At 62.9% G+C, this 110,374-nt stretch carries 107 protein-coding genes and 1 pseudogene (2 of these 108 only partly in view); 59 read left to right on the top strand and 49 right to left on the bottom strand.

Annotated features, from left to right (window positions below; translation table 11 throughout):
• The 12 genes from M2S36_RS04715 to glmS form a co-directional block, all read left to right on the top strand.
• Positions 1-140, top strand: partial view of a F0F1 ATP synthase subunit I gene (locus M2S36_RS04715; protein WP_008092225.1) — the 3' end only. 268 nt of this gene lie to the left of the window's left edge; only the last 140 of its 408 coding nucleotides appear in the window; its start codon lies off the left edge, out of view; its stop codon occupies positions 138-140.
• A 16-nt stretch (positions 141-156) separates the two neighbouring features.
• Positions 157-1,026 carry a F0F1 ATP synthase subunit A gene (gene atpB / locus M2S36_RS04710; RefSeq protein ID WP_023383137.1) on the top strand — a complete coding sequence of 290 codons (870 nt, stop codon included), beginning with the start codon at positions 157-159 and terminating at the stop codon, positions 1,024-1,026.
• Positions 1,027-1,170: 144 nt separating this feature from the next.
• Positions 1,171-1,428 carry a F0F1 ATP synthase subunit C gene (gene atpE / locus M2S36_RS04705; protein WP_003097235.1) on the top strand — a complete coding sequence of 86 codons (258 nt, stop codon included), beginning with the start codon at positions 1,171-1,173 and terminating at the stop codon, positions 1,426-1,428.
• Between the two features lie 57 nt (positions 1,429-1,485).
• Positions 1,486-1,956 carry a F0F1 ATP synthase subunit B gene (locus tag M2S36_RS04700; RefSeq protein ID WP_023383136.1) on the top strand — a complete coding sequence of 157 codons (471 nt, stop codon included), beginning with the start codon at positions 1,486-1,488 and terminating at the stop codon, positions 1,954-1,956.
• A 12-nt stretch (positions 1,957-1,968) separates the two neighbouring features.
• Positions 1,969-2,505, top strand: coding sequence for a F0F1 ATP synthase subunit delta (locus M2S36_RS04695; protein ID WP_043214190.1), 537 nt, complete (start codon positions 1,969-1,971; stop codon positions 2,503-2,505).
• A gap of 21 nt (positions 2,506-2,526) precedes the next feature.
• Positions 2,527-4,071: a F0F1 ATP synthase subunit alpha gene (atpA, locus tag M2S36_RS04690; protein WP_046615332.1), complete on the top strand. Its 1,545-nt coding sequence runs from the start codon at positions 2,527-2,529 to the stop codon at positions 4,069-4,071.
• Positions 4,072-4,119: 48 nt separating this feature from the next.
• Entirely contained in the window at positions 4,120-4,980 is an 861-nt protein-coding gene (gene atpG, locus M2S36_RS04685; protein ID WP_023383133.1) for a F0F1 ATP synthase subunit gamma, read from the top strand.
• A gap of 27 nt (positions 4,981-5,007) precedes the next feature.
• Entirely contained in the window at positions 5,008-6,384 is a 1,377-nt protein-coding gene (atpD, locus tag M2S36_RS04680; protein ID WP_023383132.1) for a F0F1 ATP synthase subunit beta, read from the top strand.
• Between the two features lie 44 nt (positions 6,385-6,428).
• Positions 6,429-6,854, top strand: coding sequence for a F0F1 ATP synthase subunit epsilon (locus M2S36_RS04675; RefSeq protein ID WP_023383131.1), 426 nt, complete (start codon positions 6,429-6,431; stop codon positions 6,852-6,854).
• A gap of 114 nt (positions 6,855-6,968) precedes the next feature.
• Entirely contained in the window at positions 6,969-8,336 is a 1,368-nt protein-coding gene (glmU, locus tag M2S36_RS04670) for a bifunctional UDP-N-acetylglucosamine diphosphorylase/glucosamine-1-phosphate N-acetyltransferase GlmU (RefSeq protein WP_233687618.1), read from the top strand.
• A 257-nt stretch (positions 8,337-8,593) separates the two neighbouring features.
• Positions 8,594-9,370 (top strand): DeoR/GlpR family DNA-binding transcription regulator, encoded by a 777-nt coding sequence (locus M2S36_RS04665; RefSeq protein ID WP_207831397.1) that lies wholly within the window; start codon positions 8,594-8,596, stop codon positions 9,368-9,370.
• A gap of 3 nt (positions 9,371-9,373) precedes the next feature.
• On the top strand, positions 9,374-11,209 hold the full coding sequence (gene glmS / locus M2S36_RS04660) for a glutamine--fructose-6-phosphate transaminase (isomerizing) (RefSeq protein ID WP_233687617.1): 1,836 nt from the start codon (positions 9,374-9,376) through the stop codon (positions 11,207-11,209).
• Between the two features lie 124 nt (positions 11,210-11,333).
• Here the strand turns inward: glmS and lpdA are convergent, their stop codons facing one another.
• Positions 11,334-12,734, bottom strand: coding sequence for a dihydrolipoyl dehydrogenase (gene lpdA / locus M2S36_RS04655; RefSeq protein WP_233687616.1), 1,401 nt, complete (start codon positions 12,732-12,734; stop codon positions 11,334-11,336).
• 207 nt (positions 12,735-12,941) lie between these two features.
• Here lpdA and cfaB point away from each other — a divergent pair, with 207 nt between their 5' ends.
• On the top strand, positions 12,942-14,126 hold the full coding sequence (gene cfaB, locus M2S36_RS04650; RefSeq protein WP_207831391.1) for a C17 cyclopropane fatty acid synthase CfaB: 1,185 nt from the start codon (positions 12,942-12,944) through the stop codon (positions 14,124-14,126).
• 141 nt (positions 14,127-14,267) lie between these two features.
• On the opposite strand, the gene cls is transcribed toward cfaB, so the two are convergent.
• Positions 14,268-15,707, bottom strand: a complete 1,440-nt coding sequence (gene cls / locus M2S36_RS04645; protein ID WP_333956781.1) for a cardiolipin synthase — start codon at positions 15,705-15,707, stop codon at positions 14,268-14,270.
• A 132-nt stretch (positions 15,708-15,839) separates the two neighbouring features.
• Here cls and M2S36_RS04640 point away from each other — a divergent pair, with 132 nt between their 5' ends.
• Positions 15,840-16,367 (top strand): DUF3617 domain-containing protein, encoded by a 528-nt coding sequence (locus tag M2S36_RS04640; protein WP_015272374.1) that lies wholly within the window; start codon positions 15,840-15,842, stop codon positions 16,365-16,367.
• On the opposite strand, the gene folE2 is transcribed toward M2S36_RS04640, so the two are convergent.
• A complete protein-coding gene (gene folE2 / locus M2S36_RS04635; RefSeq protein WP_333956780.1) occupies positions 16,351-17,256 on the bottom strand; it encodes a GTP cyclohydrolase FolE2 in 906 nt (301 codons plus the stop codon). The genes M2S36_RS04640 and folE2 overlap by 17 nt on opposite strands.
• A gap of 123 nt (positions 17,257-17,379) precedes the next feature.
• On the opposite strand from folE2, the gene zigA reads away from it, so the two are divergent.
• From zigA to M2S36_RS04620, 3 genes are read left to right on the top strand one after another with little or no spacing between them, the layout of a single operon-like run.
• Positions 17,380-18,588 (top strand): zinc metallochaperone GTPase ZigA, encoded by a 1,209-nt coding sequence (gene zigA, locus M2S36_RS04630; RefSeq protein ID WP_333956779.1) that lies wholly within the window; start codon positions 17,380-17,382, stop codon positions 18,586-18,588.
• Positions 18,585-19,211 (top strand): DUF1826 domain-containing protein, encoded by a 627-nt coding sequence (locus M2S36_RS04625; RefSeq protein WP_333956777.1) that lies wholly within the window; start codon positions 18,585-18,587, stop codon positions 19,209-19,211. Before zigA ends, M2S36_RS04625 begins: the two co-directional genes overlap by 4 nt.
• 39 nt (positions 19,212-19,250) lie before the next feature.
• Positions 19,251-20,222 carry a CobW family GTP-binding protein gene (locus M2S36_RS04620; protein WP_207831381.1) on the top strand — a complete coding sequence of 324 codons (972 nt, stop codon included), beginning with the start codon at positions 19,251-19,253 and terminating at the stop codon, positions 20,220-20,222.
• Here M2S36_RS04620 and M2S36_RS04615 read toward each other — a convergent pair whose 3' ends face one another.
• The gene (locus M2S36_RS04615) at positions 20,223-20,615 is read right to left on the bottom strand and encodes a DUF3301 domain-containing protein (protein ID WP_013974846.1); all 393 of its coding nucleotides are present in this window, start codon (positions 20,613-20,615) and stop codon (positions 20,223-20,225) included.
• 120 nt (positions 20,616-20,735) lie between these two features.
• Between M2S36_RS04615 and pdxY the strand changes: the two genes are divergently transcribed.
• Positions 20,736-21,608 carry a pyridoxal kinase PdxY gene (gene pdxY / locus M2S36_RS04610; protein WP_233694013.1) on the top strand — a complete coding sequence of 291 codons (873 nt, stop codon included), beginning with the start codon at positions 20,736-20,738 and terminating at the stop codon, positions 21,606-21,608.
• Here the strand turns inward: pdxY and M2S36_RS04605 are convergent.
• Entirely contained in the window at positions 21,605-22,090 is a 486-nt protein-coding gene (locus M2S36_RS04605; protein ID WP_009683536.1) for an acyl-CoA thioesterase, read from the bottom strand. The genes pdxY and M2S36_RS04605 overlap by 4 nt on opposite strands.
• 344 nt (positions 22,091-22,434) lie before the next feature.
• Here M2S36_RS04605 and M2S36_RS04600 point away from each other — a divergent pair, with 344 nt between their 5' ends.
• On the top strand, positions 22,435-24,195 hold the full coding sequence (locus tag M2S36_RS04600; protein ID WP_333956776.1) for a cation:proton antiporter: 1,761 nt from the start codon (positions 22,435-22,437) through the stop codon (positions 24,193-24,195).
• A 261-nt stretch (positions 24,196-24,456) separates the two neighbouring features.
• On the opposite strand, the gene M2S36_RS04595 is transcribed toward M2S36_RS04600, so the two are convergent.
• The 5 genes from M2S36_RS04595 to zwf all read right to left on the bottom strand — a co-directional run bounded on the left by M2S36_RS04595 (position 24,457) and on the right by zwf (position 30,220).
• Entirely contained in the window at positions 24,457-24,864 is a 408-nt protein-coding gene (locus tag M2S36_RS04595; protein ID WP_013974843.1) for an SMI1/KNR4 family protein, read from the bottom strand.
• A 113-nt stretch (positions 24,865-24,977) separates the two neighbouring features.
• The gene (locus tag M2S36_RS04590) at positions 24,978-25,832 is read right to left on the bottom strand and encodes a Tim44 domain-containing protein (RefSeq protein WP_207831376.1); all 855 of its coding nucleotides are present in this window, start codon (positions 25,830-25,832) and stop codon (positions 24,978-24,980) included.
• Positions 25,833-26,057: 225 nt separating this feature from the next.
• Complete coding sequence (gene uvrD / locus M2S36_RS04585; RefSeq protein WP_233687611.1) at positions 26,058-28,244, bottom strand: DNA helicase II; 2,187 nt, start codon at positions 28,242-28,244, stop codon at positions 26,058-26,060.
• 130 nt (positions 28,245-28,374) lie between these two features.
• The gene (locus tag M2S36_RS04580; protein WP_063912274.1) at positions 28,375-28,689 is read right to left on the bottom strand and encodes a hypothetical protein; all 315 of its coding nucleotides are present in this window, start codon (positions 28,687-28,689) and stop codon (positions 28,375-28,377) included.
• 88 nt (positions 28,690-28,777) lie between these two features.
• Positions 28,778-30,220, bottom strand: coding sequence for a glucose-6-phosphate dehydrogenase (gene zwf / locus M2S36_RS04575; RefSeq protein ID WP_207831372.1), 1,443 nt, complete (start codon positions 30,218-30,220; stop codon positions 28,778-28,780).
• A gap of 103 nt (positions 30,221-30,323) precedes the next feature.
• Here zwf and hexR point away from each other — a divergent pair, with 103 nt between their 5' ends.
• Positions 30,324-31,190 carry a transcriptional regulator HexR gene (gene hexR, locus M2S36_RS04570; RefSeq protein WP_011536461.1) on the top strand — a complete coding sequence of 289 codons (867 nt, stop codon included), beginning with the start codon at positions 30,324-30,326 and terminating at the stop codon, positions 31,188-31,190.
• Positions 31,191-31,403: 213 nt separating this feature from the next.
• Complete coding sequence (locus M2S36_RS04565) at positions 31,404-31,622, top strand: PA3496 family putative envelope integrity protein (protein WP_082888281.1); 219 nt, start codon at positions 31,404-31,406, stop codon at positions 31,620-31,622.
• Here the strand turns inward: M2S36_RS04565 and M2S36_RS04560 are convergent.
• On the bottom strand, positions 31,564-32,526 hold the full coding sequence (locus M2S36_RS04560) for a LysR family transcriptional regulator (RefSeq protein WP_272493160.1): 963 nt from the start codon (positions 32,524-32,526) through the stop codon (positions 31,564-31,566). The two genes, M2S36_RS04565 and M2S36_RS04560, sit on opposite strands and share 59 nt — an antisense overlap.
• A gap of 189 nt (positions 32,527-32,715) precedes the next feature.
• Here M2S36_RS04560 and M2S36_RS04555 point away from each other — a divergent pair, with 189 nt between their 5' ends.
• The 4 genes from M2S36_RS04555 (at position 32,716) to M2S36_RS04540 (ending at position 37,768) form a co-directional block, all read left to right on the top strand.
• Entirely contained in the window at positions 32,716-34,131 is a 1,416-nt protein-coding gene (locus M2S36_RS04555; RefSeq protein ID WP_016712746.1) for an acetyl-CoA carboxylase biotin carboxylase subunit, read from the top strand.
• Positions 34,132-34,142: 11 nt separating this feature from the next.
• Positions 34,143-35,951 carry a sodium-extruding oxaloacetate decarboxylase subunit alpha gene (oadA, locus tag M2S36_RS04550; RefSeq protein ID WP_207831370.1) on the top strand — a complete coding sequence of 603 codons (1,809 nt, stop codon included), beginning with the start codon at positions 34,143-34,145 and terminating at the stop codon, positions 35,949-35,951.
• A 216-nt stretch (positions 35,952-36,167) separates the two neighbouring features.
• Positions 36,168-37,493, top strand: coding sequence for a type II toxin-antitoxin system HipA family toxin (locus tag M2S36_RS04545; RefSeq protein ID WP_333956774.1), 1,326 nt, complete (start codon positions 36,168-36,170; stop codon positions 37,491-37,493).
• Positions 37,490-37,768: a helix-turn-helix transcriptional regulator gene (locus tag M2S36_RS04540; RefSeq protein WP_063912269.1), complete on the top strand. Its 279-nt coding sequence runs from the start codon at positions 37,490-37,492 to the stop codon at positions 37,766-37,768. Before M2S36_RS04545 ends, M2S36_RS04540 begins: the two co-directional genes overlap by 4 nt.
• Positions 37,769-37,809: 41 nt before the next feature.
• On the opposite strand, the gene M2S36_RS04535 is transcribed toward M2S36_RS04540, so the two are convergent.
• From M2S36_RS04535 to M2S36_RS04525, 3 genes are read right to left on the bottom strand one after another with little or no spacing between them, the layout of a single operon-like run.
• The gene (locus M2S36_RS04535; RefSeq protein WP_233687608.1) at positions 37,810-38,490 is read right to left on the bottom strand and encodes a GNAT family N-acetyltransferase; all 681 of its coding nucleotides are present in this window, start codon (positions 38,488-38,490) and stop codon (positions 37,810-37,812) included.
• Positions 38,491-38,497: 7 nt separating this feature from the next.
• Positions 38,498-38,944, bottom strand: a complete 447-nt coding sequence (locus M2S36_RS04530; protein ID WP_063912267.1) for a GNAT family N-acetyltransferase — start codon at positions 38,942-38,944, stop codon at positions 38,498-38,500.
• An 11-nt stretch (positions 38,945-38,955) separates the two neighbouring features.
• Positions 38,956-39,585: an FMN-binding negative transcriptional regulator gene (locus M2S36_RS04525; protein ID WP_207831363.1), complete on the bottom strand. Its 630-nt coding sequence runs from the start codon at positions 39,583-39,585 to the stop codon at positions 38,956-38,958.
• 90 nt (positions 39,586-39,675) lie between these two features.
• On the opposite strand from M2S36_RS04525, the gene pdxR reads away from it, so the two are divergent.
• On the top strand, positions 39,676-41,229 hold the full coding sequence (gene pdxR, locus M2S36_RS04520) for a MocR-like pyridoxine biosynthesis transcription factor PdxR (protein ID WP_333956773.1): 1,554 nt from the start codon (positions 39,676-39,678) through the stop codon (positions 41,227-41,229).
• Positions 41,230-41,309: 80 nt separating this feature from the next.
• On the opposite strand, the gene M2S36_RS04515 is transcribed toward pdxR, so the two are convergent.
• From M2S36_RS04515 to aspA, 4 genes are all read right to left on the bottom strand, one after another.
• Positions 41,310-42,413: a polyamine ABC transporter substrate-binding protein gene (locus M2S36_RS04515; protein WP_063912264.1), complete on the bottom strand. Its 1,104-nt coding sequence runs from the start codon at positions 42,411-42,413 to the stop codon at positions 41,310-41,312.
• Entirely contained in the window at positions 42,413-43,456 is a 1,044-nt protein-coding gene (locus tag M2S36_RS04510) for a histone deacetylase family protein (RefSeq protein WP_063912263.1), read from the bottom strand. The genes M2S36_RS04515 and M2S36_RS04510 overlap by 1 nt, the downstream gene beginning before the upstream one ends.
• 206 nt (positions 43,457-43,662) lie before the next feature.
• The gene (locus tag M2S36_RS04505; RefSeq protein WP_333956772.1) at positions 43,663-44,655 is read right to left on the bottom strand and encodes an AraC family transcriptional regulator; all 993 of its coding nucleotides are present in this window, start codon (positions 44,653-44,655) and stop codon (positions 43,663-43,665) included.
• A gap of 178 nt (positions 44,656-44,833) precedes the next feature.
• Complete coding sequence (aspA, locus tag M2S36_RS04500; RefSeq protein ID WP_003260072.1) at positions 44,834-46,258, bottom strand: aspartate ammonia-lyase; 1,425 nt, start codon at positions 46,256-46,258, stop codon at positions 44,834-44,836.
• A gap of 182 nt (positions 46,259-46,440) precedes the next feature.
• Here aspA and M2S36_RS04495 point away from each other — a divergent pair, with 182 nt between their 5' ends.
• The 5 genes from M2S36_RS04495 (at position 46,441) to M2S36_RS04475 (ending at position 50,052) form a co-directional block, all read left to right on the top strand.
• On the top strand, positions 46,441-47,373 hold the full coding sequence (locus M2S36_RS04495) for a LysR substrate-binding domain-containing protein (RefSeq protein WP_161797629.1): 933 nt from the start codon (positions 46,441-46,443) through the stop codon (positions 47,371-47,373).
• Positions 47,374-47,544: 171 nt separating this feature from the next.
• A complete protein-coding gene (gene purE, locus M2S36_RS04490) occupies positions 47,545-48,036 on the top strand; it encodes a 5-(carboxyamino)imidazole ribonucleotide mutase (protein ID WP_003253304.1) in 492 nt (163 codons plus the stop codon).
• Positions 48,037-48,046: 10 nt separating this feature from the next.
• Positions 48,047-49,129 carry a 5-(carboxyamino)imidazole ribonucleotide synthase gene (locus tag M2S36_RS04485; protein ID WP_025341133.1) on the top strand — a complete coding sequence of 361 codons (1,083 nt, stop codon included), beginning with the start codon at positions 48,047-48,049 and terminating at the stop codon, positions 49,127-49,129.
• Positions 49,130-49,224: 95 nt separating this feature from the next.
• Positions 49,225-49,470, top strand: a complete 246-nt coding sequence (locus tag M2S36_RS04480) for a GlsB/YeaQ/YmgE family stress response membrane protein (protein ID WP_207831352.1) — start codon at positions 49,225-49,227, stop codon at positions 49,468-49,470.
• A 48-nt stretch (positions 49,471-49,518) separates the two neighbouring features.
• Entirely contained in the window at positions 49,519-50,052 is a 534-nt protein-coding gene (locus tag M2S36_RS04475; protein WP_442793812.1) for a DUF3299 domain-containing protein, read from the top strand.
• Positions 50,053-50,176: 124 nt separating this feature from the next.
• Here the strand turns inward: M2S36_RS04475 and M2S36_RS04470 are convergent, their stop codons facing one another.
• The gene (locus M2S36_RS04470; RefSeq protein WP_233687606.1) at positions 50,177-51,073 is read right to left on the bottom strand and encodes a D-hexose-6-phosphate mutarotase; all 897 of its coding nucleotides are present in this window, start codon (positions 51,071-51,073) and stop codon (positions 50,177-50,179) included.
• A gap of 71 nt (positions 51,074-51,144) precedes the next feature.
• The gene (locus tag M2S36_RS04465) at positions 51,145-51,543 is read right to left on the bottom strand and encodes an acyl-CoA thioesterase (RefSeq protein WP_003253317.1); all 399 of its coding nucleotides are present in this window, start codon (positions 51,541-51,543) and stop codon (positions 51,145-51,147) included.
• A 361-nt stretch (positions 51,544-51,904) separates the two neighbouring features.
• Between M2S36_RS04465 and M2S36_RS04460 the strand changes: the two genes are divergently transcribed.
• From M2S36_RS04460 to M2S36_RS04425, 8 genes are all read left to right on the top strand, one after another.
• Entirely contained in the window at positions 51,905-53,194 is a 1,290-nt protein-coding gene (locus M2S36_RS04460) for an MFS transporter (protein WP_207831346.1), read from the top strand.
• A gap of 174 nt (positions 53,195-53,368) precedes the next feature.
• Positions 53,369-54,367 carry a phosphate ABC transporter substrate-binding protein PstS gene (locus tag M2S36_RS04455; RefSeq protein WP_056793940.1) on the top strand — a complete coding sequence of 333 codons (999 nt, stop codon included), beginning with the start codon at positions 53,369-53,371 and terminating at the stop codon, positions 54,365-54,367.
• A gap of 139 nt (positions 54,368-54,506) precedes the next feature.
• Complete coding sequence (locus tag M2S36_RS04450; RefSeq protein ID WP_241106099.1) at positions 54,507-56,795, top strand: ABC transporter permease subunit; 2,289 nt, start codon at positions 54,507-54,509, stop codon at positions 56,793-56,795.
• A 71-nt stretch (positions 56,796-56,866) separates the two neighbouring features.
• Positions 56,867-58,483, top strand: a complete 1,617-nt coding sequence (gene pstA / locus M2S36_RS04445; protein WP_233687630.1) for a phosphate ABC transporter permease PstA — start codon at positions 56,867-56,869, stop codon at positions 58,481-58,483.
• Between the two features lie 72 nt (positions 58,484-58,555).
• A complete protein-coding gene (gene pstB, locus M2S36_RS04440; RefSeq protein ID WP_046613712.1) occupies positions 58,556-59,389 on the top strand; it encodes a phosphate ABC transporter ATP-binding protein PstB in 834 nt (277 codons plus the stop codon).
• 175 nt (positions 59,390-59,564) lie between these two features.
• Complete coding sequence (phoU, locus tag M2S36_RS04435; protein WP_063912252.1) at positions 59,565-60,335, top strand: phosphate signaling complex protein PhoU; 771 nt, start codon at positions 59,565-59,567, stop codon at positions 60,333-60,335.
• A 164-nt stretch (positions 60,336-60,499) separates the two neighbouring features.
• Entirely contained in the window at positions 60,500-61,396 is an 897-nt protein-coding gene (locus M2S36_RS04430) for a response regulator (RefSeq protein WP_333956769.1), read from the top strand.
• 198 nt (positions 61,397-61,594) lie between these two features.
• Positions 61,595-62,491 carry a M23 family metallopeptidase gene (locus tag M2S36_RS04425; RefSeq protein ID WP_207831342.1) on the top strand — a complete coding sequence of 299 codons (897 nt, stop codon included), beginning with the start codon at positions 61,595-61,597 and terminating at the stop codon, positions 62,489-62,491.
• Between the two features lie 100 nt (positions 62,492-62,591).
• Here M2S36_RS04425 and M2S36_RS04420 read toward each other — a convergent pair whose 3' ends face one another.
• The 3 genes from M2S36_RS04420 to phoB all read right to left on the bottom strand — a co-directional run bounded on the left by M2S36_RS04420 (position 62,592) and on the right by phoB (position 66,151).
• A complete protein-coding gene (locus M2S36_RS04420; RefSeq protein ID WP_087500932.1) occupies positions 62,592-63,932 on the bottom strand; it encodes a hemolysin family protein in 1,341 nt (446 codons plus the stop codon).
• Between the two features lie 173 nt (positions 63,933-64,105).
• Positions 64,106-65,413, bottom strand: coding sequence for a phosphate regulon sensor histidine kinase PhoR (gene phoR / locus M2S36_RS04415; RefSeq protein ID WP_207831340.1), 1,308 nt, complete (start codon positions 65,411-65,413; stop codon positions 64,106-64,108).
• A 48-nt stretch (positions 65,414-65,461) separates the two neighbouring features.
• Positions 65,462-66,151 carry a phosphate regulon transcriptional regulator PhoB gene (gene phoB, locus M2S36_RS04410; RefSeq protein ID WP_207831338.1) on the bottom strand — a complete coding sequence of 230 codons (690 nt, stop codon included), beginning with the start codon at positions 66,149-66,151 and terminating at the stop codon, positions 65,462-65,464.
• Between the two features lie 172 nt (positions 66,152-66,323).
• Here phoB and M2S36_RS04405 point away from each other — a divergent pair, with 172 nt between their 5' ends.
• Positions 66,324-66,692, top strand: a complete 369-nt coding sequence (locus M2S36_RS04405; RefSeq protein WP_207831336.1) for a COG4315 family predicted lipoprotein — start codon at positions 66,324-66,326, stop codon at positions 66,690-66,692.
• 119 nt (positions 66,693-66,811) lie between these two features.
• Here M2S36_RS04405 and ubiA read toward each other — a convergent pair whose 3' ends face one another.
• Together ubiA and M2S36_RS04395 are read right to left on the bottom strand one after the other, a co-directional pair.
• Positions 66,812-67,702 (bottom strand): 4-hydroxybenzoate octaprenyltransferase, encoded by an 891-nt coding sequence (gene ubiA, locus M2S36_RS04400; RefSeq protein WP_333956768.1) that lies wholly within the window; start codon positions 67,700-67,702, stop codon positions 66,812-66,814.
• Positions 67,702-68,259: a chorismate--pyruvate lyase family protein gene (locus M2S36_RS04395; RefSeq protein ID WP_063912245.1), complete on the bottom strand. Its 558-nt coding sequence runs from the start codon at positions 68,257-68,259 to the stop codon at positions 67,702-67,704. The genes ubiA and M2S36_RS04395 overlap by 1 nt, the downstream gene beginning before the upstream one ends.
• Before the next feature lie 230 nt (positions 68,260-68,489).
• Here M2S36_RS04395 and M2S36_RS04390 point away from each other — a divergent pair, with 230 nt between their 5' ends.
• From M2S36_RS04390 to M2S36_RS04375, 4 genes are all read left to right on the top strand, one after another.
• Complete coding sequence (locus M2S36_RS04390; RefSeq protein ID WP_003253349.1) at positions 68,490-68,657, top strand: rubredoxin; 168 nt, start codon at positions 68,490-68,492, stop codon at positions 68,655-68,657.
• Between the two features lie 16 nt (positions 68,658-68,673).
• Positions 68,674-69,822, top strand: a complete 1,149-nt coding sequence (locus M2S36_RS04385; protein WP_333956767.1) for an NAD(P)/FAD-dependent oxidoreductase — start codon at positions 68,674-68,676, stop codon at positions 69,820-69,822.
• Between the two features lie 186 nt (positions 69,823-70,008).
• Positions 70,009-70,308 carry an HU family DNA-binding protein gene (locus M2S36_RS04380; protein WP_013974808.1) on the top strand — a complete coding sequence of 100 codons (300 nt, stop codon included), beginning with the start codon at positions 70,009-70,011 and terminating at the stop codon, positions 70,306-70,308.
• Positions 70,309-70,455: 147 nt separating this feature from the next.
• A complete protein-coding gene (locus M2S36_RS04375) occupies positions 70,456-70,830 on the top strand; it encodes a helicase (protein ID WP_333956766.1) in 375 nt (124 codons plus the stop codon).
• Positions 70,831-70,902: 72 nt separating this feature from the next.
• Here M2S36_RS04375 and M2S36_RS04370 read toward each other — a convergent pair whose 3' ends face one another.
• From M2S36_RS04370 to exbB, 6 genes are all read right to left on the bottom strand, one after another.
• Entirely contained in the window at positions 70,903-72,306 is a 1,404-nt protein-coding gene (locus M2S36_RS04370; protein ID WP_207831330.1) for an aminoacyl-tRNA deacylase and HDOD domain-containing protein, read from the bottom strand.
• A gap of 78 nt (positions 72,307-72,384) precedes the next feature.
• Positions 72,385-74,463 carry an ATP-dependent DNA helicase RecG gene (gene recG, locus M2S36_RS04365; RefSeq protein ID WP_039612341.1) on the bottom strand — a complete coding sequence of 693 codons (2,079 nt, stop codon included), beginning with the start codon at positions 74,461-74,463 and terminating at the stop codon, positions 72,385-72,387.
• Between the two features lie 3 nt (positions 74,464-74,466).
• Positions 74,467-75,393, bottom strand: coding sequence for a hydrogen peroxide-inducible genes activator (locus M2S36_RS04360; RefSeq protein WP_087500924.1), 927 nt, complete (start codon positions 75,391-75,393; stop codon positions 74,467-74,469).
• Positions 75,394-75,487: 94 nt separating this feature from the next.
• Positions 75,488-76,219 (bottom strand): energy transducer TonB, encoded by a 732-nt coding sequence (locus tag M2S36_RS04355; RefSeq protein WP_085588821.1) that lies wholly within the window; start codon positions 76,217-76,219, stop codon positions 75,488-75,490.
• The gene (gene exbD, locus M2S36_RS04350) at positions 76,216-76,644 is read right to left on the bottom strand and encodes a TonB system transport protein ExbD (protein WP_013974803.1); all 429 of its coding nucleotides are present in this window, start codon (positions 76,642-76,644) and stop codon (positions 76,216-76,218) included. The genes M2S36_RS04355 and exbD overlap by 4 nt, the downstream gene beginning before the upstream one ends.
• A gap of 3 nt (positions 76,645-76,647) precedes the next feature.
• On the bottom strand, positions 76,648-77,610 hold the full coding sequence (gene exbB / locus M2S36_RS04345; protein WP_207831328.1) for a tonB-system energizer ExbB: 963 nt from the start codon (positions 77,608-77,610) through the stop codon (positions 76,648-76,650).
• Positions 77,611-77,800: 190 nt separating this feature from the next.
• Between exbB and M2S36_RS04340 the strand changes: the two genes are divergently transcribed.
• Positions 77,801-78,658, top strand: coding sequence for an SDR family oxidoreductase (locus M2S36_RS04340; protein WP_241106098.1), 858 nt, complete (start codon positions 77,801-77,803; stop codon positions 78,656-78,658).
• Positions 78,659-78,787: 129 nt separating this feature from the next.
• On the opposite strand, the gene M2S36_RS04335 is transcribed toward M2S36_RS04340, so the two are convergent.
• From M2S36_RS04335 to M2S36_RS04315, 5 genes are all read right to left on the bottom strand, one after another.
• A complete protein-coding gene (locus M2S36_RS04335; protein WP_063912237.1) occupies positions 78,788-79,519 on the bottom strand; it encodes a hypothetical protein in 732 nt (243 codons plus the stop codon).
• 59 nt (positions 79,520-79,578) lie between these two features.
• Positions 79,579-79,959, bottom strand: a complete 381-nt coding sequence (locus M2S36_RS04330) for a RidA family protein (RefSeq protein WP_009684531.1) — start codon at positions 79,957-79,959, stop codon at positions 79,579-79,581.
• A 23-nt stretch (positions 79,960-79,982) separates the two neighbouring features.
• The gene (gene spoT, locus M2S36_RS04325; RefSeq protein WP_207831324.1) at positions 79,983-82,091 is read right to left on the bottom strand and encodes a bifunctional GTP diphosphokinase/guanosine-3',5'-bis pyrophosphate 3'-pyrophosphohydrolase; all 2,109 of its coding nucleotides are present in this window, start codon (positions 82,089-82,091) and stop codon (positions 79,983-79,985) included.
• 59 nt (positions 82,092-82,150) lie between these two features.
• Entirely contained in the window at positions 82,151-82,414 is a 264-nt protein-coding gene (gene rpoZ / locus M2S36_RS04320; protein WP_003253383.1) for a DNA-directed RNA polymerase subunit omega, read from the bottom strand.
• 261 nt (positions 82,415-82,675) lie between these two features.
• Positions 82,676-83,548 (bottom strand): LysR family transcriptional regulator, encoded by an 873-nt coding sequence (locus M2S36_RS04315; RefSeq protein WP_013974798.1) that lies wholly within the window; start codon positions 83,546-83,548, stop codon positions 82,676-82,678.
• A 206-nt stretch (positions 83,549-83,754) separates the two neighbouring features.
• On the opposite strand from M2S36_RS04315, the gene M2S36_RS04310 reads away from it, so the two are divergent.
• The 3 genes from M2S36_RS04310 to M2S36_RS04300 all read left to right on the top strand — a co-directional run bounded on the left by M2S36_RS04310 (position 83,755) and on the right by M2S36_RS04300 (position 87,570).
• Positions 83,755-85,137 carry a glutamine synthetase family protein gene (locus tag M2S36_RS04310; RefSeq protein WP_015272334.1) on the top strand — a complete coding sequence of 461 codons (1,383 nt, stop codon included), beginning with the start codon at positions 83,755-83,757 and terminating at the stop codon, positions 85,135-85,137.
• Positions 85,138-85,141: 4 nt separating this feature from the next.
• The gene (locus M2S36_RS04305; RefSeq protein ID WP_207831322.1) at positions 85,142-85,915 is read left to right on the top strand and encodes a gamma-glutamyl-gamma-aminobutyrate hydrolase family protein; all 774 of its coding nucleotides are present in this window, start codon (positions 85,142-85,144) and stop codon (positions 85,913-85,915) included.
• 113 nt (positions 85,916-86,028) lie between these two features.
• Entirely contained in the window at positions 86,029-87,570 is a 1,542-nt protein-coding gene (locus tag M2S36_RS04300; RefSeq protein WP_207831321.1) for an APC family permease, read from the top strand.
• Between the two features lie 123 nt (positions 87,571-87,693).
• Here M2S36_RS04300 and gmk read toward each other — a convergent pair whose 3' ends face one another.
• Together gmk and M2S36_RS04290 are read right to left on the bottom strand one after the other, a co-directional pair.
• A complete protein-coding gene (gene gmk, locus M2S36_RS04295; RefSeq protein ID WP_207831319.1) occupies positions 87,694-88,314 on the bottom strand; it encodes a guanylate kinase in 621 nt (206 codons plus the stop codon).
• Positions 88,315-88,327: 13 nt separating this feature from the next.
• A complete protein-coding gene (locus M2S36_RS04290) occupies positions 88,328-89,191 on the bottom strand; it encodes a YicC/YloC family endoribonuclease (RefSeq protein WP_063912232.1) in 864 nt (287 codons plus the stop codon).
• Between the two features lie 228 nt (positions 89,192-89,419).
• Between M2S36_RS04290 and rph the strand changes: the two genes are divergently transcribed.
• Together rph and M2S36_RS04280 are read left to right on the top strand one after the other, a co-directional pair.
• On the top strand, positions 89,420-90,142 hold the full coding sequence (rph, locus tag M2S36_RS04285) for a ribonuclease PH (protein WP_013974792.1): 723 nt from the start codon (positions 89,420-89,422) through the stop codon (positions 90,140-90,142).
• 23 nt (positions 90,143-90,165) lie between these two features.
• Positions 90,166-90,534, top strand: a complete 369-nt coding sequence (locus tag M2S36_RS04280) for a DUF4870 domain-containing protein (protein ID WP_003258195.1) — start codon at positions 90,166-90,168, stop codon at positions 90,532-90,534.
• Between the two features lie 32 nt (positions 90,535-90,566).
• On the opposite strand, the gene M2S36_RS04275 is transcribed toward M2S36_RS04280, so the two are convergent.
• The gene (locus M2S36_RS04275; protein WP_003253401.1) at positions 90,567-91,346 is read right to left on the bottom strand and encodes an exodeoxyribonuclease III; all 780 of its coding nucleotides are present in this window, start codon (positions 91,344-91,346) and stop codon (positions 90,567-90,569) included.
• Between the two features lie 80 nt (positions 91,347-91,426).
• Between M2S36_RS04275 and pyrE the strand changes: the two genes are divergently transcribed.
• Entirely contained in the window at positions 91,427-92,068 is a 642-nt protein-coding gene (pyrE, locus tag M2S36_RS04270) for an orotate phosphoribosyltransferase (protein ID WP_003253405.1), read from the top strand.
• 175 nt (positions 92,069-92,243) lie between these two features.
• Here pyrE and argB read toward each other — a convergent pair whose 3' ends face one another.
• The 4 genes and pseudogenes from argB to coaBC form a co-directional block, all read right to left on the bottom strand.
• Entirely contained in the window at positions 92,244-93,149 is a 906-nt protein-coding gene (argB, locus tag M2S36_RS04265) for an acetylglutamate kinase (RefSeq protein WP_003258198.1), read from the bottom strand.
• Between the two features lie 30 nt (positions 93,150-93,179).
• Positions 93,180-94,547, bottom strand: a pseudogene (locus tag M2S36_RS04260) (phosphomannomutase/phosphoglucomutase); the annotation flags it as partial.
• 144 nt (positions 94,548-94,691) lie between these two features.
• Positions 94,692-95,147, bottom strand: coding sequence for a dUTP diphosphatase (dut, locus tag M2S36_RS04255; protein ID WP_015272329.1), 456 nt, complete (start codon positions 95,145-95,147; stop codon positions 94,692-94,694).
• Positions 95,148-95,152: 5 nt separating this feature from the next.
• A complete protein-coding gene (gene coaBC, locus M2S36_RS04250; RefSeq protein WP_012274821.1) occupies positions 95,153-96,364 on the bottom strand; it encodes a bifunctional phosphopantothenoylcysteine decarboxylase/phosphopantothenate--cysteine ligase CoaBC in 1,212 nt (403 codons plus the stop codon).
• 128 nt (positions 96,365-96,492) lie between these two features.
• On the opposite strand from coaBC, the gene radC reads away from it, so the two are divergent.
• Positions 96,493-97,173, top strand: a complete 681-nt coding sequence (gene radC, locus M2S36_RS04245) for a RadC family protein (RefSeq protein WP_207831315.1) — start codon at positions 96,493-96,495, stop codon at positions 97,171-97,173.
• 135 nt (positions 97,174-97,308) lie between these two features.
• On the opposite strand, the gene M2S36_RS04240 is transcribed toward radC, so the two are convergent.
• Positions 97,309-98,916 (bottom strand): ABC transporter substrate-binding protein, encoded by a 1,608-nt coding sequence (locus tag M2S36_RS04240; protein WP_207831313.1) that lies wholly within the window; start codon positions 98,914-98,916, stop codon positions 97,309-97,311.
• 361 nt (positions 98,917-99,277) lie between these two features.
• On the opposite strand from M2S36_RS04240, the gene rpmB reads away from it, so the two are divergent.
• Together rpmB and rpmG are read left to right on the top strand one after the other, a co-directional pair.
• Positions 99,278-99,514 carry a 50S ribosomal protein L28 gene (rpmB, locus tag M2S36_RS04235; protein WP_003258972.1) on the top strand — a complete coding sequence of 79 codons (237 nt, stop codon included), beginning with the start codon at positions 99,278-99,280 and terminating at the stop codon, positions 99,512-99,514.
• Positions 99,515-99,524: 10 nt separating this feature from the next.
• The gene (gene rpmG, locus M2S36_RS04230; protein WP_003253507.1) at positions 99,525-99,680 is read left to right on the top strand and encodes a 50S ribosomal protein L33; all 156 of its coding nucleotides are present in this window, start codon (positions 99,525-99,527) and stop codon (positions 99,678-99,680) included.
• A gap of 155 nt (positions 99,681-99,835) precedes the next feature.
• On the opposite strand, the gene M2S36_RS04225 is transcribed toward rpmG, so the two are convergent.
• Entirely contained in the window at positions 99,836-100,195 is a 360-nt protein-coding gene (locus tag M2S36_RS04225; RefSeq protein WP_003258971.1) for a cupin domain-containing protein, read from the bottom strand.
• Between the two features lie 195 nt (positions 100,196-100,390).
• Here M2S36_RS04225 and M2S36_RS04220 point away from each other — a divergent pair, with 195 nt between their 5' ends.
• The gene (locus M2S36_RS04220) at positions 100,391-101,884 is read left to right on the top strand and encodes an aldehyde dehydrogenase (protein WP_063912225.1); all 1,494 of its coding nucleotides are present in this window, start codon (positions 100,391-100,393) and stop codon (positions 101,882-101,884) included.
• Positions 101,885-101,982: 98 nt separating this feature from the next.
• On the top strand, positions 101,983-103,122 hold the full coding sequence (locus M2S36_RS04215; RefSeq protein ID WP_233687600.1) for an MFS transporter: 1,140 nt from the start codon (positions 101,983-101,985) through the stop codon (positions 103,120-103,122).
• Positions 103,123-103,253: 131 nt separating this feature from the next.
• Here the strand turns inward: M2S36_RS04215 and M2S36_RS04210 are convergent, their stop codons facing one another.
• Complete coding sequence (locus M2S36_RS04210) at positions 103,254-104,810, bottom strand: phospholipase D family protein (RefSeq protein WP_207837562.1); 1,557 nt, start codon at positions 104,808-104,810, stop codon at positions 103,254-103,256.
• A gap of 60 nt (positions 104,811-104,870) precedes the next feature.
• Positions 104,871-106,301 carry an aminotransferase-like domain-containing protein gene (locus M2S36_RS04205; RefSeq protein ID WP_207837560.1) on the bottom strand — a complete coding sequence of 477 codons (1,431 nt, stop codon included), beginning with the start codon at positions 106,299-106,301 and terminating at the stop codon, positions 104,871-104,873.
• Positions 106,302-106,479: 178 nt separating this feature from the next.
• On the opposite strand from M2S36_RS04205, the gene M2S36_RS04200 reads away from it, so the two are divergent.
• Positions 106,480-106,710 (top strand): DUF1127 domain-containing protein, encoded by a 231-nt coding sequence (locus M2S36_RS04200; protein ID WP_063912221.1) that lies wholly within the window; start codon positions 106,480-106,482, stop codon positions 106,708-106,710.
• Between the two features lie 144 nt (positions 106,711-106,854).
• Here the strand turns inward: M2S36_RS04200 and M2S36_RS04195 are convergent, their stop codons facing one another.
• Positions 106,855-108,147 (bottom strand): NAD(P)/FAD-dependent oxidoreductase, encoded by a 1,293-nt coding sequence (locus tag M2S36_RS04195; RefSeq protein WP_241106096.1) that lies wholly within the window; start codon positions 108,145-108,147, stop codon positions 106,855-106,857.
• 210 nt (positions 108,148-108,357) lie between these two features.
• Between M2S36_RS04195 and M2S36_RS04190 the strand changes: the two genes are divergently transcribed.
• Positions 108,358-108,711, top strand: a complete 354-nt coding sequence (locus M2S36_RS04190; protein WP_241106095.1) for a YkgJ family cysteine cluster protein — start codon at positions 108,358-108,360, stop codon at positions 108,709-108,711.
• 2 nt (positions 108,712-108,713) lie between these two features.
• On the opposite strand, the gene dadR is transcribed toward M2S36_RS04190, so the two are convergent.
• Complete coding sequence (dadR, locus tag M2S36_RS04185) at positions 108,714-109,202, bottom strand: transcriptional regulator DadR (RefSeq protein WP_003258963.1); 489 nt, start codon at positions 109,200-109,202, stop codon at positions 108,714-108,716.
• Between the two features lie 156 nt (positions 109,203-109,358).
• On the opposite strand from dadR, the gene dadA reads away from it, so the two are divergent.
• A protein-coding gene (dadA, locus tag M2S36_RS04180) for a D-amino acid dehydrogenase (protein WP_063912219.1) crosses the window boundary here: on the top strand, positions 109,359-110,374 show its 5' portion. It continues 289 nt past the right edge of the window; 1,016 of the gene's 1,305 nt are visible here — the first part of the coding sequence; the start codon lies at positions 109,359-109,361; its stop codon lies beyond the right edge, outside the window.

Below are 110,374 nucleotides of genomic sequence, written 5' to 3'. Positions count from 1 at the left end.
TGACGGCAGTGCTTTTTGCACTGACCTTCGCAGGAGTGAAGCCACTGGCGCCGTTAGCAGTATTCGGCGTCTTCGTGTTGACCCTTTTGGTCAGCTGGTTCGCGCCCCTGCTGATGAATAAAAGACTTTCGAGACCTTAGGGCGTTTGAGGCAACCATGGCAGCAGAAACCGCTTCGGGCTATATCCAGCACCACTTGCAGAACCTGACCTACGGTCAACTACCAGACGGCAGCTGGGGCTTCGCCCATTCGGCTGCAGAAGCCAAGGCAATGGGCTTCTGGGCGTTCCACCTGGACACCCTGGGTTGGTCCGTCGCGCTGGGTCTGATCTTCCTGTTCATCTTCCGCATGGCGGCCAAGAAGGCGACTTCCGGCCAACCTGGCGGCCTGCAGAACTTCGTTGAAGTGCTGGTGGACTTCGTCAACGGCAGCGTGAAGGACTCCTTCCACGGCCGTAGCCCGGTAATCGCCCCGCTGGCGCTGACCATTTTCGTCTGGGTGTTCCTGATGAACGCCATCGACCTGGTACCGGTCGACTGGATTCCTCAGCTGGCCATCCTGATCTCCGGTGACCCGCACATTCCGTTCCGCGCCGTGTCGACCACCGACCCGAACGCGACCCTGGCCATGGCCTTCTGTGTGTTCGCCCTGATCATCTTCTACAGCATCAAGGTCAAGGGCCTGGGCGGCTTCATCGGTGAGCTGACCCTGCACCCGTTCGGCAGCAAGAACATCTTCGTGCAGATCCTGCTGATTCCGGTCAACTTCCTGCTGGAATTCGTCACCCTGATCGCCAAGCCGATCTCGCTGGCACTGCGTCTGTTCGGCAACATGTACGCCGGCGAGCTGGTGTTCATCCTGATCGCCGTGATGTTCGGCGCCGGCATCCTCTGGCTCAGCGGCCTGGGTGTGGTGCTGCAGTGGGCGTGGGCTGTGTTCCACATCCTGATCATCACCCTGCAAGCCTTCATCTTCATGATGCTTACCATCGTCTACCTGTCGATGGCTCACGAAGATAACCATTAAGACCGCCTGGCGTGTCTGATAGCCTTCCCCGCTCGTTTGGGGGGAGGGCTTAAAAAGTCCGCAAGGGCATGCTGTACCAAACGATTTGTTTTACCGCTTCAAACTAAAAACCTAACCAATACGACGTAAAAGTCGGGAGGAAAGATGGAAACTGTAGTTGGTCTGACCGCTATCGCTGTTGCTCTGCTGATCGGCCTGGGTGCTCTGGGTACCGCCATTGGTTTCGGCCTGCTGGGCGGCAAGTTCCTGGAAGGCGCTGCTCGTCAACCAGAAATGGTTCCGATGCTGCAGGTGAAAATGTTCATCGTTGCCGGTCTGCTCGACGCCGTAACCATGATCGGTGTTGGTATCGCTCTGTTCTTCACCTTCGCGAACCCCTTCGTTGGTCAGATCGCCGGCTAATCACTCGTTTCTACGAGTTGATTGATGTGATGGACAAAGACCGAGCGAGGTGTTGGCGTGAACATTAATGCAACCCTGATTGGCCAATCCGTTGCTTTTCTGATTTTTGTACTCTTCTGCATGAAGTATGTATGGCCTCCGGTCATCACTGCCCTGCAAGAGCGCCAAAAGAAGATTGCCGACGGCTTGGACGCTGCCAACCGCGCAGCTCGCGACCTGGAGCTGGCCCAAGAGAAAGCGGGTCAGCAACTGCGTGAAGCGAAGGCACAGGCAGCCGAAATCATTGAGCAAAGCAAGAAACGCGCTGCTCAGCTTGTCGAGGAAGCCCGTGAACAGGCTCGCGTCGAAGCTGACCGTGTGAAGGCTCAGGCTCAAGCCGAGATCGAACAGGAACTGAACAGCGTCAAAGACGCCCTGCGTGCCCAAGTGGGTGCCCTGGCTGTTGGCGGTGCTGAAAAGATCCTTGGCGCCACAATCGATCAAAACGCGCATGCGGAGCTGGTTAACAAACTGGCCGCTGAAATTTAAGCGAGGGCGATCATGGCAGAACTGACCACGTTGGCCCGACCTTACGCTAAGGCTGCCTTTGAGCATGCCCAGGCCCATCAGCAACTGGCCAATTGGTCAGCCATGCTCGGCCTGGCTGCTGCGGTGTCGGAAGACGACACCATGCAGCGCCTGCTCAAGGCCCCGCGACTGACAAGCGCAGAAAAGGCCGCCGCATTCATTGAAGTGTGCGGTGACAAGTTCGATGCACAGGCACAGAATTTCATTCATGTTGCCGCGGAAAACGACCGTCTCCTGCTCCTGCCGGAGATTGCCGCCCTGTTCGACCTGTACAAGGCCGAGCAAGAAAAATCCGTGGACGTGGAAGTCACCAGTGCTTTTGCGTTGAACCAAGAACAGCAAGACAAACTCGCCAAGGTTCTCAGTGCACGGCTCAGCCGGGAAGTGCGCCTGCACGCGTCGGAGGATGCCAGCCTGATCGGCGGCGTCGTCATCCGCGCCGGCGACCTGGTAATCGATGGCTCGGTTCGCGGCAAGATCGCGAAACTGGCCGAAGCATTGAAATCTTGAGTTTGAAGGGGCAGCAGAGCAATGCAGCAACTCAATCCTTCCGAAATTAGTGAAATCATCAAGGGTCGCATCGAGAAGCTCGATGTCGGCTCCCAAGCCCGTAACGAAGGTACCGTCGTAAGCGTTTCCGACGGTATCGTACGGATCCACGGTCTGGCCGACGCTATGTACGGCGAAATGATCGAGTTCCCGGGCGGCGTATACGGTATGGCACTGAACCTGGAGCAAGACTCCGTAGGTGCGGTGGTACTGGGTGCGTACACCTCCCTCGCCGAGGGCATGAGCGCCAAGTGCACCGGTCGCATCCTGGAAGTTCCGGTTGGCAAAGGCCTGCTGGGCCGCGTCGTCGACGCTCTGGGTAACCCGATCGATGGCAAAGGTCCTCTGGCCACCACCGAAACCGACGCGGTCGAAAAGGTCGCTCCGGGTGTTATCTGGCGTAAGTCGGTAGACCAGCCTGTACAGACTGGCTACAAGTCGGTTGACGCCATGATCCCGGTTGGCCGTGGCCAGCGCGAGCTGATCATCGGTGACCGTCAGATCGGTAAGACCGCCATGGCGGTCGACGCGATCATCAACCAGAAAAACAGCGGTATCTTCTGCGTATACGTGGCCGTAGGCCAGAAGCAGTCGACCATCGCCAACGTTGTGCGCAAGCTGGAAGAAGCCGGCGCCCTGGCCAACACCATCGTTGTTGCCGCCAGCGCCTCGGAATCGGCCGCGCTGCAGTTCCTGGCTCCTTACGCCGGCTGCACCATGGGCGAATACTTCCGTGACCGCGGTGAAGACGCCCTGATCGTTTACGATGACCTGTCCAAGCAGGCCGTTGCCTACCGTCAGATTTCCCTGCTGCTGCGCCGTCCGCCAGGACGTGAAGCGTACCCAGGTGACGTGTTCTATCTCCACTCCCGTCTGCTGGAGCGTGCATCGCGCGTTTCGGAAGAGTACGTCGAGAAGTTCACCAACGGCGCAGTCACTGGCAAGACCGGTTCCCTGACCGCCCTGCCGATCATCGAAACCCAGGCTGGCGACGTTTCCGCGTTCGTTCCGACCAACGTGATTTCCATCACCGACGGTCAGATCTTCCTGGAATCGGCCATGTTCAACTCGGGCATCCGCCCTGCAGTGAACGCCGGTGTTTCGGTATCCCGCGTAGGTGGTGCCGCTCAGACCAAGATCATCAAGAAGCTGTCCGGTGGTATCCGTACCGCTCTGGCTCAGTACCGTGAACTGGCTGCATTCGCCCAGTTCGCTTCCGATCTGGACGAAGCGACCCGCAAGCAGCTGGAGCATGGTCAGCGCGTTACCGAGCTGATGAAGCAGAAGCAGTACGCGCCGATGTCCATCGCGGACATGGCTCTGTCGCTGTACGCCGCTGAGCGTGGTTTCCTGACTGACGTGGAAGTCAACAAGGTCGGTAGCTTCGAGCAAGCACTGATCGCCTACTTCAACCGTGATCACGCCGAACTGATGGCGAAGATCAACGTGAAGGGTGACTTCAACGACGAAATCGACGCTGGCATGAAAGCCGGTATCGAGAAGTTCAAGGCCACCCAGACCTGGTAAGCCGCAGCGGGGGCTGCGGCCCCCGCTTGCTAACCTGATAGGTGATACATGGCAGGCGCAAAAGAGATTCGCAGTAAGATTGCGAGCATCAAAAGCACGCAAAAGATTACCAGCGCCATGGAGAAAGTGGCGGTCAGCAAGATGCGCAAGGCACAACTGCGCATGGCTGCTAGCCGTCCTTACGCGGAGCGTATCCGCCAGGTGATCGGTCATCTGGCCAACGCCAACCCGGAATACCGCCACCCGTTCATGATCGAGCGCCCTGTAAAGCGCGCCGGTTATATCGTGGTGAGCAGTGACCGTGGTCTGTGCGGTGGCTTGAACACCAACCTGTTCAAGGCCCTGGTCAAGGACATGAACGAAAACCGCGAACAGGGCGTGGAAATCGACCTGTGCGTGATCGGCAGCAAGGGTGCGACTTTCTTCCGCATCTTTGGCGGCAACGTCGTAGCCGCGATCAGCCACCTGGGCGAAGAGCCATCGATCAACGATCTGATCGGCTCCGTCAAAGTGATGCTGGACGCCTACCTGGACGGCCGTATCGATCGCCTCTCGGTGGTTTCGAACAAGTTCATCAACACCATGACCCAAAAACCGACGGTCGAGCAATTGGTACCGTTGGTGGCAACCCCGGATCAGGATCTCAAGCACCACTGGGACTACCTGTACGAACCCGACGCAAAAGAGCTGCTGGACGGCTTGATGGTGCGTTACGTGGAGTCGCAGGTGTACCAGGCGGTGGTCGAGAACAACGCTGCTGAACAAGCGGCCCGGATGATCGCCATGAAGAACGCCACAGACAACGCCGGTGATTTGATCAGCGAACTCCAGCTGATCTACAACAAGGCGCGTCAGGCTGCGATCACCCAGGAGATCTCGGAAATCGTCGGCGGCGCTGCCGCGGTTTAACGGTTCAAATATTCAGAGGATCCAGCTATGAGTAGCGGACGTATCGTTCAAATCATCGGCGCCGTCATCGACGTGGAATTCCCACGTGACGTCGTGCCGAGTGTTTACAACGCGCTGAAAGTACAAGGCGCGGAAACCACCCTGGAAGTTCAGCAGCAGCTGGGCGACGGCGTGGTTCGTACCATTGCGATGGGCTCGACCGAAGGCCTGAAGCGCGGTCTGGATGTCGTCGACACCGGCGCTGCCATTTCCGTTCCTGTTGGTAAGGCCACTCTGGGCCGTATCATGGACGTACTGGGCAACCCGATCGACGAAGCCGGCCCGATCGGCGAAGAAGAGCGTCGTGGTATCCACCAGAAGGCTCCTTCCTTCGCTGACCAGGCAGGCGGCAACGACCTGCTGGAAACCGGCATCAAGGTTATCGACCTGGTTTGCCCGTTCGCCAAGGGTGGTAAGGTTGGTCTGTTCGGTGGTGCCGGCGTCGGCAAGACCGTTAACATGATGGAACTGATCCGTAACATCGCCATCGAGCACAGCGGTTACTCCGTGTTCGCCGGTGTGGGTGAGCGTACTCGTGAGGGTAACGACTTCTACCACGAGATGAAGGATTCCAACGTTCTCGACAAGGTAGCACTGGTCTACGGTCAGATGAACGAGCCACCAGGAAACCGTCTGCGCGTAGCGCTGACCGGCCTGACCATGGCCGAGAAGTTCCGTGACGAAGGTAACGACGTTCTGCTGTTCGTCGACAACATCTATCGTTACACCCTGGCCGGTACCGAAGTATCCGCACTGCTGGGCCGTATGCCTTCCGCAGTAGGTTATCAGCCGACCCTGGCCGAAGAGATGGGCGTTCTGCAAGAACGTATTACTTCGACCAAAGAAGGTTCGATCACCTCGATCCAGGCCGTATACGTACCTGCGGACGACCTGACCGACCCGTCGCCAGCCACCACCTTCGCCCACCTGGACGCCACCGTCGTTCTGTCCCGTGACATCGCCTCCCTGGGTATCTACCCGGCGGTCGACCCACTGGACTCGACTTCGCGCCAGCTGGACCCGAACGTGATCGGCAACGAGCACTACGAAACTGCTCGCCAGGTTCAGTATGTTCTGCAGCGCTACAAAGAGCTGAAAGACATCATCGCGATCCTGGGTATGGACGAACTGTCCGAAGCCGACAAGCAACTGGTAGCCCGCGCTCGTAAGATCCAGCGCTTCCTGTCGCAGCCGTTCTTCGTGGCCGAAGTCTTCACCGGTTCGCCAGGCAAGTACGTTTCCCTGAAAGACACCATCGCTGGCTTCAGCGGCATCCTCAAAGGTGACTACGACCACCTGCCAGAACAAGCGTTCTACATGGTCGGCAGCATCGACGAAGCGATCGAGAAAGCCAAGAAACTGTAATCCCGGCGCCCCGAAAGGGGCGCTAATCAGGTTGAGGCAAGCAGATGGCTATGACAGTCCATTGCGATATCGTCAGCGCGGAAGGAGAGATCTTCTCCGGCCTGGTCGAGATGGTAGTTGCGCACGGTAACCTGGGTGATCTTGGTATCGCTCCGGGCCACGCGCCGCTGATCACCAATCTCAAGCCTGGTCCGATCACGCTGACCAAGCAGGGTGGCGAGCGCGAGGTGTTCTACATCTCCGGTGGCTTCCTGGAAGTGCAGCCGAACATGGTCAAGGTACTCGCCGACACCGTGCAGCGTGCAGCCGACCTGGACGAAGCCTCCGCTCAGGATGCCGTCAAGGCAGCTGAGAAGGCCCTGCATGAGAAAGGCGCGGATTTCGACTACAGTGCCGCATCCGCACGTCTGGCCGAGGCCGCAGCCCAGCTGCGTACCGTCCAGCAGATCCGCAAGAAGTTCGGCGGTTAATTCCGCAAGCTTCATGTAGATTGAGAACAAGGGTAGCCATCGGCTACCCTTTTTCTTTTTTTGTAACCTATGAAACCGGTCATTTCACTGACCGCCCAGGATTGGTAGCCAGTAATGTCACTCGATATCGTTATTCTCGCCGCCGGCCAAGGCACCCGCATGCGCTCGGCGCTGCCCAAGGTGCTGCATCCGGTAGCCGGCAATTCCATGCTCGGCCATGTTATCCACAGCGCGCGCCAGTTGCAGCCGCAAGGTATTCACGTGGTCATTGGCCATGGTGCCGAGCTGGTTCGCGAGCGCCTTGCCGCTGACGACTTGAACTTCGTCATGCAGGACAAGCAGCTGGGTACCGGCCATGCGGTTGCCCAGGCATTGCCGGCGCTGACCGCCGACACCGTGCTGGTGCTGTACGGTGACGTGCCGTTGATCGAAGTAGAGACCCTGCAGCGTCTGCTGGCCAAGGCCAACGAGCAGCAGCTGGGCCTGCTCACGGTGACCCTCGACGACCCGACCGGCTATGGCCGCATCGTGCGCGACGAGCAGGGCAAGGTGACTGCCATCGTTGAGCACAAGGACGCCAACGATGCGCAGAAAGCGATCAAGGAAGGCAACACCGGTATTCTGGCCCTGCCAGCCGCGCGCCTGGCCGACTGGATGGGCCGCCTGTCGAACAACAACGCCCAGGGCGAGTATTACCTGACCGACGTCATCGCCATGGCTGTGGCCGATGGCCTGGTGGTGGCTACCGAACAGCCCCACGACCCGATGGAAGTGCAAGGCGCCAACGACCGTCGCCAGCTGTCCGAGCTGGAGCGCCACTACCAGTTGCGCGAAGGCCGTCGCCTGATGGCCCAGGGCGTGACCCTGCGCGACCCGGCGCGCTTCGATGTGCGCGGTGAAGTGACCGTTGGCCGTGACGTGCTGATCGACATCAACGTGATTCTCGAAGGCAAGGTGGTCATCGAGGACGATGTGCAGATCGGCCCTAACTGCGTGATCAAGAATACCACCCTGCGCAAAGGCGCAGTGGTCAAGGCCAACAGCCACCTCGAAGGCGCCGTGATGGGCGAGGGCAGCGATGCCGGCCCGTTCGCCCGCCTGCGCCCGGGCAGCGTGCTGGACGCCAAGGCCCATGTGGGTAACTTCGTCGAACTGAAAAACGCCCACCTGGGTGAGGGCGCCAAGGCCGGTCACCTGACTTACCTGGGCGATGCCGAAATCGGTGCGCGCACCAACATCGGCGCCGGCACCATCACCTGCAACTACGATGGCGCCAACAAGTTCAAGACCGTGATGGGCGAGGACGTGTTCATCGGCTCCAACAACTCGTTGGTAGCGCCTGTGGAAATCAAGGCTGGTGCGACCACTGCTGCCGGCTCGACCATCACCCAGACCGTGGAGGCAGGCGACCTGGCGGTGGCTCGTGCGCGTCAACGCAACATCTCGGGTTGGAAGCGGCCGGAAAAGATCAAGAAGAGCTGAGTTATACACAGCTGTTTCGATCGAAAGCCGACTTATGTGAATAAGTCGGCTTTTTTATTGGCAGGTCGCACTCAATTGCAGTCCGGCGCAATCCTTGTGGGAGCGGGTTCACCCGCGAACACCGTGCTCTTTCTTCGCGGGTAAACCCGCTCCCACAGGGCGCCAATTTGCCGTGACGATTTATCCACAGCTTGACGAATCGTTCATCTTAGGTTTTGATTGCCACCATTATCTTTCGAAACGAAACTTAAGCGCTCATGTCGAAACGAAACACCCCGCAGCGGCGGCACAACATCCTGGCTTTGCTCAGCGAGCAGGGCGAGGTGAGTGTGGACGCTTTGGCCAAGCGTTTCGCAACCTCGGAAGTCACCATCCGCAAGGACCTTGCTGCCCTCGAAACCAATGGCCTGTTGCTACGGCGCTACGGTGGCGCGGTCCCGGTGCCGCAAGAGCTGCTGGGTGAGCCCGCCCAGCCCGTGTCTTCCTATAAAAAGGCCATCGCCCGCGCCGCCGTCGCGCGTATCCGCGAGCATGCGCGCATCATCATCGACAGCGGCAGCACCACGGCAGCCATGATCCCCGAGCTGGGGCGCCAGCCTGGCCTGGTGGTGATGACCAATTCAATGAACGTGGCCCGCGCCATCTGCGAGCTCGAACACGAGCCGGTGCTGCTGATGACTGGTGGCACCTGGGACCCGCATTCCGAGTCCTTCCAGGGCCAGGTGGCCGAGCAGGTGTTGCGCTCCTACGATTTCGACCAGCTGTTCATCGGCGCTGACGGTATCGACCTCGGCCGCGGCACCACCACCTTCAACGAACTTCTCGGGCTGAGCCGGGTCATGGCCGAAGTCGCCCGTGAAGTGATCGTGATGGTCGAATCGGACAAGGTCGGGCGCAAGATCCCCAACCTCGAGCTGCCCTGGGGCAGCGTGCACACCCTTATTACTGACGAACGCCTGCCCGCAGCGGCACGCGAACAAATTCAAGCCCGCGGCATCAACCTGATCTGCGCCGCGATCAGCCAGGAGCAATAAACCATGTGTGGAATCGTTGGTGCCGTCGCCGAGCGCAACATCACAGCCATCTTGATCGAAGGCCTCAAGCGTCTTGAGTACCGTGGGTACGACAGCGCCGGCCTGGCCGTCCTCACCCAGAACGGTGAGCTGCAGCGCCGCCGCCGTATCGGCAAGGTCAGCGAGCTGCAAGCCGCTGTTACCGCCGAGCCACTGGCCGGCCAGCTGGGCATCGCCCACACCCGCTGGGCCACCCACGGTGCGCCGACCGAAGGTAACGCCCACCCGCACTTCTCGGGCAGTGATGTGGCCGTGGTGCACAACGGCATCATCGAGAACCACGAAGAACTGCGCGAAGAGCTGAAAGACCTTGGCTATGTCTTCACTTCGCAGACCGATACCGAAGTCATCGTTCACCTGATCCACCACACGCTGAAGAGCATCCCGGACCTGACCGATGCCCTGAAGGCTGCGGTGAAGCGCCTGCATGGCGCTTATGGCCTGGCGCTGATCAGCGCCAAGCAGCCCGACCGCCTGGTAGCCGCACGCAGCGGTAGCCCGCTGGTCATCGGCCTGGGCCTGGGCGAGAACTTCCTGGCTTCCGACCAGCTGGCCCTGCGCCAGGTCACCGACCGCTTCATGTACCTGGAAGAAGGCGACATCGCCGAGATCCGCCGTGACCAGGTCTCCATCTGGGATCAGGACGGGCACAAGGTCCAGCGTGAAACCGTGCAGTACCACGAAGGTGCTGAAGCCGCCGACAAGGGCGCCTACCGCCACTTCATGCTCAAGGAAATCCACGAGCAGCCAAGCGTGGTGCAGCGCACCCTGGAAGGCCGTCTGGGCAAGGACAACGTGATGGTCCAGGCTTTCGGCCCGAAGGCTGCCGAACTGTTCGCCAAGGTGCGCAACGTGCAGATCGTTGCCTGCGGCACCAGCTACCACGCCGGCATGGTCGCCCGTTACTGGCTGGAAAGCCTGGCCGGCATCCCGTGCCAGGTGGAAGTGGCCAGTGAGTTCCGTTACCGCAAAGTAGTGGTGCAGCCGGACACTCTGTTCGTCTCCATCTCGCAGTCTGGCGAAACTGCCGATACCCTGGCCGCGCTGCGCAACGCCAAGGAACTGGGCTTCCTCGGCAGCCTGGCGATTTGCAACGTCGGTATCAGCTCGCTGGTACGTGAGTCGGACCTGACCCTGCTGACCCTGGCCGGCCCGGAAATCGGCGTGGCCTCGACCAAGGCCTTTACCACCCAGCTGGTATCGCTGATGCTGCTGACCCTGGCCCTGGGCCAGGTGCGCGGTACCCTGGAAGCTGGCGTCGAAGCCGAGCTGGTTGAAGAACTGCGCCGCCTGCCGGCCCGCCTGGGCGAAGCCCTGGCCATGGACGCCACCGTCGAGAAAATCGCCGAGCTGTTCGCCGACAAGCACCACACCCTGTTCCTCGGCCGTGGTGCGCAGTACCCGGTGGCGATGGAAGGTGCACTCAAGCTCAAGGAAATCTCCTACATCCACGCCGAAGCCTACCCGGCAGGCGAGCTGAAGCACGGCCCGCTGGCGCTGGTGGACAACGACATGCCGGTGGTTACCGTTGCGCCGAACAACGAGCTGCTGGAGAAGCTGAAGTCCAACCTGCAGGAAGTGCGTGCCCGTGGTGGCGAGCTGGTGGTGTTCGCCGACGAGCAGGCCGGGATGACCAATGGCGAAGGTACCCATGTGATCAAGGTGCCACACATTGCCGACGCCCTGGCGCCGATCCTGTACACCATCCCGCTGCAGTTGCTGTCGTACTACGTGGCCGTGCTCAAGGGCACCGACGTGGACCAGCCGCGTAACCTGGCCAAGTCGGTTACGGTCGAGTAAGCCAGAAGCCGGGGCGCTTCGCGCCCCATAGCGACACAAGGCCGCTCCTACAGGAAATCGCGTTCTCCTGTAGGAGCGGCCTTGTGTCGCGATGGGCTGCAAAGCAGCCCACGGCTATCTCGCATCAGATCTGCATCGCCATCCCTTCCACATTCATCGCTGCCTGGCGCAAGGCCTCGGAGCGGGTGGGGTGGGGGTGGCAGGTGAGGGCGATGTCTTCCGCCGAGGCCGAGAACTCCATGGCCACGCAGAACTCACCAATCATCTCGCTGACACTTGGGCCCACCAGGTGCACACCCAGCACTTCATCGGTCTCGGCATCGGCGATGACCTTGGCGAAGCCTTCGGTCTCGTGGTTGATCTTGGCGCGGCTGTTGGCCGTGAACGGGAACTTGCCGACTTTATAGGCACGCCCTTCGGCCTTGAGCTGCTCTTCGGTCTTGCCCACGGTGGCCAGCTCCGGGCGGGTGTAGATCACACCAGGGATAAGGTTGTAGTTGACCTCATGGGGCTTGCCGGCGATGCGTTCGATGCAGGCCACCGCTTCGTCTTCGGCTTTGTGCGCCAGCATCGGGCCGGAGGTGACGTCGCCAATCACCCAGATACCCGGCACGGCAGTGCGGTGGTGGTCGTTGCCGAGCATGCCGCGCTTGTCGGTCTCCAGGCCCACGCTTTCCAGGTTCAGCCCTTTGGTATAGGGGCGGCGACCGATGGCGACCAGTACGTAGTCAGCCTGCAGCGTTTCTGCGGTACCGCCAGCGGCTGGCTCCAGGGTCAGGCTCACGCCATCGGCGCTGGCGCTGGCCTGGGTCACCTTGCTGCCCAGCTTGAATACCATGCCTTGCTTGGCCAAGGCCTTCTGCAGGGTCCTGGCGGTTTCTTCATCGGTGCCCGGGCAGATGCGGTCGAGGTATTCGATGACCGTGACCTGGCTGCCCAGGCGACGCCATACCGAACCCAGTTCGAGGCCGATCACGCCGGCGCCGATGACGACCAGGTGCTTGGGTACCTGTGGAAGCGACAGCGCGCCGGTCGAGTCGATGATGCGCTGGTTGTCGATGGTCACGCCCGGCAGCGGGGTAGGCTCGGAGCCGGTGGCAATGACGATGTCCTTGGCCTGCAATGCGGTTTCGCTGCCGTCCTCAGCCTTGACCACGACCTTGCCGACACCATCCAGGCGGCCCCAGCCCTTGATCCAGTCGACCTTGTTCTTGCGGAACAGGTACTCGATGCCCTTGGTCAGGCCGGTCACGCTCTCGTCCTTCTGTTTCATCATCTGGGCGAGGTTTAGGGTAGGTTTGACTTCGATACCGAGGTGGGAGAACTCGTCACCGCTGGCGGCTTCGTACAGCTCGGAAGCATGCAGCAACGCCTTGGAGGGCATGCAGCCCACGTTCAGGCAGGTGCCACCCAAGGTCGAGCGGCCCTCCACGCAGGCTACGCTCAGGCCCAGCTGGCCGGCACGGATGGCTGCGTTGTAGCCGCCAGGGCCACCGCCGATGATCACCACGTCATAGGATTTCATGGGTTCAACTCCAGGATGAAGAAGCGCAAGAGGGGCACAAGGTTAAGCTGAGATGCAAAAATTGTATACAATCTGCTGTATGGATAAGATCAGTCGGTTCTAGACCATGGTCTGGTTTAGAGGAAACATCCCACGAATGAACTACTCTGATCCGGCGACGTTCGAAATATTAGGCGTCGTGGCCAAATACGGACAGGAGGGTCGTTCATGCTTGCGCAACTTCCACCGGCACTGCAGAGCCTGCATCTGCCGCTGCGGCTGAAACTGTGGGACGGTAACCAGTTCGATCTGGGGCCTAGCCCGCAGGTCACCATCCTGGTCAAGGAGCCGCAGCTGATCAGCCAGTTGAGCCACCCGAGCATGGACCAGCTGGGCACGGCATTTGTCGAAGGCAAGCTGGAGCTGGAAGGCGACATTGGTGAAGCCATCCGCGTATGTGATGAGCTGAGCGAAGCGCTACTGACCGACGAGGACAACGTCCCACCGCAACGGCGGGCCCATGACAAGAGCACCGACGCTGAAGCCATTTCCTACCATTACGATGTTTCCAACGCGTTCTACCAGCTCTGGCTGGATCAGGACATGGCCTACTCCTGCGCCTACTTCCGCGAGCCGGACAACACGCTGGATCAGGCACAGCAGGACAAATTCGATCACCTGTGCCGCAAGCTGCGGCTGGACGCCGGTGACTACCTGCTCGACGTTGGTTGTGGCTGGGGTGGGCTGGCGCGTTTCGCTGCTCGCGAATATGGCGCCAAGGTGTTTGGTATCACCTTGAGCAAGGAGCAGCTCAAGCTCGGCCGCGAGCGGGTCAAGGCCGAGGGGCTGGCCGACAGGGTCGACCTGCAGATTCTCGACTACCGCGATCTGCCTCAGGATGGCCGCTTCGACAAGGTTGTCAGCGTTGGCATGTTCGAGCATGTCGGGCATGCCAACCTGGCGCTGTATAGCCAGAAACTGTTCGGAGCCGTGAGGGAAGGGGGCCTGGTGATGAACCACGGTATCACCGCCAAGCATGTGGATGGCCGCCCGGTCGGGCGTGGCGCTGGCGAGTTCATCGACCGCTACGTGTTCCCCCACGGCGAGCTGCCGCACCTGTCAATGATCAGCGCCAGCATCTGTGAAGCGGGGCTGGAGGTGGTGGACGTGGAAAGCCTGCGTTTGCACTACGCCAAGACTTTGCACCACTGGAGCGAGAACCTGGAGAACCAGTTGCACAAGGCAGCGGCGCTGGTGCCCGAGAAGACCTTGCGCATCTGGCGCCTGTACCTGGCCGGGTGTGCCTATGCCTTCCAGAAGGGCTGGATCAACCTGCACCAGATACTGGCCGTGAAGCCCTACGCCGATGGGCACCATGATCTACCCTGGACGCGTGAAGACTTGTATCGCTGAATTGCAACCAAGCACGCAAGCGCGACACCATACCCTGTGGGAGCGGGTTTACCCGCGAATGCGTCGGTACAGCCACTGACGTCTTCGCGGGTAAACCCGCTCCCACAAGGGCCGCGATACCTTGCGAGGTGCGCAGACGCATCACAGAATCGGCGAAATCAGCCGCGCAATCCGCATCCCCAGTTGCTGCAGCCGATGGGTATCGCGGCTGTCCTCTGCAGTAATTTCCCGTGCCTGTTCAAAGTCATTGATCAGCATGTTCTCGACCTGGTCGGCGAAGCCGCGGTCGACCGTCAGCAGGGTGATCTCGAAGTTCAGGCGGAACGAGCGGTTGTCCAGGTTGGCACTGCCGATCGCACTGACATCGTCATCCACCAGCACCACCTTCTGGTGCAGGAAGCCCGGTTGATAGCGGAACATGCGTACACCCGCACGTACCGCTTCGAAGGCGAACAGACTGGAGGCGGCATAGACGATGCGATGGTCTGGACGTGACGGGATCAGCACGCGCACATCGACCCCACGCAGTACCGCCAGGCGCAGGGCGGCAAACACCGCCTCGTCGGGGATGAAGTACGGGCTGGTGATCCACACGCGCCGGGTGGCTGAATGAATAGCCTCAAGAAAGAACAGCGAGCAGGTTTCCTGTGGGTCGGCCGGGCCGCTGGCCAAGGCTTGGCACAGCACGCCGTTGTCCGGGTAGGCGTCCGGCAGGATCAGCGGCGGTAGCTGGCGCGCGGCCCAATACCAGTCCTCGGCGAACGACTCCTGCAGGCAGGCCAGCACCGGCCCGCTGATCTGCACATGGGTGTCGCGCCAGGGTGAGAGCTGCAGGTCGCCACCAAGGTACTCATCGCCCACGTTATGCCCGCCGATGAAACCGAGCAGGCCATCCACCACCACGATCTTGCGGTGGTTGCGGAAGTTCACCTGGAAGCGGTTGAACCAGCCACGACGGGTAGCGAAGGCATGGATCTGTACACCACCGTCACGCAGTAGCTGGCTGTAGCTGGCCGGCAAGGCATGGCTGCCGACGCGGTCGTACAGCACGAACACCTGCACCCCCTCGGCGGCTTTGCGCAGCAGCAGTTGCTGCAACGCCTTGCCCAGGCTGTCGTCATGGATGATGAAGAACTGCACCAGCACCACGGCGCGGGCTTTTTCGATGGCGGCGAAGATGGCATCGAATGTCGCCTTGCCATCGATCAGCAGCTTCACCTGGTTGTTGGCAAGGCAGGGCATGCGCCCGAGCTTGGGCATGGCGCGCAGGGCCGCATAGCTTTCCGACTCGCGGGCGGTGAGGGCTTCTTCTACCCAAGGCCGCCAGTTGAGGTTGGCCATGGCCACGTGCATTTCCTGGTTGGCCTGTCGCCGGGCCTTGATATAGGCGTAGAACGAGCGGGCACCGAAGATCAGGTAAGGGATCAGGGTGAGGTAGGGGATGAAGAACAACGGCATCGCCCAGGCGATTGCGCCCTGGGCAGTGCGCACGGTGAACAGTGCGTGCAGTGCGGCGACGATACCCAGCAGATGAACCAGGCCGAGTAGATAACCGAAGAAGTAGGGGCTGTGGTAGTCCATATGCATCCTGCTGGCCGAGTACACTTGAGTAACAGAACACGTTCCCGGTCCGTCTTGCAACCTGCGGGTGGATTTGGCGTCTAAGGCTCAGCCCGGCCCGCTTGGCCGGCTTTTTTCCAGGAGCGTTCGTCCATGAAGATTCGTCTGCCACTGTTGGCGTTGGCCCTAGGTGTGAGCAGCCCGCTGGTGCATGCCCAGATGCTGCAGCCAGGTTTGTGGGAGCTGACCACCAGCAACATGCAGGTCGATGGCAAGCCGTTACCCGACATGGAGTTCATGCTCGGCCAGTTGAAGAACCTGCCGCCGGAGCAGCGTGCGATGATGGAAGGGGTGCTGGCCAAACAGGGGGTGACTGTTGGGGGCAAGGGGGTGCGCTCGTGCCTGACGCCAGAACAGGTGGCAACCAACGATATCCCGCTGCAGGACCCGAAGTCAGGTTGTACCCAGAAGATCACCGACCGCACCGGCAATGTGTGGAAATTCCAGTTCAGTTGCCCCAAGGCACAGGGCAGTGGCCAGGCGACTTTCCTCAGTGACCGGGAGTTCACCACACAGGTCAATGGCACCTTCAACGCCTCGGGTGTTCAGCAGCAAGGCAGCATGAACACCCGTGCCGTGTGGCTGGGTAATGATTGCGGTTCGGTCAAGCCGCGCAGCTGACATCCCATTGCCACTGGCTGGTCGCGACAGCGTCGTGGGCATGCAGGCTTTCTGCATGTTCCACGCGCAGCTTGAAGGCCGTGCTCCACTCTATTTCCCGTAGCGCCTTGTGCAGGCGTCGTGCGGCGTCTTCGCAGAACATCAGGTTCTGGCCGTTGGCCAAGGCAAAGGCTTGCTCGTCTGCGCGCTTTACCGCGGTCTGTACCGCTGTCCCCAGGCTGGCTTCTATGCGGTCGATCAGCTCGGTGATTGGCAGTACCTGCTGATTGCTGCGCAGCCTTACCCGGATTTGTGCGCTACTGCGTTGGCTATGGGGCGTCGCTACGATGCCTTCGGCGCTGCCAAGCCACTGCAGCACTGCAGATTTTTCGACCTGCTCAGCGCCGAAATGCGCCTGGAACTGCTGCTGAATCAGCTGCCGTGCAAGTGCAGCCGAGCATGGGCAGGTCGACGAGTAAGGCACGGAAACGGATAGTTCCACGTGGAACATTTCGTTTTCCATCCTTGCGTCGACTGTTACCGCATAGCTTTTCCAACCATCCAATGGGCTGACCAGGGCTGGCCTTTTCAGCAGATGGTCGAAGTGCAGGCGCAGATAAGCCGCAGAAGAAAGGCCTTCGTGGCTGCTCAGAAAGTCAGCCAGCAGTTGGCGGATGGCGAGCGGCGTCAGGGGCTGATGCTCCAGGGAAGCCAGGGCAAGGTAAAGCCGAGACATATGGATACCCCGTGAGCTGCCGTCTACCAGGCTTACACCGGCATCGACGGTTGCAGCCGCCGTGCGCCCTTCGAACTGCACAGGCAGGGCGATCCCGCACATACCCACCCAGTTCAACGGCAAGGCATATTCCTGGGATTGGGCGGCAATGTCGGGGAGCTTGAGCTGGTTCATTTGGCATTCCAAACAGAAGGGGAGCACGCGTCCGTCGAGAACGGGCTTGGCGAAATTGTATTGTTACTTTATAACATTGTGCAATGCATCGTTTCGAATGCGCTCGCCTGAAGAGGTTTCGCCATGTCCAACCGTCTCCCTGTCACCGTGCTGTCCGGCTTCCTTGGTGCCGGCAAGAGCACTTTGCTCAACCATGTGCTGCGTAACCGCGACAACCTGCGGGTCGCGGTCATCGTCAACGACATGAGCGAAATCAACATCGACGCCAGCGAGGTGCAGCGCAACGTCAGCCTCAACCGTGCCGAGGAGAAGCTGGTGGAGATGAGCAATGGCTGCATCTGCTGCACGCTGCGAGAAGACCTGCTCGAGGAAGTGGCACGGTTGGCCGAAGAAGGGCGTTTCGATTATTTGCTTATCGAGTCCACCGGGATCTCGGAGCCGCTGCCGGTGGCCGAGACCTTCACCTTCCGTGACGAACAGGGCCGCAGCCTGTCCGACATGGCGCGGCTGGACACCATGGTCACCGTGGTCGATGGCCTGAACTTCCTGCGTGATTACCAGGCAGCAGACAGTCTGGCCAGCCGTGGCGAAACCCTGGGTGAGGAGGACGAGCGCTCGATCAGTGACTTGTTGATCGAGCAGGTCGAGTTCGCCGATGTGCTGTTGCTGAGCAAGATCGACCTGATCAGCCAGCACGAGCGCGAAGAGCTCATGGCCATTCTGCGCAGCCTCAATGCCCGGGCGCAGATCGTGCCCATGGTCATGGGCCAGGTGCCGCTGGCGCGCATTCTCGATACCGGCCTGTTCGACTTCGACCAGGCTGCCCAGGCAGCGGGCTGGCTGCAGGAGCTACGTGGCGAGCATGTGCCGGAGACCGAAGAGTACGGCATTGCCGCCACCACCTGGCAGGCCCGGCGTCCGCTTCATCCACAGCGCTTCTTCGATTTTATCCACACGCCCTGGAGCAATGGCCGACTGCTGCGTTCGAAAGGTTTTTTCTGGTTGGCCAGCAAGTACCAGGAGGCCGGAAGCTGGTCGCAGGCGGGCGGCATGATGCGCCATGGCCTGGCGGGCCGCTGGTGGCGTTTTGTGCCGCGCGAGCAGTGGCCACAGGATGTGGATAACACCGCGGCGATCATGAAAAACTGGGCTGCCGAGAGTGGTGACTGCCGCCAGGAACTGGTGTTCATCGGGCAGAACATCGACTTCGAAAAATTATCCACAGCACTTGATGCATGCCTGTTGACCGATCAGGAAATGGACTTGGGGCACATGGGCTGGTTGCGTCTGCCCGATCCGTTCGGCCCATGGCATGAGGAGGCGGCAGCATGAACCCCGCACGCAAGCCTGTGGATATCTTCCAGGTGTTCGGCGAGACACCGCAGGTGCTGACCGAAGTGCTGCAGGACGGCGTGAACCTGGCGGTATGGCGCCGGCGTTTGCCGCCGCAGCTGGAGGACTTTGCCATGCTGGTAGTCGGCCTTGGCCAGCCCTTGGCAGACCAGCGCGTCATCGATGTGGACGAGCAGCACATGCCGGTACTGACCGAGTTGTTGCGCGAAGCGGCGGACTTGCACGGCTACGAGGCATTCGTGGCCGATGTGACCTGGCTGGTGGCAGCTTATACCTGCCTGGTGGGTGCGCGGCGGGTCGGTTTGCGCCTGCGGGTACTGGCTGGCCCCATGTGCCCGCGCTTTCATGTGGATAACGTGCCGCTGCGTCTGCTCACCACCTATACCGGTCCGGGCAGCGAGTGGTTGCAAGAGCACGGGAGTCAACGCGGTGAGTTACACGCAGCCCTACCTTCTGTGGATAACATCCAGCACCTGCAAGCTGGTGATGTGGCGGTGCTCAAAGGTGAGAAGTGGCAGGGCAACGAAGGTGCCGGCCTGGTGCACCGTTCGCCCTCGGGCCAGCAGGGGCGCCTGTTGCTCAGCCTTGACTGGCTGGCATGACGGCGCATAGTGAGGCATCACTATTGCCCGAAGCCACCCATGCTGCAGAACATTCCCACCCATGTGATTGCCGGCCCGTTGGGGGCCGGCAAGACCACCCTGATCCGTCATCTGCTGGCCCAGCGCCCGGCCAATGAGCGCTGGGCTGTATTGATCAACGAATTCGGCCTGGTAGGCCTGGATGCCGCCTTGCTCAGCCGTGACGAAGACGGCATCGCCATCGGCGAGGTCGCAGGTGGCTGCCTGTGCTGCGTCAATGGCATGCCGTTCCAGGTGGGCCTGGGCCGGCTGCTGCGCAAATCCCGGCCTGACCGGTTGTTTATCGAGCCGTCCGGGCTGGGTCATCCCTTGCAGTTACTTGCCCAGTTACAACAGGCTCCTTGGGCTGGAGTGCTGACAATACAGCCATTGCTGATGGTCGTGGATGCGCAGTCGATGGTCCGCAACGAGCAGCTTCCGGAGGCTCAACAGCAGGCGTTCGATGCTTCTGAAAGCATTGTCTTCAACAAATCAGAGGCTGTGAATGAAGATTATAAGTTGTTGATAAATAACAGATTATATGGAAAGAAAATATTCTGGACCGTCCAAGGGAAGCTGCCCTTTTCGGACCTTCCAACTATACCCAAGGGCATTGTCGACAGCTCGTTTGTGGATAACAGGATTGTCGACAATCCTGTAGATCCACCGGCAGCGCTATGGGCGGACCCCGGCCAGCCGATCTGTCTTGCCCAGCAGGGAGAGGGGGGTTGGAGCATCGGCTGGCGCTGGCACCCCGGGCAGCAGTTTTATCCACAGCGGCTGCAGGCGTTCCTGCGTGCCTGGCCGTGGCGGCGCGCCAAAGGGGTTATCCACAGTGTGGAGGGTTGGCAATCATTCAATGGCCTGAATGGAGACATGCCCACCTGGCAGCCCAGCGACTGGCGCAGGGATACTCGCATCGAGCTGATTTTCGATCAGCCGCAATCGCAACCCGCGTTGCAAGCCGGGTTGAGCGAATGCCGCGTCAGCTGATCAGTTGCGCCAGCGGTTGTGCTCCTGGCGCCACTGCTGCATCTCGATGACATTGTCGGCGCGGGGCGGGGTCTTGATCTCGAACGGGTAGGGCGCCAGTTCGATCTGCACGCTGTGGGCGCCGAACTGGGTCACGGTACCGGGGTGGCGCTGCTCGCCGGTGACGGTGAATTCGAAGGCGTAGACGCGCGCCAGGCGCTTGCGGCCGTTGGCGTCACGGACAAAGGCGATACGCTTGAGTGCGACCGCATCGTCGAGCAGTTCGAGGTCGAGCTTGGCGCAATGCTGTTTGACCCGCTCCAGGGCTTTTTCGCGCAACCCGTGGTTGTGCCACAACCAGGCGCCTGCCGTGGCGACCAGCATCAGGACGAAGAGGTTTTCCAGGGTCAACATTTGCATATGCTCCAAACAGGTCGATCCAGCTTAACTGCGTCCCTGGCCTGTCGTACAGGTGGCAATCGAGTTCATACTGCGCTGCGCACAATCCCTGAAACAGCTTTGGAAACCTCCCGCATGAAACGTACCCCGCACCTGCTCGCCATCCAGTCCCATGTGGTGTTCGGCCACGCCGGCAACAGCGCCGCGGTGTTTCCCATGCAGCGTATCGGGGTCAATGTGTGGCCGCTCAATACCGTGCAGTTCTCCAATCACACACAGTATGGCCAGTGGGCGGGTGAAGTGCTTGCCCCGGCGCAAATTCCTGCGTTGGTGGAAGGCATTTCCAACATCGGCGAGCTGGGCCACTGCGACGCGGTGCTGTCCGGCTACCTGGGCAGTGCCGAACAAGGGCGGGCGATTCTGGCCGGCGTCGAGCGGATCAAGGCAGTAAACCCAAAGGCCTTGTACCTGTGCGACCCGGTCATGGGGCACCCGGAGAAGGGCTGCATCGTGCCAGCGGAAGTCAGCGAGTTCCTGCTCGACGAGGCGGCCGCCAGGGCTGACATCCTGTGCCCCAACCAGCTGGAGCTGGACAGCTTCTGTGGGCGCCGGGCGCAGTCGCTGGAGGACTGTGTGAACATGGCCCGTAGCCTGCTGCAGCGCGGGCCGCAGGTGGTGCTGGTCAAGCACCTGGCTTACCCCGGGCGTGCCGAGGACCAGTTCGAGATGCTGCTGGTGACTGCCGAGCACAGCTGGCACCTGCGTCGCCCGCTGCTGGCGTTCCCACGGCAGCCGGTGGGGGTGGGTGACCTGACCTCAGGCCTGTTCCTGGCCCGCGTGCTGCTCGGCGACAGCTGGGTGCAGGCGTTCGAGTTCACCGCTGCAGCCGTGCACGAAGTGCTGCTGGAAACCCAGGCCTGCGCCAGCTACGAGCTGCAACTGGTGCGGGCCCAGGACCGCATCGCGCACCCGCGGGTGCGCTTCGAGGCACAGCTGCTGACGCTTTAAATGGCGTCGGTTTTCAGGTCCTGGTAGCGCTTTTCCAGTTCCTGGCGGATCTGCCGGCGCTGCTGGCCCTGCAGGAAGCGGCGCTTTTCTTCGCTGCTTTGCGGCTGGCGTGGCGGCACCGGCACCGGGCGACGGTTGTCGTCGACCGCGACCATGGTGAAGAAGCAGCTGTTGGAATGGCGTACCGAGCGCTCGCGGATGTTCTCGGTCACCACCTTGATCCCCACCTCCATCGAGGTGTTGCCGGTGTAGTTGACCGACGCCAGGAAGGTCACCAGTTCGCCCACGTGCACCGGCTCGCGGAAGATCACCTGGTCGACCGACAAGGTGACCACATAACTGCCGGCATAGCGGCTGGCGCACGCATAGGCCACTTCGTCGAGGTACTTGAGCAGGGTGCCGCCATGTACGTTGCCAGAAAAGTTGGCCATGTCCGGGGTCATCAGGACGGTCATGCTCAGCTGGGCGTTTCCAGGTTCCATAGTGTGCTCGCGGTGAGGTTGCGCTGAATCGGGCGAATGGGGGGTATTATCTGCAGACACTTCTGTTCCCCTCTTTTGAATTTGCCTTCCTGGTACGGGACGTTGGCTGACGCTCCATCGTCACGCCGATCATGCCATCAGCGGCGCTTTTCCAGCCGATCTGTTTCTGCATATTGCACCGCCTTTTTGCGGCGGGGTGCGATGTTAACCTGACTACGCCCATGCAACATGGGCCTTTCCTGCATTCAAAACAGTATGTACTTGCTGCTCGCTCAGGTTTGCCTTGGCAGAGGAGCGGTCTGCCCAGGCATCCGGCAACGGACGAGAAAAAGGAGTATCACGCCATGCATGCCATCAGCTTCATCCAGGACCTGGCTGTCATCATGCTGGTTGCCGGCGTGGTCACCGTACTCTTTCACCGCCTCAAGCAACCCGTGGTGCTGGGCTACATCGTCGCCGGCTTCATCATCGGCCCGCACACCCCACCGTTCGGCCTGATCCACGACGAAGACACCATCAAGACCCTCGCCGAACTGGGGGTGATCTTCCTGATGTTCTGCCTGGGGCTCGAGTTCAGCCTGCGCAAGCTGTTCAAGGTAGGCGCCACGGCGTTCATCGCGGCGTTCCTGGAAATCGTGCTGATGATCTGGATCGGCTTCGAGATCGGCCGCTGGTTCGGCTGGAACACCATGGATTCGCTGTTCCTCGGTGCCATCCTGGCAATTTCCTCGACCACCATCATCGTCAAGGCGCTCAACGACCTGAAGATGAAGAACGAGCGTTTCGCCCAGCTTATCTTCGGCGTGCTGATCGTCGAGGACATTCTCGGCATCGGCATCATCGCTCTGCTGTCGGGCATCGCCGTCAGTGGCACGGTCAGCTCGGGCGAGGTGTTCTCCACTGTTGGCAAGCTGTCGCTGTTCATGATCGTCGCGCTGGTCATCGGCATCCTGCTGGTGCCGCGGCTGCTGGCCTACGTGGCCAAATTCGAAAGCAACGAGATGTTGCTGATTACCGTACTGGGCCTGTGCTTCGGCTTCTGCCTGCTGGTAGTGAAGCTGGAATACAGCATGGTGCTGGGTGCCTTCCTGATTGGCGCGATCATGGCCGAATCGCGCCAGTTGCTGAAGATCGAGAGCCTGATCGAACCGGTACGCGACCTGTTCAGCGCCATCTTCTTCGTCGCCATCGGCCTGATGATCGACCCCCAGGTGCTGATCGACTACGCCTGGCCGATCGTGGTCATTACCTTGGCAGTGGTGTTGGGCAAGATGCTGTCATGCGGCATGGGCGCGTTCATTGCCGGCAATGACGGGCGCACATCGCTGCGGGTGGGCATGGGGCTTTCGCAGATTGGCGAGTTTTCCTTCATCATCGCCGCGCTGGGCATGACCCTGCAGGTGACCAGCGACTTCCTCTACCCGGTGGCTGTGGCGGTATCGGCAATCACCACGCTGCTGACACCCTACCTGATCCGCGCCGCCGACCCGCTGTCGCTGAAGCTGGGCAAGGTAGTGCCCAGCCGTCTGGCGCGGGTGCTGTCGTTGTATGGCGAATGGTTGCGCAGCATCCAGCCGCAGGGCGAGAGCGCCATGCTGGCGGTGATGATCCGGCGCATCCTGTTGCAGGTGGGGGTGAACCTGGCGCTGGTGATCGCCATCTTCTTCAGTGGTGGCTACTTCGCCGGGCGTATCGGCAACTGGCTCAGCGAGTGGGTCAGCGATGCCAGCCAGCAGAAAGCGCTGATCTGGGGGGCGGCGTTGTTGCTGTCGCTGCCGTTCCTGATTGCTGCCTATCGCAAGCTCAAGGCGCTGTCGATGCTGTTGGCAGAGATGGGCGTCAAGCCCGAAATGGCCGGGCGGCATACCCAGCGTGTGCGCCGAGTGATTGCCGAGGTGATCCCGCTGTTGTCGCTACTGGTGATTTTCCTGCTGCTGTCGGCGCTGTCGGCAAGCATTCTGCCGACCAGCGAGTTGCTGCTGGTGATTGCCGTGGTGGCTGCGGTGGTGGTGGCCTTGCTGTGGCGCTGGTTTATCCGCGTGCATACGCGCATGCAGATTGCCTTGCTGGAGACGCTGGAGAACAGCCGCGAGAATACGCACTGAAGGGGGCATGCTTCCTGCGCAAGATTTCACCGTCGTCCGAGGGGATGGAGCGGTAGCGATGTCGCCAGGCGCAGAAAGCCCGGCGATTTTAACTACATTGATGGCACTGGGCCATAGATTTTCCTATTCCTGTGCCGGCCACTTCGCGGGTAAACCCGCTCCCACAGGGACTGCACAGGTGTTGAACATTGTGCAGTCCCTGTGGGAGCGGGTTTACCCGCGAAGTGGCCGGCACAGTCAGCATCAAATCAGAGGTTGGAATCAGCTCTCCAGCCAGACATCCCGCGCCCAGTGCCACACCGATTCCCAGCTGTCTTCGCCGACGATTTCCTCTTCGGCATCCCACAGCACCACGGTGCCGTCTTCTTCGACGCAGTAGTAGTTGTCGCCGTCCTGGCACAGCGGAATCAGGTCACGGGGTACGCCGGCATCCCAGGCATTGGCGGCGACGTCGGGCAGGTAGGTATGCGACTGTGGGTCGGTAACTGTCACTGGTTCCAGAGAGCCATACACCACGTCACTGACGGTCAGCAGGAACTCTTTGAACACGAACGGAATGTTGATGAACAGCTCTTCTTCGATCTCGACCAGCAGGTCCTCGTCGGGAAGCTCAAGGGGCACCGGCACTGGCTCGTTGGCTTCACGGAGTTGTTCGATCACTTCTTCCACGGTTCGCTTCCTCTGACCTAGATGACAACGCTGCGCGTTATACCCTAGTAGGCCACTCCGGCAAAAGCAAAACCCCGGGACAGGCCCGGGGTTTTTTGTGCAGCACGCAGCGATTAGCCGTTTTGACGGATACCGGCCACCAGCCAAGGCTGGTTTTCGCCCTGGGCGCGGACCATGTGCCAGCTTTCGCTGAACACTTCGCCCTGGTCGAAGCGCGAGTTCTTCGACACGCCACGGAAGGTCAGGGTGGCGTCGGTACGGTCGGCGCGGTCGTCGACACCGTCCAGCTGCACATCGAGGTTGTCGATGTAGGTGGACTGGAAGCCATCACCCAGTTCAGCGCGCTCGCGCTTGAGGAACTCGAGCATCTGCGGGGTGACGAACTCGGCGATCTTGTCCATCTCGTTGGCGTCCCAGTGCTGCTGCAGCGCCTGGAAGTGGTTGCGGGCGGCAGCCAGGAAGTTCTGCTCGTTGAACCAGGCCGGGGCGTTGATCACCGGGGCGGCTGCGGCAGCAGGTGCGGCCGAACCACCGAAGATCGACGGCTGGGCAGGCTGGGCGTGAGCTTCACGGTGCATTGGTGCATGGCCCGGCATGGCCATTTGCGGCTGCTGCTGGCGACGGCGCGCGGCGATGAAGCGGAACACCAGGAAGGCGATCAGCGCCACGATCAGGAAGTCCATGATCTGGAAGCCTTCGAAACCGTCGCCCATGAACATGGAAGCCAGCAGGCCACCGGCGGCGAGGCCGGCCAGTGGGCCCAACCAGCGCGAAGCACCGCTGGCGGCCGGAGCTGCACGGCCAGGTGCGGTCGGCGCGGCGGCAGGCGTGGTTGGCGTGGCCTGGCGGGTCTGGTGAATAGGCGCGGAGCCCGAGCTCTTGCCGCCGCCAAAGCGCTTGGCGTTGGCGTCCAGGCTCAGCGTCAGGCCGACGCAGAGCGCCAGAGCGATGCTAAGAAAACGTTGCATAAGTGGGATATCCCCTGTTGTGGATTGCACGCGCGTCATGGTGCACAGGTTCCCGGGCACATGACCAGCGACATAATGTTTCGAGCTTTTGCCTGAATGTTACAAACCTGCCACGACCGGCCCTCTGAATGCTGGCGCAATACCTGTAGGAGCGGGCATGCCCGCACAGGTATTGCGCAGGCTTCTAAAACTTTGAGCAAGCCTCCACCAGGGCCGGTGCAGGCTTTAGATGGCCTCGAGCTTGGCGTACCCCAGCATCAACCATTTGCTGCCCTCGGCAAAATTCACCTGCACCCGCGCCTGAGCGCCGGAGCCCTCGAAGTTGAGGATCACACCTTCGCCGAACACCGCATGCTGCACACGCTGGCCCAGGTTGAACGCGGTCTGCGGAATGCTGGCATTGGCGAACAGGTTGCTGTTAGTGGCCGTCTTGGCCCCGCCGAACGGGCGGCTGACACTGTTGGACAGACGCACTTCCTGAATCAGGCCCGCCGGAATTTCGCGTACGAAACGTGACACCTTGTTGTAGGTTTCGCTGCCGTACAGGCGACGCGTTTCGGCGTAGGTCATGACCAGCTGGCGCATGGCGCGGGTGATGCCCACATAAGCCAGGCGGCGTTCCTCTTCCAGGCGGCCGGGCTCTTCCAGGCTCATCTTGTGCGGGAACAGGCCTTCTTCCATGCCCACCAGGAACACATACGGGAACTCCAGGCCCTTGGCGCTGTGCAAGGTCATCAGCTGGACGCTGTCTTCGTGCTCGTCGGCCTGGGCATCACCTGCCTCGAGCGAGGCGTGGCCGAGGAACGCCGAGAGTGGCGAGAGGTCGGCGTCTTCGTCGGTGGACTCGAAGTTGCGCGCTGCGCTGACCAGTTCCTCAAGGTTTTCTACCCGTGCCTGGCCCTTTTCACCCTTTTCTTCCTGGTGATAGATGATCAGCCCGGACTGCTCGATGGTGGTCTGGGTCATGGTATGCAGTGGCATGTCCACGACCTTGGCAGCCAACCCCTCGATAAGCTCGATGAACGCACCCAGGGCACTGGCGGCGCGGCCTTTCAGGGCCTTGGCAGCGAGCAACTGGCACATGGCCTCCCACATCGACAGCTGGCTGTGGCGGGCGTGCTCGCGGATGGCTTCGACGGTTTTCTCGCCAATGCCACGTGGCGGTACGTTGATCACCCGCTCCAGGGCGGCATCGTTGCCACGGCCTTCGATCAGGCGCAGGTAAGCCATGGCGTTCTTGATTTCGGCGCGTTCGAAGAAGCGCTGGCCACCGTAGATGCGGTAGGGGATGCGCTCGCGCAGCAGGGCTTCTTCCAGCACCCGTGACTGGGCGTTGGAACGGTACAGGATGGCGATCTCGTTGCGCGCATTGCCCTGCTTGACCAGGCTCTCGATGGTTTCCACCACGTAGCGCGCTTCGTCGTGCTCGTTGTAGGCCGCGTACAGGGTCAGCGGCTCTCCTTCGCCCATGTCGGTCCACAGCTCCTTGCCCAGGCGCCCGCTGTTGTTGGCGATCAGCGCGTTGGCTGCCTTGAGGATGCCGCCGGTGGAGCGGTAGTTCTGCTCCAGGCGGATCATTTCGGCGTCGGGGAAGTCGGCAGTGTACTGGTGGATGTTTTCGATCTTGGCGCCGCGCCAGCCGTAGATCGACTGGTCGTCATCGCCCACCGCCATCAGGCTGTCACCGCCGCGCGCCAGCAGGCGCAGCCAGGCGTACTGCACGGCGTTGGTATCCTGGAACTCGTCCACCAGCACGTGGCGGAAGCGCCGCTGGTAGTGCTCCAGCAGGCCCGGGTGGTCGCGCCACAGGTCCAGACCGCGCAGCAGCAACTCGGAGAAGTCGATGACCCCGGCGCGCTCGCAGGCCTGCTCGTACGCGGTATATACGTCGCGCATGGTCGACAGGAACAGGTCGCCCCCGGCCTGGATATGCTGCGGGCGCAGGCCTTCGTCCTTTTGCCCGTTGATGAACCACTGGGCCTGGCGTGCTGGCCATTTCTGCTCGTCCAGGCCCAGCTCGCGCATCACCCGCTTGATCAGGCGCTGCTGGTCGTCGCTGTCGAGGATCTGGAAGTTCTGCACCAGCCGTGCTTCCTGCCAGTGGGCCCGCAGCAGGCGATGGGCCAGGCCGTGGAAGGTGCCGACCCACATGCCTGCCGGGTTGATGCCCAGCAGTTGCTCGATCCGCTGGCGCATTTCTGCCGCAGCCTTGTTGGTGAAGGTCACCGACAGGATCGAGTGTGGCGATGCCTGCTCCACCTGGATCAGCCAGGCAATGCGGTGCACCAGCACGCGGGTTTTACCGGAACCGGCGCCAGCAAGCACCAGTTGACGCCCGAGCGTGGCCGCTACGGCCTGGCGTTGGGCATCGTTGAGGGAATTCAGCAGGAGGGAGAGGTCGTCTGTGTGCATCGGGCCATTCTAGGGCGCGGCAGGAAATGGGGCAAACTTCTACTGTATGAATATTCACCTGCCACATGCCCGTTCATCGAGCCGATGGCAGGTGCCAGGTCGCCACTCGGGCGACCTGGCCGTCAGCGGCTCAGTCGACCGTCTCTATGTTGCGTATTTCGCAGCGCTGCGAACCGTCGCCATGAATGATTTCCACGGTTTTCCAGGGCGTGCCGCCTGCACGTTCGAACACCACGGTTTTTTCCGTCACCACCTGCGGGGTGATTGCGCCGCTATCCTGCAGTTGAAGCTCCAGCACCTCCCAGCCGCCCTTGTGGCGCACCTTGGGTTCGACCAGCACCGGTTCGATGGCCGGGCAGCCGACCATAACGGTGCCGTGAACCCTGAAAACCTGCTCGCCGTTGGCGATGTCATTGATTGCAACGAGGTTGGCGATAGTAGCCATTGTCTGCTCCTGTCTCGGGTTGAAAGTAGCGCCAGTGCGCGGGGGCTACTTTCTGCCCTTTCACCTGCCACAGGAGCAGGGCAGTGCTTCAGCTATGCCAGTGCCTGCCATGCCTGGCGAGCAGGCTGTTGGCTTGCTCCGGCCCGTTGCTGCCTGCCGGGTACGGTCGCGGCGCCTGGAAGTGCTCTTCACAGCCCTTGATGATCGGGTCGATCCAGGCCCAGGCCGCTTCCACTTCATCGCGGCGCATGAACAGCGTCGAGTCGCCCTCCAGCACATCCAGCAGCAGCCGCTCGTAGGCTTCCCAGCGGCGGGTCTGGCTGAACACCTGGGCCAGGTTCAGGTCCAGGTCCACCGGCTCCAGGCGCATGCCTTTGCCCGGGCTCTTGGTCATCATGCGCAGGCTGATGCGTTCGTCCGGTTGCAGCTGGATCAGCAACTGGTTGACCTGGCCACCCTTGAACAGCTCGTGGGGCACTGGCTTGAACTGGATGACGATCTGCGATGAGCGCCGTGCCATGCGCTTGCCGGTGCGCAGGTAGAAGGGCACGCCCGCCCAGCGCCAATTGTCGATGTGCGCCTCGATGGCGATGAAGGTTTCGGTGTCGCTGTCGTTGTCGACGTCCTTTTCGAAGTAATAGGCCGGCACGTCCTGGCCGCCGATGTACCCGGCGCCATACTGGCCGCGTACGGTCTTGTCCTGAACGTCCTGGCCAGTGATGGGTTTGAGGGCCCGCAGGATCTTCACTTTTTCGTCACGCACCGCTTCGGCCTCGAACTGTGCGGGGGGCTCCATGGCCACCAGGCATAGCAGCTGTAGCAGGTGGTTCTGCAGCATGTCGCGGGTGGCCCCGGCGCGGTCGTAGTAGGCGCCGCGGTTCTCTACTCCCAGGGTCTCGCAAACGCTGATCTGCACGTGGTCGACCTGGTTGTTGCGCCATACCGGCTCCAGCAGCGCGTTGGCAAAGCGCAGGGCCATCAGGTTCTGCACGGTTTCCTTGCCCAGGTAGTGGTCGATGCGGAATACCTGGTTTTCCTCCAGCACTGCGCCAATCGCTTCGTTGATGGCGGTAGCCGATTCCAGCGAGTGGCCGATCGGCTTTTCCAGCACGATGCGCGCTTCGGCGTCGGCCAGGCCGGCGTTATGCAGGTGTTTGGCAATCGGCACGAACAGGTTGGGGGCGGTGGCCAGGTAGAAGATGCGCGTCAAGCCGCCGGGCTCGCCCAGGTAGCGTGCCAGGCGGCCGAAGTCGGCGCTTTGCGAAGCATCCATGGCGAAATAGTCGATCCGCGCGGAAAACCGCTGCCAGACCTCTTCTTCGAAATCGTTGCGGGCGATCTGTGCCCGGCAATGGCGTTCGGCGAGCTTGAGATAATCGTTACGTGGCAGGTTGCGGCGCGCCAGCGCGATGATCCGCACGGCAGGGTCAAGACGGGCCTCGCGAAACAGGTGGTAGAGCGCCGGAAGCAATTTGTGCAGGGCCAGATCGCCGGTGCCACCGAAGACCAGAATGTCGCAAGGAATAGTCAAACCACCACTCTCCACGTTCGTTTAACTGGGCGGGTTGGCGTCCATGTAGTATAACTACAAGAAAGCTACAACCCGGCCAGCCGATCATAACCGAGTCCAGCCCGTGAATCTGTTGCAACATATCGCCCAATCGCGCCACCTGCTGCGCAAATCGGAACTGAAAGTGGCCGACCACGTGCTACTCGACCCGGCTGCCGTCATGCACAGTTCCATGGCCGACCTGGCGCACAGCGTGGGTATCAGCGAACCGACCATCGTGCGTTTCTGCCGCGCGATCGGTTGTTCGGGCTTCCAGGACTTGAAGCTGAAGCTGGCGCAGAGCCTGGCCGCGGGGGCCAGTTTCGGTCAGTTCGCCATCCATGAAGACGATTCGGTCGCCGACTACAGCCTGAAGATCTTCGACACCACGCTGCATACCCTGATGGAAGTGCGCGAGCACCTCGACCCGCAAGCGCTGCAGCAGGCGGTGACCGCCATGGCCCAGGCGCAGCGTGTGGAGTTCTATGGCTTTGGTGCTTCCGGTGCGGTGGCGGCCGATGCCCAGCACAAGTTCTTCCGTCTGCTGCTCAGCGCGGCAGCCTATTCCGACCCGCACATGCAGGCGATGTCGGCGGTGACCCTGAAACCGGGCGATGTGGCAGTGTGCATTTCCCAGTCGGGCCGTTCCAAGGACTTGCTGATCACCGCCAACCTGGTCCGTGAGAGCGGTGCCAACCTGATTACCCTGTGCCCCAGCCAGACACCGCTGGCAGAGCTGTCGACGGTCAACCTGGCGATCGACGTGCATGAAGACACCGAAATCTATACCCCGCTGACCTCGCGTATCGCCCACCTGGTGGTGATCGACGTGCTGGCCATGGGCGTGGCCATGGCGCGCGGGCCGAGCCTGGTCAACCACCTGAAGAGCGTGAAGCGCAGCTTGCGCAGCCTGCGTTTGTCGCCCAAGTCGATCAAGGCTACCGACGACTGATTGTCGTTGCCTGTGCCGGCCCTTTCGCGGGTGAACCCGCTCCCACAGGTACTGCACCGTCCTGAGGCTGGTGAGCACCTGTGGGAGCGGGTTTACCCGCGAAGAGGCCGGCACAGGTGCTATAAATTTCACTGTTTTGTCACCATTCCACAGCCAAACCGTAAACCATCAAGGCCAGTCTGAAACTCCCGCATCCTATCAGGGAGACAGGCAATGGCTCGTGACTTCGACGGTACGTACCAACCCAGCGCCAAGGCTCGCAAGCAGCAGGAAAAAGATCAGCGCCGCATGGAATACCGCCGCGCGATCGAAAGCTATTGCGACCAACGTCAACTGCTCCGCGACCTGGTGGACTACCCCGAGTTGCAAGAGCTCACGGTCTGGCAGGTGTCGGCGGCAACTTCCCCGAAAAACGCTCAACCAGCGCGCTGATCAACGCACGTTCGCTGCGGATGAACGCCAGAAAGGCCAAGGCCACCGGCGACTGCCGTTTGGCCTTGGACTGCACCACGCACCAGCTGCGGTACAGCGGCAGTTCCTCCACCGGCAGCTCCTTCAGCACACCGGTGGCCAGCTCCAGGTTGACCGCATGGCGGGTCAGCAGGGCAATGCCCAGGCCGGCGATCACGCACTCGCGCTGGGCGTCGGCCGAGGCCACTTCCAGGGTCTGGGTGAAGTGCACGCGTTTGTCCTTGAAGTATTCCTCGCAAGCCTTGCGCGTGCCTGAACCTTGTTCGCGGACCAGCAGGGTATGAGGCTCCAGGTCCTGCAGGCGCAGCTGTTCCAGCTTGCACAGCGGGTGCTCGGGCGGCGCCACAGCGATGATCGGGTTGTTGAGGAACGGCAGGAACTCCAGCCCCATGTCCTGCGGCACCATGGACATGATGATGAGGTCGTCGCGATTGTCCGACAGGCGGCGGATGGCCTGGGCCCGGTTGACCACAGTCAGGGTCAGGTTGACCTCCGGGTGACGCTGCTTGAAGGCCGCGAACAGGTGTGGCACGAAGTACTTGGCACTGGACTCGATTGCCAGTTTCAACTGCCCCTGCAGTGAACCCTGCATGTCCGACAGCTGCATGTCCAGGCTCTCCAGGCGCCCGAAGATATCGCGACTGGCGCGTTGCAGGGCCTCGGCAGCTTCGGTCAGGTAGAGCTTCTTGCCCACGTACTCGAACAGAGGCTGGCCGATCAGTTCTTCGAGCTGGCGGATTTGTAGACTAACGGCGGGTTGCGTCAGCGCCATCTCTTCCGCCGCACGGCTGTACGAACGCAAATCGCACACCTCGTTGAAGATCTGCAATTGACGCAAAGTCATACGCATCAAGGACTTACGCATTTTAATCCGCCCTTCGGCAACACCTTGTTACCGCACTATAAGCTTTTACTAATACAGCCTCTAACAAATATTGATTTTTGTTTATCAACCTACAGCGCTAGGGTGAATGTGCGACTGGCCAGCAACGTCTGGTCACGCGCCGACCGGGAGAACCGGCTCGACTGTTCCTACGGCTTTGGGAAGACTCCAGTGATAAAAAAAATCCTGATCGCCAACCGAGGTGAAATTGCAGTTCGGATCGTGCGTGCTTGCGCCGAGATGGGCATTCGCTCGGTAGCGATCTATTCCGACGCCGACCGCCACGCCTTGCACGTCAAGCGCGCCGACGAAGCCCACAGCATTGGTGCCGAGCCGCTGGCCGGTTACCTGAACCCGCGCAAGCTGGTGAACCTGGCTGTGGAAACCGGCTGTGATGCCCTGCACCCGGGTTATGGTTTCCTGTCGGAAAACGCTGAACTGGCGGAGATCTGCGCCGAGCGCGGTATCAAGTTCATCGGCCCGGCCGCCGATGTCATTCGCCGCATGGGCGACAAGACAGAAGCGCGCCGCACCATGATCGCCGCCGGTGTGCCGGTAACCCCGGGCACCGAAGGCAACGTTGCCGATATTCACGAAGCCCTGAGCGAAGGTGACCGCATCGGTTACCCGGTCATGCTCAAGGCCACCTCGGGTGGTGGTGGCCGTGGTATTCGCCGTTGCAACAGCCGCGAAGAACTGGAACAGAACTTCCCCCGCGTCATCTCCGAGGCTACCAAGGCCTTTGGTTCCGCGGAAGTGTTCCTGGAAAAGTGCATCGTCAACCCCAAGCACATCGAGGCGCAGATCCTGGGTGACAGCTTTGGCAACGTCGTACACCTGTTCGAGCGCGACTGCTCGATCCAGCGCCGCAACCAGAAGCTCATCGAAATCGCCCCGAGCCCCCAGCTCACCCCTGAACAGCGCGCCTACATCGGCGACCTGGCGGTGCGTGCGGCCAAGGCGGTGAACTACGAGAACGCCGGTACCGTGGAGTTCCTGCTCGCCGATGGCGAGGTGTACTTCATGGAAATGAACACCCGGGTGCAGGTGGAGCACACCATCACCGAGGAAATCACCGGTATCGACATCGTCCGTGAGCAGATCCGCATTGCCTCGGGCCTGCCGCTGTCGGTCAAGCAGGAAGATATCCAGCACCGCGGTTACGCGCTGCAGTTCCGCATCAACGCCGAAGACCCGAAGAACAACTTCCTGCCCAGCTTCGGCAAGATCACCCGTTACTACGCCCCCGGTGGCCCTGGCGTGCGTACCGACACGGCGATCTACACCGGCTACACCATTCCGCCGTTCTACGACTCCATGTGCCTGAAACTGGTGGTGTGGGCGTTGACCTGGGAAGAAGCCATGGACCGCGGCCTGCGTGCCCTGGACGACATGCGCGTGCAAGGGGTGAAGACCACCGCCGCGTACTACCAGGAAATCCTGCGCAATCCGGAATTCCGTAGCGGCCAGTTCAACACCAGCTTCGTCGAAAGCCACCCGGAACTGACCAACTACTCGATCAAGCGCAAACCCGAAGAGCTGGCCTTGGCCATCGCCGCCGCCATCGCCGCCCACGCAGGCCTGTGAGGAACCCCATAATGTCCAAGAAAATTCACGTAACCGACACGATCCTGCGCGACGCCCACCAGTCCCTGCTGGCCACCCGCATGCGTACCGAAGACATGCTGCCGATCTGCGACAAGCTCGACAAAGTCGGCTACTGGTCGCTGGAAGTCTGGGGTGGCGCCACCTTCGACGCCTGCGTGCGCTTCCTCAAGGAAGACCCGTGGGAGCGCCTGCGCAAGCTGCGCGCGGCGCTGCCCAACACCCGCCTGCAAATGCTGCTGCGCGGCCAGAACCTGCTGGGCTACCGTCACTACAGCGACGACGTGGTCAAGGCCTTCGTCGCCAAGGCCGCGGTCAACGGTATCGATGTGTTCCGCATCTTCGACGCGATGAACGACGTGCGTAACCTGCGCGTGGCCATTGAAGCGGTCAAGGCCGCCGGCAAGCACGCCCAGGGTACCATCGCCTACACCACCAGCCCCGTGCACACCATCGACGCCTTTGTTAACCAGGCCAAGCAGATGGAAGCCATGGGTTGCGACTCGATCGCGATCAAGGACATGGCCGGCCTGCTGACCCCGTTCGCTACTGGCGAACTGGTCAAGGCACTGAAGGCCGAGCAGTCGCTGCCGGTGTTCATCCACTCCCATGACACTGCCGGCCTGGCTGCCATGTGCCAGCTCAAGGCTGTGGAAAACGGTGCCGATCACATCGACACCGCCATCTCCAGCTTCGCCTGGGGCACCAGCCACCCAGGTACCGAGTCGATGGTTGCTGCGCTCAAGGGCAGCGAATTCGACACCGGCCTGGACCTGGAGCTGCTGCAGGAAATCGGCCTGTACTTCTATGCCGTGCGCAAGAAGTACCACCAGTTCGAAAGCGAGTTCACTGCCGTGGACACCCGCGTGCAGGTCAACCAGGTGCCGGGCGGCATGATTTCCAACCTGGCCAACCAGCTCAAGGAGCAGGGCGCCCTCAACCGCATGAATGAAGTGCTGGCAGAGATCCCGCGCGTGCGTGAAGACCTCGGCTTCCCGCCGCTGGTGACCCCGACTTCGCAGATCGTCGGCACCCAGGCGTTCTTCAACGTGCTGGCCGGTGAGCGCTACAAGACCATCACCAACGAGGTGAAGCTGTACCTGCAAGGCGGTTACGGCAAGGCCCCGGGCGTGGTCAACGAGCAGCTGCGCCGTCAGGCGATCGGCAGCGAAGAAGTGATCGACGTACGCCCGGCCGACCTGCTGAAGCCGGAAATGGCCAAGCTGCGTGCCGACATCGGCTCCCTGGCCCGTTGCGAAGAAGACGTGCTGACCTTCGCCATGTTCCCGGACATTGGCCGCAAGTTCCTCGAAGAACGCGAAGCCGGCACCCTGACCCCTGAAGTCCTGCTGCCAATTCCTGAAGCCGGCGCAGTGGCGTCCCATAGCGGCGAAGGCGTACCGACCGAGTTCGTCATCGACGTGCACGGCGAAACCTACCGCGTCGACATCACCGGCGTGGGCGTGAAGGCTGAAGGCAAGCGCCACTTCTACCTGTCCATCGACGGCATGCCGGAAGAAGTGGTGTTCGAGCCGCTCAACGAATTCGTCGGCGGCGGCAGCAGCAAGCGCAAGCAGGCCAGCGCCCCGGGCCATGTCAGCACCACCATGCCAGGCAACATCGTCGATGTGCTGGTCAAGGAAGGCGACATGGTCAAGACCGGCCAGGCCGTGCTGATCACCGAAGCCATGAAGATGGAGACCGAAGTGCAGGCGGGTATCGCCGGCAAGGTCGTGGCCATCCACGTGGCCAAGGGCGACCGTGTGACACCGGGCGAAATCCTGATCGAGATCGAAGGCTGAGATAAGCCTTCATCTACAAGCGGTTAACCTCTGGGGAGCGGAATGCTCCCCTTTTTTTATGGAACGATATGCAATTTAATGCAGATTATAGGCGCAAAAGCCGCCATATCTGCACTAAAATGCATAAACTGGGTGTGGTTCAGAAATACATCTGCACTATACTGCAGGCTGACGGCTGAGGCTGATCGAAGATATGCAGTAAATTGCAGGTGGCCAATGTACCGACTCACGTTCCAATTACATGACCAAGGTAAATGGCATGATGCTATTGCCATCGCCTTCGCCGAACCGGAAAGAAGCCTCTCCAGCCCTTGCGAGTTCGGATACACATCCAACTACGTCAAGGCCAATCTGCATGCTTACGACAGCCTGTTCAGCCTGGCGGCCAGTGCCAAGCTCCCGGTGGACTTTGGCTCTCATCGTCTACCGCATGCTCCTGCATTCCTTTACGACATAGCGCCTGCAGGGGCTGCGAAGCGTTTTCTGCTGAGGCATATCGGTCGTGAAAGACCGGCAGGCATGGGGGAAGACTTGTTTCTGCTAGGGCGCTCCACCCCAGCTCCGATTGGCAATATGCGCATCAGGGAGTCGGCTGAATTACTGGACCTTGCGGACCCCATCGGTTTTGCTCGCCAGGACGTCATCGTTCGCGATCAGCGTTTTCTGGAGTACGCCTACGAGCAGGGCGCGGCCATAGGTGGCGCGACAGGCGCCGGTGGAGAGGCGCCAAAGCTGCTGATGACCGAAGATGAAAACGGCCAGCTTTACCCGGACGCGGTGCTTGCGGATGAGGGGGCCTGTCGCCATTGGTTCATCAAGTTCGCCAGGCACCCGGCCTTGGCCGATGATCAGGAGATCCTGCGGGCCGAGTACCTCTATTACAGGGCGTTGCAGCAGCTTGGCATCGAGACGGTGGCCAGTGAACACATGGCGCTGGAAGAGGGAGCCAAGCCCAGCCTGTGGATGGAACGCTTCGACCGTCAGGTTACCGATCAGGGAGTACAGCGGTTTGCCGTGGAATCGATGTATTCCTTGTGTGGTGTAACCGAACCCGGTAGCCGGATGGGGCATTTGGAGGTGATCGAGACGCTCGTTGGCTTGTGGAAGATGGCCGGGCAGGGTAAAGAGGTGCCTGATCTGATCGCGGATTACCTGCGGCGCGACCTGATCAACAAGATCCTGGGTAACGCCGATAATCATGGACGCAATACAGCGATCATTCGTACCCGCGACACGGTGCGTCTTGCACCCATTTACGACTTGGCACCGATGGTGATGGATCAGGAGGGTGTAACCAGAACGACGAAGTGGCCCGCTTTGATCGAAAGAGCAGGCGAAATCGACTGGCACGCAGCCTGTGTTGCGCTGGCCGAATTCATCGATCCGGATGAGGCTTACCAGCGTCTGCGCCAGGAGGCCCGGCACCTATTGGCATTGCCCGATATCTTGTCCGGCCTTGGGCTCCCGGAGGCAGTGATGAATCACCCGGCGATTGCGCTGGGCAAGCTTGAGCGCCGGATGGCGGAGTGGGGGTTGGCATGACGGTTTCCATCGATGCCCGAGGTCTGATGATCGATGGCGTGCGCGAAGGTATTGCCGACGGCACAATCGAGTTGGGTACTGCTGTTCGCCGCCTGCGCGTAGAAGTAGCAAAGATGCAGCAGACCCAGTTTGCGCTGATGTGCAAGATTTCCGTGCGAACGCTCATTCAGATCGAGCAGGGGGACGGTAACCCCACGCTCAAATCGTTGAACGCAGTATTCAAACCGTTCGGTTTGCAGATGGGCGTCGTCAGGCGTGTGAGCCCGATCAGATAACCGGGCTTGCACCGATCGCGGGCCTGCCGGCCCGTGATCGGTTATGCCGATCCCCCCCTACGGCAGTCCTCAAGTGTCCGCACCTGGCCTTGCGGCCGCTGGTTCTCTTCACTCAACCAGCGCTCGAACGCGGCCGCCAGCGCCGGCCACTCATCATCGGTAATCGAATACCACGCCGTATCCCGATTGTGGTCCTTCACCACCAGGTGCTTGCGGAAAACTCCCTCGAACACAAAGCCAAACCGCTCCGCGGCACGCCTGGAGCGGGCGTTGGCGTTGTTGCACTTCCACTCCAGCCGGCGGTTGCCCAGTTCGAAGGCCGCCTTGCCCAGCAGGTACACCGCCTCGGTGCTCTTGGGCGTGCGCTGCATGGCGGCGCCGAAGGCGACGTGGCCGATTTCGATGCGGCCGTGGTCGGGCACGATCGACATCAGGCTGAGGATGCCCTGGGCCTGGCCGCTGGGGCGGTCGATCACGGTGTAGAACAGCGGGTCGCGGCCGGCGGCGTTGCCTTCCAGCCAGCGATCGAAGGCGGCACGTTCGGCGAACGGGCCATAGGGCAGGTAGTCCCACAGCAGCGGGTCGGCAGCCGGGCCTTGCAGCGCCTCCCAGAGGTCGTCGCCATGGCGCGCCGGGTCGAGCTTTTCCAGGCGGATGAAGCGGCCGTCGATGGGCTCGGCCTTGGGTGCTGCAGCGGGTTTCCAGTTCAATGCGTCGGTCATGTTCGGCTTAGAACTCTTTGCGGAATTGAATGAAGCCCGAGCGCTCGGCAACCTGCTGGTACAGGCTGATGGCGGTGGCGTTGGTCTCGTGGGTCACCCAGTACACCTTGCTGCAGTTGTCGGCCTTGGCTCTGGCGTAGACGTGCTCGATCAGCTGGCGGCCAATTCCCAGGCCGCGCTGCGCGCTGTCCACGTACAGGTCCTGCAGGTAGCAGGCGTTGCCGATGCTCCAGTTGGAACGATGGTAGATGAAGTTGACCATGCCCACCGCCTTGCCATCGACCCAGGCCAGGGCTGAATGGGTCGGTTCACTCGGGTCGAGCAGGCGTTGCCAGGTGCTGAGGCTGACCTCTTCGGCCAGTTCGGATTCATAAAAATGCAAGTAGGCCTGCCACAGGGCGTGCCAGGCAGCGTGATCTTCGGGGGTGACAGGACGCAGGGTAACGCTGGACATGGGCTGTTCCTTCAGAGTTGGCGCATATGCGCCGCGAGTTGGTTATCCAGGTAATCGGGGCTGGCGCTCAGGCCTTCACGCACGCCGGCAATGTCTTGCTCAGAGCGGTTCTGGCTGAGCTTGCGCGCGCCTTGCAGGCGAGCGATGGGCAGGCGGATGCCGACGATGGCGCGGAGCATGCCGTCGAGGTAGTCACGCGGGGCGTCGGTGACTTTCCACGGTTCGCTGCGGCCTTGTTCGTGGCGCTCGGTGAGGCGACTGACAATGGCCAGCAGAGGCTCGGCGTCGTGGATCACTTCTGCCGGGCCATAGGCGTGCACGGCCAGGTAGTTCCAGGTTGGCACCACCTTGGGGTTGTCGGCCTTGCTCGGGTAGTAGCCGGGGCTGACATAGGCATCGGCGCCGGGAAACACCAGCAGGGCTTCGCCACCTTGCTCCAGGTCGTGCCACTGGCGGTTGACCCGCGCCAGGTGGGCATAGACGGTGCCGAATTCGCCTTCGGCGATATCGACCAGCACCGGCAGGTGCGTGGCCAGCAGGCCTTGCTCGCCCTGGCTGACCAGGATGGCCAGTCGGGTGTCGAGCATGTGCTGGTGCAGACGCCCGAGGTCGTGTTCCTGATGGGGTTTGCTGTTGTACATGCTCGGTTTCCTTGTGCGATGGCGCCATCCTAGGCAGGCTATTGGTTCATAGTAAGATCCATTCAAAGCTGATTTCATAGGTCCAATGCCATGAGCGAGCGCCCCCTCGTATTGCCTTTCGACCCTGCCGGGATCGCCCTCGATCGCCGCCGCGGGCTCAGCCAGCAGTTGTACCAGGCGCTGCGTGCGCGGGTGCTGGACGGGCGCCTGAGCAGTGGCACGCGGCTGCCGGCCACCCGAGATCTGGCTGCCATGCTGGCGCTGTCACGCAACAGCGTGGTGCGGGCCTATGACCAGCTGTATGCGGAGGGCTACATCGAAAGCCGGGTAGGCGACGGCACCTATGTCAGCCAGCTACCGAAACTTTCCGCCGCAAAACTATCCACACAAGTATCCACAGGGTTATCCCGGCTGTTATCAACAGACTTATCCACATTTCCTTCCGAAAATACTGAGGATTTATCCAGCAGCCGACGTACCAGTGAGCCTTTGCTGCGCCTGAAAAGTAACCATTTGCCGCCGCCAGGAAGCGGTGCACCGCGTGCTTTTCGCGTCGGTATTCCGGCGTTCGATCTGTTCCCGTTCGACGTCTGGGCCAAGCTGCAGGCGGGTTTCTGGCGCAACCCGGCTCCGGCGCAATTGGGCTATGGCGACCCGGCAGGAGAGCCGCTGCTGCGCGAACTGATCGCGGCCTACCTGCGTCGCTCGCGTGGACTGACTTGTACGGCTGAACAAATTGTGATCACCAGTGGTGCGCAGCAGGCCATCAGCCTTTGTGCACAGTTGCTGTTGCAGCCGGGCGACGGCGTGGCTGTGGAAAACCCGGGTTACCGCGCAGCTGGGCATGCCTTTGCGCTGGCCGGTGGCAGGTTGCATGGCGTGCCAGTGGACGAGGACGGCATGGACTGTCGCCGGCTCGGGCAGCTGGCGGATTGCCGGCTGGTCTATGTCACGCCGGCCCACCAGTACCCGACCGGGGTGACCATGAGCCTGGCGCGACGCCTGGAATTGCTGGCCTGGGCCGAGCGCAGCGATGGCTGGATCATCGAAGACGACTACGACGGCGAATACCGTTACAGCGGTGCGCCCTTGGCCCCGCTTGCTGCGCTCGACCGCCACGGGCGGGTGCTGTACGTCGGTACCTTCGGCAAGATCGCCTTTCCGGCGTTGCGCCTGGGCTACCTGGTATTGCCGGCGCAACTGGCGCAGGCGTTCAGCCAGGCCAGGGCGCTGGCGGTGCGGCATTCGGAGGTCAGTAGCCAGTGCGTGATGGCCGAGTTCATGGCACGGGGGCATTTCCAGCGGCATATCCGGCGCATGCGCAAGGCGGCGTTGAGCCGGCGAAATGTGCTCAAGGCCGGCTGGCCTGTGGATATTCCGGGGTTGGGCGGCATGCCGGAAGTGGCGGCCGGGCTGCATGTGAAAGTCGATGTGGATAACTTTGCGCGGGAGCAGGAACTGGTGGCCAAGGCTGAAGCGGTGGGGGTGGAGGTGACGCCGCTGAGCAATTTCTGGCTGGCGGACAGCGAGGTACCTGTGGATAAAAGGGCAGGGCTGGTGCTGGGGTTTGCGGCGGTGCCGGAGGGGGAGATTGCCGAGGCGTTGATGAAATTGCGCAAGGCTTGGCGGCCTATTCGCGGGTAAACCCGCTCCCACAGGTACAGCGCTGGCCTTGAGTGTGGCGCAGATCCTGTGGGAGCGGGCGTGCCCGCGAAGCAGGCGACTCAGGTTCCGGACTTGATCCGCGTCCAGGCCCGCGTCCGCGCCCGCTCTGCATCTCGCGCCAGGGGCTTGAGGGTATACAGCTTGGCCATCGCCTCCGCCGTCGGGTACAGGTTGGGGTTGTTGCGAATCGCCGGGCTCACCTTGTCGGTCGCATCCTTGTTCGGGTTCGGGTAGCCGACAAAGTCGCTGATCGGTGCAATTACCTCGGGCTGCAGCAGGTAGTTGATGAATGCATGGGCATCTTCCGGGTTGGCCGCGTTCTTCGGAATCGCCAGCATGTCGAACCAGATCGGCGCACCTTCCTTGGGCAGGCGCATGTCCACCACCACGCCATTCTTCGCATCGCGGGCGCGGTTGGCGGCCTGCGAGAAGCTGCCGCTGTAGCCCACAGCCACGCAGATATCGCCATTGGCGATGTCGGCCATGTATTTCGAGGAATGGAAGTAGGTGATGTGCGGGCGGATCTTCAGCATCAGCGCTTCGGCTTTCTTGTAATCAGCCGGCTTGTCGCTGTTCGGTGGCAGGCCCAGGTACTGCAATGCCAGTGGCAGAATCTCCGAGGGCGAGTCGAGCAGGGCCACGCCGCACTGCTTGAGCTTGGCGATGTTCTCTTCCTTGAAGATCAGATCCCAGCTGTCCACCGGGGCGTTGTCGCCGAGCGCAGCTTTGACCTTGGCCGGGTTGAAGCCGATCAGTACGGTGCCGTACATGTAGGGCACGGCAAACTTGTTGCCGGGGTCGTTGGCCTCGATCAGCTTCATCAGTGCCGGGTCCAGGTGCTGCCAGTTCGGCAGCTTGCTGCGGTCCAGCGGCTGGAACACCCCCGCTTCGATCTGCTTGGCGAGGAACACGTTGGACGGCACCACCACGTCATACCCGGAGTTGCCGGTCAGCAGCTTGGCTTCCAGCGCCTCGTTGGTGTCGAAGATGTCATACACCAGCTTCACCCCGCTGTCCTTCTTGAACTCGGTGAGGGTTTGCGGGGTGATGTAGTCGAACCAGTTGTACACCCGCAGGGTGCGCTGTTCGGCCTGGGCCTGCAGGGCACCGGTGAACAGGGTCGCGGCGATGAACGGGGCGAGCAGGCGCTTGAGTCGGACCATTATCGGGCTCCTGGCTGGGCGCGCTGGAAGCCTTCCAGCACATTGACTGCGTTGATACCGATTTCTTCCACAGCGTAGCCGCCTTCCATCACGAACAGGGTCGGCTTGCCGAGCCGGGCGATGCGCTTGCCCATTTCCAGGTAGTCCGGGCTGTCCAGCTTGAACTGTGAGATCGGGTCGTCCTTGAAGGTGTCGACGCCCAGGGAGATCACCAGCACGTCGGCGTCATAGGCGGCGATACGCTGGCAAGCGTCCTCCAGGGCGTCGCTCCAGGCGGCCCAGTCGCTGCCGGCCGGCAGTGGGTAGTTGATGTTGCAGCCTTGGCCGGCACCCTCGCCGGTTTCGTCGGCATAGCCGAGGAAGAACGGGAACTCGTCGCGCGGATCGCCGTGGATCGAGGCGAAGAACACATCGTTGCGGTTGTAGAAGATGTCCTGGGTGCCGTTGCCGTGATGGTAATCGACGTCGAGGATGGCGACCTTGCGCCGGCCCTGGTCGAGGAAGGCCTGGGCGGCGATGGCGGCGTTGTTCAGGTAGCAATAGCCGCCCATGACTTCGCCAGCCGCGTGGTGCCCTGGCGGGCGGCACAGGGCAAAGGCGGAATGTGCGCCTTGCTGAATCGCCGCCTGGGCGGTGAGGGCGACCTGGGCGGCACTGTAGGCGGCCTGCCAGGTGCCGGCGGTGATCGGTGCACCGGCATCGAAGCTGTAATAACCCAGTTCACCGTGCAGGCCGGTGGGTTTTACCTGGCGCAGGGTGCGTGCGGGCCAGGTGAACGGCAGCAGGTCGCCTTCCTGGCCCAGTGCGGCCCAGCGCGCCCAGGCGCCTTCGAAGAAGTTCAGGTAATCGGCGCTGTGGATGCGCAGCAAAGGGGCGCGGCCGAAGTCGGTGGGGCCCTGGATGTCGCCGAGGTTGCGCTTTTTGACCTGGTCGAGCACATGGTCGGCGCGTGACGGCATTTCGAAGCAGGGCATCAGCTTGCCGTCGATCAGCTCGCAGCGGCCGTGGTGCAGGCGGTGGTCATCGGAATAGATCGTCAGCATTGTTGTTCTCCGGTGGGTACTGGCGTGGGTCCATTTTCATGGGCGGGCCAGTGGGGGAGAACGACGCAAGTGGCCAAAAGGGGATCGATGTGGCCAAGCTCTTTTGGCTGGATTGTTGGTGGCCTGTACCGGACCTTTCGCGGGTGAACCCGCTCCCACAGGTACAGTGTTGCACCTGAGTGGGTGCAATCCCTGTGGGAGCGGGTTCACCCGCGAAAGTGACTGGGTGCCACTCCACTCCAACGCTGGAAGGCATGCCGGAAACTGGCGGTCTCGCTGAAGCCCAGGGACTCGGCAATCCGGTAGATCGGCATCTGCTCATCGGCCAGCAACTGCTTGGCCCGCTCGAACCTCAGTTCATCCAGCAGCTGTTGATAACTGCTGCCCAGCGCCTGCAAGTGCCGGCGCAGGGTGCGCGATGAGCAGTTCATCTGTCGCGCCAGCCCTTCCAGCCCGGGCGCTGCATCCAGTTGCTGCGCCAGCAGTTGGCGAATCCGCCCCAGCCAGGCCTGGCGGCCGGTGAACTCCAGGTTAAGGCGCCGGCAGCGTTCGCTCATGGCCTTGTGGGTAATCGGGTCGGCCAGTGGCAGTGGGGTGTCCAGCCAGCGCCGTTCGAAGGCAAAGGCATTGTCCTCGGCGTCGAAACGGACCGAGCCCTGGAATGCCCCGGCATAGAGCGCGTGGTAGCCAGGCCGCGGGTGCTCGAAGCGGGCGCCCAGCAGGGGCAGCGGGCGACCGAGCAGGTCGTCGCAGATGACCTTCAGCGACACCAGGCAGAACTCGGCGTTGAAGGCGGTCAGCGCCGGGCTGTCGTGGTAATCGCTGGCGCTGAACCAGACGCGCTGGCCGTCGTCGAGCAAACGCAGCTTGAAGACTGTTCCCAGCAGTGCCGGATACTGCAGCGCCAGGCGCAAGGCGTCACCCAAAGTGGCACTGGAGAGCAGGGCGTAACCGAGCATGCCGTAGCACGACACATGCATGCGCCGGCCCAGTTCCAGGCCGATATCCTCGCGCCGGGCAACGGCGTTGGCGCACACCTGCAGTTCCTGCTGGGTGGTGATGCGCGCATCGGCATGGCCCAGGTCTGCCGGGCCGATGCCGCTGCCGGCCAGCAGCGCCGACGCCTCGCAGCCGTCTGCCTGGAAGACGTTGAGGATCAGCGAAACCGCGTTGAGGGTGGTGAGGTGGCTGTGCAGCATGCTGGGTAATCCCGTTGGGCTGGGACGCATTATCGAGCAAGTTGTGTGCCGATAGGGCTGCAAGGCAGCCGCAAAATCCTGCAGGCGAAAAAAAAGGCCCGAAGCATAGGCTCGGGCCTTGGAAAGGTTGAGAGGTGTCTAGTCCCTCGACCTGGTGAGACTGTTTACAGCGGCCTGGTTACGCCTTCAGCGGAACCAGACGGGGAGCGATCATGTTTTCCGGACGCAGGATGTCGTCGAGCATCGCGTCGTCCAGCAGCTTCTCTTCGCGCACCAGTTCCAGCACGCCGCGGCCGGTTTCCAGGGCAACGCGGGCGATACGGGTGGCGTTTTCGTAGCCGATGTACGGGTTCAGGGCGGTGACCAGGCCGATCGAGTGCTCGACCAGTTCACGGCAGCGCTGTTCGTTGGCGGTGATGCCGACGATGCAGTGCTCGCGCAGCATGTCCATGGCGCGTTGCAGCAGGCGGATCGAGTCGAAGATCTTGTAGGCGATCAGCGGCTCCATCACGTTCAACTGCAGCTGGCCACCTTCGGCGGCGACGGTCAGGGCCAGGTCGTTGCCCATGATGGCGAAGGCCACCTGGTTGACGGCTTCCGGGATAACCGGGTTGACCTTGCCTGGCATGATCGAGCTGCCTGGCTGACGCGCTGGCAGGTTGATCTCGTTGATGCCGGTGCGTGGGCCGCTGGACAGCAGGCGCAGGTCGTTGCAGATCTTCGACAGCTTGACGGCGGTACGCTTGAGCATGCCGGAGAACAGCACGAAGGCGCCCATGTCGGAGGTGGCTTCGATCAGGTCGGCAGCCGGTACCAGCGGCTGGCCGCTGATGGCAGCCAGGCGCTGCACGGCCAGGGCCTGGTAGCCAGGGTCGGCGTTGATGCCGGTGCCGATGGCGGTACCGCCCAGGTTGATTTCGGTCAGCAGTTCCGGGGCCAGCGAGCGCAGGCGCTGCAGGTCTTCGGTCATGGTGGTGGCGAAGGCGCGGAATTCCTGGCCCAGGGTCATCGGTACGGCGTCCTGCAGCTGGGTACGGCCCATCTTCAGTACGTGATCGAACTCTTTACCCTTGGCAGCGAAGGCCTGGATCAGGCTGTCGAGGCTGGCCAGCAGGGCGTCGTGGCCCAGCAGCAGGCCCAGGCGGATGGCCGTCGGGTAGGCGTCGTTGGTCGACTGCGCCATGTTCACGTCGTTGTTCGGGTGCAGGTACTGGTACTCACCCTTCTGGTGGCCCATGGCCTCCAGCGCGACGTTGGCGATGACTTCGTTGGCGTTCATGTTGGTAGAAGTACCAGCACCGCCCTGGATCATGTCCACCACGAACTGGTCGTGGTAATCGCCTTTGATCAGGCGGGCGCAGGCTGCGGTGATGGCAGCGTGCTTGGCATCGCTCAGGTGACCCAGCTCACGGTTGGCGTCGGCAGCAGCCTGCTTGACCATGGCCAGGGCCACGACCAGCTTCGGGTAGTGCGACAGCGGAACACCGGAGAGGTGGAAGTTGTTGGCAGCGCGCAGGGTCTGGATGCCGTAGTAGGCATCTGCAGGAACTTCAAGGGTGCCCAACAAGTCTTTTTCGACGCGGAACGATGCAGCGGAGGACATGATGTATATCATCTCGATTTTGACCCGGCACATGCCGGAATGGCGCCAATCCTAGGCCTGAAGGTGATTTTGCGGCCAATGCTGTTGCACGCTAACCTATGCACAAACGGCATAGTGTTTCATGTGACGCCAATTGACATTCGAGCGTGTTCCATTTTGGTGCACGCCAGGAGATGTGCTTCGTGAACCTTGAAAGCAAATGGCTGGAAGACTTCAGCGCGCTGGCCGCCACCCGCAGTTTTTCCCAGGCGGCAGAGCGGCGTTTCGTCACCCAACCGGCCTTCAGCCGACGTATTCGCAGCCTGGAAGCCGCCTTGGGCCTGCAGTTGGTGAACCGTTCCCGCACGCCGATCGAACTGACCGAGGCCGGCCAGCTGTTTCTCGTCACGGCGCGTACTGTTGTCGACCAGTTGAGCGAAATTCTCCGCCATTTGCATCATCTGGAAGGTGGCCAGGGCGAGGTGGTGCAGGTGGCCGCGGCACACTCCCTGGCATCGGGCTTTTTCCCACGTTGGGTGGCCCAGTTGCGCAACGACGGGTTGAACATCGCCACCCGCCTGGTTGCGACCAACGTCGGAGATGCCGTGCATGCATTGCGCGAAGGTGGCTGCGACCTGATGCTGGCCTTCTATGACCCGGATGCCGCCCTGCAGATGGATGCCGAAATCTTCCCGTCGCTGCACATGGGTACCACTGAAATGTTGCCGGTATGCGCCGTGGATGCCGACGGCAAGCCGTTGTTCGACCTGGAAGGCGAGGGTAGCGTGCCGCTGCTGGCCTATACCGCCGGCGCTTTCCTCGGTCGCTCGGTCAATTTGCTGCTGCGCCAGCGCAACCTGCGCTATACCACCGTCTATGAAACCGCCATGGCAGACAGTCTCAAGAGCATGGCGCTGGAAGGCATGGGCATTGCCTGGGTGCCGCGGCTGTCGATGCGCGGCGAACTGGAGCGGGGCGAACTGGCGATCTGTGGCGGTAGCCAGTGGCATGTGCCGCTGGAAATTCGCCTGTACCGCTGCGCACTGGTGCGCAAGGCCAATGTAAGGCTGTTGTGGCGCAAGCTCGAAGGGGCGGCAATGGTTGACCCGAAAGTCAGCCAAAGCCCCGAAAAATAAGGGGCGACAGTTGGTCGCCGGGGTGCCTTAAACGCACCACCTTACGGTATACTGCGCGGCCTTTCGACCGGATGCGTCCGGTCCTGATCAGCAAACAAGCCACGCCGGTCGTCCCGCGTGGCTTGTTGTTTTTTGACGCGCCCAAGGGCGCACAAGCGAAGAGGCTCGACGATGAGTGCACTGGTTGGCGTGATCATGGGCTCCAAGTCCGATTGGTCCACCCTTAGCCACACCGCCGATATGCTGGAAAAACTCGGCATTCCCTACGAAGTGAAGGTGGTTTCCGCCCACCGCACCCCGGATCTGCTGTTCCAGTATGCCGAGGAGGCTGAGGGCCGTGGCATCGAGGTGATCATCGCCGGTGCCGGTGGTGCAGCCCACCTGCCAGGCATGTGCGCCGCCAAGACCCACCTGCCGGTGCTGGGCGTGCCCGTGCAATCGTCGATGCTGTCGGGTGTCGATTCGCTGTTGTCGATCGTGCAGATGCCAGCCGGCGTACCGGTAGCCACTCTGGCCATCGGCCGTGCCGGTGCGGTCAACGCCGCGCTGCTGTCGGCCAGCATCCTTGGTGCCAAGTACCCGCAGTACCACGCGGCGCTCAAGCAGTTCCGCACGGAACAGACCGACACCGTGCTGGACAACCCAGACCCGCGCCAGGCTTGAGGCTCAACCCATGAAGATCGGTGTAATCGGTGGCGGCCAGCTGGGCCGCATGCTGGCTCTGGCGGGTACCCCGCTGGGCATGAACTTCGCCTTCCTTGACCCGGCGCCGGACGCCTGCGCCGCGCCGCTGGGCGAGCACCTGCGTGCCGACTACGGCGACCAGGATCACCTGCGCCAGTTGGCCGACGAAGTCGACCTGGTCACCTTCGAGTTCGAAAGCGTCCCGGCCGAGACCGTGGCCTTCCTCTCGCAGTTCGTGCCGGTGTACCCCAGCGCCGAAGCGCTGCGCATCGCCCGTGACCGCCTGTTCGAGAAGAGCATGTTCCGCGACCTGGGTATCCCCACCCCGGCCTTCGCCGACATCCTCTCGCAGGCCGACCTGGACGCCGCGGTGGCCAGCATCGGCCTGCCGGCCGTGCTGAAAACCCGCACCCTGGGTTACGACGGCAAGGGCCAGAAGGTACTGCGCACGCCTGAGGACGTGGTCGGTACCTTTGCCGAGCTGGGTAGCGTACCGTGCCTGCTGGAAGGCTTCGTGCCGTTCACCGGCGAAGTGTCGCTGGTGGCCGTGCGTGCCCGCGATGGCGAAACCCGCTTCTACCCGCTGGTGCACAACACCCACGAAAGCGGCATCCTGCGCCTGTCGGTCGCCAGCCAGGCGCACCCGCTGCAGGCCCTGGCCGAAGACTACGTGGGCCGCGTGCTCAAGCAACTGGACTATGTGGGCGTGATGGCCTTCGAGTTCTTCGAAGTCGATGGTGGCCTGAAGGCCAACGAAATCGCCCCGCGTGTGCACAACTCCGGGCACTGGACCATCGAGGGCGCCGAGTGCAGCCAGTTCGAGAACCACCTGCGGGCCGTCGCCGGCCTGCCGCTGGGCTCGACCGCCAAGGTCGGCGAGAGCGCGATGCTCAACTTCATCGGTGAAGTGCCGGCAGTGGACAAGGTGGTTGCCATCGGTGATTGCCACCTGCACCACTACGGCAAGGCCTTCAAGGTCGGTCGCAAGGTTGGCCACGCCACCCTGCGCTGCCACGACATGGCCACCCTCGAGCGCAAGATTGCCGAAGTGGAAGCCCTGATCGGCAACTGATCGAACTTCTACAGCGGCTTGCCCTCTGAAATGGCGACAAGCCAAAGCGCTGTCTAGGCTTTGGCTTGTTCCATCTTCACTGCAGAGGGATTGCCATGGGTATCATTGGAACCATCTTCATCGGCCTTATCGTCGGCCTGCTGGCCCGCTTCATCAAGCCGGGCGACGACAGCATGGGCTGGATCATGACCATCCTGCTGGGGATTGCCGGCTCCCTGCTGGCCACCTACGGCGGCCAGGCGCTGGGCATCTACCAGGCCGGGCAGGTTTCGGGTTTCCTTGGCGCGCTGGTCGGTGCCGTGATCCTTCTGGTGGTCTACGGATTCATCAAGAAACGCTGAATAGTGGTTAGAATGCCCGGCAATTCATTCGAGTTGCCGAGCATTTTCATGCGTGCCTTTTTCCTCGCTCCACTGCTGTTGGCCAGCGCCCTGGCCCATGCCGAACTGCCTGAAACCGACTGGCTGGAGCTGATGCCCGAGTCGGACCAGCAGGCGCTCGAGCAAATGCCCGAAATCGACCACAACTCGCCGGAAGCCATGGGCACCTTTACCGACAAGGGCGGCCTGAAGCAGGGCAAGGGCCTGCCGGCGGTGATGTACTCGACCAAGACCGTGGCGGCCATGAACGGCAAGGACATTCGCCTGGGTGGCTACCCGGTGCCGCTGGAGAGCGACGCCAAGGGCAACAGCACACTGTTCTTCCTGGTGCCATACCCGGGCGCGTGCATCCATGTGCCGCCACCACCGCCTAACCAGCTGGTGCTGGTGCGCTACCCGAAAGGCCTGAAGATCGATGACATCTACACACCGCTGTGGGTCAGCGGCAAGCTGAAGGTGGAGAAGGTCAGCAATGACCTGGCCGATGCGGCCTATGCGCTGGATGCGGGGAAGGTCAGGGTGGTGGAAGACGCAGACCTCTGATTGCCTGCGCCGGCCCTTTCGCGGGTAAACCCGCTCCCACAGGGTCTCCACAAATCCTGAATATTGTGGCGACCCTGTGGGAGCGGGTTTACCCGCGAAGGGGCCCGAACAGGCACTGCAAGACTCAGATCATTTCACAGCCAATCCTGACCCCCAGCGAGCTGCTGGCCCCAGGCTTCAATTCCACCAGGTCATCCCACACGTTCGCCGTCTCGATGCACAGCATCCGCTGCCACCCGTCATCGGCCATGTCCGGCAGATCCTTGGCCCGCTCGGTCCAAGGGTTCCAGATCACCGCCGAGCGCGACCCGCTGCTGGTCAAGGTAATTCGCCGGCTCCAATGTGGGTCGACAATGCTCAGCGTCTGCGGGGTTGCCAGGTAGATCCGGTCAGTCTCCCCGGCAAACCCCAGCGGCCCCTGCTGCTGGCGTTGTTCCCAGCCAGCCAGGGTCTCGATATAGCCCAGCCCTTCGACCCCTTCGACCCGCGCCTGGCGCACGTCACTGACCGCGAAGTAGCTGTGCAGGGCCTGGCTGATGGTAACGGGGGTATTGCCCATGTTGCGGCTGGTCAGGTTCAGCTGCAGGTCCTCGCCCAGCTCCACTACCAGCTTCAGCTCGACGTCATGAGGCCAGCCAGGCAGGTCACCCTGCGCTTCTGGCAGTTCGAATTCGATGCGCAGGCCATCACCTGCTTCCTCGATACCCAGCAATTGCCAGTCGCGCGCGCGCGCCAAGCCGTGGGCAGGTGCCTGCTCGCCGCGGTACATGGCCTGCACGGCCTGGGGGTTGCGCTGCAGGTTGCCGAACCACGGCCAGCACACCGGCACACCGGCGCGTACCGACTTGCCCTGACGGAAGATGGCCTGGTCGCTCAGCCACAGCAGCGGTGGCTGGCCAACGCGCTGGTAGCTGAGGATCTGCGCGCCCTGCTGGGCGATCAACAGTTCGGCGTGGTCGCTGCTGATACGCCAGCAGTTGAGTTCGCCATGTTGCTCGGTTACGACCTGGAAGGTAGCCATTGCATTTATCTCATTGATTGCCAGTGGGCCTTGGACCCGGGCACATGCAATGAGTTTACCGCCGGCGTGGCTCAGCGACGAGGTACGGAGCGGGTGCGGCCACTGCCGTCGATGGCGACGAAGACGAACACGGCTTCGGTGACCTTGCGCCATTCACTGGACAGCGGGTCGTCGCTCCACACTTCGACCATCATCTGGATCGAGCTGCGGCCGATTTCCAGGGTCTGGGTATAGAACGACAGCTGCGCGCCGACGGCGACCGGTACCAGAAAGGCCATGCGGTCGATGGCTACGGTGGCCACGCGGCCGCCGGCGACACGGCTGGCCATGGCGGTGCCGGCCAGGTCCATCTGGGCGACCAGCCAGCCGCCGAAGATGTCGCCAAACCCGTTGGTCTCGCGCGGGAGTGCGGTGATCTGCAAGGCCAGGTCGCCTTGCGGGATTGGATCTTCTTGTTCGAGCTCAATCATGCGATGGGGCCTCTGACCCGTGACGCTTTTCGTTGGTGTGGCGCAAAGGCCGGGTAAACGATTCAGCTTGAAACATACTACGCCGATTTCGTTTCACTGGGCGGCCGTAGGGAAACTCTGCGAAACCGTCTGACAATAATGACCGGCGTTTTCGCACAACATCCCACGTTAGGAGCAACCTTTTCCTACGAATCGCCAGTATATAGAGCATAACGGCCAGCGACGACCGCGCATTCATGAATATGTGTAGGGATTTTGTATCGCTTTCGGCGCAGCTCAGCAATTTGCTATCTTCGCCTGTCTCCCAATCCAGAAGCCGCATGCCAAGCGGCCTGCATGCCCACAAAGAGAACAACGAGCGATGACTTCCGTGCCCAGCAGTATCGAGCAGCCTTCGCGGCCGCTGACCCGCAGTGACTACAAGACTCTCTCACTGTCCGCCCTGGGCGGCGCGCTGGAGTTCTACGATTTCATCATTTTCGTGTTCTTCGCCACGGTGGTCGGCAAGCTGTTCTTCCCGGCTGACATGCCCGAATGGCTGCGCCTGATGCAAACCTTCGGCATTTTCGCCGCCGGCTACCTGGCGCGGCCGCTGGGCGGCATCATCATGGCCCACTTCGGTGACCTGCTCGGGCGCAAGAAGATGTTCACCCTGAGTATCTTCATGATGGCCCTGCCAACGCTGATCATGGGCCTGCTGCCTACCTATGCACAGATCGGCATGTGGGCGCCGATCCTGTTGCTGCTGATGCGCGTGATCCAGGGCGCGGCGATCGGTGGCGAGGTACCGGGCGCCTGGGTGTTCGTGTCCGAGCACGTGCCAGAGCGCAACACCGGCTACGCCTGCGGCACCCTCACCGCAGGCCTGACCGCGGGTATCCTGCTGGGCTCGCTGGTGGCAACCCTGATCAACAGCGTCTACAGCGCGCAGGAAGTGGCTGATTACGCCTGGCGCATCCCGTTCCTGCTCGGCGGTGTATTCGGCCTGTTCTCGGTGTACCTGCGCCGCTGGCTGCACGAAACCCCGGTGTTCGCCGAGATGCAGCAGCGCAAGGCGCTGGCCGAGGAGCTGCCGTTGCGCGCGGTGCTGCGTGACCATCGCGGCGCGATCATCCTGTCCATGCTGCTGACCTGGATGCTGTCGGCCGCCATCGTGGTGCTCATCCTGATGACCCCGGCACTGCTGCAGAGCATCTACCACATCAGCCCCACCGACTCGCTCAAGGCCAACAGCCTGGCCATCGTGCTGCTCAGCTTCGGCTGCATCGGTGCTGGCAGCCTGGCCGACCGCTTTGGCGCGGGCCGGGTATTCGTGATCGGCAGCCTGCTGCTGCTGGCCAGTTCCTGGACCTTCTACCACAGCCTGCCGACCCGGCCCGAGCTGTTGTTCCCGCTGTATGCGGTGACCGGTTTGTGCGTGGGTGTGATTGGCGCGGTGCCTTATGTAATGGTCAAGGCCTTTCCGGCGGTGGTGCGCTTCAGCGGGCTGTCGTTCTCGTACAACGTGGCCTACGCGATCTTTGGCGGGCTGACACCGATGGTGGTGACTGCGCTGCTGAAAGTGAGCCCGATGGCGCCTGCCTACTATGTGGCGGGGCTGTGTGCCGTTGGTCTGGTCGTGGGCGTGTACCTGCTCGCCAACAAGCGCTGATCTGCGCCACGGCTGCTGCCCTCTTCGCGGGCACGCCCGCGAAGAGGCCGGACCTGCTTTTCGGTGATGGCCTTTCATCCAATTGTCATATTCAAGTCATATCGTATTCATGCGGCCTGCAGATACTTGGGCCCGTTCCATCCAACACCCCAATATTCCTGCTAGGAGCAAGGCATGAAACTGAAGCGTTTGATGGCGGCCCTCACCTTTGCCGCCGCTGGCGTTGCAACCGCCAACGCGGTAGCCGCTGTCGATCCTGCGATCCCGACCTACACCAAGACCACCGGTGTTTCGGGCAACCTCTCCAGCGTCGGTTCGGACACCCTCGCCAACCTGATGACTCTGTGGGCCGAGGCCTACAAGAAGGAATATCCGAACGTAAACATCCAGATCCAGGCTGCCGGCTCCTCCACCGCGCCACCCGCGCTGACCGAAGGTACCGCCAACCTCGGCCCGATGAGCCGCAAGATGAAGGACGTCGAGTTGCAGGCCTTCGAGCAGAAGTACGGCTACAAGCCGACCGCCATCCCGGTCGCCGTAGACGCCCTGGCTGTGTTCGTACACAAGGACAACCCGATCAAAGGCCTGACCATGGCCCAGGTCGACGCCATCTTCTCTTCCACCCGCCTGTGCGGTGGCAAAGCCGACGTCAAGACCTGGGGTGACCTGGGCGTGACCGGCGACCTGGCCAACAAGCCAGTACAGCTGTTCGGCCGTAACTCGGTATCGGGCACCTACGGCTACTTCAAGGAAGAAGCCCTGTGCAAAGGCGACTTCAAGCCTAACGTCAACGAACAGCCTGGCTCGGCTTCGGTCGTGCAGTCGATCAGCTCCTCGCTGAACGGCATCGGCTACTCGGGCATCGGCTACAAGACCGCCAGCGTCAAGACCGTGGCCCTGGCCAAGAAGGAAGGCGGCGAGTTCGTTGAAGACAACGAAACCAACGCCCTGAACGGCACCTACCCGCTGTCGCGCTTCCTGTACGTCTACGTCAACAAGGCCCCGAACAAGCCTCTGGCCCCGCTGGAAGCCGAGTTCGTCAAGCTGGTGCTGTCGCAAGCTGGCCAGCAGGTCGTGGTGAAGGACGGCTACATCCCGCTGCCGGCCAAAGTCGTCGACAAGACCTTGGCTGACCTGGGCCTGTCCCACGCAGGTAACGTTGCAAAAAAGTAAGTAACTGAGGGGGAGGCCGGTGCTGATGCCCGGCCTCTTCCACGAATTTCCAGTCCGAAGCCAGGTTTCCTGTGCGGCGGGCTTTCGTGCGTCACCATTTTGTAATGTTTTTGTCACACGGGACCGCTAGGGTGTGCGCATGAATGATCTGGCCAACTCCAACATGACCCAAAACTCCCAGCCCGTGCGGATTGATTTCAATACGCCGGAGTTGCAACGCAAGCGCCGCATGCGCGCGCTCAAGGACCGCCTGACCCGCTGGTATGTACTGGTGGGCGGGCTTGCCGTACTGGCGGCGATCACCCTGATCTTCTTCTATCTGGCCTATGTGGTGCTGCCGCTGTTCCAGGGTGCCGAACTGACCAGCAAGAAGGCCCTGGAGCCAACCTGGCTGCAACAGGATGCCGGCAAGCCGCTGATGATCGCGCTTGAAGAGCAGAACCTGGTGGGCATGCGCGTTTCGGACAAGGGCCAGGCACTGTTCTTCGATACCAAGAGCGGTAACGAGCTCAAGCGTTTCGACCTGCCAGTGCCGGCAGGCACCCAGGTCACTTCGATCAGTGCCGATCAGCCGGGTAGCCCGCTGGTGGTGCTGGGCTTGTCCAATGGCCAGGCGCTGGTGTTCCACCACTCCTACAAGATCACCTACCCGGACAACAAGAAAACCATCGCCCCCGGCATCGACTACCCGTACGGCGAGCAGCCGTTCGTGCTCGACGAGCAGGGCCGTGCGCTGGAGCATGTCAGTGTCAACGTCAACGGCGACACCCTGCTGCTGGCCGGCTCCACCGGCGCGCACCTGCAGGTGGTCGAGCTGACCCGTACCGAAAACATGATGACCGAAGAGGTCACCACCGAGCAGAACCGCATTGAACTGCCGCAGATGACTGAAACGGTGAAGAACATCTTCATCGACCCGCGTCAGCAGTGGCTGTACGTGATCAACGGCCGCGCCACCGCGGACGTGTTCAACCTGCGCGACAAGAGCCTCAACGGCCGCTACAAGCTGTCTGACAGCGCCGACACCGAAATCACCGCCACCGCCCAGCTGGTCGGCGGCATCTCGCTGATCATCGGCGACTCCAAGGGCGGCCTGTCCCAGTGGTTCATGGCCCGTGACCCGGACGGCGAATCGCGCTTCAAGCTGATCCGCACCTTCCAGATGGGCAAGGCCGCGGTCGTGCAGATCGACGCCGAAGAGCGCCGCAAGGGCTTCGTCGCCCTCGACGCCGCAGGTGAGCTGGGCGTGTTCCACAGCACCGCGCACCGCACCCTGCTGGTCGAGCCGGCCGCCGAAGGCCCGGGCATCCTGGCCCTGTCGCCACGCGCCAACCGCATCATCATCGAAGAAGGCGGCAAGCTGCTGCCACTGAGCTTGCGTAACCCGCACCCGGAAATTTCCTTCAGCGCGCTGTGGGGCAAGGTGTGGTACGAGAACTACGACGAGCCGAAGTACGTCTGGCAATCGACCGCTTCGAACACCGACTTCGAGCCCAAACTGAGCCTGTCGCCGTTGACCTTCGGTACCCTGAAGGCCGCGTTCTACGCGATGATCCTGGCGGCCCCGCTGGCGATTGCCGCGGCCATCTACACCGCCTACTTCATGGCCCCAGGCATGCGCCGCAAGGTCAAGCCGGTGATCGAACTGATGGAAGCGATGCCGACGGTGATCCTCGGCTTCTTCGCCGGCCTGTTCCTCGCCCCGTACCTGGAAGGCCACCTGCCGGGCGTGTTCAGCCTGTTCCTGCTGATGCCGCTCGGTATCCTGCTGGCCGGCTTTGCCTGGACCCGCCTGCCCGAGTCGATCCGCCTGCGTATCCCGGATGGCTGGGAAGCGGCGATCCTGATCCCGGTCATCCTGTTCACCGGCTGGTTCGCCCTGACCATGAGCCCGCACCTCGAGAGCTGGCTTTTTGGCGGCGACATGCGCCTGTGGATCACCAACGACCTGGGGATAACCTACGACCAGCGCAACGCCCTGGTCGTGGGTATCGCCATGGGCTTCGCGGTCATCCCGAACATCTACTCCATCGCCGAAGACGCCGTGTTCAGCGTGCCGCGCAGCCTGACCCTGGGCTCCCTGGCCCTGGGTGCAACGCCCTGGCAGACCTTGACCCGCGTGGTCATTCTCACCGCCAGCCCGGGTATCTTCTCGGCGCTGATGATCGGCATGGGCCGTGCGGTGGGCGAGACCATGATCGTGCTGATGGCCACCGGCAACACCCCGGTGATGGAGCTGAACCTGTTCGAGGGCATGCGCACCCTGGCCGCCAACGTGGCCGTGGAAATGCCGGAATCGGAAGTCGGTGGCAGCCACTATCGCGTGCTGTTCCTGGCCGCGCTGGTGCTGCTGATGTTCACCTTCATCATGAACACCTTGGCCGAGCTGATTCGCCAGCGTCTGCGCAAGAAATACTCGTCGCTTTGATAGAAAGGTAGCGATCCGTGAAAAAGGATTCCCTCAAAGGCTGGTTCAAGAGCGGCGCCCCAGGCGTCTGGATGAGCGGCGGCGCGGTGGCCATGGCCGTGATCATGACCGTTGGCCTGCTGGCGGTGATTGCCGTGCGCGGCCTGGGCCACTTCTGGCCGGCCGATCTTGTCCAGGCCACCTACAAGGTGCCGGGTCAGGCCGATCACATCGTCATTGGCGAAGTGGTGCAAAAGGAAGAAGTACCCCGTGCCCGCCTGAAGGGCGCCGGCCTGCCAGTGCCTGACCAGGGCCCGGAGTTCATGACCCGCGAGCTGATCAAGGTGGGCAACCGCGACCTCAACGGCAGCGACTTCACCTGGGTGGTCGGCGACTGGCTGGTGGACGAAAAGCACCCGACCGACCTGATCGCCCTGGAGCGCCGCGAGTGGGGCAACTTCTACGGCTACCTGGTCAGCGTCAAGGAAGAGGGCCGCGTGGTCGCAGAAGGCGCTGCCGCCTGGAACGAGCTGCAGGCCCGTCTCAAGCGCGCCAACCAGCTCAACAGCGAACTGCAAAGGCTCGAGAAGAAAGACATCGGTGCCATCAACCATGGCCTCGAGCGCCTGCGTCTGCAGGCGCGCAAGCTGGAGCTGGAGGGCAAGCTGGACGCCGCCGCCCAGGCCGACATGGACGCCGAGCGTGCCGAGCTGAACAGCCGCTACAAGGCCATCGAAGACCGCCTGACCGGCCTGCACCAGGCCTTCGCCCGCGACAGCCTGGTGGCCCGCGATGGCGACGGCCGTGAAGTGGAAATCAACCTCAGCAAGGTGGTGCACGCCATCCAGCCGAACGCCATGTCGGGCTTCACCAAACTGGGCAGCTACTTCACCAAGGTCTGGGAGTTCCTCAGCGACGATCCGCGTGAAGCCAACACCGAGGGCGGTATCTTTCCGGCCATCTTCGGTACCGTGATGATGACCCTGATCATGGCCGTGATCGTCACCCCGTTCGGTGTGCTGGCTGCCGTGTACCTGCGTGAATATGCCAGACAGGGCCCGGTGACCCGCCTGATCCGCATCGCTGTGAACAACCTGGCCGGTGTACCGGCGATCGTCTACGGCGTGTTCGGCCTGGGCTTCTTCGTCTACGTGCTGGGTGGTTCGATTGACCGCCTGTTCTTCCCTGAAGCACTGCCGGCGCCAACCCTGGGTACCCCGGGCCTGCTGTGGGCATCGCTGACCCTGGCGCTGCTGGCCGTGCCGGTGGTGATCGTGGCCACCGAAGAAGGCCTGGCGCGCATCCCGCGTACCGTGCGCGAAGGCTCGCTGGCCCTGGGGGCGACCAAGGCCGAGACCCTGTGGAAGATCGTCCTGCCGATGGCCAGCCCGGCGATGATGACCGGCATGATCCTCGCCGTGGCCCGCGCCGCCGGTGAAGTGGCGCCGTTGATGCTGGTAGGTGTGGTGAAGCTGGCGCCATCGCTGCCGGTGGACGGTAACTACCCGTACCTGCACCTGGACCAGAAGATCATGCATCTGGGCTTCCATATCTATGACGTCGGTTTCCAGAGCCCTAACGTCGAAGCAGCGCGGCCGCTGGTATACGCCACGGCGTTGCTGCTGGTGCTGGTGATCGCGGCCCTCAACCTCTCGGCCGTGTGGATCCGTAACCACCTGCGCGAGAAGTACAAGGCCCTCGACAGCTGATCCTGATTGCAAGCGTGCCGCCCGTGAGCCGGGCGGCCCTTTGAAACGAATTGTTAGCGTATGGAGTTGACCATGCAGCAAGAATCCCATGCCCACGGCATCGACATGTCTGCCCTGGGCCGCGACAAGCAGAGCCTGCGCCTGGCCGAAGAAACCGTAGCCATCGAAGTGCCGGGTCTGAGCCTGTTCTACGGCGACAAACAAGCGCTGTTCGATGTGCAGATGAATATCCCCAAGCAGCGCGTGACCGCCTTTATCGGCCCGTCCGGCTGCGGCAAGTCGACCCTGCTGCGCACGTTCAACCGCATGAACGACCTGGTTGACGGCTGCCGCGTGGAAGGCGCCATCAACCTGTACGGCAACAATATCTACCGCAAGGGCGAAGACGTGGCCGAGCTGCGCCGCCGTGTGGGCATGGTATTCCAGAAGCCCAATCCGTTCCCCAAGACCATCTACGAAAACGTGGTCTATGGCCTGCGCATCCAGGGCATCAACAAGAAGCGCGTGCTCGACGAAGCGGTCGAGTGGGCGCTGAAGGGCGCGGCCCTGTGGGACGAGGTCAAGGACCGCCTGCACGACTCGGCACTGGGCCTGTCCGGTGGCCAGCAGCAGCGTCTGGTCATTGCCCGCACCATCGCCGTGGAACCGGAAGTGCTGCTGCTCGACGAACCGTGCTCGGCACTGGACCCGATCTCGACCCTGAAAGTCGAGGAACTGATCTACGAATTGAAATCCAAGTACACCATCGTCATCGTGACCCACAACATGCAGCAGGCGGCCCGTGTTTCGGACTACACCGCGTTCATGTACATGGGCAAACTGGTCGAATTCGGGGATACCGACACCCTGTTCACCAACCCGGCGAAGAAGCAGACCGAAGACTACATCACCGGTCGCTACGGCTAGCAGCCGCTCGGGACAGGTGCCTGGCCCCTGTGGGAGCGGGTTTACCCGCGAAGCAGGCGCTGCGGTGTCTGGCACCGGCTTCNNGTGAACCCGCTCCCACAGGATGTGTTTGCCAGGGTGGGCCAGGGTATGACACGAACAAATTGAAGCTTGCAGCTTCTTCGCGGAGCGAACGATGATCAACAAAGAAAGCCTTACGCATCACATTTCCCAGCAGTTCAACGCCGAGCTCGAAGAGGTGCGTAGCCACCTGCTGGCCATGGGCGGCCTGGTCGAAAAGCAGGTCAACGACGCAGTTACCGCGCTGATCGAAGCCGACTCGGGCCTGGCCCAGCAAGTGCGCGAAGTCGATGAGCAGATCAACCAGATGGAGCGCAACATCGACGAGGAGTGCCTGCGCATCCTCGCCCGTCGTCAGCCGGCGGCCTCCGACCTGCGCCTGATCATCAGCATCTCCAAGTCGGTGATCGACCTGGAGCGCATCGGTGACGAGTCGACCAAGATCGCCCGCCGCGCCATCCAGCTGTGCGAGGAAGGCGAGTCGCCGCGCGGTTACGTCGAGGTGCGTCACATCGGTGACCAGGTACGCAACATGGTCCGCGACGCGCTGGACGCCTTTGCCCGCTTCGACGCCGAACTGGCACTGTCGGTGGCCCAGTACGACAAGACCATCGACCGTGAATACAAGACCGCCCTGCGTGAGCTGGTGACCTACATGATGGAAGACCCGCGCTCGATTTCGCGGGTACTGAGCGTGATCTGGGTGCTACGTTCGCTGGAGCGCATCGGCGACCATGCGCGCAACATCTCCGAGCTGGTGATCTACCTGGTGCGCGGCACCGACGTGCGTCACATGGGCCTCAAGCGCATGACGGCAGAAGTGCAGGGCACCGCTGTCGCTGACGGCGAAAACGCTAATGTTCCGGCTGAACCTGACGATAAGTAAGGTTGCTCCCGAGCATCGACGCCCGGCCTTGGCCGGGCGTTTTCGTTTGCGGTCGAGGAGCCGGCAGGCACCCGCGAACGATGTGAAGAAGTCCCGGCGTGACCAGGTTGTAGCAAATGGCCATTATTCGGCAGTAGGCTAGTCGGGATTCAGAAGGAGTATCGATGAGTAAAGTGAATGTGCTGGTCGTGGATGACGCCCCGTTTATCCGTGACCTGGTCCGCAAATGCCTGCGTAATGCCTTCCCGGGCATGACCATCGACGATGCCGTCAACGGTCGCAAGGCCATGGCCATGCTGGGCAAGGAAGCGTTCGACCTGGTCCTGTGCGACTGGGAGATGCCGGAAATGTCCGGCCTGGAACTGCTCACCTGGTGCCGCCAGCAGCCTGCGATGAAGAACCTGCAGTTCATCATGGTGACCAGCCGTGGTGACAAGGAAAACGTCATCCAGGCGATCCAGGCGGGCGTTTCCGATTTTGTCGGCAAGCCGTTCACCAACGAGCAGCTGCTGACCAAGGTGAAAAAGGCCTTGGCCAAGATCGGCAAGCTCGACAGCCTGATGGCCAGTGGCCCGGCGCGGATCAATTCGGCGTTCGCCAATGACTCGCTGAATGCGCTGACAGCCGGCAAGCCTGAAGCGGTGAAGGTCGCGGCGCCAGCGGCGGCACCCGTACCCGCCAGGCCACTGGCCAGTGCCCCCAGGCCCGCAGCCCCCGCGCCGACTGGCCGCGGCCAGGGCCAGTTGCGCCTGGCCAGCGGCATGCAGCCGTGCGTGATCAAGGCGCTGAGCCTGAAGGAGGCCCTGCTGGTGGTGCGCCGTGGCGAAGTGCTGCCGCAGGTGCTGGAGGGCGCGGTGCTGGACCTGGAGCAGGGCGAGAGCGCCGAAGTCGCGCGCCTGAACGGCTACCTGCATGCCGTCGCGGCACTGGAGCCCAAGCCCGACAGTGACTGGTTGCAACTGACCTTCAAGTTCGTCGACCAGGATGCCCAGAAGCTCGACTACCTGTCGCGGCTGATTGCCCGCGGGACGGCGCAGAAGCACTTCACCCCGGGCGCCTGAGTCATGGCTACTGGCCTTGTCGCCGGCAAGCCAGCTCCCACGGGTACAGCGCCAACCTCTGGCCTTGTGCAATTCCTGTGGGAGCTGGCTTGCCGGCGATGGGGCCAGTCCTGTTGACGCCATCCGACCAACTGTCATACCCGCCACAAAACCCGCTGCTAGGCTTCGACAGATCATAACTGTCAAAAAGCCACTATCATGCCCGCCCGCCTGCTGCTGTTCTGTGCATTGCTCATGGCCTCGGCGTCGAGCCTGGGCATGACCATCTACGAGATCACCGACGATGGCCGTGTGACCTCCTATTCCGACCGGCCCGGCCCCGGTGCCAAACCCTTGGTGCGGCGCGTACCCATGGTCGAAATGGCCGAAGGCCAGGTGCTGCTGAACGCGATTACCTTCAACGGCGGCGTGAGCTTCTCGGCGCGCAACCAGCTGCATGTGCCGGTGGAGGTGGAGTTGCGCCTGGACAACCTGGTGAACGCACAAGGTGGCAATGCCCCACGTATCGTGCGCCGGGTGCTGCCGCCGCGCACCACGCAAATGCTCAGCGTGCTCAGGGGGCGGCCCGGAATGCTGCTGAACTACCGCTCGACCCTGCTGCAGGCCATGGGCGACCCGGGCAAGCGGCCGCAGGGCTTCCGTTATGCCTTTCCCTGGCTCGGCGGGCCGTTCCGCGTGACCCAAGGGCCCAATGGCCGAGTCAGCCATTTTGGGCCCAAGGGGCGCTATGCCATGGATATCGCCATGCCCGAAGGCACCACCATCATCGCGGCGCGGGAAGGGGTGGTGGTGAAAACGGAGAACAGCCAGAGCGGGCGCGGGCCCAACCCGTCGGGCAATTTCGTCAGGATCCTGCACCCGGATGGCACCATGGGCGTGTACTTGCACCTGATGCGCGGTTCGGTGGTGGTGGCGGAGGGGCAACGGGTGCGGCAGGGGCAGATGCTGGCCAGGTCGGGCAATACCGGCAACAGCACCGGGCCGCACCTGCATTTCGTGGTGCAGCGCAATGTGGGGTTGGCGCTGGAGTCGATACCTTATCGGTTCGACAGGCCGATCAGCGGGTTGCCTGACTTCACTGCGGGTAACCCTTGATCCGTGCCGGCTTCTTCGCGGGCTCGCCCGCTCCCACAGGTAATCTGAAAGGCCCGGCCTTTGGCGATCCTGTGGGAGCGGGCGAGCCCGCGAATGGCCCTCAATCCAGCTTGAGCACCTTGGCCAACACGATCTTCGGCCCTTTCATCTTCTTGATGATGATGCGCAGCCCTTCGACCTCCAGCACTTCCTCTTCTTCAGGTACGCGCTTGAGTGTCTCGTAGACCAGACCGGCCAGGGTTTCTGCCTCGATGTGGTCAAGGTCGACGCCCAGCAGGCGTTCGACCTTGAACAGCGGCGTATCGCCACGCACCAGCAGCTTGCCCGGCTGGTAGGCGAGGATGCCGCGTTCGGTCTTGCGGTGCTCGTCCTGGATGTCGCCCACCAGCACTTCCAGTACGTCTTCCATGGTCAGGTAGCCAATCACCTTGCCATCGGCTTCCTCCACCAGCACGAAGTGTGCGCCGCCCTTACGGAACTGCTCCAGCAACTGTGCCAATGGCATGTGCCGCGACACGCGCTCCAGCGGCCGGGCCAGGTCGTCCAGGTCGATGGTTTCGGGCAGGTGCTCGAGTTCGGCCAGCTCCAGCAGCAGGTCCTTGATGTGCAGCAGGCCGGTGAACTCCTCGCGCTCGGCGTCGTACACCGGGTAGCGGCTGAACTTGTGGCGGCGTACCAGGGCCAGGATCTGCTTCAGCGGCGCATGGGCGTCGATGCTGACCATGTCCTCGCGCGAATTGGCCCAGTCGACCACCTCCAGCTCACCCATTTCCACGGCCGAGGCCAGTACGCGCATGCCCTGGTCGCTCGGGTCCTGGCCCCGGCTGGAGTGCAGGATCAGCTTGAGCTCTTCACGGCTGTAGTGGTGCTCGTGGTGCGGGCCGGGCTCGCCCTGGCCGGCAATGCGCAGGATGGTGTTGGCACTGGCATTGAGCAGGTAGATGGCCGGGTACATCACCCAGTAGAACAGGTACAGCGGCACGGCGGTCCACAGCGACAGCAGTTCGGGCTTGCGGATGGCCCAGGACTTGGGCGCCAGCTCGCCGACCACGATGTGCAGGTACGAGATGACGAAGAAGGCGACGAAGAACGAGATCGCCTTGATCAGCTCGGGCGTGTCCACGCCGACGTATGCCAGCAGCGGTTCGAGCAGGTGGGCGAACGCCGGTTCACCGACCCAGCCCAGGCCCAGCGAGGCGAGGGTGATGCCCAGCTGGCAGGCCGACAGGTAGGCGTCGAGCTGGTTGTGTACCTTGCGCAGGATGCTGCCACGCCAGCCATGCAGCTCGGCGATGGACTCGACGCGGGTGGCGCGCAGCTTGACCATGGCGAACTCGGCGGCAACGAAGAAGCCGTTGAGCAGCACCAGGAGCAAGGCAAAGATGATCATGCCGAAATCGGCGAATAACGAGGTGAGGCTGATACCAGGGGAAGGGTCCATGATGGAGTTTTTACGGGGTCCGTCTTCAAGATAGAGAGAAAAAAAGTGCCAGCTCTTGCTGGCACAGGGGGTCCAATGTAGCGGCTGGGGCCGTAAAAGCAAAGGGTGGCGGACTTATTGCGGCCCCTGTGGGAGCGGGCGTGCCCGCGAAGGGCCGCGCAGCAGCCCCGATCTCAAGCCTTGCCGTTAGCCAATTGTGCCGGTGCAAAGTGACAGGTAAAGGTACTGCCATGCCCCGGCACGCTGCTGATCTCCAGCTTGCCGCGGTGGCGCATCAGCACATGCTTGACGATCGCCAGCCCCAGCCCGGTGCCGCCGGTATTCGACGCACGGCTGGAATCGACCCGGTAGAAGCGCTCGGTCAGGCGCGGCAGGTGCTTGGCATCGATGCCCACCCCCGAGTCCTGCACCGACAGGTGTGCGCCCTGGGCATCGGCCCACCAGCGAATACGGATGCTGCCGTTGTCCTGGGTGTACTTCACCGCGTTGAACACCAGGTTGGAAAAGGCACTGCGCAGCTCCGACTCGCTGCCCTTGAGCTTCACGCCGGGTGTGGCTTCCAGGGTGATGCGCTGGTTGCGTGGCCCGGACAGGGCCTGGGCGTCGTTCCTGATCGCGGTGAGCAAGGCATCGACTGCCACCGGCTGGTTGTCCGACGGGTAGTCGGTGGCCTCCAGCTTGGCCAGCAGCAACAGGTCGTTGAGCAGCGTCTGCATGCGCGAGCCTTGCTGGCTCATCTGCTGCAGGGCTCGGCTCCAGCGCGGGTTCACGTCCTCGACGTTGTCCAGCAGGGTTTCCAGGTAGCCGGTGATCACCGTCAGCGGCGTGCGCAGCTCGTGGGACACGTTGGCGACGAAGTCCTTGCGCATCTGCTCCAGCTGGTGGATGCGGGTAACATCGCGCACCAGCATCAGGTGCTCGTTGTTGCCGTAGCGGGTGATGTGCAGCTGCACGCGCATGCGGTCATTGATCGGCGAGGGGATTTCCAGCGGTTCTAGGTAGTTCTCCGCCTCGAAGTATTCCTTGAAGCGCGGGTGGCGCACCAGGTTGGTCACCTGCTGGCCGCCGTCCTGTGGGGTCTTGAAGCCCAGCAGGGTCTCGGCGGCGCGGTTCCACCATTCCAGGTTGCCGTCGCTGTCGAGCATGATCACCGCGTCACGCAGCGCAGCGGTGGACTCCTGCACCCGGTCGATCACCGCCTGCAGGCGGCCGCGCACGCGCTGGTCGCGGCGTTGCAGGTGGTAGATGCTGTCGAACACCTCGCCCCACAGGCCGTAGCCATCGGGCGGTGCTTCGTCGGGTTGGTGGTTGCGCAGCCAGTCATGCAGGCGCAGCAGCTGCTTGAGGGTCCAGCCCAGGTACAGCGCCAGGCCGATGGCCAGGCTCCAGCCATAGTAGCCGCTGACCAGCCCGCCGATCAGGCAGACGGTGATCAGCAGCAGCAGGTGGCGAATCAGGGTCGCGTGCCAGTTCTGGTTCAATTGACGGTCCTTGTACAACGACGTGCAGCTTGGCGCTTTTCAGCTCGATCAGCTCTTGGTCGAGAAGCGGTAGCCGGTGCCCCGGACGGTTTGTACCAGATTTTCGTAGGCTTCACCCAGCGCCTTGCGCAGGCGGCGGATGTGCACATCGACGGTGCGTTCCTCGACATAGACGTTACCACCCCACACCTGGTCCAGCAGCTGGCCACGGGTGTAGGCGCGCTCCTGGTGGGTCATGAAGAACTGCAGCAGTCGGTATTCGGTGGGGCCCATTTCGGCGGGCTTGCCGTCGATGGTCACGCGATGGCTGATCGGGTCGAGCAGCAGGCCGCCGACTTCGATCGGTGCCTCGCTGTCGCTCGGGCCGGAGCGGCGCAGCACGGCTTTCAGGCGGGCGACCAGTTCACGCGGCGAGAACGGCTTGGTGATGTAGTCGTCGGCGCCCACTTCCAGGCCCTGGATCTTGTTGTCCTCCTCACCCTTGGCGGTGAGCATGATGATCGGGATGTCGCCGGTCAGCTCGTCGCGCTTGAGGCGGCGGGCCAGCTCGATGCCGGAGGTGCCCGGCAGCATCCAGTCGAGCAGGATCAGGTCCGGTTTGCGGTCGACGATGATCGCGTGGGCCTGTTGGGAGTTTTCCGCTTCCAGGCAGTCATAGCCAGCCATTTCCAGGGCAACGGCGATCATCTCGCGAATCGGCGCTTCGTCGTCGACGATCAGAATGTTCCTGCCAACCATGCTCAAAACCTCTCCTGGATACGGTGTCTTGGCCCGCATTAGATAACGGAATTATTGCAGCTGTGTGACAGGGTGTTGGCCGTTCTGGCGACATTCCGTGACTGAACTAGGCTTGAAAGGGCCGCAATCGTGGCAACCCGAACTCAATCCCCCCGAATCAATGGTGAATCCAATGACACGACAAACGCTGAGCTGGATGGCCCTTTTCACTGCGCTGGCGCTCCCGGGGGTGGCCTTGGCCGACCATGCGATGGAGAAGGGCGGGATGTTGGTCGATCATGCCGGCATGACCCTGTACACCTTCGACAAGGATGCGGGTGGCAAGTCGATGTGCAATGGCGAATGCGCCGCCAACTGGCCGCCGCTGATGGTCAAGGGCGGTGAAATGGCTTCTGGCAAGTGGACCCAGGTCAAGCGTGACGACGGTTCGATGCAGTGGGCCTACGACGGCAAGCCGCTGTATACCTTCGTCAAGGACAAGAAGGCCGGTGATATGACCGGTGACGGCATGAAGGACGTCTGGCACGTCGCCAAGCCTTGAGATCCCGGGGCCGCTTAGCGGCCCATCGCCGGCAAGCCAGCTCCCACAGGTTGTATGCAAGCCTTGATGGCAGCGCTGTACCTGTGGGAGCTGGCTTGCCGGCGATAGGGCCATCAGCTTCAGCGCATTGCGTAATCCAGCACCACCCCGATGAACACCAGCATCCCCGCCCAGTGATTGTGCAGAAACGCCTTGAAGCACGACTCCCGGTCCAGCTTGCGCGTCGACCAGTATTCCCAGGCAAAGCACGCCGCCGCGCCCAGCAGCCCCAGATGGAACCAGCCACCCAGCTCGAAGCGGTTGCCGGCCAGCAACAGGCAGCCCAGCGACAGCAGCTGCAAGGTCAGGATGATGGTGCGGTCGGCGTCGCCGAACAGGATTGCGGTCGACTTCACGCCAATCTTCAGGTCGTCATCACGGTCAACCATGGCGTAGTAGGTGTCGTAACCCACAGTCCACAGCAGGTTGGCGATATACAGCAGCCAGGCGCTGGCCGTCAGCTCGCCACCCGCTGCGGTGAAGGCCATGGGAATGCCCCAGGAATATGCCGCCCCCAGCACCACCTGCGGGTAATAGGTGTAGCGCTTCATGAACGGGTAACAGAACGCCAGTGCCACCGCGCCGAACGACAGCCACACCGTGCGGCTGTTGGTGCACAGCACCAGCAGGAAGCTCACTCCGACCAGGATGGCGAACAGCGCCAGTGCTTCGCGTGGCCGGACCCGGCCACTGGCCAGGGGGCGGTCGGCGGTGCGCTTGACGTGACCGTCCACCTTGCGGTCGGCAAAGTCGTTGATGCAGCAGCCTGCGGCGCGCATCAGCACCACGCCGAGGCCGAAGATCAGCACGTTGGCCAGGGTTGGTGAGCCGTTGCCGGCAATCCACACCGCCGACAAGGTCGGCCACAGCAGCAGGTAGATACCAATCGGCCGGTCCATGCGGCTGAGCTGGACGAAGTCCCAGGCCCGTGGGTGCAGGCGGTTGAGCGACTTGAGCAGTTGCAGGTACATCAGCGGTTTTCCTCCTTGGCCGCTTGCCACAATGCTGGCAGAAATACCTCTGCCACCAGCAGGTCCAGGCCGTCACGCTCGAAGCGCGAACGGCGGCCCCACAGCGCCGCATGGGCGGCTTCGCTCGGTAGCCAGGCCTGTGGATAACTGCACACCTCGATGGGGTGGCGGATGAACGCCTGGTCGCAGAACAGCAGCTCGCCCAGCGAGCGGCTGCCCAGGGTTTCCAGGTCCAGCCCGCCGCGCTCCAGGGCGCTGCGGCTGGCGACGCTGCGGGCGAACACCCAGGGTTGGCCATGGCCGCGCAGGTACACCTCACGCACCCAGCCCTCGGCGCCGGCGGCGATGCCCAGTGCCTGGCATTCGTCATCGCGCAGCGGCTGCCAGCCCTCGAACAGCGGGGTGACGGAGAAGTGATCGTTGGACAGGCGGGTCAGGCGGCGGGTCAGCGAGCCCTCGTCGAACAGCCAGTCAAGGGTGGGCTGGTCGATGTCGGTCGCCAGCCGTGAATACGGCAGCCACGCGACAGCGGCTGCTTGCGGGGATTCGTACGACACGTCGGTCTGCTTGTTACAACCAGAGAGGCGGCGAGCTTAGCATGATTGCCCCGACTGCTTGCATACTGCTGGCAGGGCCGCTACAAAGCCCCACGAATTGCGCGCTGGCCTCTTCGCGGCCGCGCCCGCTCCTACAGGTTATGCACAACTCCTGTGGGAGCGGGCGTGCCCGCGAAGAGGCCATCAGCAGCAACACAAAGCCCCAGCCTGAAGCGAGGAAACCCACCCCCATGAAAAAGTGGCAATGTATTGTCTGCGGCCTGATCTACGACGAAGCCGAGGGCTGGCCCGACGACGGCATCGCCCCCGGCACCCGCTGGGAAGACGTGCCTGAAGACTGGCTGTGCCCCGACTGCGGCGTCGGCAAGAGCGACTTTGAAATGATCTCCATCGGCTAATCGAGGAAAGCACGACATGACGTCCCCTGTGGTAATCATCGGCACCGGCCTTGCGGGCTACAACCTGGCCCGTGAATTTCGCAAGCTCGATGCGCAGACGCCGCTGCTGCTGATCACCGCCGATGACGGTCGCTCCTACTCCAAGCCCATGCTGTCCACCGGCTTTGCCAAGCAGAAAGACGCCGATGGCCTGTGCATGGCCGAGCCGGGCGCCATGGCCGAGCAACTGAACGCCGAGATTCGCACCCATACCCGCATCAGCGGCATCGACCCGGGCCACAAGCGCCTGTGGATTGGCGAGGAGGCGGTGGAGTACCGCGACCTGGTGCTGGCCTGGGGCGCGCAGACCGTGCAGGTGCCGATCGAAGGCGATGGCGGCGATCGGGTGTTCCCGATCAACGACCTGGAAGACTACGCGCGCTTCCGTGCTGCCGCCGTCGGCAAACAGCGCGTGCTGATCCTCGGTGCCGGCCTGATCGGCTGCGAATTCGCCAACGACATGAGCCTGGGCGGCTTCCAGGTCGATGTGGTGGCGCCGTGCGAGCAAGTCATGCCGACCCTGCTGCACCCGGCCGCTGCCACTGCCGTGCAGGCCGGGCTGCAAGGCCTGGGCGTGCGCTTTCACCTCGGCCCGGTACTGACCCGGCTGCAGCAGGTGGGCCAGGGCCTGGAGGCACACCTGTCCGATGGCAGCGTAATCGCCTGCGACCTGGTGGTTTCGGCCATCGGCCTGCGCCCGCGCACCGACCTGGCCGCCGCCGCCGGGCTGCAGACCAACCGCGGCGTTTGCGTGGATCGCCAGCTGCGTACGTCCCACGCCAACATCTTTGCCCTTGGCGACTGTGCCGAGGTCGATGGCATCAACCTGCTCTATGTGATGCCGCTGATGAGCTGCGCCCGCGCCCTGGCGCAAACCCTGGCCGGCAAGCCGACAACGGTCGCCTACGGGCCGATGCCGATCACCGTGAAAACCCCCGTCTGCCCGCTGGTGGTTTCGCCGCCGCCCCAGGGCCACGAAGGCACCTGGCAGGTGGACGGGCAGGGCAGTGACCTCAAGGTGCTCTGCCTTGATGCCGACGGCAAGCTGCTGGGCTACGCCCTGACCGGGGCGGCCGTGATGGACAAGCTGGCCCTGAATCGCCAGCTGCCGGCCGTTATGGCGTAAATAGCTGGTGTTCTGTCGGATTTATCCTGTTGTTGCTTGCACAATGGCCGCCCAGATACTGGCGCGGCCCCGGTGCACGTGCCATTCTCACTTCCGTCTGCCGCAGATTAGAGCCTGCGGTGCCTTGAGCGCTGCTCCCAGGGCAGCACGGCATAACAACAAGAATTCCGTCAAAGAGGCTTCACTATGCGCAAACCAGAACTCGCCGCCGTCATCGCCGAAAAGGCCGATCTGACCAAGGAAAAGGCCAATCAGGTTTTGAACGCGATTCTCGACAGCATCACGGGTGCCCTGGACAAGGACACCGTGACTTTGGTCGGTTTCGGCACCTTCGAAAAACGCCATCGCGGTGCGCGTACCGGCAAGAACCCGCAAACCGGTGAGCCGGTCAAGATCAAGGCCAGCAATACCGTGGCCTTCAAGCCAGGCAAGAACCTGCGCGACAGCGTCAACGCCCCCGTCAAGCCGGCCAAGAAAGGCAAGTGATCGCTCCCTGACAACCCAGTGTCAGCCAAGCGGGCGCCCCAGGGCGCCCGTTGTGCTTTCTGCAGGCAAAATGTTTCGAACTTGCATAAATAGTTCTGTAAAAGGATAAACTGCGCGCCTTAGTCACTTTTAATTCGAGGCGCGTTGATGAAGTTCCGCTTTCTTCTCTGGGCCATGGGGCTGTTGATGGCCAGGGCCAGCCGTAACAACCCGGCTTTCCAGCAGCAGCTCAAGGGCAAGGACCTGGTGTTCCAGATGCAGACTCTGGACGGCAAGGTCGCCCGGCACTTCATCGTCAACAACGAATGCATCAGCAGCAAAGGCGGCGCGCACCCGCAGCCGGCGTTCGCCATTGCCTTCAAGGACGCCGCCTATGGCTTCGCTACCCTGCAGGCGGGTAACAAGCAGTTGGCGTTCATGCAGGGGATTCAGGACAAGCACATCCAGATCAAGGGCAACCCGGCCCTGGTGATGTGGTTCCAGGGGTTGATGAAGTACCTGAAGCCGAAGAAGAAGGGCTGAAACCCAACGGGGATCTTGACGCCTTACCTGTGGGAGCGGGCATGCCCGCTCCCACAGGTTACGCGTTAATGCTCAATGCGGTGCGTGGAACTGCGAAGCCAGCTCGCGCAGCAGGTTCTCGGCCTCGAGCACCTTGTTCACCACTTCCTCGGCCTTGTCCCGGGTTATCCCCAGCCGCTCCAGCAGCTCGTCAGGAATCTCCTGCTGCGGCCCCGAGCCAATCCCCCGCGAGCGCAGCAGGCGGGTGGCCAGGCATACCAGGTTGGGGAATGCCGAATACTCGCCTTCATAGGCTGGGTCGTGCTGGAAGCGCAGCGCGGTGGACAGTTCTTCCGGCATGTCCCACAGCTTCATCAGCCAGGCTCCGATCTGTTCGCGGCTGATGCCCAGCAGGTGTTGTTCCACGTAGGTGTGGCACAGGTGCGGGTTGACCTCCAGGTGGCGGCAGATCAGCGAGAAGTGCGGCGGAAACACGTGTGCCAACAGCAAGTAGCCGAAATTGTGCAGCAGCCCGGCCAGATAGGTCAGGCCAGCTTCCGGGCGTTCGGCGCGCGGCATGGCACGGGTCAGGCCATCGATGACGGCAGCAGTGTAGATCGACTGCTGCCAGTATGGTGTGGCCTGCTGCGGGTGGTCTTTCGGCAGGCTCAGGGTCTTGCCCAGTGCGAGGCCCAAGGCCAGGTTGATCACCAGGTCGAAACCCAGCACCCGCACGATGGCATCTTCCACAGAGCGAATCTTGTAGGTCGAGCCGTAGTAGGGCGATGCCGCCCAGCTCACCACCTGTGCCGCCAGTGCCGGGTCGGTTTCGACCACGCCCGTGATGTCATCGATACTGGCGTTGGGGTCTACCCGCAGCTTGATGATCTTTTGCGCGGTGTCGGCCAATGGCGGGATTTCGATGGTTTCTTCCAGGCGCTTCTGAATGCGCCTGGCGGTGAAGGCTTGCACTGCCTGGGTGATTTCCCGGGTGTCGTCATCGGGCCGGTCGAGGTTTGGGCTGATGGCCTCGACCTCCTGGCCGAAGCTGCTGGCGCTGGCCTTGACCAGCATGCGCTTGAAGTGCACGCGGTCGATTTCCAGCAGCAGGCCGGCTTCACCGGACTGGATGAACACGCTATCGGCGTCGAGCAGGCTCTTTTCGTACTGGCACGGCGAGCTGGTCAGCGCCGGGATACCCGGCAGGGCCTTGAGCTGATGCTTGTCCAGCATCTGCTTCAGGCGCGGCACCGACACCGCCGTGAGCTTGCGCCCGGTCAGTTCGGCCAGGCGGTCAAGGTCCAGCAGCTGGCTTTGCGGGAACAGCACCATCAGGGCGCCGACCTCGTCATCGAGCAGCACGGCCTGTACCCGCGACGCTGGCGGCAGGTGCGGATGTTCGACCACCTCGCGGTAGGCTACGCCGAGTTTGTCGAGCAGCAGCCGGATGACCGAGGGAGCGTGTGGGGTTGCGGTTTCCAGGGCAACTTCAGTCATGGTCCGTATCCACTGATTCTTTTAAACGCAAAGTATAACCAGCCTCGGGGCGAAACTGGATCCATTATGGGACGAGCGTCACACTTGGCCATATTGCTGGCCATGGCGCAGCCAGCGGTCGAGCAGTGGGCTGACGTGCTCCGGCCAGCGTGCGATCAGGGCCTGGGCGGCGTCGCGCACGGCCGGCAGCAGGTCGGCATCGCGCATCAGGTCGGCGACCTTGAACTGCAGCAGGCCGGTCTGGCGGGTGCCGAGCATCTCGCCGGGGCCACGCAGCTCCAGGTCTTTCTCGGCGATGATGAAGCCGTCGTTGGTTTCCCGCATGATCCCTAACCGTTCGCGGCCGATCTGCGACAGTGGCGGGTGGTACAGCAGCACGCAATGGCTTACGGCGCTGCCCCGGCCAACCCGGCCGCGCAGCTGGTGCAACTGGGCCAGGCCCAGGCGCTCGGGGTTCTCGATGATCATCAGGCTGGCGTTGGGCACGTCCACGCCCACCTCGATGACCGTGGTGGCGACCAGCAACTGCAGGTTGCCGGCCTTGAACTCGGCCATGATTTCAGCCTTTTCCGCCGGCTTCATGCGACCGTGGATCAGCCCCACCCGCAGTTCGCCCAGGGCGCTGCCCAGCTCCTCGTAGGTGCTTTCGGCGGCCTGGCAGGTCAGTTCTTCGGACTCTTCGATCAGGGTGCACACCCAGTAGGCCTGGCGCCCTTCGGCGCAGGCGGCGCGTACCCGCTCGACCACTTCGAAGCGGCGGCTGTCGGCCACCAGCACGGTGTTCACCGGGGTGCGCCCGGGCGGCAGTTCGTCGAGCACCGAGGTGTCCAGGTCGGCGTAGGCGCTCATGGCCAGGGTGCGCGGAATAGGCGTGGCGGTCATGATCAGCTGGTGCGGGCACAGCTCGCCGGCCACGCCCTTCTTGCGCAGGGCCAGGCGTTGCTGCACGCCAAAACGGTGCTGTTCATCGATGATCGCCAGGGCCAGGTGCTTGAACTTCACCTCTTCCTGGAACAGCGCGTGGGTGCCGACCACCATCGGTGCACCGTTGGCGATCTGCTCCAGGGCGGCTGCCCGGGCCTTGCCCTTGAGCTTGCCGGCCAGCCAGGCCACTTCGATGCCCAGCGGTTCGAGCCAGCGCTTGAAGGTGATGTAGTGCTGTTCGGCGAGGATCTCGGTGGGCGCCATCAGGGCCACCTGGTAGCCGGCCTCCAGGGCCTGCAGGGCAGCCAGGGCGGCGACCACGGTCTTGCCGGCACCCACGTCGCCCTGCACCAGGCGCATCATCGGCTCGTGCTGGCTGAGGTCGTAGGCAATTTCGTTGGCCACCCGCTGCTGCGCGCCGGTCGGCTGGAAGCCCAGGTTGGCCAGGTACTGCGCCTGCAGGCGCTGGGCCTTGGGCAGCACCGGTGCGCGCAGGCTGCGCAGGCTTTCGCGCAGGCGTTGCTGCGACAGCTGGTGGGTCAGCAGCTCTTCGAAGGCCAGGCGGTGCTGGGCCCAGTGCTGGCCTTCGGCAAGCTCGTCGAGGTCGGCATCGGCCGGCGGGTTGTGCAGGTAGCGGATGGCATCGTCCAGCGGTGCCAGCTGGTAGTCCCTGGCCAGTTCGTCGGGCAGCCAGTCCGGCAGGCTGCGCGGGCCGAGCAGGCCCAGGCTCTGCTGGCACAGCAGCCGCAGGCGTTGCTGGGTAAGGCCTTCGGTGGACGGGTAGATCGGCGTCAGGGTCTGCTCGACCGGTGGCGGCGGCTCGTCGCCATTCAGCGCGCGGTATTCCGGGTGGTAGATTTCCAGGCCCGAAGCACCAGGGCGGGCTTCGCCGTAGCAGCGCAGGTGAGTGCCACGCTTGAGGCCTTCCTTCTGCGCGTTGCTGAAGTGGTAGAAGCGCAAGCTCAGCACGCCGCTGCCGTCACCCAGGCGCACTACAAGACTGCGGCGCTTGCCCATGGTCACGTCGGCGCCGCTGACCACGCCTTCGATCACCGCGTCCTGGCCCGGACGCAACTGCCCGATCGGTACGACGCGGGTGCGATCCTGGTAGCGCAGGGGGAGGTGGAACAGCACGTCCTGCAGGTTCTCCAGGCCGACCTTGGCGAGTTTCTCCGCCATGGCCTCACCAACCCCCTTGAGTACCGTGACCGGGACCTTCGACAGCTCACTCATGACTCAGGCCGGCTGTTCCGCAGGGGCTTTGGCGACCGAGCACAGGCGGATCGAGTCGGCGAGGATCTCGATGGCCTTCGGCCGCGGGAAGCTGGCGCGCCAGGCGATGGCCACGGTGCGGAATGGTGCCGGTGCGGTCAGTGGGCGGACCTCGATGACGCCGGGGGCGTAGTGGTGGCTGTGCACCGCCGACAGCGGCAGGATCGACACGCCAAGGCCCGAGGCCACCATGTGACGGATGGTTTCCAGCGAGCTGGACTCGACCGTGGTGTGCCTGGAGCCTTCACCGCCCTTGTTCAGCGTTGGGCAGGCTTCCAGTACCTGGTCGCGGAAGCAGTGGCCTTCACCGAGCAGCAACAGGCTCTTGTCGTTGAGCATGGCGGTGTCGATGGTCTTTTTCGCCGTCCACGGGTGGTCGGCCGGCATCAGGGCGCAGAATGGCTCGTCGTACAGCGGCAGGGTCAGCACGTCGGCTTCGTTGAACGGCAGGGCGATGATCACTGCGTCCAGTTCGCCGTTGCGCAGCTTTTCGCGCAATACGTGGGTGAAGTTTTCTTCGATGTACAGCGGCATCTGCGGCGCCACACGGTGCAGCTGCGGGATCAGGTGCGGGAACAGGTACGGGCCGACGGTATAGATGGCACCGACCTTGAGCGGGGCGGTCAGCTGGTTCTTGCCGGCCTGGGCCAGTTCGCGAATGCCCTGGGCCTGCTCCAGTACCTTCTGCGCCTGGGCGACGATGCTTTCGCCGACCGGGGTCAGGCGTACCGCGCTCTTGCTGCGCTCGAAAATCAACACGCCAAGCTCATCCTCGAGCTTCTTCACACCGACCGACAGGGTCGGCTGGCTCACATGGCAGCGTTCGGCGGCATGGCCGAAGTGCTGTTCCTGGGCGAGTGTGACGATGTAGCGTAATTCTGTGAGGGTCATAACGTGCGTCCATGAAGTTGCGGGCCCAGCATAGCGGCTGCAATCGATAGACGCACGTTATCAGACTTGCCGATTTGTGACAGAAACAAAAGTCTCAGCGGCGGTCCAGCGAGTAGACGAACGGTGCCACGACTTCGATCGTGCCGTTGTTCAGCAACTCGGGTGGCGGTTTGGGTACCGTACCGGCCCGGCGGATCATTTCCAGGGTCGCCCGGTCCAGGGCGGCACTGCCCGAGCCACCGGCCATGGAATACGACACCACCTTGCCTTCGGCGTCGACCACGAAGCGCAGGCGGTTGATGCCCTGCAGGCCGCGACGGCGCGCGTCTTCCGGGTAGCGCTTGTACTTGGCCAGATGACGCAGCAGGTCGCTCTGCCAGGTCGGCAGGGCGTTGCTGTTGGACGCAATGCTCGGCGCCGGTGCAGCGGACTTCTGCGGTGGCGTGTTGCTGGGCGGTGCGTCTACCGTTTGTTCGGTCGGCGGTGCTTCCTTCGGCGGCTCAGGCTTTTTCTCGGGCTTGGGCGGCTGCGGCTTGGCCTTCGGCTTGGGCGGCTTGGGAATGGCGATCTTGGGTTTGGGGGCCTCGGCCAGCTTCGGCAGCGGCGGTTCCTCGACCGGTGCCGGTGGCTGTGGGGCCGCTTTCGGAGGGGGTGGTGGCGCAGGCTCCGGCAACGGTGCCAGCTCGACCATCATGGCTGCCGGGGGCAGTTCGATGGCCTGGGGCACCGACCAGTTGAGCGTCAGCAGCACGGCGACCACGTGCACACCCAGCACGATCGCCAGGCTGCCACCGTAGCGCGCCATGTTCGAGCGCGTTCTTGTCATTTCTTGGCTGCCGTCTCGAGACCTACCAGACCGACTTTCAGGTAGCCGGCCGCGCGCATGTTGTTCATCACTTCCATCAGGTCACCGTAATCCACGCCTTTGTCAGCCTGGAAGAAGATGGTGGTTTCCTTGTCGCCCTTGGTCTTGGCATCGAGCATCGGGCCAAGCTGGTCGGGGGCAGGGACCTGATCGTCGCCGACGTACAGCTTCTGGTCGGCCTTGACGCTGACGAACACCGGTTTCTCGGGCCTCGGCGCCGGCTTGGCGGTCGAGGCTGGCAGGTCGACCTTGATGTCGACCGTGGCCAGGGGGGCTGCGACCATGAAGATGATCAGCAGCACCAGCATCACGTCGATGAACGGCGTAACGTTGATTTCGTGGTTTTCGGCGAGGTCGTCGCCACCTTCGTTGAGATGCAGGCCCATGGCTTACCCCACTTTCACCATGTGCGGGGCAACACGCTCGCTGCCCTGGTGGTCCAGGTCACGGCTGACCAGCAGCAGCACCTGGGCGGAGGCGTCGGACACCTGGGCCTTGTAGCCGGCGATGGAGCGGGCGAAGACGTTGTAGATGACCACGGCCGGGATCGCGGCGACCAGGCCCAGGGCGGTGGCCAGCAGGGCTTCGGCGATACCCGGGGCAACCACGGCCAGGTTGGTGGTCTGGGTCTTGGCGATGCCGATGAAGCTGTTCATGATGCCCCATACGGTACCGAACAGGCCGACGAACGGCGCAGTGGAGCCGATGGTGGCGAGTACGCCGGTGCCGCTGCTCATGGTACGGCCGCTGGCGTGTACCAGGCGCTCCAGGCGGAAGCTGACGCGCTCCTTGATGCCTTCTTTTTCGCGGGCGTTGGCCGACAGGCGCATCTCTTCGAGGGCGTCGTGGACCAGGGTGTGGGCCAGGGTGCCTTCCTTGTTGGAAACGTCGCTGGCTTCCTTGAGGCTGGCGGATTTCTTCAGCAGGGCGATTTCACCACGCAGGCGGCGCTTGGCGCCCATCAGCTCGAAGCCTTTGGCGATCCAGATGGTCCAGGTGATGATGGAGGCGATGGCCAGGCCGATCATGACTGCCTTCACCACCACGTCGGCGTTCTTGTACATGCCCCATGGGGACAGGTCGTGAGCCATGCCCAGCGAGGTGTCTTCAACCAGGGCTTCGACGCTCGGGTCTACTGCGACCGGGGCATCAGCCGGGGTGGCGGCAACTGCGCCGGCAGCCGGCGCTGCGGCTGGAGCAGCTGGAGCAGTAGCGGCAGCCGGGGTGGCGGCATTGGCGGTTGGCTCATCGGCCATGGCCACCGGGGCCAGCACCAGGCTGAGCGTCAGCGCGGCGATGGCGCGCCAGGCGCGCGACGGGGTTGGCGAAGCGGAAGGTTGAGTACGTGTCATGCTGGCCGGACCTGATGAAGAATAGAGTGAACGTTCTCCAAGGCCTCGAGGTAGGCCGAGAACAATTTGGCGGCCATTATTGCAAGTAATTCTTGTTAACAAAAGTAATCTTGTTGCTTTTTTCGCCTATGGTCTAGCTATCCATCGTGTAGCGTGGGCGGGCTGATCAATTGGTCCAGGGAGTTTAGAGATGTCAGGCCTTTCCGTGATGGTGGTGGGTTGTGGTGATGTAGGCGGGCGTCTTGCCCGGCAAATGCTTGCGCGCGGTTGGCAGGTGTGCGGCCTGCGTCGCTCGATCGGGCAGTTGCCTGCGGGTGTCGTGCCGGTGGCTGCAGACCTGTCCGAGCCCTCCATTCCCGCCGCCTGGCCGCAGCGTGCACCGGACTACCTGGTGTACTGCGTGGCGGCCAGCCAGCACGACGAGGCGGGTTACCAGGCGGCGTATGTTGATGGTTTGCGCCATGTGCTGGCCTGGCTGGCCGAGCGCGGCCAACGCCCACGGCGCCTGCTGTTCGTGTCCAGCAGCAGCGTGTATGCACAGAAGGACGGCGAGTGGATCGAGGAGGGCGCGGCCACCGAGCCTGAAGGCTATTCCGGGCGGTTGATGCTGGAGGCTGAGCGGCTGGCACTGGCCAGTGGCATCCCGGCTAGCGTGGTGCGCCTGACCGGAATCTATGGCCCCGGCCGCGAGTGGCTGCTCAGTCAGGTGCGCCAGGGCTACCGCGTGGCCGAGGAGCCTCCGCTGTATGGCAACCGTATTCATGCCGAGGACGCCGCCAGCCTGTTGGCGTTCCTGTTGCAGGCCGATGCCGATGGCAAGGTGCTGGATGACTGCTACATCGGCGTCGACGACGACCCGGCGCCGCTGGCCGACGTGGTGGCCTGGCTGCGGGCGTACATGGGGGTGACCGAGTGGTCGGATGAGCAGCGGGTGCGGCGTACCGGCAGCAAGCGCTGCAGCAATGCCCGGGCAAGGGCGTTGGGCTGGGCGCCGGTGTATCCCAGTTACAAGGAAGGCTATGCCGCAATCCTGGAAGGCGTGCGCTGAGTCTACCGGCCTCTTCGCGGGTAAACCCGCTCCCACAGGTGCACCGCTGGTTTCAAGCCTGGCGGTGTACCTGTGGGAGCGGGTTTACCCGCGAAGAGGCCAGTGTGTTCGGCCGCTATTCAGCAGGTCTCAGCTGCGCTCCAGCACCCATTGGCGCTTGCCTGCTGCCAGTTCCGGCATTTCATCCGGCTGCGCACGGTTCACCGCCTGGAAGATCTCCAGCTTGTCGCCATCGCGCTTGATGATGAATGGCGCACCACGCTGGTTGCGCTCCAGCCACAGGCTGTCATTGCTGCCACCCATGGTCGCGCAATCACCCGCCAGGCACAGGGCGAAACGGTCTGGCCCCGGCAGACCGGTGACGTTGCCGGTGTCGCTGAAGCGCACGGTGGCACCTTTGCCCTGGCCTTCGACGACCTTCCAGTCGCCGCCCAGATAGGCCTGGTACAGCGCCTTCTCGAAGCTGCTGCCCAGTGGTGCGTTGGCCGCCGCCGGCGCTTTGGCGCGCACGAAGGTCTGCTTGCTGCCGCTTTGGTCGACAGCCTGCAGTTCGTCGCCATCGAGCGACAGTTGCTCGGTCTGGCCGCCCTGGAAGCTGGCCTGCCATTGCTTGTCGGTGGCGCTCAGCTGGCCGTCGGCCGCTTCGAAACCATTGCTGTAGCTGGCCTGCTGGCTGGCGACGTCGAGCTTCCACTCGAACACCGGGCCGTGCTCATTGAGCGCCTGGCGCAGGCTGCCGCCCTTGACGGCCGCAGTGATGGCGTCCTGGTTGATCCAGGTGCCGTTGAAATCTTCGGGTTTGTGGCTGGCGCAGCCGCCCAGAAGCAGGGCTGCCAGCGCGAAGGGCAGTGCTTGACGCATGACGGGGTAACCTTGCAGAGAAGGGAAGGTGACGGGCAGGGCGCCCGTCACCGGGGGCATCATTCGATGACCAGGATGGCGTCCATTTCGACCTGGGCGCCTTTCGGCAGCGCGGCAACGCCGATGGCGGCGCGGGCCGGGTACGGCTGCTCGAAGTAGCGGCCCATCACCTCGTTGACCTTGGCGAAGTGGCTCAGGTCGGTAAGGAAGATGTTCAGCTTGACGATGTCCTTGAACGAACCGCCAGCGGCTTCAGCCACGGCCTTGAGGTTTTCGAACACCTGTACGGTCTGGGCTTCGAAGCCTTCGACCAGCTCCATGGTCTTTGGGTCCAGCGGGATCTGGCCCGACATGTACACGGTGTTGCCGGCCTTGATCGCCTGCGAGTAGGTGCCGATGGCGGCAGGGGCCTTGTCGCTGTTGATGACGGTCTTGCTCATGATGACTCCTTGCAGTTGGCGGACTACGTACGCATGCGGGTGATGCGGACCACACCGGTCAGGGTACGCAGCTTCTTGATCACACGCGCCAGGTGCACGCGGTCGTGCACGCTGACCACCAGTTGGACCACGCTGATACGGCCGTCGCGTTCGTCCATGCTGATCTTCTCGATGTTGCCGTCGGCGGCGTTGACACTGCTGGCCAGCAGGGCAATCAGGCCGCGCTGGTGCTCCAGTTCGACACGCAACTCGACATTGAATTCACCGGTGATGTCCTTGGCCCAGGAGAGCTGCACGCACTTCTCCGGGTTGTGGCGGATTTCACTGATGTTGCGGCAGTTTTCCAGGTGCACGACCATGCCCTTGCCGGCTGACAGGTGGCCGACGATCGGGTCACCCGGGATCGGCGTGCAGCACTTGGCGTAGCTCAGCACCAGGCCTTCGGTACCGCGGATCGCCAGCGGGCCTTCCGGTGCCGGCAACTGCTCGCCTTCGGCCGACAGCAGGCGGCGCGCGACCACGTAGGCCATGCGGTTGCCCAGGCCGATGTCTTCGAGCAGGTCTTCGATCAGCTCCAGGCGGTACTCGGCGAGAATCGCCTGGATACGTTCCTGGGGGATTCTCTCCAGGCTGCTGTCGAAGCCGGTGAGTACCTTGTTCAGCAGGCGTTCGCCCAGGCTGATGGATTCGGAGCGCCGCTGCTGCTTGAGCGCGTGGCGGATGTGCGTGCGCGCCTTGCCGGTAACCACGAAGTTGAGCCAGGCCGGATTCGGCCGTGCGCCCGGGGCGCTGACGATTTCCACCGTGGAGCCGCTTTGCAGCGGTTCGGACAGCGGCGCCAGGCGGCGGTTGATGCGGCAGGCGATGCAGCTGTTGCCGACGTCGGTGTGCACCGCGTAGGCGAAGTCGACGGCCGTGGAGCCTTTGGGCAGCTCCATGATGCGGCCTTTGGGCGTGAACACGTAGACCTCGTCCGGGAACAGGTCGATCTTCACGCTCTCGATGAATTCCAGCGAGTTGCCGGCACGTTGCTGCAGTTCGAGGATGCCCTTGACCCACTGGCGGGCACGGGCGTGGCTGCCCTTGGGCTGCTCGTCGTCGTTGGACTTGTACAGCCAGTGCGCAGCGATGCCGTTGTTGGCCATCTCTTCCATCTCGCGGGTGCGGATCTGGATTTCGATGGGCACGCCGTGCATGCCGAACAGCGTGGTGTGCAACGACTGATAGCCGTTGGCCTTGGGGATCGCGATGTAATCCTTGAAGCGACCGGGCAGCGGCTTGTACAGGTTGTGCACGGCACCGAGCACGCGGTAGCAGGTGTCGACCTTGTCGACGACGATGCGGAAGGCGTACACGTCCATGATCTCGTTGAAGGCGCGGCGCTTGCCACGCATCTTCTTGTAGATGCCATAGAGGTGCTTCTGCCGGCCGCTGACCTCGCCCTCGATGCCGTCGGCGGCCAGGCAGTTGGCCAGCGAGTGCTCGATCTTGGCGACGATCTCTTTGCGGTTGCCGCGTGCGCTTTTCACTGCCCGGTGGATCAGTGACGAGCGCATCGGGTGCATGGCCTTGAAGCCGAGGTCCTCGAACTCCACGCGCACGGTGTGCATGCCCAGGCGGTTGGCGATGGGGGCGTAGATCTCGAGGGTTTCCTTGGCGATGCGCCGGCGTTTTTCGCCGGACAGCACCTCCAGGGTGCGCATGTTGTGCAGGCGGTCGGCCAGCTTGACCAGGATCACGCGGATATCGCGGGCCATGGCCATGGCCATTTTCTGGAAGTTCTCGGCTTGCGCCTCGGCCTTGGTCTCGAAGTTCATCTGGGTCAGCTTGCTGACCCCATCGACCAGTTCGGCCACGGTCTCGCCAAACTGCTGGCTGAGGGCTTCCTTGGCGATGCCGGTGTCTTCGATCACGTCGTGCAGCATGGCCGCCATCAGGCTCTGATGGTCCATGTGCATGTCGGCGAGGATGCTGGCCACGGCCAGCGGGTGGGTCACGTAGGGCTCGCCACTGCGGCGGCGCTGCCCATCGTGGGCCTGTTCGGCGTAGAAATAGGCGCGCCGGACCAGGTTGACCTGTTCCGGGCCAAGATAGGTCGACAGCCGTTCGGCCAAGGCTTCTATACCCGGCATGGGTTCACCTCCTGCCGAGGAAGGGGGCCTTGCGCCGTGCGACTTCGACCTGGCATCAATCAGACAGCCTCGTTGTTCTCGTCCTCGAACGCGGCGAACACCGGATCCTCGGTGACGATCTCTTCAGCGGCGATGAACTCGTTGGTGACGATGCCTTCGGCGATTTCACGCAGGGCAACAACGGTCGGCTTGTCGTTTTCCCACGCAACGCGTGGCTCTTTGCCGCCGGTCGCCAGCTGGCGAGCGCGCTTGGTCGAGAGCATGACCAGCTCAAAGCGGTTATCCACGTGTTCCAGGCAGTCTTCAACAGTTACGCGGGCCATGGTCTTCCTCAGTAGCAATTGCGGTGGGCGTGCAGCCCAATAGTGGGCAGGCGGACTCGATAGTTTAAAAAATCACCAGCCAATAGGGAAGCGCTGTTTTGTCGGGTGGCTACCTTCAAGCCCTGTATTGCCTTCTTCGCGGCTAAAGCCGCTCCCACAGGGACCGCATTGTTCTCAGGTTCATCACCGCACCCTGTGGGTGCGGCTTCAGCCGTGAAAGGGCCGGAACAGACACCCTATCACTTGAGCCTGACGATAACCTCAGAGCATCGCGTCACGCAACCGCGGGGTCAGCTCCTCGAACAGGGTCTGCACCGAGCGCAACGCCCGGCAATCGGGCCGGGTCAGCAGCCACAGCTGGGTGTCGCAACCCGGCAGCGGCCCGCTCAGCGCATCCACCCCGGGCAGCGCGTGCACCATGTAGTCCGGCAACGCCGCCACGCCGAGCCCGGCCGTGACCAGCTGGGCGATGGTCGACATGCCGCTGCACTGGTAGCGCGGGCTCAACCCCGGGTGCTGCTGGTTGCGCCAGACCACCGTGGGGTGGTCCTGCATCGAGTCGTCGGGGGCGATCCACGGCACGCTGGCAGGTGACTCGGCCAGGCGCTCGCGCCACTGCGGTTGGCCGCAGACCACGTAGGAGGTGGACCCCAGGTTGCGGCCCACCAGGTGCTCCGGCGGCGTGTTGGTCAGGCGCAGGGCAATGTCGGCATCGCGCCGGCTGAGGTTGGCGAAGGTGTTGGAGGTGCCCATTTCCAGCGACAGGGCCGGGTAGTTGGGCATGAACTCGGCCAGCGCCGGCAGCAGCAGGCTGTGCATCACCGCCTCGGTACAGGTCAGCCGCACCGTGCCGCTGACCACCTGCTCGCCACTGGTCATGGCGATGCGCGCCGCCTCCAGCGCCTGCTCGGCGCGTTCGGCCTGCTCGGCCAGGGCCTGGGCGGTGTCGGTCGGCAGGTAGCCCTTGCGGCTCTTGACGAACAAGGCGGTGCCCAGCGCCGACTCCAGCCGGCGGATCGAGCGGAACACCGTCGACACATCGACCTTGAGCAACTCGGCAGCCTTGGCCAGCGAGCGGCCACGTTCCAGGGCCAGGACCAGGGAAAGGTCGGCATGGGTAATCTGATATTGCATTGGTGCACGCTCTGCTTGCCGAATTGCCAATGTCTGTTGCGTTTTGGCCATTTTATAGTGGAACGGCCCCCGGGAATCAATGCGCCCGGTCGGGTAACCAGTCCCCACGATGGGAAAGTGAAAAGAACAACAGCTGCAACCATCGTCGCCCGTGAGGCGCCAGCCGTATCCCCACATCGCCGCAGCAAATCAAAGGATGTACAGCCATGACGTCGGTAACCCCGTGCGCCAGTTCTTCCAGCGAGATGAATGACTTCCTCCAGGCCCATCCGGACACGCAGTACGTCGACCTGCTGATCTCCGACATGAACGGCGTGGTACGTGGCAAGCGCATCGAGCGGGCCAGCCTGCACAAGGTGTACGAGAAGGGCATCAACCTGCCGGCATCGCTGTTCGCCCTGGACATCAACGGTTCTACCGTCGAGAGCACCGGCCTTGGCCTGGACATCGGCGATGCCGACCGCATCTGCTTCCCGATCCCTGGCACGCTGTCGGACGAGCCGTGGCAGAAGCGCCCCACCGCCCAGCTGCTGATGACCATGCACGAGCTGGATGGCCAGCCGTTCTTCGCCGACCCGCGCGAAGTGCTGCGCCAGGTGGTGAGCAAGTTCGACGACCTGGGCCTGGATATCTGCGCCGCGTTCGAGCTGGAGTTCTACCTGATCGACCAGGACAACCTCAACGGTCGCCCGCAGCCGCCGCGCTCGCCGATTTCCGGCAAGCGCCCGCAGTCGACCCAGGTGTATTTGATCGACGACCTCGACGAATATGCCGACTGCCTGCAGGACATGCTCGAAGCGGCCAAGGAGCAGGGCCTTCCCGCCGACGCCATCGTCAAGGAAAGCGCCCCGGCACAGTTCGAGGTCAACCTGCACCATGTGGCCGACCCGCTGAAGGCCTGCGACTACGCGATCCTGCTCAAGCGCCTGATCAAGAACGTCGCCTACGACCATGAAATGGACACCACCTTCATGGCCAAGCCCTACCCGGGCCAGGCAGGCAACGGCCTGCACGTGCACATTTCCTTGCTGGACAAGAAAACCGGCAAGAACATCTTCGCCAGTGACGACCCGCTGCAAAGCGACGCGCTGCGCCACGCCATCGGTGGCGTGCTGGAAACCATGCCGGCGTCGATGGCCTTCCTCTGCCCGAACATCAACTCCTACCGCCGCTTCGGTGCGCAGTTCTACGTGCCCAATGCGCCAAGCTGGGGCCTGGACAACCGCACCGTGGCCGTGCGCGTGCCCACTGACAGCAGCGACAACGTGCGCCTCGAGCACCGCGTGGCCGGTGCCGACGCCAACCCGTACCTGATGCTCGCGGCGATCCTCGCTGGCGTTCACCACGGCCTGACCAACCAGGTCGAGCCCCAGGCGCCGATCGAAGGCAACTCCTACGAACAGCTGGAGCAGAGCCTGCCGAACAACCTGCGCGATGCCCTGCGCGCGCTGGACGACAGCGAAGTCCTCAACCAATACATCAGCCCGGACTACATCGATATCTTCGTGGCCTGCAAGGAAAGCGAACTGGCCGAGTTCGAAGTGTCGATTTCCGACCTCGAGTACAACTGGTACCTGCACACGGTGTAAGCCCATGAGCGCAAATGCGGTCCCCTTGATCGGTGTCAGCGCCTGCCGCCAGCAGGTGGGGAAGAACTCGTCGCACACGGTAGGCGACAAGTATGTCGAGGCGGCCGGCTTTGCCGGCTTGCCACTGATCTTGCCGGCCCGTGACGGGGGCAGCGACACGCAGGCGCTGCTGGCCCGCCTGCACGGCATTGTTTTTACCGGCTCACCTTCAAATATCGAACCGCATCATTACAATGGCGCCCCCAGCGCGGCAGGTACCCGGCACGATCTGGCGCGCGATCGCCTGACCCTGCCGCTGCTGCAGGCGGCCATTGCCGCCGGCGTGCCGGTGTTCTGTATCTGCCGTGGCTACCAGGAACTGAACGTGGCCCTGGGCGGCAGCCTGCACCAGCGCGTGCAGGAACTGCCCGGCTACCTTGACCACCGTGAACCTGAGGACGCACCCCTGGAGGTGCAATACGGCCCTCGTCACCCTGTCGGCATCGAGCCTGGCGGGATGTTCGAGCGCCTGGGCCTGGCGGCGCAGTTCGAGGTCAACTCGCTGCACAGCCAGGGCATCGACCGCCTGGCCCCGGGCCTGCGCGTCGAGGCACGGGCCCCGGATGGCCTGATCGAAGCGGTGTCCATGCCTGCGGCGCCGGGCTTTGTGCTCGGCGTGCAGTGGCACCCGGAGTGGCGATTTACCGAAAACCCGGTCTCGCTGCGCCTGTTCCAGGCGTTTCGCGAGGCCTGCATTGCCTACGCAGCACGGGAGGGCGCACGGCAGGAGGCATTCTGACGTCACCCGAAGGTCTCGGATGACTTGTTCCCGGCAGCAAGCTTTCAATGAGTGAAAGCGGGCCTTGTACGCAAGGCCTGTGAAAACAATTCCAAAATCTACGGCAAATACTCATGAGCAATTACACAGAAGCCGGCCGCCCACCCGACGTGGCGGCCGACGCGGGCAATACCCAGCGCAGCAAGGGCCTGGCCACGGGCCGGCTGGGCTTGCTGGCCAGCGTGGTGCTGGGCATTTCCACCATCGCCCCGGTCTACACCCTGACCGGCGCCCTTGGTCCGACCGTGCGTGAAGTGGGTGCGCACCTGCCTGCCGTGTTCATTGTCGGCTTCCTGCCGATGCTGCTGGTGGCCTTGGGCTACCGCGAACTGAACTCGGCGGAGCCGGACAGCGGTACTTCGTTTACCTGGTCGGCGCGTGCCTTCGGCCCGATGATCGGCTGGATCGGCGGCTGGGGCCTGGTTGTCGCCACCACCATCGTGTTGTCGAACCTGGCAGGGGTGGCGGTCGATTTCTTCTATCTGTTCCTTGGCCAGATCACCGGCAAGCATGAGCTGGCGGCATTGGCCGACAACCTGCTCATCAACATAACCACCTGTTGCGTGTTCATTGCCATGGCGGTGTGGATCTGCTGCCGCGGCATGACCACCACCATGACCGTGCAGTACGGCCTGGTGGCCCTGCAGTTGCTGGTGCTGATCGGCTTCGCCTTTGCCGCTTTCGGCGAAACCACCGCGCCGCCACCGCTGGAGTTCGATTTCGCCTGGTTCAACCCGTTCGGCGTCGAGTCGTTCTCGGCTTTTGCCGCCGGGCTGTCGCTGTCGATCTTCATCTTCTGGGGCTGGGACACGTGCCTGACCGTCAGCGAAGAGTCGGTGGGCAGTGAAGAGGTGCCGGGCAAGGCCGCCACCTGGACCGTGATGTTGATTCTCGGCCTGTACCTGTTTACCGCCATCGCCACCCTGCAGTTTGCCGGTATCAGTGAAACTGGCCTGGGCCTGAACAACCCGCGCATCCAGGAAAACGTGTTTGCCCACCTGGCCGGCCCGGTCATGGGGCCGCTGGCGATCCTGATGTCCATCGCCGTGCTGGCCAGCACGGCGGCTTCGCTGCAGTCGACCTTCGTGGCGCCGGCGCGCACCCTGTTGGCCATGGGTTACTACGGCGCAGTGCCGCAAAAGTTCGCCAGCGTCTGCCCGCGTTCGCAAACCCCGCGCTACGCCACCATCTGCGCCGGCCTGGCCGCAGGCCTGTTCTACGTGACCATGCGTACCCTGAGCGAGAACGTGCTGGCCGATACCATTACCGCACTGGGCATGATGATCTGCTTCTACTATTCGCTGACCGCGTTCGCCTGCGTCTGGTATTTCCGCCACAGCCTGTTCGACAGCCTGCGCCACTTCATCATGCGCGGCCTGTGCCCGCTGGTGGGTGGGGTGATCTTGTCGGTGATCTTTGCGCGTACCGCCATCGATAGCGCCTCGCCGGACTTCGGCAGTGGCTCGCATGTGGGCGGGCTGGGGCTGGTGTTCGTGATTGCCGCGATCATCTCGGTGCTCGGCATCGCGCTGATGATGCTGTCGCGCATGCGCGCGCCGGCGTACTTCCTGGGGGCTACCCTGCGTCAGCAGGCTACCTTGCCACTGCAGGAATAAAGCTGGGGGCGCTTTGTGCCCCTATCGCGACACAAGGCCGCTCCCACAAAAGCACGGCGTACGCCATCAGATGTGGGAGCGGCCTTGTGTCGCGAAAGGGCCTCGAAGAGGCCCAGGCAATCTTTAGCCGATCATTTGCTTCAGCAACGCCGCATGACGCTGCTGCTGCTTCTTCAACACCAGGCGATTCGAGCGGAACACCGCTTTCAAATCCTCCAGCGCCACGTCGAAATCATCGTTGATGATCACGTAGTCATACTCGTCGTAGTGCACCATCTCGCTGACGGCTTCCTTCATGCGCCCGGCGATGATCTCTTCGCTGTCCTGCCCGCGGCCGTCCAGGCGCTGGCGCAGTGCCTGCTGGCTTGGCGGCAGGATGAACACCGACAACGCCTGCGGCATCAGCTTGCGCACTTGCTGCGCGCCCTGCCAGTCGATTTCCAGGATCAGGTCGTAACCCTGGTCCAGGGTCTGCTGCAGCGCGCTGCGCGAGGTGCCGTAGAAGTTGCCGAACACCTCGGCATGCTCCAGGAAGTCGCCTTGGGCGATCAGCGCCTTGAATTCCTCGTGGACGACGAAGTGGTAGTTCACCCCGTGCTGCTCGCCCGGGCGCATGGCGCGGGTGGTGTGCGAGACCGAGACGCGGATTTGCTGGTCGTCCTTGGTCAGGGCGGTGACCAGGCTGGTCTTGCCGGCGCCCGAAGGAGCCGAAACGATGTAGAGGGTGCCGCTGCTATGGTTCATGGTCGGGGTGGCCTTACTCGATGTTCTGTACTTGTTCACGCATCTGTTCGATCAATACCTTCAGGTTGACCGCCGCTTGCGTGCTGCGTGGGTCGAAGGCCTTGGAGCCGAGGGTGTTGGCCTCGCGGTTGAGTTCCTGCATCAGGAAGTCCAGGCGCCGGCCGGCGGCACCGCCACCCTTGAGCACTCGGCGCACTTCGGTGACGTGGGTGCTGAGACGGTCGAGTTCCTCGGCCACGTCGCTCTTCTGGGCCAGCAGCACCATCTCCTGCTCCAGGCGTTGCGGGTCGAGTTCGGCCTGCATGTCGCCGAAGCGGTCGAGGATCTTCTGCCGCTGCGCCGCCAGCATCTGCGGCACCAGGGCGCGCAGGGTGGTGACTTCGCTGGCCATGTTGTCCAGGCGCTCGTTGATCAGCCGGGCCAGTTCCTGGCCTTCACGCTGGCGCCCGGCCTTGAGCTCGGCCAGCGCTTCATCGAACAGCGCCATGGCTTCGCTGTTCAGTGCCTGCGGGTCGCTGGCGTCGGCTACCAGCACGCCAGGCCAGGACAGCACCTCCAGCGGGTTCAGGGGGGCCGGCTGCTTGATCAGGCCGGCCACTTCCTCGGCGGCGGCAACCAGCTGTGCGGCGCGCTCGCGGTCCACCTTCAGTGGTTTGCCGTTGCTGTCTTCGTTGAGGCGCAAGGTGCATTCCACCTTGCCCCGCGACAGGCCCTGGCGCAGGCCTTCACGCACGGCGCCTTCGAGGTCGCGCAGGGCCTCGGGCAGGCGCAGGTGCGGTTCCAGGTAACGGTGGTTGACCGAGCGCAGCTCCCAGACCAGGGTGCCTTGGCTGCCGGCGCGCTCGACACGAGCAAAAGCGGTCATGCTGTGCACCATGGGGAGTACCTCGCGTAGATGAATGAACGGTGGGAGCCTCTCGGCTGCAAGGCGCAGGATTGTAGCGCAGTGGGGCCTTGGCGCCCAATCCACCCATGTTACCGACGGGTGGCCTGGCCGGTAGGAAAAGGCGACGGGCAGTGCCGGGCGCGACAATAGGCATGTCTTCCCCGGGCTGCGGGCTCTATAATGCTCGGCAGATTCAAAGTCCCAGTACAGGTATCCCAGATGAAACGTCCAAGTGGTCGCGCCGCCGATCAGCTCCGCTCGATCCGCATCACCCGCAACTACACCAAGCACGCCGAAGGGTCGGTACTGGTCGAGTTCGGTGACACCAAGGTCATCTGCACGGTCAGCGTGGAAAACGGTGTGCCACGCTTCCTCAAAGGCCAGGGCCAAGGCTGGCTGACCGCCGAATACGGCATGCTGCCGCGCTCCACCGGCGAGCGTAACCAACGTGAAGCCAGCCGTGGCAAGCAGGGTGGGCGCACCCTGGAAATCCAGCGCCTGATCGGCCGTTCGCTGCGCGCCGCGCTGGACATGAGCAAGCTCGGTGACATCACTCTGTACGTCGACTGCGACGTGATCCAGGCCGATGGTGGCACCCGCACTGCGTCCATCACCGGTGCCATGGTCGCCCTGTGCGACGCCCTGGCGGTGATCAAGAAGCGCGGTGGCCTGAAGGCCGGCAACCCGCTCAAGCACATGATCGCCGCCGTGTCGGTGGGCATGTACCAGGGCGAAGCGGTGCTCGACCTGGACTACCTGGAAGACTCCGCCGCCGAAACCGACCTGAACGTGGTCATGACCAGCGCCGGTGGTTTCATCGAAGTGCAGGGTACTGCCGAGGGCGCGCCGTTCCAGCCTGAAGACTTCAACGCCATGCTCGCCCTGGCACAGAAGGGCATGAGCGAGATCTTCGAACTGCAGCAGGCGGCACTGGCCGACTGAACCCAGCCAGGGAGGTGCGGGGCATGAGCGAATCGAACCTGTCGATCACCCCGCCCAATGCCGAAATCCGGCAATGGGCGATGTTCTGCCACCTCTCCGCGCTGCTGGGCCTGGTGGTGCCGCTCGGGCACCTGCTGGGCCCGCTGGTGCTGTGGCACCTCAAGCGCGAGCAAGACCCTTTCATCGACGCCCAGGGCAAAGAGGCGCTGAACTTTCAGATCAGCGTGACCATTGCCGGGTTCATCTGCTTCCTGCTGATGTTCGTGTTCATCGGGCTGGTGCTGTTCGCCATGCTGATGGTCGCGGTGATGATCCTGATCATCATTGCGGCGGTGCGGGCGAATGAGGGCAAGCCTTATCGCTACCCGATGATCTGGCGACCGATCAAATAGCAATTGGGGCCGCAGAGCGGCCCCAATTGCGTTTAGATGGTCAACGTCCAGTCATAGTCGACGATCAGCGGCGCATGCTGGGAGAAGCGCGGCTGACGCGGCAGACGGGCGTTACGCACGAAGCGGCGCAGGCCCGGGGTTAGGATCTGGTAGTCGAACCGGTAGCCCAGGTTGAGCATCTCGGCCTGCTCGTTGTCCGGCCACCAGCTGTACTGGTCGCCTTCACGGCTGACTTCGCGCAGGGCATCGACGTAACCCATCTCGCCAGTGATCGCATCCATCCAGGCGCGCTCCGGCGCCAGGAAACCCGGCGACTGCTGGCTGTCACGCCAGTTCTTGATGTCGAGCTTCTGCTGCGCCACGTAGAACGAGCCGCAGTAGATGTATTCGCGACGCTTGCGACGCTGTTTGTCCAGGTATTTGGCGAAGTCGTCCATCAACTTGAACTTCTGGTTCAAGTCTTCGTCGCCGTTCATACCCGAAGGCAGCAGCAGGCTGGCAATACTGACTTTGTCGAAATCTGCTTGCAGGTAACGCCCGTAGCGGTCGGCTGTCTCGAAGCCCAGGCCGGTGATGACTGCCTTGGGCTGCATGCGCGAATACAGGGCCACACCACCTTGGGCAGGCACCTCCGCGTCGCAGGCATAAAGGAAATAGCCATCGAGCTGGAAAGCTGGGTCATCGAGTTCAAAGGCCGAGGCGCGGGTATCCTGAAGGCAGATGACGTCGGCATTCTGGGCTTGCAGCCAGCTGAGCAAACCACGCTCGGCCGCAGCCTGAATGCCATTTACGTTCACACTGATGATCCGCATAAATGGCCCCAAAAATCTCGTGCGTGTATGATACCCGAGCTCAAACCATTTAGCTAAATCCGTGGTGTCCGGGACTATCCATGCAGCCGTATCAGCGCGACTTCATCCGTTTTGCCATCGATCGCGGGGTACTGCGTTTCGGTGAATTCACCCTGAAATCGGGGCGTACCAGCCCGTATTTCTTCAATGCCGGCCTGTTCAACACCGGTTCCGCCCTGGCCGAACTGGGGCGCTGCTATGCCGCAGCCATCGTCGACAGCAAGATCCCGTTCGATGTGCTGTTCGGCCCGGCCTACAAGGGTATCCCGCTGGCAGCGACGACTGCCGTGGCCCTTGCCGATCAGCATCAGCTCGACGTGCCATGGTGCTTCAACCGCAAGGAAGCCAAGGATCACGGCGAAGGCGGCAGCCTGGTCGGTGCACCGCTGGCCGGTGACGTGCTGATCATCGACGACGTGATCACCGCCGGTACCGCCATTCGTGAGGTCATGCAGATCATCAATGCCCAGCAGGCCAAGGCCGCCGGCGTGCTGATCGCGCTGAACCGCGAAGAGCGTGGCAATGGCGAGCTGTCGGCGATCCAGGAAGTGGAGCGCGACTTCGGTATCCCGGTGGTCAGCATCGTTTCGCTGACCCAGGTGCTGGAGTTCCTGGCCGATGACCCGCAGCTGAAGCAGCATCTGCCGGCTGTCGAGGCTTACCGGGCGCAGTACGGTATCTGATTCGAGGCCCGGAAATGAAAAAGGCGACCTTCGCATGAGGGTCGCCTTTTTTGTTTCGCCTGTTCCGGCCTCTTCGCGGGTAAACCCGCTCCCACAGGATCTCCACAGCCCTCAAAGGCGGTGCTGTACCTGTGGGAGCGGGTTTACCCGCGAAGAGGCCGGGACAGGTTGACGATCAGCGCTGCTTGCGGTTGGTAATCAGGGTACCCACACCACTGTCGGTGAAGATCTCCAGCAGTACCGCATTCGGCACGCGGCCGTCGATGATGTGCGAGCTGTTCACACCGCCCTGCACCGCATCCAGTGCGCACTTGATCTTCGGCAGCATGCCGCCGTAGATGGTGCCGTCGGCGATCAGTTCGTTGACCTGCTCGGTGGTCAGGCCGGTCAGCACCTCGCCCTGCTTGTCCATCAGGCCGGCGATGTTGGTCAGCAGCATCAGCTTCTCGGCCTTCAGCGCCTCGGCTACCTTGCCCGCCACCAGGTCGGCGTTGATGTTGTACGACTCACCGTTGGCACCCACGCCGATCGGCGCGATCACCGGGATGAAGTCGCCCTTCACCAGCATGTTCAGCAGGTCGGTGTTCACGCTCACCACTTCGCCCACGTGGCCGATGTCGATGATTTCCGGGGTGGTCATCTCGGGCGTCTGGCGGCTGACGGTCAGCTTGCGGGCGCGGATCAGCTCCGCGTCCTTGCCGGTCAGGCCGATGGCGCTGCCGCCGTGGCGGTTGATCAGGTTGACGATGTCCTTGTTGACCTGGCCACCCAGCACCATCTCCACCACGTCCATGGTCGCCGAGTCGGTGACGCGCATGCCGTCGATGAAGTGGCTTTCGATCGACAGGCGCTTGAGCAGGTCGCCGATCTGCGGGCCACCACCGTGGACCACCACCGGGTTGATGCCCACAGCCTTCATCAGCACGATGTCACGGGCGAAGCCGGTCTTGAGCTCCTCGCTCTCCATCGCGTTGCCGCCGTACTTGATCACCAGGGTCTTGCCGACAAAGCGGCGGATGTAAGGCAGTGCTTCGGACAAAACCTCGGCTACATGGGAAGCGGCATCGCGATCGAGGGTCATGCAGGGCTCCTGTAAGGAACAGATAGTCGGTCAGAACGGCAGTTGCAGCTCAGGCTCAACCCGCAGCAACTGAGTACGGAAAACATCCTTGATACGTTGCAATTCGGCGTCGCTGTCGGCCTCGAAGCGCAGCACCAGCACCGGGGTGGTGTTGGAGGCGCGAACCAGGCCCCAGCCGTGGGCATAATCCACCCGCACACCATCGATGGTGGTCAGGTTGGCGTCGCCCCAGTCGGCGTCGCGTTGCAGTGCATCAATGATGCTGAATTTACCCTCGTCGGTCACATCAATATTGATTTCCGGCGTGGAAATATCGTTCGGGAAGGCGGCAAACAGGTTTTCGGCGCTTTGCCCGGTCTTGCTGAGGATCTCCAGCAGGCGCGCGGCGCTGTAGATGCCGTCGTCGAAACCGTACCAGCGTTCCTTGATGAAGATGTGACCGCTCATCTCGCCGGCCAGCAGCGAGCCAGTCTGTTTCATCTTCTTCTTGATCAGCGAGTGTCCGGTCTTCCACATCAGCGCGCGGCCGCCGTGCTGCTCGATCAGCGGGGTCAGGCGGCGGGTGCATTTGACATCGAAGATGATTTCGGCGCCCGGGTTGCGCGACAGCACGTCCTGGGCAAACAGCATCAGCAGGCGGTCGGGGTAGACGATGCTGCCGGTGTTGGTCACCACGCCGACGCGGTCGCCGTCACCGTCGAAGGCCAGGCCGATGTCGGCGCCGGTTTCCTTGACCTTGGCGATCAGGTCTTCGAGGTTTTCCGGCTTGCCCGGGTCCGGGTGGTGGTTGGGGAAGTTGCCATCGACCTCGCAGAACAGCGGGATCACTTCGCAGCCCAAGGCTTCGATCAGTTGCGGCGCAACCACGCCAGCGGCGCCATTGCCGCAGTCCACCACCACCTTGAGCTTCCTGGCCAGCTTCACGTCGCCGACAATCTGCTGGAAGTAGCGGTCGAGGATCTCGACTTTTTCCACGCGGCCTTCGGCGCGGGTCAGGTTGTTGGTTTTCAGGCGGGTCAGCAGCGCCTGGATCTGTTCGTTGGCCAGGGTATCGCCGGCGATGACGATCTTGAAGCCGTTGTAGTCCGACGGGTTGTGGCTACCGGTCAGCATCACACCCGACTTGCCGGCCAGCACGTTGGCTGCGTAGTACAGCGCCGGGGTAGGCACCAGGCCGACGTCGCTGACCTGGCAGCCGGCATCGACCAGGCCCTTGATCAGCTGTTCGACCAGCATCGGGCCGGACAGGCGGCCATCGCGGCCGACCGAAACCTGCGGTTCGCCCTGGGCCAGGCTTTGCGCGCCGATGGCGCGGCCGATCCAGTAGGCGGTTTCGGCGTGAAGGGTTTTGCCGACCACGCCGCGAATGTCATACGCGCGGAAAATGCTGTCTGGCAGTGCGGCGGGGACCAGGTGGGCCATGTCGTTCATCTCTGGAAGCTCCATTAGTCAAAGGCTTTCTGGGCAGGCGCAAACTGAACGCTTGGACGGTGGTTTCGCCAGAGAGTTCGCCATCCTTGGCCTGAACGGTCATTTCTCGGCTCAGTGGCTGCCGGAATGGCCGAAGCCGCCAGCGCCGCGCTGGCTTTCATCGAACGCTTCGACGATGTCGAAATGGGCCTGTACCACCGGTACCAGCACCAGCTGGGCGATGCGCTCGCCGACAGCGATGGTGAACGGGGTGTTGCCGCGGTTCCAGCACGACACCATCAACTCGCCCTGGTAGTCCGAGTCGATCAGCCCGACCAGGTTGCCCAGCACGATGCCGTGCTTATGGCCCAGGCCCGAGCGCGGCAGGATCACCGCCGCCAGGCCCGGGTCGCCGATGTAGATCGACAGGCCGGTGGGAATCAGCAGGGTCTGGCCTGGCTCGAGGACGGTGTCCTCCTTGAGCAGGGCGCGCAGGTCCAGGCCGGCGGAGCCGGGGGTGGCGTACTGCGGCAGGGGGAATTCGGTGCCCAGGCGTGGGTCGAGGATCTTGGCTTGAAGAGCGTGCATGTAACTTATTGAACCTGATTGAGCCGTTCGGCGATGAAGGCGACCAGTTGCCGGGCGATCTTGCCCTTGCTGGTCTGCGCGAAGAGGGTCTGGTGCTGCTGGCGGTCGATCACGGTCAAGGCGTTTTCTTCGCTGTTGAAGCCGATGCTGGGGTTGGCCACATCATTGGCGACGATCAGGTCGAGGTTCTTGTCCTTGAGCTTGCGCGTGGCGTAATCGAGCAAGTGTTCGGTTTCGGCGGCGAAGCCGACGCTGAACGGGCGGTCGGCGCGGCCAGCGAGGGTGGCAAGGATATCGGGATTGCGCACCATCTGCAGCAGCATGCCGTCGCCGGTCGTAGGATCTTTCTTCAGTTTTTGCGTGGCAACGACTTCCGGGCGGTAGTCCGCGACCGCCGCCGAGGCGATGAACAGGTCGCACGGCATGGCCGCTTCACAGGCTGCGAGCATGTCCCGCGCGCTGACCACGTCGATACGGCTGACCCGGTCGGGGGTCGGCAGGTGCACAGGGCCGGTGACGAGGGTGACCCTAGCCCCGGCTTCGGCGGCCGCTTCGGCCAGGGCGAAGCCCATCTTGCCGGAGCTATGATTGGTGATGTAGCGCACCGGGTCGATGTTTTCCTGGGTCGGGCCGGCGGTGATCAGCACGTGCTTGCCGGTCAGGGCCTGGCGCTTGAAGCTTTCCGCGGCACACCAGGCCAGGTCGGTGGCTTCGAGCATGCGGCCCAGGCCGACGTCGCCACAGGCCTGGCTGCCGGACGCCGGGCCGAACACCTGGATGCCACGGCTCTTGAGCAGTTCGAGGTTGGCCTGGGTGGCCGGGTCGCGCCACATGGCCTGGTTCATGGCCGGGGCCACGGCGACGGTAGCGTCGGTGGCCAGTACCAGGGTGGTCAGCAGGTCGTCGGCCATGCCTTGGGCCATGCGCGCCATGAGGTCGGCGGTGGCCGGGGCGATCAGCACCAGATCGGCCCACTTGGCCAGTTCGATATGGCCCATGGCCGCTTCGGCGGCAGGGTCGAGCAGGTCCATGTGCACCGGGTGGCCCGACAGCGCCTGCAGGGTCAGCGGGGTGATGAACTCTGCACCACCACGGGTCATGACGACGCGCACCTGCGCGCCGTGCTCCAGGAGTCGGCGAATCAGTTCGGCGCTTTTGTAGGCGGCAATGCCGCCACCCACGCCGAGAACGATGCGCTTGCGATACAGCCGCTGCATAGGCTTGCCTTTTTCCAGTGAGAGCGGGCGGCGACGTTTGGGAATGCCTGCGGCAGAACGTCGCATGTACGAGGCGAAATAGATTAACACAGGGCCGAAATGGGCCGCAGCAAGGGCAGAGGGGCGGGATGAATATCAGGAAGTGGCCGGCTGAAGAGCGGCCGAGGGAGAAGTTGTTGCAGCGTGGGGTCGGAAGCCTGACGGATACGGAATTGCTTGCTGTATTTCTCGGCTCAGGTGTGCGTGGGCGCAATGTCGTGGAACTGGCGCGAGGTCTGCTCGTGAAGTTCGGGGGCTTGCGCCAGTTGCTGGAGGCCGACCGTGAGGCCTTCGTCGGTGAGCTTGGTTTGGGCCCGGTGAGGTACAGCCAGTTGCAGGCGCTGCTGGAGATCGGGCGCAGGCACCTTGCAACTTCGATTGAGCGTGAATCTGCGATGGACAGCCCGGGAACGGTGAGGCGCTATCTGAAAGCGATGCTGCGACATGAAGTCAGCGAGGTGTTCGGATGTCTCTTTCTCGATACCAAGCACAGGCCGTTGGCGTTTGAAATCCTCTTCCGAGGCACGATAGATCGGGCCAGCGTCTACCCACGGGAAGTGGTGCGGCGGGCATTGCTGCATAACGCAGCGGCCTTGATCCTGTGCCACAACCACCCCTCAGGCAACAGTGAGCCCAGCCAGGACGATGTGCATTTGACCCTGTCGCTGAAGCGGGGGCTGGCGTTGATCGATGTGCGGGTGCTGGATCACATCATCATCGGTGACGGGGAGCCGCTGTCGATGGTCGAGCATGGGTGGATTGTGGCCTGAGGAAAAACTGGGAGCCTTGTGCTGCCAGTACCGGCCCTTTCGCGGGTGAACCCGCTCCCACAGGGATAGTGCCATGTTCAAAGTTGGCGCGGTCCCTGTGGGAGCGGGTTTACCCGCGAAGAGGCCGGCGCGGGCTTACTTGGTCACTGACACCTTGCTGAAATCCAGCCGCCCGAACGGGCTCACCTGGTACCCCTCGACCCCTTGGCGCAGCAGGGCCGCCGCCGTCGGGTGCGCCAGCGGCACCCACAGCGCCTGCTGCTGAATCAAGGTTTGCGCCTGCTGGTAAAGCCGGCTGCGCACACTCTGGTCGTTGGTGGTACGCCCGGCGCTGATCAACTGGTCCAGGCGGCTGTCGCAGAAACGTGCGAAGTTGGTCCCCGACTGCACCGCGGCGCAGGAAAACTGCGGGCTGAGGAAGTTGTCCGGGTCGCCGTTGTCACCCGCCCAGCCCATGAACAGCAGGTCATGCTCGCCCGCCTTGGCGCGGCGGATCAGCTCGCCCCACTCGATCACGCGGATCTCGGCCTTGATGCCAATCTTGGCCAGGTCGGCCTGCAGCATCTGCGCACCGAGGCTGGGGTTGGGGTTGAGCAGGCTGCCCGACGGGCGGGTCCAGATCGTGGTGCTGAAGCCTTGGGCCAGGCCAGCCTTGGTCAGCAGGGCCTTGGCTTTCTTCAGGTCCAGCGGGTAGCCGGGCAAGTCCTTGGCGTAGCTCCAGGTGTTGGGCGGGTAGGGGCCGTTGGCGGCTACCGCGGAGTCTTCGAACACGGCCTTCAGATAAGCCTGCCTGTCGAAGGCCAGGTTGATGGCCTGGCGCACTTCCGGCTTGTCCAGCGGTGGGTGCTGGCTGTTGATGGCGACGAAGGCGGTCATGAAGGCCGGGGTGGTGACCACCTTGAGGTTGCCGTCCTTGCCGGCTTCGGCAATGTCCAGCGGCTTGGGCGACAACGCGACCTGGCACTCGCCGCGCTTGAGTTTCTGCAGGCGCACGTTGGCATCGGTGGTGATAGCGAAGATCAGCGGGTCGACCGCCGGCTTGCCGGCGAAGTAGTCAGGGTTGGCGCGGTAGCGCACCAAGGCGTCCTTCTGGAAGCGCTGGAAGATGAACGGCCCGGTACCGACCGGCTGGCTGTTGAGCTTCTCCGGCGTGCCGGCCTTGAGCAGTTTGTCGGCGTACTCGGCGGAGTAGATCGAGGCAAAGCCCATGCTCAGCGTGGCCAGGAACGTGGCGTCCGGGTGGTTGAGGGTGAAACGCACGGTGTTCGGTGCGGGCGCCTCGATCGCCTTGATCAGGCTGCCCAGTTGCAGCGACTGGGCATGCGGGTAACCGCCCGGTGCGGTCTTGTGCCAGGCATGGGCGGGGTAGAGCATGCGCTGGAAGCTGAACAGCACATCGTCGGCGTTCAGGGCGCGGCTTGGCTTGAAGTAGGCGGTGGTGTGGAATTTCACGTCATCGCGCAGGGTAAAGTCGTAGATCAGGCCATCGGCCGATACCGTCCAGCTGGCCGCCAGGCTCGGCACCACCTTGCCTTGCGCCGCGTCGAACTCCACCAGGCGGTTCATCAGCACATCGGCCGTGGCGTTGGTGGTGGTCAGCGAGTTGTACTGCACCACGTCGAAGCCTTCGGGGCTGGCCTCGCTGCAGACGCTCAGCGGGGCGGCCTGGGCAACGCCGGCGGCGAACAGGGCGCCTGCGGCGAACAAGGAGTTGAACAATAAGGAAAGGGCGGCAGCACGCATAGTGGCTCCTTGGCTGTCAGTGGCCCATCTGCCAGTGCAGTCTGGAAAAGGCCTACCCTAGTGTGCCCGTCGGGAAATGGCCACACCCTTTTTTACAAAATTGGCGACGAGCGGTCGACGGCTGACGGGGCCTGCCGCTATGCTGGCCGGGCGCGTCGAGGCTCGTGTCAATATTCATCTAATGTTGTTGCGGCCGAGTCTTTCTGGTATAAAGCAGCGCTCTTTTCTAGGGGCTCGGCCTGTCGCATCAGCGAATGCGGCCGATAAGACCTCCAGAATCACGGCGCCCAGGCGCCAAAGACTGAGAGATTAAGCGGCCAACCCATGCCGGGTTGGGCATGTGGTTTTAGAGGGCTGAGTCATGTCGAGAGTCTGTCAAGTTACTGGTAAGGGTCCAGTAACCGGGAACAACATTTCCCACGCAAACAACAAAACCCGTCGTCGTTTCCTGCCGAACCTGCAGCACCACCGTTTCTGGGTTGAATCCGAGAAGCGTTTCGTGCGTCTGCGCGTATCTGCCAAAGGCATGCGCGTCATTGACAAGCGTGGTATCGACGTAGTGCTGGCCGAGCTGCGCGCTCGCGGCGAAAAGTTCTAAGGAGAACGTCATGCGTGAATTGATCCGTCTGGTTTCGAGTGCTGGCACTGGCCACTTCTACACCACCGACAAGAACAAGCGCACCACTCCGGACAAAATCGAGATCAAGAAATATGATCCGGTTGTTCGCAAGCACGTGGTGTACAAGGAAGCCAAGATCAAGTAATTGATCGGCGACCTGAAAAAACCCGCATCCGAAAGGACGCGGGTTTTTTTATGCCTGTGCTGGCCTCTTCGCGGGCAAACCCGCTCCCACAGGTGCATCACAAGCCTTTAGGGCGGTGAAATCCTTGTGGGAGCAGAGGCCGGCACAGCCTCAAATCATTTCTGCTCGAACATCACATAGATCTTGCGGCAAGGTTCCAGCACCTCCCAGGTGCCCTTGAACCCCGCCGGAATGACAAACCGGTCACCGGCACGCAAAGTCTTGGCCCCACCGTCCTGGTCGCGCAGCACCGAAACACCCTGGACGATCTCGCAGTACTCATGCTCGGTGTAGTTCACCGTCCATTGCCCCACCTCGCCTTCCCACACGCCCGCGGCAAACTGCCCGCACGGGCTGGAATAATGGTTGTAGACCGCCTGGTCGGGCTCGCCCTTGAGGATTTTTTCCGCCGCCGGGCGGTAGCGTTCGGCCTCGGTAATGACCTGTGCGAAGTCGATGATGCTGTCGATGCTCATGGTGCGGCTCCTGTTGTTGTTTAATAAAATGCACATCAGTAGGCTTTTGAGCCTTCTGTGTCAAATATATTGATAGTTTACCCGGGCTGGTTTAGGGTATCGCTTGCCAGTGTGCGCTCGTCGCCCACCAGAATTCTGACAACGCCTGTGAGTCCTCAGTGCGGCGTTGCACCTAAACAAGAGGAGGAGTTTCGTATGACCACCCTGACTCGTGCGGACTGGGAACAACGTGCCCAGCAACTGAAGATCGAAGGCCGTGCCTTCATCAACGGCGAATACACCGATGCCGCATCCGGTGAAACCTTCGAGTGCCTGAGCCCGGTCGACGGACGCTTCCTGGCCAAGGTTGCCAGCTGTGACCTGGCCGATGCCAACCGCGCTGTGGAAAACGCCCGTGCCACCTTCAACTCCGGCGTGTGGTCGCAGCTGGCACCGGCCAAGCGCAAGGCCAAGCTGATCCGCTTCGCCGACCTGCTGCGCAAGAACGTCGAAGAGCTGGCACTGCTGGAAACCCTGGACATGGGCAAGCCGATCGGTGACTCCTCCAGCATCGACATCCCGGGCGCGGCCAATGCCATCCACTGGACTGCCGAAGCCATCGACAAGGTCTACGACGAAGTCGCCCCGACCCCGCATGACCAGCTCGGCCTGGTCACCCGTGAAGCAGTGGGTGTGGTCGGTGCCATCGTACCGTGGAACTTCCCGCTGCTGATGGCCTGCTGGAAGCTTGGCCCGGCCCTGGCCACCGGTAACTCGGTAGTGCTCAAGCCGTCCGAAAAATCGCCGCTGACTGCCATTCGCATCGCCCAGCTGGCCATCGAAGCCGGTATCCCGGCTGGCGTGCTGAACGTGCTGCCAGGCTACGGCCACACCGTGGGCAAGGCACTGGCCCTGCACATGGACGTCGACACCCTGGTGTTCACCGGTTCGACCAAGATCGCCAAGCAGCTGATGATCTATGCTGGCGAATCGAACATGAAGCGCATCTGGCTGGAAGCCGGTGGCAAGAGCCCGAACATCGTCTTCGCCGACGCCCCGGACCTGCAAGCTGCTGCCGAGGCTGCCGCCAGCGCCATCGCCTTCAACCAGGGCGAAGTGTGCACCGCAGGCTCGCGCCTGCTGGTCGAGCGTTCGATCAAGGACAAGTTCCTGCCAATGGTGGTCGAGGCCCTGAAAGGCTGGAAGCCAGGCAACCCGCTGGACCCACAGACCACTGTCGGTGCCCTGGTCGACACCCAGCAGATGAACACCGTGCTGTCGTACATCGAAGCCGGCCACAAGGACGGCGCCAAGCTGCTGGCCGGTGGCAAGCGCACCCTGGAAGAGACCGGCGGCACCTATGTCGAGCCGACCATCTTCGACGGCGTGACCAACGCCATGCGCATTGCCCAGGAAGAAATCTTCGGCCCAGTGCTGTCGGTGATCGCCTTCGACACCGCTGAAGAGGCCGTCGCCATTGCCAACGACACGCCGTATGGCCTGGCCGCTGGCATCTGGACCTCGGACATCTCCAAGGCCCACAAGACCGCCCGTGCCGTGCGCGCTGGCAGCGTCTGGGTCAACCAGTACGACGGCGGCGACATGACCGCGCCGTTCGGTGGCTTCAAGCAGTCGGGCAACGGCCGTGACAAGTCGCTGCATGCGCTGGAGAAGTACACCGAGCTGAAGGCGACCTGGATCAAGCTGTAATCCCAGGGGGCCGCTTTGCGGCCCATTCGCGGCACAAGGCCNNGGCCTTGTGCCGCGAATGGGCTGCAAAGCAGCCCCAAGAACTCAAGAGGTCAAGGATGCGTTGGGGGACCTACTTCGCCGTACTGGCAGCGGTGCTCAGTGTCGGGCTGGCGCTGGGCGTGAGCATGCCGCTGGTGTCCCTGCGTCTGGAAGCCTGGGGCTATGGCAGCTTCGCTATCGGCGTAATGGCCGCGATGCCGGCGCTGGGTGTGCTGGCAGGTGCCAGCCTGGCCAGCCGCCTGGCTGGCTGGGTCGGTGTGCCCTCGGCCATGCGCATATGCCTGTGGGGCGGCGCGCTGTCGATCGGCCTGGTGGCCCTGCTGCCCAGCTACCCATTGTGGCTGCTGTTGCGGCTGATGATCGGCATGTCCCTGACCGTGGTGTTCATCCTCGGCGAAAGCTGGATCAACCAACTGGTGGTCGAGCAATGGCGTGGCCGCTTGGTGGCGCTGTATGGCAGCAGCTATGCCCTCAGCCAGCTGGCCGGCCCGCTGGTGCTGGGCTTTCTCGGCTCGGATGACGACTTCGGCTTCTGGGCCGCGACCGGCCTGCTGCTGGTGGCGCCGCTGATTCTCCTTGGGCGTGGTGGTGCGCCCAGTACAGAGGCCTGCAGCGTCACCTTCGGCGACCTGTTCGCCTTCTGCCGGCGTTTGCCGGTGATCGCCTGGGCCATTGCCCTGTTCGCCTCGTTCGAGGCGATGATCCTGACCTTGTTGCCGGTGTACTGCCTGCAGCAGGGCTTCAGCACCGAAATCGCCCTGTTCATGGTCAGTACCGTGGTGGTGGGCGACGCAGTGCTGCAGCTGCCCATTGGTGCGCTGGCCGACCATATGTCGCGGCGCACCCTGTTCACCGGCTGCGCGGTGACCTTGCTGTTGTCCAGCCTGGCGATTCCGCTGTTGTTGCACACGCCGGCGATCTGGCCGTTGTGGGTGTTGTTCGGCGCCAGTGCGGGGGGCTTGTTCACCTTGTCGCTGGTGCTGATCGGCGAGCGCTACCGCGATGATGAACTGGTGCGGGCCAATGCCCATGTGGCGCAACTGTGGGGCATTGGCTGCCTGCTCGGGCCGTTGTTGGCGGGGGCGGGGGGCCAGTGGATCAGCGGGCATGCGTTGCCGTTGCTGATGGCTGCGGGGGCTGCGGGGTTGGTGGTATTGACCCGGAGGCGCGGGGCCTTCGAGCCTGCTTCTGCCTGATGGATTTTTGGGGCCGCTTTGCGGCCCATCGCGACGCAAGGCCGCTCCCACATTTGATCGGCGTACGCTGCACCTTTGTGGGAGCGGCCTTGTGTCGCGAAAGGGGTGCAGAGCGCCCCCAGCAATCGCCGCTACAACATCTTCTCCAGGCCAACCGCCTTGCTGATCCAGGCATTGAACCGTCGCCACATCCCACCCGGTTCGGATGTCAGCATGCGCCGCCTGCCGTTTTCCTCGGTCACCCACACTATCTGGTTACCCACCAGCGTCGGCTGGTAGCTCAATGCCGGGGCCATGCCCTGTACCGCCAGCGCGCGGGTGTACTCGGCCAGTTCCGGGCTGTCCACCAGCACCCCGACTTCGGTGTTCCACAACACCGAACGCGGGTCGAAGTTGAACGAGCCGATGAAGGTCTTGCGCCGGTCGAACACGATCGCCTTGCTGTGCAGGCTCGAGTCCGAGCTGCCATGGAAGCTCACCCGGTGCCGGGCGCTGGGGTCGCCGGGCTGGCGGCGCAGCTCGTACAACTGCACGCCGTGCTCCAGCAGCGCCCGCCGATACGGCGCATAGCCGCCATGCACGGCCGGCACGTCGGTGGCTTCCAGCGAGTTGGTCAGCAGCTTGATCGAGATGCCCGCGTCGGCACTGTGGGTCAGGTACAGCAGGCCGGATTCGCCGGGCACGAAGTACGCCGATACCAGGATCAGCTCGTGTTGCACCTTGCTCAAGTCAGGGGCCAGTTGCTGGGTCAGCAGCAGTTGCGGGTCTGGTTCGTCATCGGCCAGCACTTTACTCGGCGCATCCCACAGCGCCTGGGCATGGGCCCAGATCAGCTCGTTGCGCCACACATCCAGGCGCGGCTGCGACTGGTAGGCCATCAAGCGGTCATACAGGGCTTTGCGCTGGGTCCTGGCCTCGGCCAGCGACACTTCCAGGCGGTGGCGGCTGGCGCGCAGGTCACCGGCATCCGGGTCATGCCAGAGGAAGTCGGTAATCGGCCGGCTCAGGGCGCTGTTCCAGTATTGATCGAAACCGTGGCCGAGCTGTTCGGCCACCGGGCCGACGCCCAGCAAGTCGATGTCGGTGAAGTTGAGGTTGGGCTCGGCATCGAAATACTCATCGCCCAGGTTGCGCCCGCCGACGATGGCCATGCTGTTGTCCACCAGGAACAGCTTGTTGTGCATGCGCCGGTGCTGGCGCGACAGGTTGAACAGGCGGCCCACGGCGCGCGTCACGCCGGTGCTGCGGCCCAGGTGCAGCGGGTTGAATACGCGGATCTGGATGTTCGGGTGGGCATCGAGGGTGCCCATGATGACGTCCAGGCCGTCGCTGGTGGTGTCGTCGAGCAGGATGCGCACACGCACGCCACGGTCGGCGGCGCGCAGCAGTTCATGCACCAGGGCGCGGGTGCTGAGGCCATCGTGGACGATGTAGTACTGCAGGTCGATGCTCGCCTGGGCGTTGCGGATCAGTTCGGCGCGGGCGCGGAATGCCTCGTTGCTGTTGGGCAGCAGGCGAAAGCCCGAGCGGCCGCCGTAGGGCGCGGCCTGGCGCAGTACCGAGCGGCCGAAGGCTGAGTCGTTGGCGGGCAGCGCCTGGCTGGTTTCGCGGGGCGTGCCGACGCTGGCACAGCCGGCAAGGCCGAGCAGCAGCACCAGCAGCAGAGGCAGGGCTCGCTGGAGTCTCAAGGGTGGATCGTCCTGTGCAGCTAAGGCTTAAGGGGTTGGACCGTGGTGGGCGGCGCAAAGTTACGTGCCGGCGCTTTCTTCATCCAGTAGACGAAGGGCGGTTTCACCAACCTTGCGCACGGCGGCTTCGATCTGCGGTGTCGGCCGCGCGGCGAAGTTCATGCGCAGGCAGTGGCGGAACTTGCCCGAGGCCGAGAAGATGCTGCCCACGGCAACCTGCACGTCCTGCTCCAGTAAAGCCCGGTTCAGGCGCAGCGTATCGAAATTTTCCGGTAGTTCTACCCAAAGCATGAAGCCGCCCTGGGGCCGGCTGATCCGGGTGCCCGCCGGGAAATAGCGGGTCACCCAGTCACTCATCAGGTCGCGGCTACGCTGGTACTGGCTGCGCATGCGCCGCACGTGGGGCTGGTAGTGCCCGCCGGCGATGAAGTCGGCAATGGCCAACTGCGGCTGGCTGGCCGTGCTGCCGGTGCTGATGTACTTCATGTGCAGCACCCGCTCCAGATAACGCCCGGGCGCCACCCAGCCTATCCGCAGGCCGGGGGCGAGGGTCTTGGAGAATGAGCTGCAGAGCAGCACGCGGCCATCGTCGTCGAACGACTTGAGGGTGCGCGGGCGCGGATAGGTGTAGGCCAGGTCGCCGTAGACATCATCTTCCAGGATAGCCACGTCGTAGCGCTGGGCCAGGCTCAGCAGGGCCTTCTTGCGGGCCTCGGGCATGATATAGCCGAGCGGGTTGTTGCAGCTGGGGGTGATCTGGATGAGCTTGATCGGCCACTGCTCCAAGGCCAGTTCCAACGCCTCCAGGCTGATACCGGTGACCGGGTCGGTGGGGATTTCCAGGGCTTTCATGCCCAGGCCTTTGAGAGTCTGCATGGCGCCGTGGAAGCTGGGGGAGTCGACCGCGACGATATCGCCCGGCTCGCACACCGCGCGGATGCTGCATGACAGCGCCTCATGGCAGCCGGTGGTTATCACCAGGTCCGCCGGGCCCAGGCGGCAGCCGGAGTCGAGCATCAGCCGGGCCACCTGTTCGCGCAGGGCCAGGTTGCCGTGGATGTTGTCGTAGTACAGGCCGGGCATGTCCTGCCGCCGGCTCAGCTGGGCGAGGCTGCGTAGCAGTGGCTTGAGGGTGGGGCTGTCGATGTCGGGCATGCCGCGGCCGAGCTGGATCACGCCCTGGCGTGGGGTGCTGCGCACCAGTTCCAGCACCTGCTCCCATTGCGAAATGTCCACTGGGCGCTGGGCCGGGCGGCTGACGGCGGGCAGGGCCGGCAGGTGGCGGTGGTCGTTGACGAAGTAGCCGGATTTGGGCCGGGGCGAGACCATGCCGCTGTCTTCCAGCATGCGGTAGGCCTGCTGCACGGTGCTCAGGCTGACCCCGTGCTCCACGCTCAGAGCGCGTACCGACGGCAGGCGCTGGCCGGGACGGTACAGGCCCTGTTCGATACGGGCGCCAAGCAGTTCGGCGAGGTTCAGGTAAAGGGTCACGGCATACTCCTGCGTTGCTTTGGCATAGCGACCGGTACAGTTGCGGTGAAAATACAGCATTCAGTCGGCCGACGGCCAATTCTGTATGGGAATATTAAGGCTGTATTGGATCTGTATTGCCGGTGCTGCCGACGCGCATGCTTTCTCCACGGTATCGACTGAACGAGAGGATGCGGTGATGGGTGGCATGAGCGATGTGCGCTTGCAACTGTTGGCCAAGGAGCTGGAAGCCGGGCAGCAAGCCAAGGTGTTCAACGCGCCGGAAGGGTTGGGGCGTTGGGGGCTGATGCTGCATCGCTGGCATACCCGCAGGGCGCTGCTGCAGTTGACCGATGACGAGTTGCGCGATGTCGGGCTGAGCTGGGAGCAGGCCCTGACCGAGGGGCGTAAGCCCTTCTGGAAGGACTGATGCGATCTTTGTGGGAGCGGCCTTGTGTCGCGAAAGGGCCGCACAGCGGCCCCAGGATATTTGCATCACTGCATGAATTGCCGGGGCTGCTTCGCAGCCCTTTCGCGACACAAGGCCGCTCCCACAAGGGGCAGTGTGCAGCTTTCAGACCAGCTCTTTCAGGCGATGCCACAGCATCCCCAACGCCAGCAGCGGTGAGCGCAGGTGCTTGCCGCCGGGGAAGGTGATGTGCGGCACCTTGGCAAACAGGTCGAACCGCCCGCTTTCCTGGCCGCTGATGGCCTCGCCCAGCAGGCGTGCGGCCAGGTGGGTGGCGTTGAGCCCATGGCCGGAGTAGGCCTGGGCGTAATACACGTTCGGCTGGCTGGCCAGGCGGCCAACCTGCGGCAGGCGGTTGGCGCCGATGCCGATCATGCCGCCCCACTGGTAGTCGATGCGCACATCGGCCAGTTGCGGGAACACCTTGAGCATTTTCGGCCGCATGTAGGCGGCGATGTCCTTCGGATCGCGGCCTGAATAGTGGCAGGCACCACCGAACAGCAAGCGGTTGTCGGCGGATAGCCGGTAATAGTCCAGTGCCACCCGCTGGTCACACACTGCCATGTTCTGCGGTAGCAGCGAGCGAGCGCGCTCTTCGCCCAGCGGCTCGGTGGCGATGATGTAGCTGCCCGCCGGCAATACCTTGCCGCCCAGCTCGCGGTTCAGGTTGTTGTGGTAGGCGTTGCAGCACAGCACCAGGGTCTTGGCGCGCACCCGGCCCTGGGCGGTGTGCACCTGCACCTGCGGGCCGTAGTCGATGCGGGTGACCTCGGACTGCTCGAACAGCTTCACGCCCAGGCGGCTGGCCACGGCCGCTTCGCCCAGGGCCAGGTTGAGCGGGTGCAGGTGGCCGGAGCCCATGTCGACCAGCCCGCCCACGTAGCAGTCAGCGCCGACCACGCTGTGGATATCGTCCTTGCCCACCAGGCGCAATTCATGGGCGTAGCCCAGGCTGCGCAGTTCTTCGGCATCTTCGGCAAAGCCCAGCAGCTCGGCGGGCTTGTTGGCCAGGTCGCAGTAACCCCAGGTCAGGTCACAGGCAATGGCATGCTTTTCGACCCGCTCGCGGACGATCTGCACGGCTTCCAGGCCCATCAGCTTCATGCTGCGCACGCCTTCCTCGCCGATCACCGGGAGGAATTGTTCCAGACCGTGGCCGACGCCACGGATCAGCTGCCCACCATTGCGCCCGCTGGCGCCCCAACCGAGCTTGCGGGCTTCCAGCAGGATGACCGAGAAGCCGCGTTCGGCCAGTTCGATGGCCGTGTTCAGGCCCGAGTAGCCGCCGCCGACGATACACACGTCGGCGCAGTGCTCGCCTTGCAGGAAGGAATGGTCAGGGTGTGGCGCGCTGCTGGCGGCGTAATAGGAGGCAGCGTGCTGCGCGCTGTGGATCATTGGGCAGGTCCTGAGGCTGGTGGGCTGAGGGGAGGAGGATAAGCCGGGGTAGGGTGGTGGGCAACAAGACGAGGGCTGCGCACTCGTTCTCGGGTAAACCCGCTCCCACAGGGACAGCGCAATGCCTGGTGCATCCACAATCCTGTGGGAGCGGGTTTACCCGCGAATGGGCCTATAATCGAACTTATCTATTTAGCTTTGTACCCAGCCATGTCCTGCAACAGCCACAAGATCCACTTCCTGCGCGAACTCATCCCTTCATTCGAGTGCGAACCCGGCTGCCACGATTGCTGCGGCCCGGTCACCACGTCGGCGGAAGAAATGGCCCGCCTGCCGCGCAAGTCCCAGGCCGAGCAGGATGCCGCCCTGGAGCGCCTGGACTGTGTGCACCTAGGCCCCAACGGCTGCACCGTGTACGAGGAGCGGCCAATGATCTGCCGCCTGTTCGGCACCACGCCGCGGCTGGCGTGCCCGCGCGGTCGTGGCCCTGAACAGATGATCGACCCCGCCGCCGAGCAGTTGGTCCACCAGTTCATTGCCACCACCCGCCAGGTGCTGGTCTAGCATCAGTCCGGGATCGGCAGGCAAAGGCTCTCCTTCACCTCTTCCATCACGATGTAGCTCTTCGATTCGCGCACATGCGGCAGCTTCAGCAGGATGTCGCCGAGCAGCTTGCGATACGAGGCCATCTCGGAAATACGCGCTTTCACCAGGTAGTCGAAGTCACCTGAAACCAGGTGGCATTCCAGTACGTGGGGCAGCTTCAGCACCGCACGGCGGAACTCTTCGAAGGTGTCGCCGGACTTGTAGTCCAGGCTGATTTCCACGAACACCAGCAGGCTGCCCTTGAGGTGCTGCGGGTTCAGGCGGGCGTTGTAGCCCATGATGATGCCCTCGCGCTCCAGGCGGCGGACGCGCTCGGTGCAAGGGGTAGTGGAAAGCCCGACTTTCTCGCCCAGTTCGGTGAAGGAAATACGCCCGTCGTTCTGCAGGATACGCAGGATGTTACGGTCGATCTTGTCCAGTTCACGCTTGCTCTGGTGCTGGGTTCTCATAGGGGATGCCCCTCCGTGAAAGGCGATTTTGCCGAGAATTCTCGCCAATAATAGGCTTTTATATAGTGAATTGCACTGCCCTCAAATTCCTATACTGCGCGCATTCATGCCATTTCAATAAAAGTCTGCGGCGCGCCGCGTGCGAGGGATAAAACGATGCGAGTTCTGGTACTTGGTAGCGGTGTGATCGGAACCGCCAGTGCCTACTATCTGGCCCGGCAAGGTTTCGAAGTAACGGTGGTCGATCGCCAGCCGGCGGTGGCCATGGAAACCAGCTTTGCCAACGCCGGCCAGATCTCGCCCGGCTATGCCTCGCCCTGGGCCGCCCCTGGCGTGCCGCTGAAGGCCATCAAGTGGCTGCTGGAGCGCCACGCGCCCCTGGCCATCAAGCTCACCGGCGACGTTGACCAGTACCTGTGGATGGCACAGATGCTGCGCAACTGCACCGCCAGCCGTTACGCGGTGAACAAGGAGCGCATGGTGCGCCTGTCCGAGTACAGCCGTGACTGCCTCGACGAGCTGCGCGCCGAAACCGGTATTGCCTACGAAAACCGCAGCCTGGGAACTACCCAGCTGTTCCGTACCCAAGCCCAGGTAGATGCCGCGGCCAAGGACATTGCCGTGCTGGAACAGTCCGGCGTGCCTTACGAGCTGCTCGACCGCGACGGCATTGCCCGCGTCGAACCGGCCCTGGCTGGCGTCAAGGACATCCTGGCCGGCGCCCTGCGCCTGCCCAACGACCAGACTGGCGACTGCCAGCTGTTCACCACCAAGCTGGCCGAAATGGCCGTGAAGCTGGGCGTGGAGTTCCGCTTCGGCCAGGACATCCAGCGCCTGGACTTCGCGGGTGACCGCATCAATGGTGTGTGGATCGACGGCAAGCTGGAAACCGCCGACCGTTACGTGCTGGCACTGGGCAGCTACTCGCCGCAGATGCTCAAGCCGCTGGGCATCAAGGCCCCGGTGTACCCGCTGAAGGGGTACTCGCTGACCGTGCCGATCACCAACGGCGACATGGCCCCGACCTCGACCATTCTCGACGAGACCTACAAGGTAGCGATCACCCGTTTCGACAACCGCATCCGCGTCGGCGGCATGGCTGAAATCGCCGGTTTTGACCTGTCGCTGAACCCGCGTCGGCGCGAAACGCTGGAGATGATCGTCAACGACCT

Origin of the sequence: Pseudomonas sp. SF2, from assembly GCF_036858055.1 — a bacterium.
GTDB lineage: Bacteria > Pseudomonadota > Gammaproteobacteria > Pseudomonadales > Pseudomonadaceae > Aquipseudomonas.
This window is presented reverse-complemented; position numbering and strand designations above follow the sequence as displayed.

What these genes read in the sequence shown, in the direction of transcription:
- atpB (WP_023383137.1), top strand. Translation starts at nt 157, where the DNA reads ATGGCAGCAGAAACCGCTTCGGGCTATATCCAGCACCACTTGCAGAAC.
- atpE (WP_003097235.1), top strand. Translation starts at nt 1,171, where the DNA reads ATGGAAACTGTAGTTGGTCTGACCGCTATCGCTGTTGCTCTGCTGATC.
- M2S36_RS04695 (WP_043214190.1), top strand. Translation starts at nt 1,969, where the DNA reads ATGGCAGAACTGACCACGTTGGCCCGACCTTACGCTAAGGCTGCCTTT.
- atpA (WP_046615332.1), top strand. Translation starts at nt 2,527, where the DNA reads ATGCAGCAACTCAATCCTTCCGAAATTAGTGAAATCATCAAGGGTCGC.
- atpG (WP_023383133.1), top strand. Translation starts at nt 4,120, where the DNA reads ATGGCAGGCGCAAAAGAGATTCGCAGTAAGATTGCGAGCATCAAAAGC.
- atpD (WP_023383132.1), top strand. Translation starts at nt 5,008, where the DNA reads ATGAGTAGCGGACGTATCGTTCAAATCATCGGCGCCGTCATCGACGTG.
- M2S36_RS04675 (WP_023383131.1), top strand. Translation starts at nt 6,429, where the DNA reads ATGGCTATGACAGTCCATTGCGATATCGTCAGCGCGGAAGGAGAGATC.
- glmU (WP_233687618.1), top strand. Translation starts at nt 6,969, where the DNA reads ATGTCACTCGATATCGTTATTCTCGCCGCCGGCCAAGGCACCCGCATG.
- M2S36_RS04665 (WP_207831397.1), top strand. Translation starts at nt 8,594, where the DNA reads ATGTCGAAACGAAACACCCCGCAGCGGCGGCACAACATCCTGGCTTTG.
- glmS (WP_233687617.1), top strand. Translation starts at nt 9,374, where the DNA reads ATGTGTGGAATCGTTGGTGCCGTCGCCGAGCGCAACATCACAGCCATC.
- lpdA (WP_233687616.1), bottom strand. Translation starts at nt 12,734, where the DNA reads ATGAAATCCTATGACGTGGTGATCATCGGCGGTGGCCCTGGCGGCTAC.
- cfaB (WP_207831391.1), top strand. Translation starts at nt 12,942, where the DNA reads ATGCTTGCGCAACTTCCACCGGCACTGCAGAGCCTGCATCTGCCGCTG.
- cls (WP_333956781.1), bottom strand. Translation starts at nt 15,707, where the DNA reads ATGGACTACCACAGCCCCTACTTCTTCGGTTATCTACTCGGCCTGGTT.
- M2S36_RS04640 (WP_015272374.1), top strand. Translation starts at nt 15,840, where the DNA reads ATGAAGATTCGTCTGCCACTGTTGGCGTTGGCCCTAGGTGTGAGCAGC.
- folE2 (WP_333956780.1), bottom strand. Translation starts at nt 17,256, where the DNA reads ATGAACCAGCTCAAGCTCCCCGACATTGCCGCCCAATCCCAGGAATAT.
- zigA (WP_333956779.1), top strand. Translation starts at nt 17,380, where the DNA reads ATGTCCAACCGTCTCCCTGTCACCGTGCTGTCCGGCTTCCTTGGTGCC.
- M2S36_RS04625 (WP_333956777.1), top strand. Translation starts at nt 18,585, where the DNA reads ATGAACCCCGCACGCAAGCCTGTGGATATCTTCCAGGTGTTCGGCGAG.
- M2S36_RS04620 (WP_207831381.1), top strand. Translation starts at nt 19,251, where the DNA reads ATGCTGCAGAACATTCCCACCCATGTGATTGCCGGCCCGTTGGGGGCC.
- M2S36_RS04615 (WP_013974846.1), bottom strand. Translation starts at nt 20,615, where the DNA reads ATGTTGACCCTGGAAAACCTCTTCGTCCTGATGCTGGTCGCCACGGCA.
- pdxY (WP_233694013.1), top strand. Translation starts at nt 20,736, where the DNA reads ATGAAACGTACCCCGCACCTGCTCGCCATCCAGTCCCATGTGGTGTTC.
- M2S36_RS04605 (WP_009683536.1), bottom strand. Translation starts at nt 22,090, where the DNA reads ATGGAACCTGGAAACGCCCAGCTGAGCATGACCGTCCTGATGACCCCG.
- M2S36_RS04600 (WP_333956776.1), top strand. Translation starts at nt 22,435, where the DNA reads ATGCATGCCATCAGCTTCATCCAGGACCTGGCTGTCATCATGCTGGTT.
- M2S36_RS04590 (WP_207831376.1), bottom strand. Translation starts at nt 25,832, where the DNA reads ATGCAACGTTTTCTTAGCATCGCTCTGGCGCTCTGCGTCGGCCTGACG.
- uvrD (WP_233687611.1), bottom strand. Translation starts at nt 28,244, where the DNA reads ATGCACACAGACGACCTCTCCCTCCTGCTGAATTCCCTCAACGATGCC.
- M2S36_RS04580 (WP_063912274.1), bottom strand. Translation starts at nt 28,689, where the DNA reads ATGGCTACTATCGCCAACCTCGTTGCAATCAATGACATCGCCAACGGC.
- M2S36_RS04565 (WP_082888281.1), top strand. Translation starts at nt 31,404, where the DNA reads ATGGCTCGTGACTTCGACGGTACGTACCAACCCAGCGCCAAGGCTCGC.
- M2S36_RS04560 (WP_272493160.1), bottom strand. Translation starts at nt 32,526, where the DNA reads ATGCGTAAGTCCTTGATGCGTATGACTTTGCGTCAATTGCAGATCTTC.
- oadA (WP_207831370.1), top strand. Translation starts at nt 34,143, where the DNA reads ATGTCCAAGAAAATTCACGTAACCGACACGATCCTGCGCGACGCCCAC.
- M2S36_RS04545 (WP_333956774.1), top strand. Translation starts at nt 36,168, where the DNA reads ATGTACCGACTCACGTTCCAATTACATGACCAAGGTAAATGGCATGAT.
- M2S36_RS04540 (WP_063912269.1), top strand. Translation starts at nt 37,490, where the DNA reads ATGACGGTTTCCATCGATGCCCGAGGTCTGATGATCGATGGCGTGCGC.
- M2S36_RS04535 (WP_233687608.1), bottom strand. Translation starts at nt 38,490, where the DNA reads ATGACCGACGCATTGAACTGGAAACCCGCTGCAGCACCCAAGGCCGAG.
- M2S36_RS04530 (WP_063912267.1), bottom strand. Translation starts at nt 38,944, where the DNA reads ATGTCCAGCGTTACCCTGCGTCCTGTCACCCCCGAAGATCACGCTGCC.
- M2S36_RS04525 (WP_207831363.1), bottom strand. Translation starts at nt 39,585, where the DNA reads ATGTACAACAGCAAACCCCATCAGGAACACGACCTCGGGCGTCTGCAC.
- pdxR (WP_333956773.1), top strand. Translation starts at nt 39,676, where the DNA reads ATGAGCGAGCGCCCCCTCGTATTGCCTTTCGACCCTGCCGGGATCGCC.
- M2S36_RS04515 (WP_063912264.1), bottom strand. Translation starts at nt 42,413, where the DNA reads ATGGTCCGACTCAAGCGCCTGCTCGCCCCGTTCATCGCCGCGACCCTG.
- M2S36_RS04510 (WP_063912263.1), bottom strand. Translation starts at nt 43,456, where the DNA reads ATGCTGACGATCTATTCCGATGACCACCGCCTGCACCACGGCCGCTGC.
- M2S36_RS04505 (WP_333956772.1), bottom strand. Translation starts at nt 44,655, where the DNA reads ATGCTGCACAGCCACCTCACCACCCTCAACGCGGTTTCGCTGATCCTC.
- aspA (WP_003260072.1), bottom strand. Translation starts at nt 46,258, where the DNA reads ATGTCCTCCGCTGCATCGTTCCGCGTCGAAAAAGACTTGTTGGGCACC.
- purE (WP_003253304.1), top strand. Translation starts at nt 47,545, where the DNA reads ATGAGTGCACTGGTTGGCGTGATCATGGGCTCCAAGTCCGATTGGTCC.
- M2S36_RS04485 (WP_025341133.1), top strand. Translation starts at nt 48,047, where the DNA reads ATGAAGATCGGTGTAATCGGTGGCGGCCAGCTGGGCCGCATGCTGGCT.
- M2S36_RS04480 (WP_207831352.1), top strand. Translation starts at nt 49,225, where the DNA reads ATGGGTATCATTGGAACCATCTTCATCGGCCTTATCGTCGGCCTGCTG.
- M2S36_RS04475 (WP_442793812.1), top strand. Translation starts at nt 49,519, where the DNA reads ATGCGTGCCTTTTTCCTCGCTCCACTGCTGTTGGCCAGCGCCCTGGCC.
- M2S36_RS04470 (WP_233687606.1), bottom strand. Translation starts at nt 51,073, where the DNA reads ATGGCTACCTTCCAGGTCGTAACCGAGCAACATGGCGAACTCAACTGC.
- M2S36_RS04465 (WP_003253317.1), bottom strand. Translation starts at nt 51,543, where the DNA reads ATGATTGAGCTCGAACAAGAAGATCCAATCCCGCAAGGCGACCTGGCC.
- M2S36_RS04460 (WP_207831346.1), top strand. Translation starts at nt 51,905, where the DNA reads ATGACTTCCGTGCCCAGCAGTATCGAGCAGCCTTCGCGGCCGCTGACC.
- M2S36_RS04455 (WP_056793940.1), top strand. Translation starts at nt 53,369, where the DNA reads ATGAAACTGAAGCGTTTGATGGCGGCCCTCACCTTTGCCGCCGCTGGC.
- M2S36_RS04450 (WP_241106099.1), top strand. Translation starts at nt 54,507, where the DNA reads ATGAATGATCTGGCCAACTCCAACATGACCCAAAACTCCCAGCCCGTG.
- pstA (WP_233687630.1), top strand. Translation starts at nt 56,867, where the DNA reads ATGAGCGGCGGCGCGGTGGCCATGGCCGTGATCATGACCGTTGGCCTG.
- pstB (WP_046613712.1), top strand. Translation starts at nt 58,556, where the DNA reads ATGCAGCAAGAATCCCATGCCCACGGCATCGACATGTCTGCCCTGGGC.
- phoU (WP_063912252.1), top strand. Translation starts at nt 59,565, where the DNA reads ATGATCAACAAAGAAAGCCTTACGCATCACATTTCCCAGCAGTTCAAC.
- M2S36_RS04430 (WP_333956769.1), top strand. Translation starts at nt 60,500, where the DNA reads ATGAGTAAAGTGAATGTGCTGGTCGTGGATGACGCCCCGTTTATCCGT.
- M2S36_RS04425 (WP_207831342.1), top strand. Translation starts at nt 61,595, where the DNA reads ATGCCCGCCCGCCTGCTGCTGTTCTGTGCATTGCTCATGGCCTCGGCG.
- M2S36_RS04420 (WP_087500932.1), bottom strand. Translation starts at nt 63,932, where the DNA reads ATGGACCCTTCCCCTGGTATCAGCCTCACCTCGTTATTCGCCGATTTC.
- phoB (WP_207831338.1), bottom strand. Translation starts at nt 66,151, where the DNA reads ATGGTTGGCAGGAACATTCTGATCGTCGACGACGAAGCGCCGATTCGC.
- M2S36_RS04405 (WP_207831336.1), top strand. Translation starts at nt 66,324, where the DNA reads ATGACACGACAAACGCTGAGCTGGATGGCCCTTTTCACTGCGCTGGCG.
- ubiA (WP_333956768.1), bottom strand. Translation starts at nt 67,702, where the DNA reads ATGTACCTGCAACTGCTCAAGTCGCTCAACCGCCTGCACCCACGGGCC.
- M2S36_RS04390 (WP_003253349.1), top strand. Translation starts at nt 68,490, where the DNA reads ATGAAAAAGTGGCAATGTATTGTCTGCGGCCTGATCTACGACGAAGCC.
- M2S36_RS04385 (WP_333956767.1), top strand. Translation starts at nt 68,674, where the DNA reads ATGACGTCCCCTGTGGTAATCATCGGCACCGGCCTTGCGGGCTACAAC.
- M2S36_RS04380 (WP_013974808.1), top strand. Translation starts at nt 70,009, where the DNA reads ATGCGCAAACCAGAACTCGCCGCCGTCATCGCCGAAAAGGCCGATCTG.
- M2S36_RS04375 (WP_333956766.1), top strand. Translation starts at nt 70,456, where the DNA reads ATGAAGTTCCGCTTTCTTCTCTGGGCCATGGGGCTGTTGATGGCCAGG.
- M2S36_RS04370 (WP_207831330.1), bottom strand. Translation starts at nt 72,306, where the DNA reads ATGACTGAAGTTGCCCTGGAAACCGCAACCCCACACGCTCCCTCGGTC.
- recG (WP_039612341.1), bottom strand. Translation starts at nt 74,463, where the DNA reads ATGAGTGAGCTGTCGAAGGTCCCGGTCACGGTACTCAAGGGGGTTGGT.
- M2S36_RS04360 (WP_087500924.1), bottom strand. Translation starts at nt 75,393, where the DNA reads ATGACCCTCACAGAATTACGCTACATCGTCACACTCGCCCAGGAACAG.
- M2S36_RS04355 (WP_085588821.1), bottom strand. Translation starts at nt 76,219, where the DNA reads ATGACAAGAACGCGCTCGAACATGGCGCGCTACGGTGGCAGCCTGGCG.
- exbD (WP_013974803.1), bottom strand. Translation starts at nt 76,644, where the DNA reads ATGGGCCTGCATCTCAACGAAGGTGGCGACGACCTCGCCGAAAACCAC.
- exbB (WP_207831328.1), bottom strand. Translation starts at nt 77,610, where the DNA reads ATGACACGTACTCAACCTTCCGCTTCGCCAACCCCGTCGCGCGCCTGG.
- M2S36_RS04340 (WP_241106098.1), top strand. Translation starts at nt 77,801, where the DNA reads ATGTCAGGCCTTTCCGTGATGGTGGTGGGTTGTGGTGATGTAGGCGGG.
- M2S36_RS04335 (WP_063912237.1), bottom strand. Translation starts at nt 79,519, where the DNA reads ATGCGTCAAGCACTGCCCTTCGCGCTGGCAGCCCTGCTTCTGGGCGGC.
- M2S36_RS04330 (WP_009684531.1), bottom strand. Translation starts at nt 79,959, where the DNA reads ATGAGCAAGACCGTCATCAACAGCGACAAGGCCCCTGCCGCCATCGGC.
- spoT (WP_207831324.1), bottom strand. Translation starts at nt 82,091, where the DNA reads ATGCCGGGTATAGAAGCCTTGGCCGAACGGCTGTCGACCTATCTTGGC.
- rpoZ (WP_003253383.1), bottom strand. Translation starts at nt 82,414, where the DNA reads ATGGCCCGCGTAACTGTTGAAGACTGCCTGGAACACGTGGATAACCGC.
- M2S36_RS04315 (WP_013974798.1), bottom strand. Translation starts at nt 83,548, where the DNA reads ATGCAATATCAGATTACCCATGCCGACCTTTCCCTGGTCCTGGCCCTG.
- M2S36_RS04310 (WP_015272334.1), top strand. Translation starts at nt 83,755, where the DNA reads ATGACGTCGGTAACCCCGTGCGCCAGTTCTTCCAGCGAGATGAATGAC.
- M2S36_RS04305 (WP_207831322.1), top strand. Translation starts at nt 85,142, where the DNA reads ATGAGCGCAAATGCGGTCCCCTTGATCGGTGTCAGCGCCTGCCGCCAG.
- M2S36_RS04300 (WP_207831321.1), top strand. Translation starts at nt 86,029, where the DNA reads ATGAGCAATTACACAGAAGCCGGCCGCCCACCCGACGTGGCGGCCGAC.
- gmk (WP_207831319.1), bottom strand. Translation starts at nt 88,314, where the DNA reads ATGAACCATAGCAGCGGCACCCTCTACATCGTTTCGGCTCCTTCGGGC.
- M2S36_RS04290 (WP_063912232.1), bottom strand. Translation starts at nt 89,191, where the DNA reads ATGGTGCACAGCATGACCGCTTTTGCTCGTGTCGAGCGCGCCGGCAGC.
- rph (WP_013974792.1), top strand. Translation starts at nt 89,420, where the DNA reads ATGAAACGTCCAAGTGGTCGCGCCGCCGATCAGCTCCGCTCGATCCGC.
- M2S36_RS04280 (WP_003258195.1), top strand. Translation starts at nt 90,166, where the DNA reads ATGAGCGAATCGAACCTGTCGATCACCCCGCCCAATGCCGAAATCCGG.
- M2S36_RS04275 (WP_003253401.1), bottom strand. Translation starts at nt 91,346, where the DNA reads ATGCGGATCATCAGTGTGAACGTAAATGGCATTCAGGCTGCGGCCGAG.
- pyrE (WP_003253405.1), top strand. Translation starts at nt 91,427, where the DNA reads ATGCAGCCGTATCAGCGCGACTTCATCCGTTTTGCCATCGATCGCGGG.
- argB (WP_003258198.1), bottom strand. Translation starts at nt 93,149, where the DNA reads ATGACCCTCGATCGCGATGCCGCTTCCCATGTAGCCGAGGTTTTGTCC.
- dut (WP_015272329.1), bottom strand. Translation starts at nt 95,147, where the DNA reads ATGCACGCTCTTCAAGCCAAGATCCTCGACCCACGCCTGGGCACCGAA.
- coaBC (WP_012274821.1), bottom strand. Translation starts at nt 96,364, where the DNA reads ATGCAGCGGCTGTATCGCAAGCGCATCGTTCTCGGCGTGGGTGGCGGC.
- radC (WP_207831315.1), top strand. Translation starts at nt 96,493, where the DNA reads ATGAATATCAGGAAGTGGCCGGCTGAAGAGCGGCCGAGGGAGAAGTTG.
- M2S36_RS04240 (WP_207831313.1), bottom strand. Translation starts at nt 98,916, where the DNA reads ATGCGTGCTGCCGCCCTTTCCTTATTGTTCAACTCCTTGTTCGCCGCA.
- rpmB (WP_003258972.1), top strand. Translation starts at nt 99,278, where the DNA reads ATGTCGAGAGTCTGTCAAGTTACTGGTAAGGGTCCAGTAACCGGGAAC.
- rpmG (WP_003253507.1), top strand. Translation starts at nt 99,525, where the DNA reads ATGCGTGAATTGATCCGTCTGGTTTCGAGTGCTGGCACTGGCCACTTC.
- M2S36_RS04225 (WP_003258971.1), bottom strand. Translation starts at nt 100,195, where the DNA reads ATGAGCATCGACAGCATCATCGACTTCGCACAGGTCATTACCGAGGCC.
- M2S36_RS04220 (WP_063912225.1), top strand. Translation starts at nt 100,391, where the DNA reads ATGACCACCCTGACTCGTGCGGACTGGGAACAACGTGCCCAGCAACTG.
- M2S36_RS04215 (WP_233687600.1), top strand. Translation starts at nt 101,983, where the DNA reads ATGCGTTGGGGGACCTACTTCGCCGTACTGGCAGCGGTGCTCAGTGTC.
- M2S36_RS04200 (WP_063912221.1), top strand. Translation starts at nt 106,480, where the DNA reads ATGGGTGGCATGAGCGATGTGCGCTTGCAACTGTTGGCCAAGGAGCTG.
- M2S36_RS04195 (WP_241106096.1), bottom strand. Translation starts at nt 108,147, where the DNA reads ATGATCCACAGCGCGCAGCACGCTGCCTCCTATTACGCCGCCAGCAGC.
- M2S36_RS04190 (WP_241106095.1), top strand. Translation starts at nt 108,358, where the DNA reads ATGTCCTGCAACAGCCACAAGATCCACTTCCTGCGCGAACTCATCCCT.
- dadR (WP_003258963.1), bottom strand. Translation starts at nt 109,202, where the DNA reads ATGAGAACCCAGCACCAGAGCAAGCGTGAACTGGACAAGATCGACCGT.